This window comes from Rhodococcus sp. NPDC080181 (genome assembly GCF_040702225.1).
GTDB classification, from domain to species: domain Bacteria; phylum Actinomycetota; class Actinomycetes; order Mycobacteriales; family Mycobacteriaceae; genus Rhodococcoides; species Rhodococcoides fascians.
Genome location: NZ_JBFBKN010000003.1, coordinates 57,672 through 173,014 on the forward strand (window position 1 = coordinate 57,672; position 115,343 = coordinate 173,014).

102 protein-coding genes and 4 pseudogenes (2 of these 106 cut by a window edge) are annotated in these 115,343 nt (G+C 64.4%); 52 read left to right on the forward strand and 54 right to left on the reverse strand.

Annotated elements, in window-relative coordinates; all coding sequences use genetic code 11:
* The 8 genes from gyrB to dnaA form a co-directional block, all read right to left on the reverse strand.
* Positions 1 to 1,665, reverse strand: partial view of a DNA topoisomerase (ATP-hydrolyzing) subunit B gene (gene gyrB, locus AB0O58_RS04280; RefSeq protein ID WP_027494993.1) — the 5' portion only. Its footprint begins 378 nt before the window's first position; 1,665 of the gene's 2,043 nt are visible here — the first part of the coding sequence; the start codon lies at positions 1,663 to 1,665; its stop codon lies off the left edge, out of view.
* Positions 1,666 to 1,920: 255 nt separating this feature from the next.
* On the reverse strand, positions 1,921 to 3,054 hold the full coding sequence (locus AB0O58_RS04285; RefSeq protein ID WP_080736544.1) for a PDR/VanB family oxidoreductase: 1,134 nt from the start codon (positions 3,052 to 3,054) through the stop codon (positions 1,921 to 1,923).
* Positions 3,051 to 3,968 (reverse strand): metal-dependent hydrolase, encoded by a 918-nt coding sequence (locus AB0O58_RS04290; RefSeq protein WP_366237939.1) that lies wholly within the window; start codon positions 3,966 to 3,968, stop codon positions 3,051 to 3,053. The genes AB0O58_RS04285 and AB0O58_RS04290 overlap by 4 nt, the downstream gene beginning before the upstream one ends.
* Positions 3,969 to 4,135: 167 nt before the next feature.
* The gene (locus AB0O58_RS04295; RefSeq protein ID WP_027494996.1) at positions 4,136 to 4,696 is read right to left on the reverse strand and encodes a DUF721 family protein; all 561 of its coding nucleotides are present in this window, start codon (positions 4,694 to 4,696) and stop codon (positions 4,136 to 4,138) included.
* Positions 4,693 to 5,925, reverse strand: coding sequence for a DNA replication/repair protein RecF (gene recF, locus AB0O58_RS04300; protein ID WP_032373402.1), 1,233 nt, complete (start codon positions 5,923 to 5,925; stop codon positions 4,693 to 4,695). The genes AB0O58_RS04295 and recF overlap by 4 nt, the downstream gene beginning before the upstream one ends.
* Positions 5,926 to 6,852 (reverse strand): phosphogluconate dehydrogenase (NAD(+)-dependent, decarboxylating), encoded by a 927-nt coding sequence (gene gnd / locus AB0O58_RS04305; RefSeq protein ID WP_283542638.1) that lies wholly within the window; start codon positions 6,850 to 6,852, stop codon positions 5,926 to 5,928.
* A gap of 104 nt (positions 6,853 to 6,956) precedes the next feature.
* A complete protein-coding gene (gene dnaN, locus AB0O58_RS04310) occupies positions 6,957 to 8,141 on the reverse strand; it encodes a DNA polymerase III subunit beta (RefSeq protein WP_027494999.1) in 1,185 nt (394 codons plus the stop codon).
* 659 nt (positions 8,142 to 8,800) lie between these two features.
* On the reverse strand, positions 8,801 to 10,333 hold the full coding sequence (gene dnaA / locus AB0O58_RS04315) for a chromosomal replication initiator protein DnaA (RefSeq protein ID WP_283550839.1): 1,533 nt from the start codon (positions 10,331 to 10,333) through the stop codon (positions 8,801 to 8,803).
* Between the two features lie 622 nt (positions 10,334 to 10,955).
* Between dnaA and rpmH the strand changes: the two genes are divergently transcribed.
* The 10 genes from rpmH to AB0O58_RS04365 all read left to right on the forward strand — a co-directional run bounded on the left by rpmH (position 10,956) and on the right by AB0O58_RS04365 (position 20,065).
* Positions 10,956 to 11,099, forward strand: a complete 144-nt coding sequence (rpmH, locus tag AB0O58_RS04320) for a 50S ribosomal protein L34 (protein WP_026347786.1) — start codon at positions 10,956 to 10,958, stop codon at positions 11,097 to 11,099.
* A 30-nt stretch (positions 11,100 to 11,129) separates the two neighbouring features.
* Positions 11,130 to 11,510 carry a ribonuclease P protein component gene (gene rnpA, locus AB0O58_RS04325; RefSeq protein ID WP_032367623.1) on the forward strand — a complete coding sequence of 127 codons (381 nt, stop codon included), beginning with the start codon at positions 11,130 to 11,132 and terminating at the stop codon, positions 11,508 to 11,510.
* On the forward strand, positions 11,507 to 11,836 hold the full coding sequence (gene yidD / locus AB0O58_RS04330; protein ID WP_027495003.1) for a membrane protein insertion efficiency factor YidD: 330 nt from the start codon (positions 11,507 to 11,509) through the stop codon (positions 11,834 to 11,836). The genes rnpA and yidD overlap by 4 nt, the downstream gene beginning before the upstream one ends.
* Positions 11,837 to 11,840: 4 nt before the next feature.
* The gene (yidC, locus tag AB0O58_RS04335) at positions 11,841 to 12,932 is read left to right on the forward strand and encodes a membrane protein insertase YidC (protein ID WP_032400884.1); all 1,092 of its coding nucleotides are present in this window, start codon (positions 11,841 to 11,843) and stop codon (positions 12,930 to 12,932) included.
* 25 nt (positions 12,933 to 12,957) lie between these two features.
* The gene (locus AB0O58_RS04340; protein WP_032385249.1) at positions 12,958 to 13,641 is read left to right on the forward strand and encodes a R3H domain-containing nucleic acid-binding protein; all 684 of its coding nucleotides are present in this window, start codon (positions 12,958 to 12,960) and stop codon (positions 13,639 to 13,641) included.
* 1,217 nt (positions 13,642 to 14,858) lie between these two features.
* The gene (locus AB0O58_RS04345) at positions 14,859 to 14,996 is read left to right on the forward strand and encodes a hypothetical protein (protein WP_283550841.1); all 138 of its coding nucleotides are present in this window, start codon (positions 14,859 to 14,861) and stop codon (positions 14,994 to 14,996) included.
* A gap of 1,317 nt (positions 14,997 to 16,313) precedes the next feature.
* A complete protein-coding gene (gene rsmG, locus AB0O58_RS04350; protein WP_032371601.1) occupies positions 16,314 to 16,991 on the forward strand; it encodes a 16S rRNA (guanine(527)-N(7))-methyltransferase RsmG in 678 nt (225 codons plus the stop codon).
* Between the two features lie 76 nt (positions 16,992 to 17,067).
* Positions 17,068 to 18,069 carry a ParA family protein gene (locus AB0O58_RS04355; RefSeq protein WP_027495008.1) on the forward strand — a complete coding sequence of 334 codons (1,002 nt, stop codon included), beginning with the start codon at positions 17,068 to 17,070 and terminating at the stop codon, positions 18,067 to 18,069.
* Positions 18,070 to 18,072: 3 nt separating this feature from the next.
* The gene (locus AB0O58_RS04360) at positions 18,073 to 19,149 is read left to right on the forward strand and encodes a ParB/RepB/Spo0J family partition protein (RefSeq protein WP_032373406.1); all 1,077 of its coding nucleotides are present in this window, start codon (positions 18,073 to 18,075) and stop codon (positions 19,147 to 19,149) included.
* 235 nt (positions 19,150 to 19,384) lie between these two features.
* Positions 19,385 to 20,065, forward strand: a complete 681-nt coding sequence (locus tag AB0O58_RS04365; protein ID WP_032373407.1) for a hypothetical protein — start codon at positions 19,385 to 19,387, stop codon at positions 20,063 to 20,065.
* A gap of 37 nt (positions 20,066 to 20,102) precedes the next feature.
* Here the strand turns inward: AB0O58_RS04365 and AB0O58_RS04370 are convergent, their stop codons facing one another.
* From AB0O58_RS04370 to AB0O58_RS04405, 8 genes are all read right to left on the reverse strand, one after another.
* The gene (locus AB0O58_RS04370; protein ID WP_032371397.1) at positions 20,103 to 21,296 is read right to left on the reverse strand and encodes an N-acetylmuramoyl-L-alanine amidase; all 1,194 of its coding nucleotides are present in this window, start codon (positions 21,294 to 21,296) and stop codon (positions 20,103 to 20,105) included.
* A 138-nt stretch (positions 21,297 to 21,434) separates the two neighbouring features.
* Entirely contained in the window at positions 21,435 to 21,767 is a 333-nt protein-coding gene (gene trxA, locus AB0O58_RS04375; protein ID WP_008711582.1) for a thioredoxin, read from the reverse strand.
* 47 nt (positions 21,768 to 21,814) lie between these two features.
* Positions 21,815 to 22,804: a thioredoxin-disulfide reductase gene (gene trxB, locus AB0O58_RS04380; protein WP_366237995.1), complete on the reverse strand. Its 990-nt coding sequence runs from the start codon at positions 22,802 to 22,804 to the stop codon at positions 21,815 to 21,817.
* Positions 22,805 to 22,929: 125 nt separating this feature from the next.
* The gene (locus AB0O58_RS04385; protein ID WP_032373409.1) at positions 22,930 to 23,688 is read right to left on the reverse strand and encodes a hypothetical protein; all 759 of its coding nucleotides are present in this window, start codon (positions 23,686 to 23,688) and stop codon (positions 22,930 to 22,932) included.
* 59 nt (positions 23,689 to 23,747) lie between these two features.
* Entirely contained in the window at positions 23,748 to 24,329 is a 582-nt protein-coding gene (sigM, locus tag AB0O58_RS04390; RefSeq protein ID WP_045841535.1) for an RNA polymerase sigma factor SigM, read from the reverse strand.
* A gap of 99 nt (positions 24,330 to 24,428) precedes the next feature.
* Positions 24,429 to 28,619: a murein biosynthesis integral membrane protein MurJ gene (gene murJ, locus AB0O58_RS04395; RefSeq protein ID WP_287452452.1), complete on the reverse strand. Its 4,191-nt coding sequence runs from the start codon at positions 28,617 to 28,619 to the stop codon at positions 24,429 to 24,431.
* A complete protein-coding gene (locus AB0O58_RS04400) occupies positions 28,616 to 31,018 on the reverse strand; it encodes a glycoprotein (RefSeq protein ID WP_366237940.1) in 2,403 nt (800 codons plus the stop codon). Before AB0O58_RS04400 ends, murJ begins: the two co-directional genes overlap by 4 nt.
* Before the next feature lie 2 nt (positions 31,019 to 31,020).
* Positions 31,021 to 31,596, reverse strand: coding sequence for an NUDIX hydrolase (locus AB0O58_RS04405; protein ID WP_366237941.1), 576 nt, complete (start codon positions 31,594 to 31,596; stop codon positions 31,021 to 31,023).
* Between the two features lie 101 nt (positions 31,597 to 31,697).
* Between AB0O58_RS04405 and AB0O58_RS04410 the strand changes: the two genes are divergently transcribed.
* The gene (locus tag AB0O58_RS04410; RefSeq protein WP_032371394.1) at positions 31,698 to 33,164 is read left to right on the forward strand and encodes a CCA tRNA nucleotidyltransferase; all 1,467 of its coding nucleotides are present in this window, start codon (positions 31,698 to 31,700) and stop codon (positions 33,162 to 33,164) included.
* Positions 33,165 to 33,214: 50 nt separating this feature from the next.
* Here the strand turns inward: AB0O58_RS04410 and AB0O58_RS04415 are convergent, their stop codons facing one another.
* From AB0O58_RS04415 to AB0O58_RS04425, 3 genes are read right to left on the reverse strand one after another with little or no spacing between them, the layout of a single operon-like run.
* Complete coding sequence (locus AB0O58_RS04415; protein ID WP_366237942.1) at positions 33,215 to 34,711, reverse strand: DUF4185 domain-containing protein; 1,497 nt, start codon at positions 34,709 to 34,711, stop codon at positions 33,215 to 33,217.
* A 59-nt stretch (positions 34,712 to 34,770) separates the two neighbouring features.
* Positions 34,771 to 36,057, reverse strand: a complete 1,287-nt coding sequence (locus AB0O58_RS04420) for an MFS transporter (protein ID WP_032389443.1) — start codon at positions 36,055 to 36,057, stop codon at positions 34,771 to 34,773.
* Between the two features lie 24 nt (positions 36,058 to 36,081).
* Positions 36,082 to 37,014, reverse strand: a complete 933-nt coding sequence (locus AB0O58_RS04425) for an NAD-dependent epimerase/dehydratase family protein (RefSeq protein ID WP_366237943.1) — start codon at positions 37,012 to 37,014, stop codon at positions 36,082 to 36,084.
* A 117-nt stretch (positions 37,015 to 37,131) separates the two neighbouring features.
* On the opposite strand from AB0O58_RS04425, the gene AB0O58_RS04430 reads away from it, so the two are divergent.
* Positions 37,132 to 37,821 (forward strand): TetR/AcrR family transcriptional regulator, encoded by a 690-nt coding sequence (locus tag AB0O58_RS04430; protein ID WP_027495021.1) that lies wholly within the window; start codon positions 37,132 to 37,134, stop codon positions 37,819 to 37,821.
* A 54-nt stretch (positions 37,822 to 37,875) separates the two neighbouring features.
* A complete protein-coding gene (locus AB0O58_RS04435) occupies positions 37,876 to 38,493 on the forward strand; it encodes a YqgE/AlgH family protein (protein WP_032400878.1) in 618 nt (205 codons plus the stop codon).
* A gap of 72 nt (positions 38,494 to 38,565) precedes the next feature.
* Here AB0O58_RS04435 and AB0O58_RS04440 read toward each other — a convergent pair whose 3' ends face one another.
* From AB0O58_RS04440 to AB0O58_RS04455, 4 genes are read right to left on the reverse strand one after another with little or no spacing between them, the layout of a single operon-like run.
* The gene (locus AB0O58_RS04440; RefSeq protein WP_366237944.1) at positions 38,566 to 39,927 is read right to left on the reverse strand and encodes a glutamate decarboxylase; all 1,362 of its coding nucleotides are present in this window, start codon (positions 39,925 to 39,927) and stop codon (positions 38,566 to 38,568) included.
* Between the two features lie 31 nt (positions 39,928 to 39,958).
* On the reverse strand, positions 39,959 to 40,945 hold the full coding sequence (locus tag AB0O58_RS04445; protein WP_230593360.1) for a bile acid:sodium symporter family protein: 987 nt from the start codon (positions 40,943 to 40,945) through the stop codon (positions 39,959 to 39,961).
* Between the two features lie 17 nt (positions 40,946 to 40,962).
* Entirely contained in the window at positions 40,963 to 41,943 is a 981-nt protein-coding gene (locus tag AB0O58_RS04450; protein ID WP_032399365.1) for a DUF1648 domain-containing protein, read from the reverse strand.
* 4 nt (positions 41,944 to 41,947) lie between these two features.
* Entirely contained in the window at positions 41,948 to 42,352 is a 405-nt protein-coding gene (locus AB0O58_RS04455) for an SdpI family protein (protein WP_027495026.1), read from the reverse strand.
* Between the two features lie 68 nt (positions 42,353 to 42,420).
* Between AB0O58_RS04455 and leuS the strand changes: the two genes are divergently transcribed.
* A complete protein-coding gene (gene leuS / locus AB0O58_RS04460) occupies positions 42,421 to 45,243 on the forward strand; it encodes a leucine--tRNA ligase (RefSeq protein ID WP_045841542.1) in 2,823 nt (940 codons plus the stop codon).
* Between the two features lie 124 nt (positions 45,244 to 45,367).
* A complete protein-coding gene (locus AB0O58_RS04465) occupies positions 45,368 to 46,606 on the forward strand; it encodes a lipase family protein (RefSeq protein WP_196250957.1) in 1,239 nt (412 codons plus the stop codon).
* A 5-nt stretch (positions 46,607 to 46,611) separates the two neighbouring features.
* Here AB0O58_RS04465 and AB0O58_RS04470 read toward each other — a convergent pair whose 3' ends face one another.
* Positions 46,612 to 47,037, reverse strand: a complete 426-nt coding sequence (locus AB0O58_RS04470) for a pyridoxamine 5'-phosphate oxidase family protein (protein ID WP_032399368.1) — start codon at positions 47,035 to 47,037, stop codon at positions 46,612 to 46,614.
* A gap of 91 nt (positions 47,038 to 47,128) precedes the next feature.
* Between AB0O58_RS04470 and AB0O58_RS04475 the strand changes: the two genes are divergently transcribed.
* Positions 47,129 to 47,854: a molybdopterin-dependent oxidoreductase gene (locus AB0O58_RS04475; protein ID WP_080736367.1), complete on the forward strand. Its 726-nt coding sequence runs from the start codon at positions 47,129 to 47,131 to the stop codon at positions 47,852 to 47,854.
* A complete protein-coding gene (locus AB0O58_RS04480; RefSeq protein ID WP_032399370.1) occupies positions 47,838 to 48,428 on the forward strand; it encodes a cytochrome b/b6 domain-containing protein in 591 nt (196 codons plus the stop codon). The genes AB0O58_RS04475 and AB0O58_RS04480 overlap by 17 nt, the downstream gene beginning before the upstream one ends.
* Positions 48,429 to 48,449: 21 nt before the next feature.
* Here AB0O58_RS04480 and AB0O58_RS04485 read toward each other — a convergent pair whose 3' ends face one another.
* Complete coding sequence (locus AB0O58_RS04485) at positions 48,450 to 49,688, reverse strand: TetR/AcrR family transcriptional regulator (RefSeq protein ID WP_032399371.1); 1,239 nt, start codon at positions 49,686 to 49,688, stop codon at positions 48,450 to 48,452.
* A gap of 351 nt (positions 49,689 to 50,039) precedes the next feature.
* Here AB0O58_RS04485 and AB0O58_RS04490 point away from each other — a divergent pair.
* Positions 50,040 to 50,261, forward strand: a pseudogene (locus AB0O58_RS04490) (LuxR C-terminal-related transcriptional regulator); the annotation flags it as partial.
* Between the two features lie 217 nt (positions 50,262 to 50,478).
* On the opposite strand, the gene AB0O58_RS04495 reads toward AB0O58_RS04490, so the two are convergent.
* Together AB0O58_RS04495 and AB0O58_RS04500 are read right to left on the reverse strand one after the other, a co-directional pair.
* Entirely contained in the window at positions 50,479 to 51,150 is a 672-nt protein-coding gene (locus tag AB0O58_RS04495; RefSeq protein ID WP_032399372.1) for an SDR family oxidoreductase, read from the reverse strand.
* Positions 51,151 to 51,163: 13 nt separating this feature from the next.
* Positions 51,164 to 51,679 (reverse strand): DinB family protein, encoded by a 516-nt coding sequence (locus AB0O58_RS04500; protein ID WP_032371379.1) that lies wholly within the window; start codon positions 51,677 to 51,679, stop codon positions 51,164 to 51,166.
* Positions 51,680 to 51,786: 107 nt separating this feature from the next.
* Here AB0O58_RS04500 and AB0O58_RS04505 point away from each other — a divergent pair, with 107 nt between their 5' ends.
* Positions 51,787 to 53,124, forward strand: coding sequence for an amylo-alpha-1,6-glucosidase (locus AB0O58_RS04505; protein WP_032399374.1), 1,338 nt, complete (start codon positions 51,787 to 51,789; stop codon positions 53,122 to 53,124).
* 10 nt (positions 53,125 to 53,134) lie between these two features.
* Here AB0O58_RS04505 and AB0O58_RS04510 read toward each other — a convergent pair whose 3' ends face one another.
* Both AB0O58_RS04510 and AB0O58_RS04515 read right to left on the reverse strand, forming a co-directional pair.
* Positions 53,135 to 53,821 (reverse strand): thioesterase domain-containing protein, encoded by a 687-nt coding sequence (locus AB0O58_RS04510; protein ID WP_032399375.1) that lies wholly within the window; start codon positions 53,819 to 53,821, stop codon positions 53,135 to 53,137.
* A gap of 140 nt (positions 53,822 to 53,961) precedes the next feature.
* Positions 53,962 to 55,155, reverse strand: coding sequence for an MFS transporter (locus tag AB0O58_RS04515; protein WP_230593361.1), 1,194 nt, complete (start codon positions 55,153 to 55,155; stop codon positions 53,962 to 53,964).
* A 139-nt stretch (positions 55,156 to 55,294) separates the two neighbouring features.
* Here AB0O58_RS04515 and AB0O58_RS04520 point away from each other — a divergent pair, with 139 nt between their 5' ends.
* Complete coding sequence (locus tag AB0O58_RS04520) at positions 55,295 to 56,176, forward strand: LysR family transcriptional regulator (RefSeq protein ID WP_032399377.1); 882 nt, start codon at positions 55,295 to 55,297, stop codon at positions 56,174 to 56,176.
* A gap of 67 nt (positions 56,177 to 56,243) precedes the next feature.
* On the opposite strand, the gene AB0O58_RS04525 is transcribed toward AB0O58_RS04520, so the two are convergent.
* Entirely contained in the window at positions 56,244 to 58,295 is a 2,052-nt protein-coding gene (locus AB0O58_RS04525; protein ID WP_032399378.1) for a PhoX family phosphatase, read from the reverse strand.
* Between the two features lie 72 nt (positions 58,296 to 58,367).
* Positions 58,368 to 59,429, reverse strand: coding sequence for a cellulase family glycosylhydrolase (locus tag AB0O58_RS04530; RefSeq protein ID WP_052061296.1), 1,062 nt, complete (start codon positions 59,427 to 59,429; stop codon positions 58,368 to 58,370).
* A 340-nt stretch (positions 59,430 to 59,769) separates the two neighbouring features.
* On the opposite strand from AB0O58_RS04530, the gene AB0O58_RS04535 reads away from it, so the two are divergent.
* The 4 genes from AB0O58_RS04535 to AB0O58_RS04550 all read left to right on the forward strand — a co-directional run bounded on the left by AB0O58_RS04535 (position 59,770) and on the right by AB0O58_RS04550 (position 66,411).
* Positions 59,770 to 61,761, forward strand: coding sequence for a hypothetical protein (locus AB0O58_RS04535; protein WP_196250958.1), 1,992 nt, complete (start codon positions 59,770 to 59,772; stop codon positions 61,759 to 61,761).
* Between the two features lie 104 nt (positions 61,762 to 61,865).
* Positions 61,866 to 63,266, forward strand: coding sequence for a hypothetical protein (locus AB0O58_RS04540; RefSeq protein WP_196250959.1), 1,401 nt, complete (start codon positions 61,866 to 61,868; stop codon positions 63,264 to 63,266).
* Complete coding sequence (locus AB0O58_RS04545) at positions 63,263 to 64,768, forward strand: glycosyltransferase (protein WP_032399395.1); 1,506 nt, start codon at positions 63,263 to 63,265, stop codon at positions 64,766 to 64,768. Before AB0O58_RS04540 ends, AB0O58_RS04545 begins: the two co-directional genes overlap by 4 nt.
* Entirely contained in the window at positions 64,765 to 66,411 is a 1,647-nt protein-coding gene (locus tag AB0O58_RS04550) for a glycosyltransferase family 39 protein (RefSeq protein WP_052062925.1), read from the forward strand. Before AB0O58_RS04545 ends, AB0O58_RS04550 begins: the two co-directional genes overlap by 4 nt.
* A 10-nt stretch (positions 66,412 to 66,421) precedes the next feature.
* Here AB0O58_RS04550 and AB0O58_RS04555 read toward each other — a convergent pair whose 3' ends face one another.
* From AB0O58_RS04555 to AB0O58_RS04570, 4 genes and pseudogenes are all read right to left on the reverse strand, one after another.
* Positions 66,422 to 67,150 (reverse strand): amino acid ABC transporter ATP-binding protein, encoded by a 729-nt coding sequence (locus AB0O58_RS04555; protein WP_174557188.1) that lies wholly within the window; start codon positions 67,148 to 67,150, stop codon positions 66,422 to 66,424.
* A gap of 5 nt (positions 67,151 to 67,155) precedes the next feature.
* Positions 67,156 to 68,871: pseudogene (locus AB0O58_RS04560) on the reverse strand (ABC transporter substrate-binding protein/permease).
* 125 nt (positions 68,872 to 68,996) lie between these two features.
* Positions 68,997 to 69,761, reverse strand: coding sequence for an LLM class F420-dependent oxidoreductase (locus tag AB0O58_RS04565; RefSeq protein ID WP_366237945.1), 765 nt, complete (start codon positions 69,759 to 69,761; stop codon positions 68,997 to 68,999).
* 72 nt (positions 69,762 to 69,833) lie between these two features.
* On the reverse strand, positions 69,834 to 70,343 hold the full coding sequence (locus AB0O58_RS04570; RefSeq protein ID WP_027495044.1) for a TIGR04338 family metallohydrolase: 510 nt from the start codon (positions 70,341 to 70,343) through the stop codon (positions 69,834 to 69,836).
* A 106-nt stretch (positions 70,344 to 70,449) separates the two neighbouring features.
* Here AB0O58_RS04570 and AB0O58_RS04575 point away from each other — a divergent pair, with 106 nt between their 5' ends.
* The 6 genes from AB0O58_RS04575 to AB0O58_RS04600 all read left to right on the forward strand — a co-directional run bounded on the left by AB0O58_RS04575 (position 70,450) and on the right by AB0O58_RS04600 (position 77,536).
* Positions 70,450 to 71,175: an ABC transporter ATP-binding protein gene (locus AB0O58_RS04575; RefSeq protein ID WP_366237946.1), complete on the forward strand. Its 726-nt coding sequence runs from the start codon at positions 70,450 to 70,452 to the stop codon at positions 71,173 to 71,175.
* A complete protein-coding gene (locus tag AB0O58_RS04580) occupies positions 71,172 to 71,933 on the forward strand; it encodes an ATP-binding cassette domain-containing protein (RefSeq protein ID WP_366237947.1) in 762 nt (253 codons plus the stop codon). Before AB0O58_RS04575 ends, AB0O58_RS04580 begins: the two co-directional genes overlap by 4 nt.
* Positions 71,934 to 71,950: 17 nt before the next feature.
* Positions 71,951 to 73,435, forward strand: coding sequence for an ABC transporter substrate-binding protein (locus tag AB0O58_RS04585; RefSeq protein WP_366237948.1), 1,485 nt, complete (start codon positions 71,951 to 71,953; stop codon positions 73,433 to 73,435).
* A gap of 3 nt (positions 73,436 to 73,438) precedes the next feature.
* Positions 73,439 to 75,190, forward strand: coding sequence for an ABC transporter permease subunit (locus AB0O58_RS04590; RefSeq protein WP_366237949.1), 1,752 nt, complete (start codon positions 73,439 to 73,441; stop codon positions 75,188 to 75,190).
* The gene (locus AB0O58_RS04595) at positions 75,187 to 76,452 is read left to right on the forward strand and encodes an MFS transporter (RefSeq protein ID WP_206498862.1); all 1,266 of its coding nucleotides are present in this window, start codon (positions 75,187 to 75,189) and stop codon (positions 76,450 to 76,452) included. Before AB0O58_RS04590 ends, AB0O58_RS04595 begins: the two co-directional genes overlap by 4 nt.
* A gap of 274 nt (positions 76,453 to 76,726) precedes the next feature.
* Entirely contained in the window at positions 76,727 to 77,536 is an 810-nt protein-coding gene (locus tag AB0O58_RS04600) for a MerR family transcriptional regulator (protein ID WP_366237950.1), read from the forward strand.
* A gap of 3 nt (positions 77,537 to 77,539) precedes the next feature.
* Here AB0O58_RS04600 and AB0O58_RS04605 read toward each other — a convergent pair whose 3' ends face one another.
* The gene (locus AB0O58_RS04605) at positions 77,540 to 78,358 is read right to left on the reverse strand and encodes a DUF2786 domain-containing protein (RefSeq protein WP_032367974.1); all 819 of its coding nucleotides are present in this window, start codon (positions 78,356 to 78,358) and stop codon (positions 77,540 to 77,542) included.
* Between the two features lie 188 nt (positions 78,359 to 78,546).
* On the opposite strand from AB0O58_RS04605, the gene AB0O58_RS04610 reads away from it, so the two are divergent.
* From AB0O58_RS04610 to AB0O58_RS04625, 4 genes are read left to right on the forward strand one after another with little or no spacing between them, the layout of a single operon-like run.
* Positions 78,547 to 79,827 (forward strand): ABC transporter substrate-binding protein, encoded by a 1,281-nt coding sequence (locus AB0O58_RS04610; protein WP_032370043.1) that lies wholly within the window; start codon positions 78,547 to 78,549, stop codon positions 79,825 to 79,827.
* Positions 79,828 to 79,841: 14 nt separating this feature from the next.
* Positions 79,842 to 80,888, forward strand: coding sequence for a sugar ABC transporter permease (locus tag AB0O58_RS04615; RefSeq protein ID WP_179275042.1), 1,047 nt, complete (start codon positions 79,842 to 79,844; stop codon positions 80,886 to 80,888).
* Positions 80,885 to 81,706, forward strand: coding sequence for a carbohydrate ABC transporter permease (locus tag AB0O58_RS04620; protein WP_032367661.1), 822 nt, complete (start codon positions 80,885 to 80,887; stop codon positions 81,704 to 81,706). Before AB0O58_RS04615 ends, AB0O58_RS04620 begins: the two co-directional genes overlap by 4 nt.
* On the forward strand, positions 81,703 to 81,876 hold the full coding sequence (locus tag AB0O58_RS04625) for a hypothetical protein (RefSeq protein ID WP_167327633.1): 174 nt from the start codon (positions 81,703 to 81,705) through the stop codon (positions 81,874 to 81,876). The genes AB0O58_RS04620 and AB0O58_RS04625 overlap by 4 nt, the downstream gene beginning before the upstream one ends.
* Here the strand turns inward: AB0O58_RS04625 and AB0O58_RS04630 are convergent.
* Positions 81,860 to 82,744 carry a LysR family transcriptional regulator gene (locus AB0O58_RS04630; RefSeq protein WP_032399382.1) on the reverse strand — a complete coding sequence of 295 codons (885 nt, stop codon included), beginning with the start codon at positions 82,742 to 82,744 and terminating at the stop codon, positions 81,860 to 81,862. The genes AB0O58_RS04625 and AB0O58_RS04630 overlap by 17 nt on opposite strands.
* Positions 82,735 to 83,169, reverse strand: coding sequence for an MmcQ/YjbR family DNA-binding protein (locus AB0O58_RS04635; protein WP_032399383.1), 435 nt, complete (start codon positions 83,167 to 83,169; stop codon positions 82,735 to 82,737). The genes AB0O58_RS04630 and AB0O58_RS04635 overlap by 10 nt, the downstream gene beginning before the upstream one ends.
* A gap of 108 nt (positions 83,170 to 83,277) precedes the next feature.
* Here AB0O58_RS04635 and AB0O58_RS04640 point away from each other — a divergent pair, with 108 nt between their 5' ends.
* A complete protein-coding gene (locus AB0O58_RS04640) occupies positions 83,278 to 83,628 on the forward strand; it encodes a nuclear transport factor 2 family protein (protein ID WP_032373435.1) in 351 nt (116 codons plus the stop codon).
* Positions 83,629 to 83,723: 95 nt separating this feature from the next.
* Here the strand turns inward: AB0O58_RS04640 and AB0O58_RS04645 are convergent, their stop codons facing one another.
* Positions 83,724 to 84,806, reverse strand: a complete 1,083-nt coding sequence (locus AB0O58_RS04645; RefSeq protein ID WP_027495057.1) for an inositol-3-phosphate synthase — start codon at positions 84,804 to 84,806, stop codon at positions 83,724 to 83,726.
* Complete coding sequence (locus tag AB0O58_RS04650) at positions 84,799 to 85,374, reverse strand: PadR family transcriptional regulator (RefSeq protein ID WP_366237951.1); 576 nt, start codon at positions 85,372 to 85,374, stop codon at positions 84,799 to 84,801. Before AB0O58_RS04650 ends, AB0O58_RS04645 begins: the two co-directional genes overlap by 8 nt.
* A gap of 197 nt (positions 85,375 to 85,571) precedes the next feature.
* Between AB0O58_RS04650 and AB0O58_RS04655 the strand changes: the two genes are divergently transcribed.
* Genes AB0O58_RS04655 through AB0O58_RS04665 form a run of 3 tightly spaced genes read left to right on the forward strand, consistent with a single transcriptional unit; the run spans position 85,572 to position 86,559 of the window.
* Positions 85,572 to 86,015, forward strand: coding sequence for a phage holin family protein (locus AB0O58_RS04655; RefSeq protein ID WP_255182280.1), 444 nt, complete (start codon positions 85,572 to 85,574; stop codon positions 86,013 to 86,015).
* A complete protein-coding gene (locus tag AB0O58_RS04660) occupies positions 86,012 to 86,290 on the forward strand; it encodes a DUF3618 domain-containing protein (RefSeq protein WP_032370039.1) in 279 nt (92 codons plus the stop codon). The genes AB0O58_RS04655 and AB0O58_RS04660 overlap by 4 nt, the downstream gene beginning before the upstream one ends.
* A complete protein-coding gene (locus AB0O58_RS04665) occupies positions 86,287 to 86,559 on the forward strand; it encodes a DUF4235 domain-containing protein (RefSeq protein WP_032370038.1) in 273 nt (90 codons plus the stop codon). Before AB0O58_RS04660 ends, AB0O58_RS04665 begins: the two co-directional genes overlap by 4 nt.
* Positions 86,560 to 86,585: 26 nt before the next feature.
* On the opposite strand, the gene AB0O58_RS04670 is transcribed toward AB0O58_RS04665, so the two are convergent.
* Both AB0O58_RS04670 and AB0O58_RS04675 read right to left on the reverse strand, forming a co-directional pair.
* A complete protein-coding gene (locus AB0O58_RS04670) occupies positions 86,586 to 87,431 on the reverse strand; it encodes a DUF1707 domain-containing protein (protein WP_366237952.1) in 846 nt (281 codons plus the stop codon).
* Between the two features lie 21 nt (positions 87,432 to 87,452).
* Positions 87,453 to 88,268, reverse strand: coding sequence for a DUF1707 domain-containing protein (locus AB0O58_RS04675; RefSeq protein WP_366237953.1), 816 nt, complete (start codon positions 88,266 to 88,268; stop codon positions 87,453 to 87,455).
* A gap of 99 nt (positions 88,269 to 88,367) precedes the next feature.
* On the opposite strand from AB0O58_RS04675, the gene AB0O58_RS04680 reads away from it, so the two are divergent.
* From AB0O58_RS04680 to AB0O58_RS04690, 3 genes are all read left to right on the forward strand, one after another.
* Positions 88,368 to 88,799 carry a DUF5318 domain-containing protein gene (locus AB0O58_RS04680; protein ID WP_027495064.1) on the forward strand — a complete coding sequence of 144 codons (432 nt, stop codon included), beginning with the start codon at positions 88,368 to 88,370 and terminating at the stop codon, positions 88,797 to 88,799.
* 411 nt (positions 88,800 to 89,210) lie between these two features.
* Complete coding sequence (locus tag AB0O58_RS04685; protein WP_366237954.1) at positions 89,211 to 91,514, forward strand: transglycosylase domain-containing protein; 2,304 nt, start codon at positions 89,211 to 89,213, stop codon at positions 91,512 to 91,514.
* Positions 91,515 to 91,625: 111 nt separating this feature from the next.
* A complete protein-coding gene (locus AB0O58_RS04690) occupies positions 91,626 to 93,074 on the forward strand; it encodes a glycosyltransferase 87 family protein (protein ID WP_052053643.1) in 1,449 nt (482 codons plus the stop codon).
* Here AB0O58_RS04690 and AB0O58_RS04695 read toward each other — a convergent pair.
* The 9 genes from AB0O58_RS04695 to AB0O58_RS04735 all read right to left on the reverse strand — a co-directional run bounded on the left by AB0O58_RS04695 (position 93,049) and on the right by AB0O58_RS04735 (position 102,811).
* Complete coding sequence (locus AB0O58_RS04695; protein ID WP_230593358.1) at positions 93,049 to 94,275, reverse strand: TerD family protein; 1,227 nt, start codon at positions 94,273 to 94,275, stop codon at positions 93,049 to 93,051. The genes AB0O58_RS04690 and AB0O58_RS04695 overlap by 26 nt on opposite strands.
* A gap of 90 nt (positions 94,276 to 94,365) precedes the next feature.
* On the reverse strand, positions 94,366 to 94,593 hold the full coding sequence (locus tag AB0O58_RS04700; RefSeq protein ID WP_027495068.1) for a helix-turn-helix transcriptional regulator: 228 nt from the start codon (positions 94,591 to 94,593) through the stop codon (positions 94,366 to 94,368).
* Positions 94,593 to 95,192, reverse strand: a complete 600-nt coding sequence (locus tag AB0O58_RS04705; RefSeq protein ID WP_366237955.1) for a hypothetical protein — start codon at positions 95,190 to 95,192, stop codon at positions 94,593 to 94,595. Before AB0O58_RS04705 ends, AB0O58_RS04700 begins: the two co-directional genes overlap by 1 nt.
* An 84-nt stretch (positions 95,193 to 95,276) precedes the next feature.
* Complete coding sequence (locus AB0O58_RS04710; protein WP_366237956.1) at positions 95,277 to 95,987, reverse strand: ESX secretion-associated protein EspG; 711 nt, start codon at positions 95,985 to 95,987, stop codon at positions 95,277 to 95,279.
* Between the two features lie 26 nt (positions 95,988 to 96,013).
* Complete coding sequence (locus tag AB0O58_RS04715; RefSeq protein ID WP_366237957.1) at positions 96,014 to 97,384, reverse strand: PPE domain-containing protein; 1,371 nt, start codon at positions 97,382 to 97,384, stop codon at positions 96,014 to 96,016.
* Between the two features lie 39 nt (positions 97,385 to 97,423).
* Positions 97,424 to 98,227, reverse strand: a complete 804-nt coding sequence (locus AB0O58_RS04720; RefSeq protein WP_167328157.1) for an HAD family hydrolase — start codon at positions 98,225 to 98,227, stop codon at positions 97,424 to 97,426.
* Entirely contained in the window at positions 98,224 to 100,557 is a 2,334-nt protein-coding gene (locus tag AB0O58_RS04725; protein ID WP_363796956.1) for a phosphoribosyltransferase, read from the reverse strand. The genes AB0O58_RS04720 and AB0O58_RS04725 overlap by 4 nt, the downstream gene beginning before the upstream one ends.
* Positions 100,554 to 101,702 carry an HpcH/HpaI aldolase/citrate lyase family protein gene (locus tag AB0O58_RS04730; RefSeq protein WP_366237996.1) on the reverse strand — a complete coding sequence of 383 codons (1,149 nt, stop codon included), beginning with the start codon at positions 101,700 to 101,702 and terminating at the stop codon, positions 100,554 to 100,556. The genes AB0O58_RS04725 and AB0O58_RS04730 overlap by 4 nt, the downstream gene beginning before the upstream one ends.
* A 29-nt stretch (positions 101,703 to 101,731) precedes the next feature.
* On the reverse strand, positions 101,732 to 102,811 hold the full coding sequence (locus AB0O58_RS04735; RefSeq protein WP_032382655.1) for a hypothetical protein: 1,080 nt from the start codon (positions 102,809 to 102,811) through the stop codon (positions 101,732 to 101,734).
* A 220-nt stretch (positions 102,812 to 103,031) separates the two neighbouring features.
* Between AB0O58_RS04735 and AB0O58_RS04740 the strand changes: the two genes are divergently transcribed.
* Complete coding sequence (locus AB0O58_RS04740) at positions 103,032 to 103,607, forward strand: TerD family protein (RefSeq protein ID WP_027495074.1); 576 nt, start codon at positions 103,032 to 103,034, stop codon at positions 103,605 to 103,607.
* Between the two features lie 125 nt (positions 103,608 to 103,732).
* Positions 103,733 to 104,830 carry a DUF475 domain-containing protein gene (locus tag AB0O58_RS04745; RefSeq protein WP_032373439.1) on the forward strand — a complete coding sequence of 366 codons (1,098 nt, stop codon included), beginning with the start codon at positions 103,733 to 103,735 and terminating at the stop codon, positions 104,828 to 104,830.
* A gap of 31 nt (positions 104,831 to 104,861) precedes the next feature.
* Here AB0O58_RS04745 and AB0O58_RS04750 read toward each other — a convergent pair whose 3' ends face one another.
* From AB0O58_RS04750 to AB0O58_RS04760, 3 genes are all read right to left on the reverse strand, one after another.
* Positions 104,862 to 105,206 (reverse strand): LuxR C-terminal-related transcriptional regulator, encoded by a 345-nt coding sequence (locus AB0O58_RS04750; protein ID WP_032389419.1) that lies wholly within the window; start codon positions 105,204 to 105,206, stop codon positions 104,862 to 104,864.
* 151 nt (positions 105,207 to 105,357) lie between these two features.
* Positions 105,358 to 106,056 (reverse strand): response regulator transcription factor, encoded by a 699-nt coding sequence (locus AB0O58_RS04755; protein WP_048318943.1) that lies wholly within the window; start codon positions 106,054 to 106,056, stop codon positions 105,358 to 105,360.
* Between the two features lie 52 nt (positions 106,057 to 106,108).
* The gene (locus AB0O58_RS04760) at positions 106,109 to 107,512 is read right to left on the reverse strand and encodes a glycosyltransferase family 87 protein (protein WP_027495078.1); all 1,404 of its coding nucleotides are present in this window, start codon (positions 107,510 to 107,512) and stop codon (positions 106,109 to 106,111) included.
* A gap of 161 nt (positions 107,513 to 107,673) precedes the next feature.
* On the opposite strand from AB0O58_RS04760, the gene rpsF reads away from it, so the two are divergent.
* The 9 genes and pseudogenes from rpsF to AB0O58_RS04805 all read left to right on the forward strand — a co-directional run.
* Positions 107,674 to 107,961, forward strand: a complete 288-nt coding sequence (rpsF, locus tag AB0O58_RS04765) for a 30S ribosomal protein S6 (RefSeq protein WP_008711385.1) — start codon at positions 107,674 to 107,676, stop codon at positions 107,959 to 107,961.
* A 57-nt stretch (positions 107,962 to 108,018) separates the two neighbouring features.
* On the forward strand, positions 108,019 to 108,564 hold the full coding sequence (locus AB0O58_RS04770) for a single-stranded DNA-binding protein (RefSeq protein WP_027495079.1): 546 nt from the start codon (positions 108,019 to 108,021) through the stop codon (positions 108,562 to 108,564).
* A gap of 42 nt (positions 108,565 to 108,606) precedes the next feature.
* Positions 108,607 to 108,849, forward strand: a complete 243-nt coding sequence (gene rpsR, locus AB0O58_RS04775; protein WP_027495080.1) for a 30S ribosomal protein S18 — start codon at positions 108,607 to 108,609, stop codon at positions 108,847 to 108,849.
* 15 nt (positions 108,850 to 108,864) lie between these two features.
* Positions 108,865 to 109,320, forward strand: coding sequence for a 50S ribosomal protein L9 (rplI, locus tag AB0O58_RS04780; RefSeq protein WP_027495081.1), 456 nt, complete (start codon positions 108,865 to 108,867; stop codon positions 109,318 to 109,320).
* 303 nt (positions 109,321 to 109,623) lie between these two features.
* A pseudogene (locus AB0O58_RS04785) lies at positions 109,624 to 111,827 on the forward strand (bifunctional SulP family inorganic anion transporter/carbonic anhydrase).
* Positions 111,828 to 112,350: 523 nt separating this feature from the next.
* Positions 112,351 to 113,745: a replicative DNA helicase gene (dnaB, locus tag AB0O58_RS04790; protein WP_027495083.1), complete on the forward strand. Its 1,395-nt coding sequence runs from the start codon at positions 112,351 to 112,353 to the stop codon at positions 113,743 to 113,745.
* A gap of 81 nt (positions 113,746 to 113,826) precedes the next feature.
* Positions 113,827 to 114,597 carry a DUF3800 domain-containing protein gene (locus AB0O58_RS04795; protein WP_052063074.1) on the forward strand — a complete coding sequence of 257 codons (771 nt, stop codon included), beginning with the start codon at positions 113,827 to 113,829 and terminating at the stop codon, positions 114,595 to 114,597.
* A gap of 186 nt (positions 114,598 to 114,783) precedes the next feature.
* Positions 114,784 to 115,095: pseudogene (locus AB0O58_RS04800) on the forward strand (DnaB-like helicase C-terminal domain-containing protein); the annotation flags it as partial.
* A gap of 89 nt (positions 115,096 to 115,184) precedes the next feature.
* Positions 115,185 to 115,343, forward strand: the 5' portion of a protein-coding gene (locus tag AB0O58_RS04805) for a DUF3297 family protein (protein ID WP_032367678.1). The gene runs 99 nt beyond the window's last position; the window shows 159 of its 258 coding nt (coding positions 1-159); the start codon lies at positions 115,185 to 115,187; its stop codon lies beyond the right edge, outside the window.

The window sequence follows — 115,343 nt, forward strand, 5'->3', positions numbered from 1 at the left end:
CCGGAACAACAGGGTCATCAGCAGGGTGGAGATGTGCTGGCCGTCGACGTCGGCGTCGGCCATCAGCACGATCTTGTGATAGCGCAGTTTGGCGATGTCGAACTCGTCGTGAATGCCGGTGCCGAACGCGGTGATGATCGACTGGACCTCGTTGTTCTTGAGGACACGGTCGATGCGGGCCTTCTCGACGTTGATGATCTTTCCGCGCAGCGGCAGGATCGCCTGGAACATCGAGTCACGGCCGGATTTGGCCGAGCCGCCGGCGGAGTCGCCCTCCACGATGTAGATCTCCGACTTGCTCGGATCGTTCGAGCGGCAGTCTGCGAGCTTGCCGGGCAGGCCACCGATATCGGTTGCGCTCTTGCGCCGCACCAACTCTCGCGCCTTACGTGCGGCCATGCGGGCCTGCGCGGACGAGACCGCCTTGTTGATGATCGTCTTGGCATCGGCCGGGTTGGACTCGAACCAGTGCGAGAGGTGCTCGTTGCACGCCTTCTGCACGAACGAGCGAATCTCGGTGTTGCCGAGCTTGGTCTTGGTCTGGCCCTCGAACTGCGGCTCGCCGACCCGCACCGAGATGACGGCGGCGAGGCCTTCACGGATGTCGTCGCCGGTGAGCTTGACGTCCTTTTCCTTGACCAGTTTCTTCTCGATGGCGTACTTGTTCACCGTCGACGTCAGCGCGGTACGGAAACCCTCTTCGTGGGTACCGCCCTCGTGCGTGTTGATCGTGTTGGCGAAGGTGTGCACCGATTCGGAGTAACCAGCGTTCCACTGCATGGCGATCTCGACCTCGTGGCCCTCACCCTTGCCGGTGAAGCCGACGACCGAGTTGTGAATCGCGGTCTTGGTGCGGTTGATGTGCTTGACGAAGTCCACCAGACCGTCGGGGTAGTGGTACGTCCTCTTACGAACCTTGGCCGGCTTCGCGTTGGCCGCGTCGGCCTGCTCTTCCTCGGCGGTCTTGGGTGCCTCGGCGGTCTCGCCGAGTTCTTCCTCGGTCGCGTCGGTGGCCGCGACTCGCTCGTCGGTGAAGTTGATGGTCAGTCCCTTGTTGAGGAACGCCATCTCCTGCAGGCGACGGTGCACGGTCTCGAAGCTGTAATCGAGGGTCTCGAAGATCTTGCCGTCGGCCCAGAAACGCACCGTGGTGCCGGTCTCCGTGGTGTCGCCGACGGTCTCGAGTGGGCCGGGCTTGGCGTAATCGTACGTCTGCTTGTAGCGGTGACCGTCACGCGCGATCTGCAGTTCGACCTTGGTCGAGAGTGCGTTCACGACGGAGATACCGACGCCGTGCAGACCGCCGGAGACGGCGTAGGAGTCGGAGTCGAACTTGCCACCGGCGTGCAGCTGGGTCATGACGACCTCGACGGTGGGAACACCGGAGGAGTGCATGGCGACGGGGATGCCGCGGCCGTCGTCCTTGACCTCGACGCTGCCGTCTTCGTGGATGGTGACGTCGACGGTGGAGGCGTAGCCGGCCATGGCCTCGTCGACGGAGTTGTCGACGACCTCCCAGATCAGGTGGTGCAGGCCTCGTTCACCGGTGGAACCGATGTACATACCGGGCCTCTTACGGACTGCTTCCAGGCCCTCGAGGACCGTGATGGAAGAAGCGCCGTAATCCTTGCTGTTCTCACTGTTACCTGACTTCTGGGCAGCCACGGTTAGCTGGTTCTCCTTCTACGCGTCCACTACCCCGCTCACACCTGACGTAGGTGCTACCGCAGGGTCGGCACGGTCGTTTCCGCCGTGCTCGGTCCATGCGTTTGTTCCGGGCTTGATGTCGTACCGGTCCATAGTACTGGGTGGCTGCGACAGCATGGGGACGATGACACCCCTAAAAGGCCCCTGATTGCTTCACAGGCGCATTTTCTCGACATCGGACGACAAAGATGAAGGGTAAAACCGGCGATTCGGCTACAGATCGAGGACGATCCGTTCTCCGTCCGACCGCGAGACGCAGATCAACATCTCGTGCCGCTGCTCCTCGGTCGTCAACCGATTCTCTCGATGCTGCGGTGTTCCGCTGAGCACTCGCACCCGGCACGTGCCGCAGAAACCCTGCTGGCACGAGTACGCGACGTCCGGCCTGATGCGTCGAATGGCATGCAGCGCAGTCTCTTCCGCACCGACCGACAGAATTTCGCCGGAATCGACGAGCTGCACCTCGAATTCCGTCCCGTTCTTCACCGGCGGCGGTGAGAAGCGCTCGAAGTGCAGATGCGTGGCCGGGAGGGCGTCGAACGAGGCGCGAACGAGGTCGATCATCGGCGGCGGACCACATACGTAGACCGAACCTCCGGGGGCCGTCGAGCCCAACAGATCCATGCTCGACGGCATGCCGTCCACGTCGTCGGTGCGCACGGTGACCCGGGCGGGATCCCAGCCCTCGATCTCGTCGAGAAACGGCATCGACTCGCGGGAGCGGCCGCAGTAGACGAGGTGCCAGTCCATGCCCAGATCGCGGGCACGGCGCACCATCGAGATGATCGCGGTGATGCCGATTCCACCGGCGACGAATACTGCCTGTTCGGACGGTACGAACGGAAACCCGTTGCGCGGCCCCCTGATCGACACCGCAGTGCCGACCGTCAGCGCGTGCATCTCCGGAGATCCGCCGCCGCCGTCCGGCACGAGTCGTACTGCGATCGAGTACGTGTCGTCGCCGGGCAATCCGCACAGGGAGTACTGCCGTCGCCGACCGGACGGGAGGTAGAAATCCAAGTGCATTCCCGGTGCCCACGCCGGCAGAGCCGACCCGTCGGCGGCGGCGAAGGTCAGCTGGACGACCTGTTCGTCGATGCACAGAACGTCACGGGAGACCAGTGTCAGTTCTCGGGTACGCGCGACGGGAGGCGCCGCGAACGAGGCGTCGTACTCACCGTTGTCGAGGAGGGCGAACCACTTGTCCAGTGCATCGGTGACCAGCGAGACCGTCTGATCCGGCTCGTCACGCCCGTACAGATTCTGTGGAATCGTGCGGCCTACTCGGAACGAGTCGACCTTTCGAGCCATCGCGTCGAGCCTGCTCCGCAACGTGCGTTTGGTCATCGATCAGCGGACCGCGCCGCCGGCGAGGTGGCGAGATACTGCACGGCCTGGGCCGTCGAGCCTTCCTGACACGGGTGATACGTGCTCTTGAAGTACCGCAGGGACGCCTTGACCATGGACATCGGCGTCGGAAACAGACCGGCCTTGGCGACCCGTCGGAATTCACGGAACGACGGCGTGCGCTCCTTCGGCGACAGATGCGCCAACGTCGGATCCTGGCTCATGAGGTAGCGCACGCCGCGCGTCCAGAACCAGACGAGAGTGGGTGCAATGACCACGTAGGTACGGATACGCCGGGCCGGCCGAACGTCGAAGTAGCGCATCACCTCGTATGCCACCGAACGATGCTCCACTTCTTCGGCGCCGTGCCACCGCAACAGATCGAGCATGACCGGATCGACGTCGGCTTCGTCGAGCTCGCGCGCGTTGAGGACCCAGTCGCCGAGGAACGCGGTCAGATGCTCGGCAGCTGCGATCAAGGCAAGACGCTCCACCAGGCTGTTCTGACCGTGGCCCGAGCGGTTGCCGAGCGCGCGTCCGAACAGGAACTTCATCTGGTCGACGTACGGATCGACATCGATGCCGTGGGCCCGAAGCTGATCGTGGACCTCGGTGTGGGCCTGTGCATGCATGGCTTCCTGGCCGATGAAGCCGATCACGTCGTCGCGCAACTGATCGTCGTGGATGAGCGGCAACGCCTCTTTGAACGTACGCACGAACCACTCCTCGCCCTCGGGCAGAAGCAGGTGCATCACGTTGATCAGATGGGTGGCCAGGGGATTGCCGTCCATATAGTGCAGCGGCAGAGTTTCCCAATCGAATTCGACGTTCCGAGCGTGCAGAACCACTCTGTCTTCGGGGGTCCCATCGACGTCGACCGCCGTTGTCGACGCCTTCTTCGTAGGTGCAGACACAACTTCTCCTCGTCCGATGGCCGCATGGAACAGTATTCGGTCCCCCGACCGTTGCGTGTCCCGAATCACGCTACGCATACCAACTGTCTCACGGCAACACTGCCCCCAACATCTGTTGAGGATCACCTGGACCAGGGGCTACGTCTAACGCGCATTGGGAACAGTCACTATCCGTAGGTGTCCCGCGGACCGCGACCTTTGACGTGTCGCTCGCCTTTTCGCCAGCTCTGCGTCGTCGGCCCGGTGATCCGAAGCGACGTCACCACACCGTGGCCCACCGCCGCCGCGATCTTCGCCAGAATCTGCGACTGCATCAATCGGAGCTGCGTCGCCCACGCAGTCGACTCGGCGGAGATACTGAGCACTCCGTCCTTGAGGCCGGTGGGGTCGGCGTGTGCCGAGATGTCCTCACCGACGACGCTGGGCCACCGCCCCAGCACGGCACCCTCGGATACCTTGGCCGACCAACCGCGCTTGGACGCGATCGAATTCGCCAGTGCCCCGAACGCCTGCGGGTCTCGATCGTCGGGGCCAGCACCCGACCAACCCCGTCGTCGACGCCCCCGCAGTGCCCGGACACCCCCGGTCGGTGACGAACGACCTTGACCGACCGACTTGCCGCTCGCCTTGGCCGCAGCCCGGGCGTCTTCGAGCGCCCGACGCGCAAGGTCGACGCCCTTCAACTCCGGCTGCTCATCCGGTGCCGGTGAATTCGTGTCGTCGCTCATGACACCTCACTCTCCGACGTCGACAGCTCGGTGATGGTCGAAATCCGGCCTGCCGCACCGGAATCGGACCCCTGACGTGCCTCGACACCGTAGCGTCGTGCATCGAGTTCGGGTGGCACGTCCTCGGGAACCGCGGCGGTGATCAGTACCTGTTCCGCGTCGGCCGCGACCGCCGCCAGGGCCGTGCGCCGCTTGCGGTCGAGCTCGGCGAACACGTCGTCGAGCATCAGGACGGGGTCGGTCCCGTCCTCGCGCAGCAACGAAAAGGAGCCGAGCCGAAGAGAGAGTGCATACGACCAGGATTCACCGTGGCTGGCAAAGCCTTTGGTGGGTCGGTCGCCGAGCATCAGTTCCAGATCGTCTCGATGGGGCCCGACCAGACACACCCCACGTTCGATCTCTCGCTGCCTCATCACCGAAAGTTGGTGCAGGAAAGCAGCTTCCAGCACGTCGACGTCGTCGGACTCCGGTGCTCGGCCGGCATCGGAGAATTCCGGCGGCAGTGCCTCGGCGAGGCTGCAGCGATAGGACAACGTGGCGAGCCGCGATTCCGGCGCGATCGACTCGTAGGCCTGCTGCACGAAGGGCATCAGCTCGTACACCAAAGATATTCTGGCCGAAAGCAATCGGGCACCGTGGGCGGCAAGATGGCCGTCCCAGACATCGAGCGTGGCCAGAGCGCTCGAGCCGTCGCTGGACGACGAGCCTCGACGCAACGCCCCGCTGGCGGTCTTGAGCAGTGCCGACCGCTGACGCAGCACCTTGTCGTAATCTGCGCGCACAGCGGCCATTCGAGGAATTCTGGTGGTGAGCAGCTCGTCCAGATACCGACGGCGCTCACTCGGGTCGCCGCGCACCAGAGACAGGTCCTCGGGTGCGAACAACACACTCTGGAGTACACCCAGAATTTCTCGTGGCCGACGCAGCGGAGACCTGTTCATCCTCGCCTTGTTCGCCTTGCCCTCGAGCAGTTCGACGTCGATGATCAACTCGCGTCCGTGGTTGACCACGGCGCTGCCGACGAACGCGGTGGACGCGCCTGCCCTGATCATGGGCGCATCGGTCGAGACCCGGTGCGAGGACAGCGTCGACAGATAACCGAGTGATTCCAGCAGGTTGGTCTTACCGTGTCCGTTGGGCCCGACGAACACGGTCGATCCCGGGCCCAGGTCGACGATGACGTCGTCCCAGGACCGGAAATCGTGAAGTTGCAAAGACCGGACGAACACTTACTCGGTGTTCTTCGGCGCGGGTGCGCGCAGTGTCTCGTCCGCATCCGCCTTCTTGACGGCGTGCCCGCCGAACTGGTTCCGCAACGCCGACACTGCCTTCATTGCAGGCGAATCTTCTTGTCGCGAAGCGAATCTCGCGAACAGAGCTGCGGAGATTACCGGGGCTGGTACGGCATGCCGAATGGCCTCCTCGACGGTCCATCGACCCTCGCCGGAGTCCTCGGTGTACCCCGAGATCTCACTGAACTCCGGATCCTGGCCGAGCGCCTCGACCAACAGATCGAGCAGCCACGACCGCACGACGGTGCCCTTGCTCCAGGCCCGCAGTACGCCCTGCACGTCCTGCACCAATTCTTCGGCCTCGAGGATTTCGTAGCCCTCGGCGTACGCCTGCATCAGACCGTATTCGATGCCGTTGTGCACCATCTTCGAGTAATGCCCGGCACCGACAGGACCGGCGTGGACGAAACCGTCCGCGCGCTCCCCTTCCGGACGCAGGGCGTCGAAAATCGGCATAGCGCGTGCAACGTGCTCGTCGTCGCCGCCGACCATCAGGCCGTAGCCGTTCTTCAATCCCCAGACACCGCCCGAAACTCCGGCATCGATATAACCGATTCCCTTGGCGTCCAACAGCTCTGCGTTGGGCTTGTCATCGGTGAAACGTGAGTTTCCACCGTCGATCACCAGGTCGCCCGGTTCGAGAACATCCCCGAGCCCGGTGATGGTGTCCCGGGTGATCTGGCCGGAGGGCACCATCACCCACACCACCCGGGGAGCGCTGAGGGATTCCGCGAGACCGGCGAGTGACGGGGTGTCCGTCACCTCGGGCCTCGGGTCGTAACCGATGACCTCGTGGCCGTGTTCGCGCAGCCGCTCGCGCATGTTGAAGCCCATTTTTCCGAGACCGACCAAGCCCAGCTGCATGAGGAAGCGTCCTTGTCTGTGTCAGGTGTAATTCCGGTCGAGCGGGAGTGGAGTCGGCGGAACGACTCGTCCGATCCCGCAACTTCAACAGTAACCAGGCAGGATCAGCCCGGCAGCCTGACCGGCATCAACAGATAGGTGTATTGGGACTGAGGCGCCGCGAACTTGCCGGAATCGTCGGGCACCAGCTCCTCGTCCGACGTCGGACGCAGCACTGCAGGCCGACTCGGAGTGGTGAAACCGAACGTGACCTTCTCGCTGTGCAAGGAGGACAGGCCGTCGATGAGGTACCCCGGGTTGAACGCGATGGTGAGCGCCTCACCCTGGAAGTCGGCCGGCAGAGCTTCCTCGGCGCGGCCGGCATCGTCGCCGCCTGCCGAGAGCAGCACACCTTCGGCGTTGAATTCCAGACGCACCTGCGCACCGCGTTCGGCGACGAGTGCCACGCGCTTGATGGCCTCGACCAGCGGCGCGATCTCGAGTGTTGCGACGGCGGTGTGCTCTGCCGGGAGCAACTGACGGAACTTCGGGAATTCCGCATCGAGCAGTCGAGTGGTCGTGCGGCGCCCGTCACTGACGATTCCAAGCAAACCGTCGCTCCCGATGGAGGAACCCGAACCGAGAGCGAGCTCGACGGGCGAACCCGCGTTGCCGCCGAGAGTCTTGGCCGACTCGGACAGGGTCTTCGCCGGAATCAGCACTGCGGTGGTGGTGTCGGCGCCGGCGGGAGTCCAGTCCACCTCACGAACCGCCAACCGGAATCGGTCGGTCGCAGCCAGCACGACGTTGGTGCCGTCGATCTCGACACGAATACCGGTCAGCATGGGAAGCGTGTCGTCCTTGCCCGCCGCAATGGCGACCTGGGCAATTGCCTCGGAGAACACATCACCGGCCAGCGAACCGGTGTTGCTGGGCAACTCGGGTAGCTGAGGATAGTCCTCGACCGGCATCGTCGGCAGCGAGAATTTTGCGCTTCCGCAGTTGACGAGAACGCGAGTCCCGTCGACGGTGACGTCGACGGGCTTGTTCGGCAACGACTTGGTGATATCGGCAAGTAGCTTGCCCGACACCAGAACTCGTCCTGCGGTGGCCACCTCGGCCGACACCTTCACCTGGGCGGAGACCTCGTAATCGAAGCCCGAGACCGTCAGACCCTGTTCGTCGGCGGCGAGCAGAACGCCACCGAGAACGGGAACGGGCGGCCGAGACGGCAGGCTGCGGGCCACCCACGCCACGGAATCGGAAAAATCTTCACGAGCAACGCGAAACTTCAAACTTCCAAGCTCCATCGCTCGGCATTTCCTCTCGTTCGGGGCATTCGTGTGCACAGTCGAGCGGTGCGACCACGATCGTCGCGGCTCCAACCGATGCAACGACGAGTCTGGCACATCCAGCGCAAGCACACCGTATGCCCTTCGAGACGAAGTTGAAAGCTCGGGCGAGGCCGCGAAGGGCACCGATGCGGTCGTCGGAAGGGGGCTGTGAACGGATCGTTCCCCAACACCTGTTTTCAAAGAAGTTCTTTCAAGGAGAAAACAGAAGTATTAATAGGTCCTGTGCAATCTGTGCATGGAGCCCTCGCGATGCTGGTGGCTCGGCGTGGTGTCGTGGGGATGAACTCGGGACCAATCTGCGGTTGACGGACGGCTGCCTGTGGACCAATCGCATCGGTGCACAGGCGCCCACATTCCATCCCCAGAAGTCGACGGTTGTCCACATGGTTATCCACAGGTGTGAATCAATGGTCGTCGGCTCCGAAATGTCATCCGATTCGGCCCAGAATCGGCGCGGAATCGACCCAGATTCGATCCGGAATCGACTGGAGATCGTGTTCGATCGACGCCCGAGTCGAACCGAGGCGGCACCGATCACCGACGAAAACGGCGACGGCGCCGACCCCCGCGATGGGAATCGGCGCCGTCGCCGTCGTTGCCGAAGGACTGTGGAGCTATCGCTTCGAGCGCTGCTTGATGCGCGCCGTCAACTCCTGGACCTGGTCGTAGACCTTGCGACGCTCGGTCATTTCCTTGCGAATCTTCTTGTCCGCGTACATCACCGTCGTGTGATCTCGGCCAAACGTCTGACCGATCTTCGGTAGCGACAGGTCGGTGAGCTCTCTGCAGAGATACATCGCGATCTGCCGGGCCATGGCCAACGCTCGGGCCTTACCCGGTCCGCACAGGTCCTCGATGGAGGTGTCGAAGTACTCCGCGGTGACGGCCATGATCGTGGCCGCGTTGATCTCCAAGCTGGACGAATCGGGAATCAGGTCACGTAGGACGACCTCGGCGAGGGTGAGGTCGAGGGCCTGTCCGTTCAACGAGGCGAATGCCGTCACGCGAATGAGGGCGCCTTCGAGCTCGCGGATGTTGCGCTCGATGCGGCTGGCGATCAGCTCCAGGACGTCGTGCGGCACGTCGAGTCGATCCATCCGAGCCTTCTTGCTCAGAATGGCGATCCGCGTCTCGAGCTCCGGTGGCTGGACGTCGGTGATCAGGCCCCACTCGAAGCGGGTACGCAGCCGCTCCTCGAGGGTCGCCAACTGTTTGGGTGGTCGGTCGGACGAGACGACGATCTGCTTGTTGGCGTTGTGCAGCGTGTTGAAGGTGTGGAAGAACTCTTCCTGGATACCTTCCTTGCCCTCGATGAACTGAATGTCGTCGACCAGCAGCACGTCGGTCTCCCGGTAGCGGCGCTTGAACGCCACCTTGCGGTCGTCACGGAGACTGTTGATGAAGTCGTTGGTGAATTCTTCGGTGGAGACGTACTTGACGCGCATGCCCGGGAACAGGCGCTGCGCGTAGTGCCCGGCCGCGTGCAGCAGGTGCGTCTTGCCCAGGCCCGACGCCCCCCACACGAACAACGGGTTGTACGCCCGGGCGGGTGCTTCGGCGATGGCGACCGCGGCGGCGTGCGCGAACCGGTTGGAGGCGCCGATCACGAACGTGTCGAAGGTGTACTTCGAGTTGAGGTTGTTGGCACCCGACGACGGTGGCGTCGATTCCGGTGGTTTGGTGAAGTACGTCGGCCACGAGTTCTGGACGCTGGCGAGGGCTTCCCGCTCGTCGTCCACTTCCTCGTAATCGGCGGTCTCGGAGTCCGACGGCTCGTCGTCTCTGCTGGTCAGGACGCGGCGCCGGTACGTCGGGGAACTGACGGCATCGGGATACGTCGAGCGCTCGGTTTCGAGCTTCTCGTCCTCGGGAGCGGAGATACGAACGCCGAGACCTTCGACACCCTGTCCCAGATGACGCCCCAGGGCTCCCAGGATGGGTTCGCGCAGGTCGCGTTCGATCGCTTCCTGAGCGAAGGTCGACGGGACGGCGAGCAGAGCGAAGCCCTGAGTCAACGTGAGCGGTTTGACCAGCGCGAGCCAGGCCTTCTGGCCCTTGGTCAGCGGCGACCCACTGTGTCGGTCGGACGTCAGCTCCGCGACTACCTCGGGCCAGATGCGCGCAAGCGCATCCGGATCGTCGTTCACGTCGATCCCTCCGTCGTCGAGCTTGTAGGTCTCGCCGGACTCCGACAACCGATTCGGTGCGGCGTTTCGAACCCGCGCAACCGCGTCGTCGGATAGCGTCGTCGATCGTGCGCCTCCGCGGCCGAGACAAGGGTCCTTCGGTGGACCCCGCAAGGTACGAATATGCCACCTGAACTGTGTTTCCACACAATTATCCACAGGTGTGGATAAACGACACCGATGTGAGCCCAACCGTCACCGAGTGGCGTGGTAGTACGTATACGACAGTCTGACCTGCGGCGATAGCCATTGTCAGTCGTTCGATCGCAGCAACGACCAGTTGCGCGGCGCCGCGCAACGACAGATATTGTCGACTCTTCGGCCCGTCCGAGGTCTCGCCGTCCGTGGCCTGTGTATGAATCGACGGATCGGTCGATGTCGAGCGAGTTTGACCACCGGTGACTCGATCAGTACTCTCGAACAGTCACCCAATAGCGAGGTGGCCGATGCTTGCTGGCTGCTCACAGTCTGTCTTCACTCGGATTTCTCGCTCGGGAGGCTAGCGAGTTCATCCGAACTCGCTGAGAACCTTTACAGCAGGCGCCGACAGATCGGCGTCTTCGAATCTCGAGGAGTGTTGACCGTGGCCAAGGGCAAGCGGACGTTCCAGCCGAACAATCGCCGCCGCGCGCGCGTTCATGGCTTCCGTCTTCGTATGCGTACCCGTGCGGGTCGTGCAATCGTTTCCGCACGTCGCGGCAAGGGCCGCAAAGAACTCACAGCCTGATAACCGTTCGTCCGAAGCTTGGAGCTCGGGATGCTTCCTGAGCCGAATCGGCTGCATCGCGCACGTGACTTCACCGTGGTGATGCGTCGAGGACGCCGAATGGGTAGATCGGACCTGGTCGTACACGCAGTTGCGCGTCACGAGCAGGACATCGCATCCACCGTTCATGGGCCACGTTTCGGATTGATCGTCAGCAAGGCAGTCGGGCCGGCCGTAACTCGTCATCGAGTTGCGCGCCGGCTTCGGCATATCTGTGCCGAGGTGATCGACGGGCTCGCGGTGAACACCGACGTGGTCATTCGAGCACTTCCGGGTGCTGCGCATGCATCCTCGGCAGATCTACACGTTCAACTGCGTTCAGGTTTGAAGAAGCTCGGTCTACTCGAAGCTCCGAAGGGTCCGCCGTCATGACATTCATGGGCAACCTTCGTTCCATTCCTGCTCGAACTCTCGTCTACTGCATCGTGTTGTACCGGACCTATGTGTCCCCGATGCGGCCCCCCACCTGTCGCTTCTCCCCCACCTGCAGTGAATACGCCATCGAGGCGCTTCAGGTGCACGGGATGCCGAAGGGCTCGCTCCTGGCAGTCGTCCGCCTCCTCAAATGTGCTCCCTGGCACTCTGGAGGCTGGGACCCGGTGCCCGAACCCGGTAGGTGGCGCGCAACCGTCACCGAGCTGACCGAAACCGAAGAACACCACGATCTCCTGCGAGTGGAAGAACAGAGGAGTACATAGAGCCGTGCTCGACTTCATTTACTACCCGGTTGCCTGGATTCTCTGGGTGTGGCACAAGGTGTTCGGCTTTGTGTTCCAGGATCCCAGCAATGGCTTCGCCTGGGCATTGTCCGTCGTCTTCCTCGTCTTCACCCTCCGGCTGATTCTGTACAAGCCCTTCGTCAAGCAGGTCCGCACGACGCGGCAGATGCAGGAACTGCAGCCGCAGATCAAGGCGCTGCAGAAGAAGTACGGCAAAGACAAGCAAAAAATGGCAGTCGAGATGCAGAAGCTGCAAAAAGAACACGGCTTCAACCCACTGATGGGCTGCCTCCCCGTGCTGGCACAGGCACCCGTCTTCATCGGCCTGTTCCACGTGCTTCGCTCGTTCAACCGCACCGGCACCGGTTTCGGTCAGCTCGGGCTGACGCCCGAAGAGAATCGTGAGCTGTCGAACTACGCGTTCAACGTGTCCGATGTGCAGTCGTTCCTCGATGCTCGTCTGTTCGGTGCACCGATCTCGGCGTGGATCACGATGCCGCAGGATCAGCTCAACGCCTTCGCTGTGGGTCCGGGAGCAACAATTCCGTCCACATGGGTCATCGCGGCCGTATCCATCCCACTGATGATCATCGCGGCGATCATGACTCACCTGAACTCACGTGCGTCGGTCGCACGTCAGAGCGCTGCCGCGGCAGCAAACCCGCAGTCCGCAATCATGAACAAGCTTGCGCTGTACGTGTTCCCGCTCGGCGTCCTCGTCTTCGGCGCATTGCTTCCGATCGCCATCCTGCTGTACTGGGTCAGCAACAACACCTGGACCTACGCGCAGCAGCACCTCGTGTTCGGCAAGATCGACAAGGAAGAGGCCGCCAAGGTAGCGGCCGCCGTCGAGAAGCGCTCGGAGAATGCGCCCAAGCCAGGAGTGAAGCCGGTCTCGACAACCAAGCCCAAGCCCGGTGCTCGGCCGAAGCTCTCGAAGATGGCACCGACAGGTGAAGAGTCCTCGACCGATGCCGGAACCACCGGGACGGACTCTTCGTCAGGGTCTGCCACGCCGAGCAAACCGCGACCGCAGGCGAACAGGAACAAGTCGACCAAGCGCAAGCGGCGCTGACCGACACGTCGAGAGAAGGACGAACATGGCAGCGCACGCCGAAGAAGCACAGAACGACGAAGTACGGAACGCAGCAGCTGGGGATGGAGTGGGTGACGTGATGGTCGAGACCGATCAGGTGAGTGCCGTCGAGACGGAGTCCGACGACGAAGCTACCGTCGACGACGCCGTGCAGAAGACGCCGTCGGTTCCCACGAGTGTCGATGACGCTGCGGATTCGGATGATGGTGAGGACGACGAAGACGACGAGGACTACTTGGTCGAGGAAGGCGAAATCGCCGGCGACTACCTCGAGCAGCTTCTGGACGTGCTCGACTTCGACGGAGACATCGACCTCGACGTCGAGGGTGATCGCGCGATCGTCAGCATCGACGGCGGAGACGATCTCGCCAAGCTCGTCGGTCGCAAGGGCGAGGTACTCGACGCTCTGCAGGAACTCACCCGTCTGGCTGTGCAGCAGTCGACGGGCGAGCGCAGCAAGCTGATGCTCGACGTCGCCGGGTGGCGTGCCAAGCGACGCACCGAGCTCGGGAACCTGGGTGCCGAAGCAGCACGTCGAGTACTCGAATCCGGAGAGCGTGAAGAACTGACTCCGATGACTCCGTTCGAGCGCAAGATTGTGCACGACGCAGTCGCCAAGATCGACGGCGTTGCGAGCGAGAGCACCGGCGTCGAACCCGCTCGACGGGTAGTCGTCGTCAAGGCATAGCGACACTTTCGATAAGCGATGGCCCCCACTTCGGTGGGGGCCATCGTCGTTTGTGTTGAAAGCTCGGGCTTGAATTGCATGGATGTAATTTGCCTTGGGCGTTAGCGATCGGATGGGCTCCGAGAGCGAAAAGTAATGGGCCCATCGGGTATCGGGCGCTTTCGTCACTGTGACGGGTGGTTGCAGGGCGGCTCTGTCCGTGATTCCACGTGACGGACGATGTTTCACGTGAAACGAACGCTGAGGCAGATGTCGATCAATAGGTCGAGGCGGCTCCCCCCTTTCCGGCGGTCATATCCACGCCGATCACGCGACCGGATCGCGGCCCCGTTTCGTCGACGGCCGATGATCGAGGAATGCTTCACAGCTCGGCGAGGTCGAGAGTCTCAACCAACTCTTGGACCCCAGCCGATTGCCAGTAGCCAAGACCACCCATTGTGCATACGTTCAGATTCGACCGCTCAGTTCTGTCGGCATCACGCACGCGGGTGCGCAGTTCCAAGTTCCGAGGAAGGAATCAAGTCACGGTGGGACCGCGGACTATCCGACCGTCGGTTCGCTTGCCGCGATGCGCGCCCGCGGCGAGCACATAGTCACCGTGGCCCCTTGCGCGACGATATGACAGGCGGGCCTCGGTGTAGCGGGCGGGCACACCGGGCTAGTTCATGACCTCAAACTCTGCTGTCGGGCCGGGAGAAGGTGTACTCCTCACTTGCCGAGCCGGTGTTGGATGAAGACGTGAGCCGATCGACGGACGGTGGGTTGTGACCGTGCTGTGCGTGCTGCGCGAACTCCTGGAGGCATGAGGTGTAGCGGGATCCGTCTGGGTGAATTCTGTGATGACCTTGTTCTGGACTGCGACGGCGGAGTGTCCGGCGCGGTGACGTCGCAGGTTAGGTCGAATGAGCATGGGTGGTTCACCATGGCGTGACGTGTGGCGGCCGGCAGTTTCGTAGTCACCTTCGGTCGCTTCACGCTCAGCGGGACTCGATACACCAGCATCGGATCGCGAATGTCTGCGAACGCAGGATCACCCATCGTGGGTGCGCCCCGGCGTCGCATCATGGACACGACGGTCGCGTAGGGAGAACCTCTTCCCCCCGGGTGACTTACGAGGGGTGCGGACGCGTGAGCGTGTTTCACGTGAAACAGTCGGGTTTCTGGCCGGTCGCAACCTATCGAGACTGGGCTCGATTGGACTGATGCTGGCTCGCCCTATGCTTCCGACCCCAATTGCTCGAGGAGGGATCGACGTCGCCGCTCTCGATCGCCGTGCAGGCGTCGTCCTCGAATTGCGTCTGCGGGTGATGTGGTCCAACCGATCGGAGGCAACCGACGGTCGCCTGCGAATCTGACGTCCAGATTGATCGTCGGCAAGACCCGTTGTGGAACTTGGTGCCGTGCCCGACTGACGGTCATCGACACTACGGTGACGTCGACGGCGAACGTGACCCGCAGAGAGTCGGATCGTGTTTCACGTGAAACACGATCTAGGGCACGATCCTGCCGTCGCAGCGTCCAACGGTCTTGAATACGCTCCGGCCGGTGCTCACGACATTCGGTGGGCCCGGCCCGAGGAGCATTCCGAACCGGGCGTCGATCTTGCGACCGGTCGACCGGTGCTCGCGACAGCCGGCGCTAGGCGGGCGCGAGGAGCAGTCCGAGCCGCGCGACATTTAGCGACAGTTCAAACGATGCCCGCAGCTGTCCAGTTGTATCCGAAAGCGTGGGCACGCCGATCGCCGACGACGCCACGGCGGGTGCTCGCAACATCCGGTCCCAACGAGGGGGTGTGGGGTCGGTTTCGAGCTGGGTGCTGTGGGGCCAGGCGGCGCCCGGGAATGAACGTGACGCCTAGTGGGCTCGGTCGAGGCAACATCGATTGCGGTGTCAGTCGGGGACGAATCTGCCGACGCTGTCCGACCAGAGCGAGCTGCCCGGTTTCACGTAAAACGGCGGGGGGGCGCGCCCGACAGCACGGACACGGCTATCAGAGTTACGACTCGTCTCGACGAAGTGGTTGCTCAAACCCTGGGTGGGATGGACGGATGCACTTCAGTGAACGCAGTCCTCAACGCCGTCCTTGGGGTGGCCTCATCGGATCGCCGGATTCTGTTGGACCCGTGATGGCGGTCGGGTCAGTGTGCCGGTGGGGTGCTTCCCTCGGCGAGCTCGCCGAGTGCCTATGGAGCAAGGGTCAAAGGCGCGCCCGTGCCGAGGACCCACGACGGCAGTGGGCGTAGGGCGGCGATGTACTTGGAGTCCTCAGCCTGACGTGTCCTTATCGGATGGGCGACGGGAACGGCTCCTGTACCGGATGGGTCTGGCCGTACGGGCATCTCGTCCACCATCGCCGGGACGGGAAGTCCTAGTCGATATCACTTGGTGCGCGAGTTCTTTGGAGGGTGCTGAGGACCGTGGGTCGGTCGCTCGAAGTACACGCAACTGTCGCGTCCCCAGCCGTCGGACCCTGGCACGGTTTCACGTGAAACACCGACGTACTCAACAACGGCGAAGTGTTGGGAAAGATGAACCGTCGAATCGGGAGCGGGCGCGCGGACGGCGGTCCGGCTGTGCTCGGCCCATCGAATCGGGACTCCAACTCCCGGAACCTCGCGATCTTAGCAACTTACAGAGGTGTCGTTTGGCGATCCGTGCCCGAGCACGGGATGATGTTTCACGTGGAACAAGAAGCGTCGGATAGCACCGAGTTGATGGCCGTCGCCGAGCAGATGTTCGGAGATCGACTGGATCTCGCTCGGAGATATCACGAGTCCTTGGCTACCGCCGGAGTCGAACGGGGGCTGATCGGTCCACGCGAAGTTCCGCGACTCTGGGAGCGGCATATCCTCAATTGCGCCGCGATCGGCGAGCTCATCGACGAGGGCGAGACTGTGGTCGACATCGGCAGCGGTGCTGGCCTTCCCGGCATCCCTCTTGCCATCGCTCGACCGGATCTTCGGGTGACGCTCGTCGAGCCTCTTCTTCGGAGAACCGTCTATCTGGCCGAGTTCATCGACGAGCACGATCTCAACGTGTTGGTCGTACGCGGGCGGGCCGAACAGCCCGGCGTGAAGAAGGAAGCCGGCGGTGCGGATGTCGTCACGTCGAGGGCTGTGGCCCCGCTGGAGAAGCTCGCCAAATGGTCTCTCCCCCTCGTTCACGAACGCGGCCGGATGCTCGCGTTGAAGGGTTCCAGCGCGAGTGAAGAGATCGAACGCGACAGGACTTCCCTCACCCGTATGGGTGCTGGCAAGCTGGAGGTCGTGGAGTGCGGTGTCGGTCTTCTCCCGACACCCACCATCGTCGTCAGGGCAGTCCGTGAGCCGCGGCGGCTCAGTCGCCACTGATGATCGATTGCGGGAATCGCCCCGCGCCGTTTGTATCGAACGTAGAACACATTCAGTTCCGCACTAAGGAGCACATATGTCGGGTGGGTCGGATCCCGCTGTTTCACGTGAAACAGAGTCCAAGAAGAAGTCGTCGAACGCAGCCGCCAACAAGGCGGGGGTGACGAGTGGCTTCGAGTACACCAACTCGATTTCGACCGACGACACCCCGATCGGGGCCGCCGCGCACCGGGCCAGTCAGGTCCTTCACCCGGGATCAGTGACGTTGCCCAAGCCGGCGAAGCGCCGCATGCTGACGATTGCGAATCAGAAGGGTGGCGTCGGCAAGACCACGACGGCGGTCAACCTCGCAGCCGCACTCGCGCTCCAGGGCCTGACGGTCTTGGTGGTGGATCTGGACCCTCAGGGCAACGCCAGCACGGCACTGGGCGTCGAACATCATTCCGGTGTGCCGTCGAGCTACGAGGTGCTCATCGGCGAAGTGAAGGCCAAAGATGCGATCCAGCAGAGCCCGCACAGTGAGCGGTTGTTCTGCATCCCGGCAACGATCGACCTTGCGGGCGCGGAGATCGAATTGGTCTCGATGGTGGCCCGGGAAGGACGCCTCAAGACGGCGTTGTCGGTCGAGGAGTTGGCCGGACTCGACGCCGATTTCATCCTCATCGATTGCCCACCGTCACTTGGTCTGCTGACAGTCAATGCCCTTGTGGCGGCCACCGAAGTGCTGATTCCCATTCAATGCGAGTACTACGCACTGGAGGGTGTGGGGCAGCTGCTTCGAAACATCGAGCTGGTTCAGTCCCATCTCAATCCTGAATTGCACGTCTCGACCGTCATCCTCACGATGTACGACGGCCGCACCAAACTGGCCGATCAGGTCGCCGAGGAAGTGCGCAAGCACTTCGGTGATGCCGTGCTGCGTGCCGTGATTCCGCGCAGTGTGAAGGTCTCCGAGGCACCGGGGTATGGCATGACGGTGTTGGATTACGACCCGGGTTCGCGTGGAGCAATGAGTTACTTGGACGCCGGACGAGAGCTCGCTGCTCGCTCGGCCGGCATAGACGCACGAAAGAAGTAGGACATGAGTCAAGCACGTAAGGGCGGTCTGGGGCGCGGACTCGCGTCGCTTATCCCCACGGGCCCCGATGCCGGACCGCGCCTCGGTAATGCAGCAGCCGACGTCATCATCGGTGCCGACCGCAACGCCAAGGACAAGCCGGACACGTCGACGAAGCCCAAGCGGGCAGCGGCGTCCGACGACACCACAGAGACAGCAACGGCACCTACTCCGACGCCGCCGGTGTTGAACGGGGACGACCTCTCCCCTGTCGGTGCCGTGTATCGGGAGATCTCGCCGGAGCGAATCGAGGCTAATCCCAAGCAGCCGAGGCACGTCTTCGACGACGAATCCCTTGCCGAATTGGTGCACTCGATTCGCGAATTCGGCCTCATGCAGCCGATCGTGGTGCGCCTCGTATCCGGTTCTGCAGCTGCAGGAGATGCCAAGTATCAACTCGTCATGGGCGAGCGGCGGTGGCGCGCGAGCCAGGAAGCGGGCCTGGATAAGATCCCCGCGATCGTCCGGGAAACCGCAGACGACGCAATGCTGCGCGACGCACTGCTCGAAAACATCCATCGCGTACAGCTCAATCCCCTCGAAGAGGCGGCCGCATATCAGCAGCTGCTCGAGGAATTCGATGTCACGCACGAGGAGCTCGCGGCAAAGATCGGACGGTCACGTCCCGTCGTGACCAACATGATCCGTCTGCTGAAGCTGCCGATTCCGGTACAGAGACGTGTCGCAGCCGGTGTTCTGTCGGCGGGACATGCACGCGCACTGCTGTCATTGGACGCGGGATCGGATGCACAGGAATCGCTGGCTGCGCGCATCGTGGCCGAGGGTCTCTCGGTTCGAGCGACGGAAGAAGCCGTCACTCTCGCCAATCGCGAGGACGGTAAGTCCCCCGAACCGGCGGCGAAGCGCAAGCCGATCCAGATGCCGGGCCTTCAGGATGTGGCCGATCGCCTCTCGGATTCGTTCGATACGAGGGTGACAGTGAGTCTGGGTAAGCGAAAGGGCAAGATCGTCGTCGAATTCGGGTCGGTCGACGACCTTCAGAGAATCGTCGAGATGATGGAAGCTCAGAAGAAAAAGTAGCCGCGTTTTTTCAGGACCAGTCATACCAGGGCGTAACGTCACTGTGACGTATATCGACGACGAGTGGTCCCGAAAACGGCAAAATGGATCGAAAACTATTGTGATGCATTAGGTTTCGAGGATCTTCCCCGATCACCAGGTAGCGCGACCCCGTCGCCTATCCTGGTCGAGGAGAGAATCGGCTCCCCACCGAGAATCGAGCGGTGGAACGACTGCACGGAGGCTGAGGTACGCGGTGTCGGCGATGGTGACCGGAGTGACCCTCGGCTCGTTCGAACATCTGCCGGCACATTCTCGGCGGTGTAGCTTCTGGGTCCTCGATCCCACGTCCGACGGCGCGGCAGTGGACCTCGAATTCGAGAACGAGGTGTGGCTGTCGACGATCATGCTCGAGTGGGGATCGTGCGGACAGCTGTTGTCCGTGGACGGCGACACGATCGGGTGTGCGCTGTACTGCCCGCCCCGCGCAGTTCCTCGGGCGTCGACCTTCCCTACTTCGCCCGTCAGTCCCGACGCGGTCCTACTGACCCAGCTTCGTATCGATTCCCCGGCCGATGCGGATCTGCATTCGGCAACCCTGATTCAGGCCGTGGTCGGCGATCTCGTCAATCGTGGTGTTCGTGCCTTGGAGGCCTTCGGCATTCGCCACAATGCGGACGACGCGTCACCGGCAATTCCCAACGCGACGGCACATGCGACGTGCTCGGCTGCGACATGCATGATCGACGCCGACTTTCTGGAGAAGGTCGGCTTCGAGGTGGTGGCACCGCATCACAGGTTCCCGAGACTCCGCCTCGAATTGGATCGCGATCACGGGTGGAAACAGGATGTCGAATCGGCGCTCGAGCAATTGCTGGTGGCGGCGAGTATCTCGGTGGTCGACATCGAACAGAAGTCGACGGTCGGAGCTCGCTGAACGACGGCTCCGACCGGTGGCGCGGGGGCGCCGTCGATCAGGGGCGGTCGGCGGCTGCGAGTTCCTCGGCCAGTAGTTCAGCGAACGTGAACGTGCCGGTCGGTTGGTCGTCCTGACCCAGGAGGTACAACCGCTTGACGGCGATCAGGATTGCCTCGGCAATGATGTCGCGGAATCGCGGATCGCTCAGTACTTCGACGTCGGATTCGTTGGTGAGGTAGCCGAGGTCTATCTGGATGGTCGGCATGTTGGTGAGCCGCAACAGATCCCACGTGCGGCCGTGACTGCGGCAATCGAGAAGTGGTGTGCGAGCAACGATTTCGCGTTGCACGTAGCTGGTGAGGACCTGGCCGATCATCGAGGTGGATCCGTGCGAGTTACCGAAGTGGAAGCTGGCCACTCCGTTGGCCACAGGACTGGTGCTCGACGCGCAGCGCAGCGAGATCATCAGATCTGCGCCCCAGGCGTTGGCGGTTTCCGCGCGGTCGGCCACCGACGGGTTGGTTCCCCGTGCACGAGAGAGGAACGTTTCCATTCCGGTCGCCGCCATTCGGCCTTCGAGACGACTGGCCAGATCCCACAGAATTTCCGATTCGGAGACGCGTCCGAATGTGCCGTCGACGATGCGGCCGGTGTCGGCACCACCGAGATCGGGGTCGATGACGATTCGCTTACCCGTCAGCTGTGGGCCGGATTTGCGTACGAGTTCTTCTTCGCTCATCGCGTGGGGCGATCCACCGGTGACACGGGTTCCGAGGAGGTCGAGCGAACGCAGTGTCGCCGGGCCGCAGATACCGTCGGGTGCCAGACCGATCTCGCGTTGAAATGAAGACAGGCCCTCGTGCGTCTTCGGTCCGAAGAAGCCGTCGACGCGCTCGTTGTAGAAACCGAGGTCCTGCAGGCGTGTCTGCAGGGTGGCGACGTCGTCGCCGTACAGCGGAGCGGACAGCTGGTAGATCAGCGTGCGGGCACCGAGGTGGTAGGACGCTTCTTTGAGGGCGCGGTACGTGGCCGGTCCGACGACGCCGTCGACCAGTAAGCCACGATGCTGCTGGAACGCGCGGACGGCACCGTCGAGGGCCCGGTCGAACACCGATCCCGGGGCCGTCCAGTGGCCGTCGTCCATCGGGCCGGGCGGAACCACGGCCTCGTGGAGGAAACCGAGTGCCGAGAGAGTGCCGCGGACCTCGGCGACGGCGGGTCCGGAATCGCCGTGACTGAGCTCCTGCATCCTGGAAAAACCCTCTCGATCGTCCTGACGGTCAACACGCACTTCGATGCGCTGATGTGCCGACGCAAGCATCGGCACATCAGATGATTGTCGCAGAAAGACAGGCTTCTGCGGCAATCCACACCAAGCGTGGGTGAGTCAGATAACGCCTTCGAGGTCCTTGAGCAGCGCGGCCTTGCCCTTTGCGCCGACGATCTGCTTGACCGGCTTGCCACCCTGGAACAGGATCAGCGTCGGGATGGACATGACCTTGAAGTCCCGAGCCGCCTGCGGGTTGGCATCGATGTCGAGCTTGGCGATGGTCAGCTTGTCCTTGTGCTCGGCAGCGATCTCCTCGAGAACGGGAGCAACCATCTTGCACGGGCCGCACCAGGTGGCCCAGAAGTCGACCAGAACGGGCTTCTCGCTGGTCAGAACGTCGTCGACGAACGACGCGTCGGTGATGGTGACTGTGCTCTTGTCGTCGGACATGTGTATCTCCTCGGTGTGGGTCTGCAAACAGGTGGTGGGGCTACCGGTCAGGCGTTGACGGCGTCGACCGGCTGATCGGCGTGCTCGAGTGTGTTGGTGGTGATGTCGCCCTGCTCGGCCAGCCAACGCTCGGCGTCGATGGATGCGGTGCAGCCGGTACCCGCAGCGGTGATGGCCTGCTGGTAGACGTGATCGACGAGGTCGCCTGCAGCGAACACGCCTTTGACCGAGGTGGCCGACGTGGGCGATGCGACCTTGACGTAGCCGGCATCGTCGAGTTCGACCTGGCCCTTGACCAGCTCGTTGCGAGGATCGTGGCCGATCGCCACGAACATCCCGGTGACGTCCAGAGTCGTCTTCTCGCCGGTGACTGCATGTTCCAGAGACAGGCCGGTGACGCTGGTGTCGCCGAGCACTTCGAGAACCTTGGTGTCGGTGAGGAAACGAATCTTGTCGTTCTTCTTGGCGCGCTCGAGCATGATGCGCGACGCGCGGAACTCGCTGCGGCGGTGCACGATCGTCACGCTGCGGGTGAAGCGCGTGAGGAAGGTTGCCTCTTCCATTGCCGAGTCGCCGCCGCCGATGACGGCGATGTCCTGGTCGCGGAAGAAGAACCCGTCGCAGGTGGCGCATGCGCTGACGCCGCGTCCGAGGAGCTTCTCCTCACCGGGAATGGATAGGTACCGAGCGGCTGCGCCCATCGCGAGAATGATCGCGCGAGCACGGTAGGTCTCGCCGCCCGCCGAGACGGTCTTGATCGGCCCGGTCAACTCGAGCTCCTCGACGTCCTCGGTGCGGATGTCGGCACCGAAACGTTGCGCCTGCTCGCGCATCTGCTCCATCAGATCGGGGCCCATGATGCCCTCGCGGAAACCGGGGAAGTTCTCGACCTCGGTCGTCGTCATCAAGGCACCGCCGAACTGGGTTCCCTCGAACAGGATGGGCTCCAGCTCTGCGCGGGCCGCGTAGACACCGGCGGTGTATCCGGCCGGTCCCGAGCCGACGATGATGAGATCGTGAACCTTGGGGGTACTCAATGCAGACCTTCCGATCTTGTGCGGCGTGTTCTTGGCGTCGACGCGAAAGTGCACTGAGCACTGCCTATCGACGTACATCTGGTCAACACCACCCTAGAGGCAGTTGTTCCCCGGTGAGAGATGTGTCAGCCGATATCGCGACGCGTGAGGACGTCGGGATTACCGCCGCGGCAATCGTTGCCCACTGCCAGAGCGATGAACTGCGCCGGCCCGGCCCCGGCGAGGACGAGGAGCGTTCCCTGTCGGCCGTCGACCCGAACCTGACTGGATCCCAAGACGGCGGCGGTGGGGTCCACGCCGTTGGCGTCGAGACACGCGGCGAGGTCTGCCGGATCCGACAGGCTGCCGGGGTCTCGTTTACCGATGACGGTGAACGCGACGTTCGAGTCGAGATCGGTGGAATCGAGAACGAGGGACGAGTCGGGTGGCGTGGTCCCCGGCTCGGCTACGACGGGATCCGACGTGCCCGGGCTGTGCAGGACCGCGGCGAAGGTGACCGAACCACCCGCGAGAAGTGCTGCAGCAGCGGCGATTCCGACGATCACGTGCCGGCGTGTACGCGCGCTACGTGGAGGTCTGCGAAGCGGAAGGACATCGGCGGTACGGTCCGCCGACTCTGTGTCGGCCAGGGTCTCGAGGGTGCGATCGATCTGCCGGGCGACGTCGGCGGGAACGGGCATCGTGCCGTTCGGATCCTCGCCCAACTCGTGCAGCCGAGCGGTGACGGTGTCCAGTGTCGCCAGGATTCGCATCGCCTCGGCGTCGGCACGCACCAACGGCCACAGCCGACTGCTGACGTCCTCGGGTAGTGCATCTGCATGCAGATCGGCCAGCAACTCGGGTGAGAACGGGGCACCGGGTAGAGCGTCGGTGTTCGACGACACGTTCCTGCCTCCCTTCGCCGAGTCTTCTTTCCCTCTCACACGGTTTAGACGCGAGGGGTCTAGATTCGGTTCCCTGCGTCCTTGAGGTATGCGAGCTGCGTCGACAACTTGAGTCTGCCGCGAGCGCATCGACTCTTCACGGTACCGGTGGGAACCCCCAGCAACGCTGCGGCGTCGGCCACCGAGTAACCCTCCATGTCCACGACGACCACCGCCGCTCGCTGGTCGGGCGGCAGCGTCATCAGGGCCTGTCGGACGAGGATGCTGGTCTCGGATTCGGAGATTCGGTCCCGAGGCGACACCGGCTCGTGACTCTCGTTCTCGCTCAACGGAACCGACGGACGTGCCTTGTTTCGGCGAATGCGATCGAGGCACGCGTTGACGACGATCTTGTGCAACCAACTGCGGACTGCAGCGTCCGCGCGAAACGACCCGGCCGTTCGATGCGCGGAGAGCAACGCCTCCTGCAACGCGTCGGATGCGTCCTCGGGTGTGTAGCTCGTGCGGCGTGCCGTGAGCCACAGGTGTTCCTGATGGCGATGGATCAACGTGGCGAATGCGGTCGGCTCACCGGCTGCATGAGCAGCCAACAATTCCGCATCCGTGCGCTCCCCCAGCGCCGAATCGATACGTTCGGTCATACGAAAACGGCTCCCCCCGTGTTAACGCATTGGGGGGAGCCTAGGCCATCGATACCGCGAAGTACGAAACGAACGCGATTTGCCTCTGTATCGCCGGTTTTACGTGTCGAAACCGATCCCGGAGATCGAGGTAGCGATGCGGCCACCCTGCTCTCCGAGGGTGGTGATCCACACCAGGACGTTGCCGGTGGGTTCGGTGCCGTCGAGCGCGATGTCGGTGCGGCCGTTCTGCAGAGTGGCTTCACCGAGCAGCGTGGTGTCGCCGAGGCTCGGTGAATCGTTGGGAGCGGACCTGATCTCGACGACCGTTCCCGGCGACGTCGATTCGATCCACGCGTTCTTCAACGTCGACGACGGGATGGTGACGAGCAGTCCGACACCGTTCTTCAGTGCCGGGAACTGCTGGAAGTAGGAGTCGGTGGTCCAGGCCGTGCTGGGGTTGTTGTCGATCACGTTCGATGCCGTGCCCGGGTTGTCTGCAGACCCCTGTGGGGAGAAGACGCTGACATCGCTCATCGCGACGGGTCCACCCGTCGGCGCCGGGGGCGCAGCGGTGTCGCCGGCCGGCGGTGCGGCAGCCGGGGTCGTCAGCCCGAACTCCTGGCTGTCCAGCGGCGCATCGGTGTTGTCGCCCGCGATGGAGGTGAACAACCAATAGCCGGCGAACGCCAGAATCAGCACCGTCAGAGCGCCGAGAACGGCGATGGCGATGTTGGTTCGCGTCGACTTCGCCTTCTCTGCGGCCAGCTCTTCCGGGTCTGCGAGCGAGTGACCGCTGGCTCCCGGGGCACGCTGGCCCAGTCGCAGTGCCGGCATCAGGTCGGTCTTGTCGTTGACCACCGCGGCCTGATCGAGAACGTGCTGCACCGTCGCGGCGGTGCGAATGCCACTGTTCTGCTCGAGCGCTCGTACCGCGACGGCAGAGATCTCGAACGGAACGTCGGGGCGAATTTCGCGAGGCTCGCGCGGCGCACCCTTGTCGTCCCGATCGGCCGGACGCATGCCGCCGACGCTGCGCAGGGATGCCGCGTCACCGGGAACGACGGCTTCTCCGGTGGTGTCCGACAACGGCCAGCGTGCAGTGATCAGGGCGTAGAGCATGGCACCGAGACCACGGACGTCCGAACTGGAGTCGGCGTCCGCCAGAGTCGCGGGAAACGCCAGGACGGCGTTGCCGCTGGTACTGATGCGTACGCGATCGGGGTGGTCGATCGACAGCGCGCCGCCGCTGCGGTGCGCAGCCTCGGCCGCGGCGGCCAGGACCTTGATCGCACGAGCGGCACCGGTGGGGGCAGGAACCGTATCGGCCATCTCGCGCAGCGAGCGACCGGGAGTCCACTCGGCGACGACGATGCCGCCGGAGCTACCGCGCACCACGTCGAGCACCCGGGCGAGGCCGGGAGAGTTGATCCGACCGAGGCGCAGCGTCCGGGACAGGATTGCCTGCGGGCCCTGAGTGCGGTCGTTGGGTGACGCCGTGGACTGCTGATCGGCGTCGACGAACGTCAACGCGACCTCGCGGTCGAGCTTGACGTCGTGGGCCTGCCAGAACTTCAGCCCGCGAGCTCCACCGTGCGGTGCCAACAGGCGGTAGCGTCCCCCGGCCACCGAAGCACCGGGAATCAGCGTCGGTCCGCGAAGGGTGCGCCCGGGGGCGTCCGCGGTGGACTGGTCCTCGGCTGGTTTTTCGGCAGCTTTGTCCGTTGTCGGCTTCGGTGCTACTGGTGTGTCGACTGCAGTCGATTTCTTCGTTGCCTCCACCGGTGTGCTGTCGGTCTTCGGCTCGGCCTTGCTCGCGTCGTCGACCGGCAGCTTCGCCTTCGAGATGGAGACGGTCTTGTCCGACGGCTTGGCCGCCAGCGCTGCCTTGGAGATCGCGATCGTCTGATCCTTGGGAGCGGACGCTTTGGTTTCCTTCTTCTCGGTGGCCTCGGCACTCGACGCTGCCGCCGACTCAGGCGTGCTGGGTGTGCTCGGCTTCTCCGAAGAATCAGGTGCTTTCGAGTCCGCTGTCTTCGACTCGGGTGTTTTCGACTCGGGTGCTTTCGACGACGCAGCAGACTCGGCCTTCACGGGCTCGGTGCGGTCCTGGGTGTCGACTTCGACTCCGCCGCTCGTTCGGTCGGCTTCGTTTGCTGGAGACTGTGCCGGCCCCCCAGCAACATCGTCGTCGGTCACTGTTACTCCTTCAGGCGAATATGCCCCGTGTTGTTCTACAAGCGGTCGACCTGCAGGGGCGTCTGCCCCCGGGTGCCGTTGACCAGGGTACGGGAGTCGATCCCGCGCAGTGTCCCATGTGGGCTCGGTTCGAATAACCGGAATCACGCTGGTTTCCGCGGCAGCCGGATCCGGCACCGAACCGGACGTCACACGCTCGGGCGGGGCCGACCGTCCGAGGACCCGGCGGACGAGCCGGCTCAACGCGACGGTGACGGCCAGTACTTCGGGAATCTTGCCGAACCACAGGATGGAGAACGTGATGCCGAGCATGATGACGGCGTCCATCGCGACGCGCACGAAGTTGCCGATCCAGCCGTTCGCCATGGCGTCGAATCCGACGATCCGGTCGATGGCGAGCATGGCTGCGCCGCCGGCCAGCGAGGCGATGAGAACCAGCCAGACAGTCTTCCCGACGTTGGCCATCCGCAGGTTGCCGAGGCTCTTGTGCAGCAGGTATCCGCCGATGACGGCACCTGCGGTGTAGCCGAGGCCGGTCGCGGTGCCGAGGAGCAGCACCACTTGTTCCGGATCGGTTGCGACGATCGGGGCGAGCAACGACAGGCCGATCTTGACGGCGGTGATGCCGAGGACGATCCAGGTGGGCGTCCAGGCCTGCTCGCGGGCGTAGAACACGCGCAGGTGGATCAGGACCAGCGCGTACGGGATAAGGGAGAACGCCGACCAGCTCACGGCCTCACCCAGCCGGTTGGCGTCGGGCGCAAACTTGCCGAACCCGTACAGCGCCTCGCCCACCCACGGCCCCGCAAAGGTCAGGAACACGACGATCGGGACCATCGCGACCATCGTCAATCGGGTGGCGACGGAGAGATCGTCGACGACCGAGGGCGTGTCACCGTTGGCGGCATTACGACTGAGTCGAGGCATGATCGCCGTCAGAACCGTGACGCCGAGAATGCCGTACGGCAACTGCAGCACGATCCAGGCCTGGGAATAGATCGTGGGGCTCGCGTCGTCGGCTCCCGACGAGATGTTGGTGGCGACGATCAGACCGATCTGACTGATGACGACGTAGAGCACGATCGCGGCCGCCATCGCGCCGAACTTCTTCAGGCGCGCGTCGAACCCCCAGAGTGGGCGCAGGTCGATCTTCTCGCGGCGAAGCGCAGGGATCAGCGCCAGGACCTGCGTGATGACACCGGTGGTGACGCCGAGGCCGATGATCAACAGCTGCGGGTTCGTCATGTCGACCGGATTGACGGTGATCTCACCCGGCATCAGGAAGTAGATGCCGAACACCGCGAGTACCACGAGGTTGTTGAACACCGGTGCCCACGCACCGGGTTTGAAGTTCTGTCGGGTGTTGAGCACCGCCGTGAGCAAGCCGGAGAGCCCGTAGAACATCAGCGCAGGCAACACCAGATAGGTGAAGGCAATGGTCAGGTCCTCGTTGACCTTCGGATCACCGTTGAGCATCAGACGCGCCAGCAGCGGCGCAGCGATGGTTGCGGCCAACGCCACGGTGCCGAGCAGCGCGACCGCAATGGTGAACAGGCGTCGGACGAAGTCACGTCCGCCGTCGGCGTCCTCTTGTTCTGCGCGTACCAGGACAGGAACGACGATCGCTCCGAGGACGGCACCGAGCACCAGCTCGGAGATCATGTTCGGGAGAATCGTCGAGACGGTGAACGCACTGGCCAGGCCGGCACCCAGGGTGGCCGTCATGGCTACTTGCTTGGCGAATCCGGTGATCCGGCTGACGAGGGTCGCAACGGCGATCGAGCCCGACGCGGCCAGCAACGATTTCTGAGGTCTGGGTTCGGGCTGCGGTGGTGACTCGTTGCCGCCCGGTGGTGTCTGCGGCGGAGGAATGTTCCCCGACGGCGCGGCGGGTGGGTAGTCCTCGTCCCGGAACCGTGGGATGAGCTGAGTTGCGGAGTCGTCCGCTGCCGGTTGACCGTCGAGCGGGGGCGGTGCCGGATAGGAACGCATCTCCGGTCGTGGTTGCCGCTCCCAGGGGGCGGGGCGTGGGGGCGTCGTGCGCCGGAACACCTGCGCTGCGGGCATGCGTGACCGGGGCAGGTCGCCGTCGTACGGCACATTGCCTGTCATGGTCTCTCGTACCCTTCGTCGGCCGGGTCGGGTTGTCCTCGGAATCGGTGCCAGAGTCGTCGGCCTGCAAGCAACAGTAGGAGCGCGCCGGCGCAGGCGGTAATTATCGCGAGAGCTTGACCGTATGCGTTCGATCGAACCGACACCGTCGATACCTCGCCGAGCCGGGTGCCGTCGAGGGTGGTGACGGAGAAGTCGACCGACAGATTGCGTTTGTCGTCCACCTCGGCGGGCACGGTGATGGTTCGCGATCCGCGCGCCGGAAGTTGGGTCACGCCGACGTCGCTGATCGTCATCTCCGGTGGCGCGTCTACTCGGAGGAGCACGTTGACCGGCACCGGTAGGTCGTTGCGGGCCACGAGCAGCAGCGGACTCTGCTCGGAGGCCAGTGTGTAGACGCCGCCCGGGGCCAGCACGGTCACCGATCCGTAGACGGTGTCGAGTCCGACGCGGGTCGCGGTGAGACGGGTGCGTGCCATGGCCGCGGCGTCCTCGCCTTCGGCGCTGGCGCGACCCGCGGTCGACAGGGCGCGGAGCATGTCCTCCCGCAGCGGGGCGGTGTACAGGCGCGGAGTCAGTGCGGACTGGGGATCCTCGACCAGTGACTGCGCCAGGGTGTCCACGCGTGCGCTCTGTGTGCGCACCGTGTCGATGGCGGACGCATCGAGATCGGTCGGCACATCGATGCTGGTCACCGGGATGCCGGTGGGGGGCTCGGTGATCAGGCCGGGCAGCGGACGAGGCGTCGCCAGGCCCGAACGCAACAGCGAGGACACCGTCGACAGGATTGCCGACGGTTCGTCTCCTCCCGCGGTCCAGTACTGCGGCGGTGCGACGGTCACCGTGCGGCCGGGTCGATCGGCACCGACGAGGGCGTGGAAATTGATGGCGCCGAGGGCGTCCTGCAGCCGTGCGGTACGAGAGTCGGTGCCCAGGTCGAAGCGTTGATTCGCCGGGGTCAAGGCCGGGGTCGACGGGGTCGTGCCGATGCCGGCCAGTGCGGCTGCGGTCGCCGAGTCGTAGTGGGTGGCGGCCAAGGTGCCGGTCGGATCGGCGGCGGTCGGCGCGGTATCGGTGGACACCAGCAGAGACGTCGGCGACGACGTGGGTGGGCTGATGCTGTTGTCGGCGACGAGGACGGTCCCGGTTCCCGACGATCTCAGCGCGTCCGCAGCGCCCGCGTCGACGCCGCCGGTGGCACTCCAGGTGAAACCGCGTAACGAGCTGATGCCGAGGATGCCGTCGACGATGTCGGCCGGGGCGGCGACAGCGCTGCTGAGCAGCGAGGAATCACCGATGTCGGCGACGGCGGCGAGGTCGGCCTGAGCGAACGGTAGGGCCGTCACGCACGTGTTCGACGCCAGTGCCTCGAGCCGCGTCAACCACTGGGCTGCGGCCCCGCTGCCGGAGCCCTCCCGCGCGGAGCTGGCCGGATCGGCCGGGTTGTCGACGACGAGGTAGCCGCGGGTCATGTTCGAGACGGTGACCAGCAGGTCGGGGTCGATGCCGATGCACAGGCTCGACGCCAGTTTGCCGTCGGGATCGAGACCGGGCTGCGTCGCGAATTCCAGGGCTTTGAGCAGGGTGTCGAGCCGACCACCAGCGGCGAGCTGGGTCGCCAGGTCGTCGTCGATCAGACGCACTCGATCGTCGATGGAACCGGGGATTCCGGCCGCGAGACGGGGAATGTCGGCGAGTGGCCATAACACCGTCATTGCAACGGGGTTCCGGGTGTTGGGGGGCAGCGGCATCGCGCCGGGCGCTGCGGGGTCGAGCTGACCGGGATTCCGCGGCAGTCCGACGACGGGTAGCAGGAAGCGGGCGTCGTCGAGTCGAGCCGTCCCGCCGTACTCGGGGGTGCCGTTGACGTTGAGAAGTAGGGGGTAAACGCCGGGAGCGTCGATCCCGAGTGAGGGCTCGGTACTGCTTCGTAGCTGCATCGACAGATCGAACTGGCGGCTCTGGTCCTTCTCCAGCGACTCCGCGACCGTGACGAAAGTCCCGACGCGGTCGAATCTTTCCTGGTCGAGGGTGAGCGAGGTCCGCAGACCGGACGTCGTGTCGATGGCCGCCGCACCCTGCAGGCGAACGCTGACGTCGTCGACGCGTCGATCGCCGGTGTTCTTCACCGTCGCGCGAACCGTGACGAACGGATCGCTGCTGGTGGTGACCGTCGAGGGTGCGACCGTATCGATGCTCAGCGTCAGGAACGGATCGCCGGACTGCGTCATCGGGGTATCGGGAACGGCGCTGGTCGTGCCGCTGGTGTCTCCGGCGGAATCTGGCTGCGCCGCGGCAGTAGGGAGCTGTTGGGGTACCAGTGCTGCGGTGCCGACGGCCGGCGCTGCAGCGAGGAAAAACGAGGTCAATGCGGCGGCAGCGACCTTCCGGGCCCGCACGATCACTTCCCGCCGGGCGTGGGTGCGTTCGTGTCGCCGCCGGTTGTCTGCTCGCCGTTCATGTCCTCGATGAGTCGGGTGGCGATGGCGGCGAGTTTGCGTTCGTCGGCGTAGGCGAGTCGGGACGGCAGTTCGCTCAGCGGTACCCAGGCGACTTCGGTGACTTCGAGATCCTCGTCGGACAGTTCACCGCCCAGGAAGCGGAGGAGGTAGTGGTGAACGGTCTTGTGGACCCGGCGGCCTTCGGTGACGAACCAGTAGTCGATGCTTCCCAGCGACGCCAGCACGGTGCCGCGGATGCCGGTCTCCTCGGCGACCTCGCGCATGGCCGTCTGCTCGGCGGTTTCGCCCTGCTCGATGTGTCCTTTGGGCAGGGACCAGAGCAGGCGTCCGCGCCGGTCGGTGCGGCCGATCAGGGCTGCGCAGCGGGTGGCAGGCGGGCCGTCGAGGCCGTCGACCACCAGGCCTCCGGCAGAGGTTTCTCGGACGGTCCGCAGCTTGGGTGCGTCGGTGTCGGCGCGTGCTTGACGCCGCCGCGGGTTGCGGCGGCTCCTGTTCGCACGTTCGGCAGCAGACACCCGATCCATACTAGTTGCCTCGGCGCCCCGCTCCGGCTTGCCGCACCGTGGCCGATGGCCGAGACGATCCGGTCGATACTGCGCCAGTAGGCTCTTCCACCGTGGCCGATCAGTCCCTGTCTTCCGTTTCCCCCGAGCACGCCGATGCGCGCCGGGAAAGGTTGCTGGCTGCAGCTGCGGTGACGTTGCGTGAACTCGCGCCGGTATTGACCCCGCTGGGCGCGTTGTTCGCCGCCGCGGGCCACGAGCTGTACCTCGTCGGAGGGTCCGTTCGGGACGCGGTTCTCGGTCGTTTGGGAACCGATCTGGATTTCACCACCGACGCCAGGCCGGAGGTCGTTCAGACGCTGCTGTCCGGGTGGGCGGACCATCAGTGGGACACGGGCATCGCGTTCGGAACAATCAGTGCGGCCAAGGACGGCCAGCAGATCGAGATCACGACGTTCCGCACCGATTCGTACGACCAGGTCTCGCGCAACCCCGAGGTGCAATACGGCAGCAGCCTCGAAGAAGATCTCGTTCGACGCGATTTCACCGTCAACGCCATGGCCGTGCGGTTGGGTGCGGACGGCGTGCAGGAGTTCGTCGATCCGCTCGGCGGCATGGACGCGTTGCTCGAGGGCGTTCTCGATACCCCGTCGGCACCGGAAACGTCGTTCGGTGACGATCCGCTGCGGATGCTGCGCGCGGCTCGATTCGTGTCGCAACTCGGCTTCTCGTTGTTGCCGCGGGTGCACAGCGCCATCGTCGACATGGCCGATCAGATCGATCGCATCACCGCCGAGCGCATTCAGGTGGAGCTGGACAAGCTGATTCTCGGCGCCCACCCGATCGAGGGCATCGACGTGATGTGCGAGACCGGTTTGGCTCAGCGGATCATTCCCGAGGTGCCGAACATGAAGCTCGAAATCGACGAGCATCATCAGCACAAGGACGTGTACTGGCATTCGTTGACGGTTCTGAAGCAGGCCATCGACCTCGAGGACGGCGACCCCGATCTCGTATTGCGTTGGGCCGCACTGCTGCACGACATCGGCAAGCCCGATACCAAACGTAACGAGCCCGGCGGCGGCGTCAGCTTTCACCACCACGAGGTCGTCGGGGCCAAGATGGTGCGAAAGCGTATGCGCGCGTTGAAGTATTCGAAGAAGATGATCGAGGACGTCTCGCATCTGGTGTTCCTGCATCTGCGATTCCACGGATACGGCAAGGGTCAGTGGACCGACTCGGCGGTGCGTCGCTACGCCACCGATGCCGGCGAGCTACTGCCCAAGTTGCACAAGCTGGTTCGAGCCGATTCGACCACCAGGAACAAGCGTCGAGCGGCTGCCCTGCAAGCCACCTACGACGATCTCGAAGAGCGCATCGCCCGCATCGCCGAGCAAGAGGACTTGGCGCGGGTTCGTCCCGACCTCGACGGTAACGCGATCATGGAGCTGCTCGGTATCCCCGCCGGTCCCGACGTGGGCAAGGCCTGGAAATACCTGAAGGAACTGCGCCTCGATCGAGGACCACTCTCACGTGAGGACGCCGAAGCGGCGCTGCTCGAGTGGTGGCCGACGCAGTAGCGCGTCCCGCGCACGTGCGCGGAACTTCGTAGCCCACTACGAGTTTCCACTCACGACGAGCGAAGCTCGGCCTTGACGAGATAGACGTTGTAGCTGTCCCACTCCGAGACGGTGAAGAACAGCTCGTTCGCCGTCGACCACGGATGAATGAAGCCGCCGTAGGTCTTGGGGTACTCGGCGGTATCGATCAGGGTGCTCGGGGCGGTCCACTCGCCCTGCGGTGAATTTGCTTCGCGCAGAACGATATCGCCGCGTAACGGATCCAGATACGTCATCCGCCAGAGGCCTCGGGCGTCGTCGTGATGAACCGACAGTTCCCCGGCCATACCGTCGGCGATGGGGGTGGCTTCGTTCGATCCGACGGGAGCCCAGGTGCCGTTCACCCAGTACTGGTAGGCGGTCTTGTTCAGTACGTCCGCTTTCGGGACGCGTGCCAGGCCGACCTGGCCGGCGCGACCGTTGACGGTGCCGAACATGTACACGTACTCCCCCGCCGGGACCATCGTCGACACCTGGAACTTGGAGAACCCGAAGACGTTGTCCCACTTGGCATGCTCGTACTTGACCCAGGTGGAACCGTTGTCGTCGGAATAGGCGATGCCGCCGTAGTTGGTCCACCACATGCCGGGGATCGTGCTCCACCGCCGGATGGACATGTACGACATGTACTGCCGGTCGTCGATCGCGAACCCGGACGTGGGGATGACGGTGGTCTCCCAATTCTTGATCTTGCGCGAGGGTAGTAATTCGGCTGCGTGACAGCGGGAATCCTGCACCATCGAGTCCAGGGTCATACCGTCGGACAGGTCGGTGTCGGTGCTGTGTCCCAGTACGTTCGACCGCCAATCGTCTCCGCCGACCACACCGAATTCCCAACCCTTGCCGAAGGAATCGCCGAAAACGACGGCGACCTCGCCCGGTTTGCTCTCCCACATGATGCCGAGGTCGGTGCCGTCGACCTGCCAGCGCTTGTCGGTGCGGTTCTCCGATCCCGGTCCGGTCAGCTGCGAGACCACCTCGACGTGTCCGAGGGCCGGTGCCACCGGCGGTACCGTCGTCGGCCCGGACTCCGCCGCGGTCACGGCGGGTGCCGGCGGCGGGGTTCCCGGAGTTCCACCGGGGCCGGGAATCGGGATGGGAAGGGTCTCGGGCTGCGGGTCGATCTCGATGCGAGGGAACGGGAGATGGTCTGCCGAGCCGGTGGTGGGCGAGTCCGTGGCGTCGGTGAGGTCGGGGCAGGGGTCCGCGCACGGGTCGGCCGACGGCTCGGCCTGGACACGGGTGTTGTTCGGCGGCGGGTCGGGCACCGGCACGAGTTCGATCGACGGATACGGCACGGGGATCACCACACGATCCGGCAACGGCGGCAGCTGCGGCGGATTTCCGGGCCCGACGGGCTCTGGTGGGTAGTCCTTGGGGTCGAATCCGGTTTCTCCACAGGAATTCACCGGCGGCGGCGGGGCCGCGTACGCGGGGGGTGCGGAAAGAACGGCTGTACCTGCGGCAACCGCGATGATGCAGCCGAGCGACGTCGTGCGGCCATGCATGCGGTGCCCCCGTGTTGTCCGACGAAACCTAGCGGTCCGATACGGGAAGATACACCACGTCAGCGCGGTGCGCGCCTCGTGTTGAGTACCGCTGCGACGAAGCCGACGGCGTAGATTCCTGCTCCGACGAACACCAGCGCGTGCGCAGTGGGATCCTGGCTCAGCTCCGTGGCGTCGGGGCCGACGGCGAATGCGGCCGCGGCGAGGGCGCCGACGAACGCGACGTTGAACACGGTGTCCTGCAACGCGAAGACTCGTCCGCGATGCGCGTCGTCGATCTCGATCTGCATGGCGGCGTCCCCACTGAGTTTGACGGTCTGCCCGGCGATCCCGAGGAGAAAAGCTCCGAGCAGCAGACTGGTCTGGGTGAGGCCGGAGACGGCACCGACCTGAGCGGCGATGGCCAGGACGAGGGCCGTGGCGATGGTGCGGGTGCGGCCGAACCGCGGGACGGCGAACGGCGCGATGACGGCGGCGAGGAACATTCCGGTGGCCGTGGCTCCGACGGCAATGCCGAAGCCGGCGAGGCCGCCGGGCAGGGAACTCTGCGTGCTCTCCCGCAGCACCAGCACCATGATGAGGGTGTTGATGCCGAACACGATGCGGTGTGCCCCGATGCCGATCATCGCGGTGGTCACGCCCGGCGACCGCCACACCGCCAGGGCACCCGATTTCAGGCCGGCGGCAACATCTTTCAGCGGGTTGCCGGGCCGATCGTCCGTATCGGGACCGAGAGACCGCGGCGCGAACCGTCCGGCCGCAACAGCACCGACCACCGAGCCGGTCGCGGCCAGCCCCACGGCGACACCCGAGCCGAGATCCCCCGCTCCGACGGCACCGATCACTGCGACCGCCAGTCCCGCACCGGCCGCCGCGAAACCGGAGCCGACGGTGGCCAGTACCGAGTTCATCGGCACCAGCCACGATTGCCGCACCACATGCGGCAAGGATGCCGACGCGCCCGCCAGGACGAACCGACTGAGCCCGACGGTGGCCAGAGCCAACAGCAGCAGCGGCGTGGCGTCGACCCCGGCACACAGAAGCCCGGCGGTAGCGGTGATGAGAACGATGCGAACGATATTGGCCCACAACAGAACCGATCGACGATCCCAGCGGTCCAACAGCGCACCTGCGAACGGGCCCACCAAAGAGTAGGGCACGAGCAGAACAGCGAAACCGGCGGCGATCTCGGCGGGGTTGGTGGCGCGTTCGGGATTGAACAGGATGGCACCGCTCAATGCGGCTTGGAACAATCCATCACCGAACTGGCCGGCGAAACGAACGGTGGTGAGCTTGCCGACGCCCGGGGACTCACGTAGGCGGGTACGAAAGGAGGCGTCGTTCACCGACGGGACTCTATCCCGCGTCGGTCACACCGATACGGCGGGCTTGTCTGCCTTCCACCACGCGATCGTGGCGGCTGTGCCGTCGGCGAGCGGGGTGGGATCGAGGCCGAGAACGCGCTCGCTGTGGCTCGAATCGAGGATGTAGGGGTAGCGGAACTGGTACAGGGTGTCCCCCAGCTCTTTCATCGGACCGGAAACGAGCCCCAGTGCTCGCATGACCCAAGCCGGTACGGCACCGATCTTCGGGGTCGGCAAGTCCGCTGCAGCGGAGTACATCTCGATCATCTCCCGCTGAGTCACCGCGGGGGCGGTCGGTGCATGCAGGACGGTATTCCACGTGGACGGTCGTGCGGCCGCGACGATCATCGCGGCTGCGAAATCCGGCACGTACGTGAAGGAATGGGGTAGGTTCGCGGCCCCGATCACCCGAATGGTCTTACCGGCGAGCACATTGGCGACCACACGTTCTCCCATGTGCGAGACGAGCACCCGGGGGCCGTAGAAGTCGGATGCCGCGATGCTGACGGTGGGGGTCGAGTGAGCGTCGCGTGCGGCCAGGAGTTCGGTGCGCACACCCAGCTTGCGGAACGTGGCATTTCTGGGTGAGTCCTCGCGGATGGGCCCGTCGACCCGGCCGTAGGCGTAGAGACTTTCGGGAAACACGACGACCGTGCCCGCGGCCGCGTCGAGCACACGTCGTTCCATCGCCTCGAGCTTGTCGCGCCACACCGTGTTCTCGTAGGCGGCGTGGGTGCAGTGATAGATGGCGGTTGCTCCGTCGACGTGCGCTCGGAGGTCGTCGGACTCGATGTCGACCGATCGCCGTTCGATGTTCGGATGCTGTGGCCCGCTGCCGGATCGAGTCAGGATACGCACCGTATGTCCCTGTGCAGCAAGCTGTTCGGCGATCGTCCAGCCGACGGGTCCCGCACCGGTGACGACGTGAAGTTCTGACATGGCTACTCCGTTTCGGTAAACGAGAGCGGTGCTCTCTGATGTGTCGAGTGTGCACCTCTGCTCGGAGAAAAGCAAGAGCAGTGCTCTCGGAAAAGAGCGGCAGTTACAGTAGCGAGCATGGCGAGCACTCCGCGTACCCGAGCCCGCGCCCAGACCCTGAGCGACATCACCCGCATCGGACGGGAGCACCTGGCCGCAGACGGTGCTGCGGCCCTGTCGCTACGCGCGGTCGCCCGAGATCTGGGCGTCGTCTCCTCGGCGGTCTATCGCTACGTCTCGAGCCGGGACGAGCTACTGACCTTGCTCGTCGTCGATGCGTATTCCGAGCTGGGCGACGAAGTCGACGCGGCCGTCGACGCAGCGGACGGCCCCGCCGACAAATTCCGGGCGTTGAGCCGGGCGGTGCGTCGATGGGGACTGCGGGAGCCGGCCCGGTACGCGCTGCTCTTCGGCAGCCCCGTACCCGGTTACCACGCGCCCGCCGAACAGACCACCGGCCCGGGGACCCGGGTGATCACCACATTGGTCGCAGTCCTGCAGTCGGCCTGGGACATCCGTCGCCCGGACATCGAATCGGCGCCCACCGAGTTGGCGTCGCTGCACGCAAGTTTCGAGGACATCCGCGCCCAGATGGACATGGACCTGCCCGACGAGCTCATCGCATTGGGCGTGATGGTGTGGGCGTCACTGTTCGGTGCGATCAATTTCGACGTGTTCGATCAGTACGGCGCGACGACGTTTGCCGACCGAGACGCGTTGTTCGAGTTCCAGTTGGGGATTCTGACCAAGATTGCCGGGCTCGAGTAGGACCGAGGACTGGCCGTCGTGCTTGTGCCACATCCGGCGGTGTGCGGTGCCACAATGGCTGATGTGGCAGCGCATGCGGAGGAACCCGAGGACCGGACGGCGTCGGCACTGCACGATGTTCGTCCCGGCAGTCTGCTGGTGTCGTCCATCGAACTCGTGGAGCCCACGTTTCGGCGCACCGTCATCTACATCATCGAACACAACGACGCGGGCAGTCTCGGCGTCGTGATCAACCGCCCCAGTGAGACCGCGGTGCAGAACGTGCTGCCCGATTGGTCCGAGCTCGCCGCGAAGCCGCGGGCCCTGTACGTCGGTGGTCCGGTCAAGCGTGATTCGGCACTGTGTCTGGCCACGCTGCGCACCGGTGCGTCGATCGACGGGGTCGCCGGTCTGCGCCGAGTCGACGGCCGGGTGGTGATGGTAGATCTGGATTCCGACCCCGCAGACATCGCGCAGTACGTGGAGGGTGTGCGCATCTTCGCCGGGTACTCGGGGTGGACGTTCGGGCAGCTCGAAGGTGAACTGGACCGAGAAGACTGGATCGTGTTGTCGGCCTTGGCTTCCGACGTGATCGGTCCGCCGCGCGTCGACCTGTGGGCGCAGGTTCTGCGTCGTCAGCCGATGCCGTTGGCGCTGTTGGCGTCCCACCCGATCGACGTCGAACGGAACTGAGAGCGGCTGCGCCGCACGTGCGCGGAACTTCGTAGCAGGGGTCGAGTTTCCACTCACGACCCAGGACGCAACCTAGTGCGAAAAAGCCCGCGCGGTCGAGTGTCCGCCCGATTTCAGACCGTCGATCACCTCGTCGATGGCGATGCACAGCATGCGGCCGAGGTCTGCGCTGAAGCCCTCGCGGACGACGATTCTGAGTACGGCGACGTCGGTGGCGTTGTCGGGCATCGTGTACGCCGGCACCTGCCAGCCGCGGGCACGCAGTTCGTGGGACACGTCGAACACGGTGAACTCGCAGTGCTCTTTCAACATGAACGACAGGACCGGGATGGTCGATCCATTGGTGATCACGTCGATATCGGGATGTCCCGCGAGATGAGTGCTGACGCGAACTGCGGTGTCGCGCAGTGCTTTCATGATGTCGGTGTAGCCGGACCGGCCCAGGCGCAGAAAATTGTAGTACTGGCCGATCACCTGATTGCCCGGCCGCGAGAAGTTCAGTGTGAAGGTGGGCATGTCGCCGCCGAGGTAGTTCACGCGGAACACGAGATCCTCGGGCAAGTCTTCCTTGGTCCGCCAGACCGCGAATCCGATTCCCGGATAGGTCAATCCGTACTTGTGTCCGCTGGCGTTGATGGACTTGACCCGAGGCAGACGGAAGTCCCATTCGAGCTCCGGATACAGAAACGGTACGACGAAACCACCGCTGGCCGCGTCGACGTGAACCGGTACGTCGGGTCCACCGCCGCCGGCGATCTCGTCGAGGACGGCGCAGATTTCCTGTACGGGTTCGAGTTCACCGGTGAACGTGGTGCCGAGAATCGCCACGACGCCGATGGTGTTCTCGTCCACCGCGTCCCGAACCTGTTCCGGGGTGATGACGTAGCGCCCGCGTTCGACGGGCAGGTACTTGGGTTCGACGTCGAAGTAGCGACAGAATTTCTCCCACACCACCTGGACATTGCTGCCCAACACCAGGTTCGGGGTTCCTGTCCCGGCGCCCTTCTCCCGCCAGCGCCACTTGAGCGCCAACCCCGCCAGCATGACTGCTTCACTGGATCCGATGGTCGAGACGCCGGTGGCCGATGACGGGTCCTCGCGGTCGAGGCCGGGTGCGTGGAACAGATCCGCGACGATGTTGACGCAGCGTTCTTCGATGGCCGCGGTGGACGGGTACTCGTCCTTGTCGATCATGTTCTTGTCGAACGTTTCCGCCATCAGCTTTTCGGCCTGCGGATCCATCCAGGTGGTCACGAACGTCGCCAGGTTGAGGCGTGAGCTGCCGTCGAGCATCAGTTCGTCGTGGATGTAGCGGTAGGCGGCGTCGGGGTCGAGTTGATTCTCGGGGAGTCGCAGTGCGAGTACAGGATCGGTGGCGAGCCGGCCGGTGTAGGCGGCAGAGACGACGCCGTCCGTGTGCAGTTTCCTGGGCATTGTCTTCTCCGATTTCTCGACTGACACCAACCTAGTCCGCGACGACCGCCGCCGGGCTCGGTTCCGGTCGACGCGCGAAATGCTGAGCGATGACGGTGCACACCATCAGCTGGATCTGATGGAACAGCAACAGCGGCAGGACGATCAACCCGATGGGTTGGCCGACGAACAGCACGGCGGCCATCGGCAGTCCGCTCGCCAAGCTCTTCTTGGATCCGCAGAACAGCAGCACCAGACGATCCTCGAGCGAGAAACCGAACGACTTGCCTGCGTACCAGGTGATCGTCAGAACGAGGGCGAGCAGCAGGATGCACACGGCGACGACGATGCCGATGCGCCACAGGGCGACCGAGGACCACACGTGTTGGTTCATCGACGCGCTGAAGGCGGAGAAGACGACCAGCAGAATCGATCCCCGGTCGACGAGCTTCGTCGACGCGCTGTGGCGGGTCAGCCAGCCCGTCACCCAGGGTCGGAGCAGCTGACCGACGGCGAACGGGAGCAGCAGCTGCGCAACGATGTCGAGGATCGAGCTGGGATCGATGCTCGCCGAACCCGTGGTGGTCATCAGCGCGAGCACCAGCAGCGGGGTGACGAACACACCGAGGATGTTGGAGAACGACGCGCTCACCACGGCACCGGCCACGTTGCCCCGGGCGATGGAGGTGAAGGCGATCGAGGATTGGACGGTCGAGGGCACCAGGCAGAGGAACAGCACTCCGGTGTAGAGGTCCTCGCTGAGCAGACTCGGTTCGAGGACCCTCAGGGCCAGTCCGAGCGCAGGGAACAGCAGGTACGTCGACGCCAGGATCACCGAGTGCAAGCGCCAGTGTTTGACGCCTTCCCAGGCGTCACGTGGGGACAGTCGCGCGCCGTAGATGAGGAACAGCAGCCCGATGGCGACGCGTGTCACCCCGCCGAGAACGTCCTCGGCGGTTCCCGACGCGGGGAAGATGCTCGCCAGCGCGGCGACCGCGAAGATGCTCAGCAGGAAGGGATCCAGGACGGTGTCCCGCAACGCTTTCACTCGGCCACTCAGTCCGCAGTGGTGGTGCGGGCACGGTCGGTGAGGGTGTTGAGCGTTCCCGCGATCGTGTCGGCGGCTACGGTTCCGATGGTCAGTCGATCACCGTTGGCGAAGGTGACGAATGCCGCCGGCCCGGCTTCGGTGGCGACGGCGTAATTGCCGCGGCCCTTCGCTCGAAGACCCCACCCGCCGAAGTCCTTGGCCGGGTTCACCGTCCGCACCGAGGCACCAGTGATCTCGGCGATGTCGTAGTCGAATGCCGCCATTCCCAGGCTCGAGACGTAGAGACCGTCGCTGTCGATGTGCACGGTGAATCGCAGTAGGGACAGGATCAGGATGGTCAGCGGAACGAACAGAAAGATCGGCCACGGCGAATTCGAGAGGTAGCACGTCACGCCGGCTCCGGCCGCAGACAGCGCGATCACCGTGACTGCGGCGACGCGGCTCGCTCCGACGGGAACCACCAGCGGCAGTTCGAGGCCGCACCGAGGTAGGTCGGTGTGCAGGGGTGCGGTGGCGACGACGCGTTGGCGGTGATCCCGCAGGCGCGTCGCTCCGAACAGTCCGATGGCGAACCCGGCAACGGTACCGACGGCGATGGCCCAGCCGGGAATGGTGACGCTCTGCTCGGTGGGTAGGTCGAGTTCGCGTGCGAGGGTCGCGATCTCCAGCACGCCGATCGTCCCGACGACGGTGAGCCCGATGATCAGCATCGTCCGACGCATGATCAGCAGCACTCGGGCCAGGGCGGCCACCGCGCTCACACCGCCCCCGACCAACACGATGACGATGGCGACGGTCCAGGCGTTGGCGAGCGGATTGGAGAAGTCGTCCGGCTGGGTTCCGCTGAAGTGAGTCGCCACCTGGTCCGGCAGGCGACCCTCCCACAGATAGGCCAGGACGAGGCAGAGAGCGGCAACCGCGAGCGGGAGGACGACGCCGAAGACGACTCCGGCCGGATCGAAGGTGCGCAGACTCTTCTGTTTCATGCGCTCAGCTCGGCTGGCAGGCGTCCTTGAGGCTGCACGAGATGCACGATTGTCCGCATCCGTCGGCCTCGGCGGGTGCCGGCACTGCCGCGGCTGCGCGGGCACCGATGGATCCGCCGGCTGCGGCGATGAACAGCGCTGCAGCGAGGGCAACGACCACTCCGACGACCGCTGCGATGCCGCTCAGTGCGAGTGCGGCTACGCCGCCGATGGCCAGTACCAGCGCAGATGCGGCTGTGGTCGGGCCGGCGACACGGTTCGCGAGGACGAACGTCTCGTCGTCGCGCATTGCCTCGGGGGTACGGACACCGGCGAATCGATTGCGCGGGAGCCGGCCGAGCAGCGACAGGGCAGCGACAGCCCCGACGACGAGGGCGAGCACGAACAACACAACCGAGACGATGACCACCTGGCCAGGATACGGCGCAGCGAGGTCCTGGTACCAGGCGGGCCGCGTCACACTTTAGGCTGGTAGGTGTGACCGATTCCGTTGAAGCATCCACCGAGTCCGTTCCCGAGTACCGCTACACAGCCGAACTCGCCGGGCGCATCGAGGAGCAGTGGCAGGACCTGTGGGAATCGCAGGGCACCTTCGACGCGCCCAACCCGGTCGGAGCGCTCGCCGGAGACGTCCCCAAGGACAAGCTCTTCGTCCAGGACATGTTCCCGTACCCGTCGGGCAGCGGCCTGCATGTCGGGCACCCCCTGGGCTACATCGCCACCGATGTATTCGCGCGGTACCACCGCATGCAGGGACGCAACGTGCTGCACGCACTGGGCTACGACGCCTTCGGGCTGCCCGCCGAGCAGTACGCCGTGCAGACGGGTACGCATCCGCGCAGCACCACCGAGGACAACATCGTCAACATGCGACGCCAGTTGCGTCGGCTGGGTCTCGGGCACGATCGTCGACGGTCCCTGGCGACGACGGATGTCGACTTCTACCACTGGACGCAGTGGATCTTTCTGCAGATCTTCAATGCTTGGTTCGACGACGAGCTCGGCAAGGCGCGCCCCATCTCGGAGCTGGAGGCGGAATTCGCCTCGGGTGAGCGGACATTGGACGACGGCCGCTCCTGGGAGTCGCTGACCGTCGGTGAACGCCGCGAGGTGATCGACGGCTTCCGTTTGGTGTACGAGTCCAACTCGATGGTCAACTGGTGCCCTGGCCTGGGTACCGTGCTGGCCAACGAGGAGGTCACCGCCGACGGACGTAGCGATCGCGGCAACTTCCCGGTCTTCCGAAAGAACCTGCGCCAGTGGATGATGCGCATCACTGCGTACTCCGATCGGCTGGTCGACGACCTCGAATACCTGGATTGGCCCGAGAAGGTCAAGACCATGCAGCGCAACTGGATCGGACGCTCTCGCGGAGCGCAGGTCTCGTTCTCCGGGATCGAGGTGTTCACCACCCGCCCGGACACGCTGTTCGGTGCCACCTACGTGGTGCTGGCGCCCGAGCACGATCTGGTCGACGGCATGGTGGCCGAGCAGTGGCCTGCCGGAATTTCGGACAAGTGGACCGGCGGCGCCGCGACACCGGCCGAAGCCGTTGCCGCATACCGCGCGTCGATCGCCGCGAAGTCCGATCTCGAGCGGCAGGAGAACAAAGAGAAGACCGGCGTCTTCATCGGTGCGTACGCCGAGAACCCGGTCAACGGTGAGCAGGTGCCGGTGTTCATCGCCGATTACGTGCTGACCGGGTACGGCACCGGTGCCATCATGGCCGTTCCGGGCCACGACGCACGTGACTGGGAGTTCGCGACGGCATTCGATCTGCCTGTGCGCGAGGTCATCTCCGGCGGCGATGTCACCGAGGCGGCTTACGTCGGCGACGGTGAATTGGTGAACTCCGGTTTCCTCGACGGCCTGCCGGTGGACGAGGCCAAAGCCGCCGTCATTTCCCGACTGGAGTCGGAAGGCAAGGGCCGCGGCACAATTCAGTACAAGCTGCGCGACTGGCTCTTCGCGCGCCAGCGCTACTGGGGCGAGCCGTTCCCGATCGTCTGGGACGCCGAAGGCAACCCGCACGGACTGCCCGATTCTGCTCTGCCAGTGGAACTTCCCGAGATCGAGAACTACGCCCCGGTGTCGTTCGATCCTGACGACGCCAGCTCCGAGCCGTCCCCACCGCTGGCCAAGGCCGACGAGTGGGTCAACGTCGAACTCGATCTGGGCGACGGACTGCAGACCTACACCCGCGACACCAACGTGATGCCGCAGTGGGCCGGTAGCTCTTGGTACCAGCTGCGCTATGTCGACCCCACCAACTCCGAGGCCTTCGCAGACCCGGAGAACGAAAAGTACTGGGTGGGGCCGCGTCCCGAAATCCACGGACCCAACGATCCGGGCGGAGTGGATCTCTACGTCGGTGGCGTCGAGCATGCGGTGTTGCACCTGCTGTACTCGCGCTTCTGGCACAAGGTGCTGTTCGATCTGGGTCACGTCAGCTCCAGCGAGCCCTACCGACGCCTGTACAACCAGGGCTACATCCAGGCCTACGCGTACACCGATTCCCGCGGGGTCTACGTTCCTGCAGCCGAGGTCGTCGAACGCGACGGCGGCTACTTCTATCAGGACCAGCCCGTCAACCGTGAGTACGGCAAGATGGGTAAGTCGCTGAAGAACTCGGTCTCACCCGACGAGATCTTCGCCGAGTACGGTGCCGACACTCTGCGTGTCTACGAGATGTCGATGGGTCCGCTGGACACCTCACGCCCGTGGGCGACGAAGGACGTCGTCGGCGCGCAGCGTTTCCTGCAGCGCGTGTGGCGACTGGTGCTCGACGAGGTGACCGGCGAGGTTCGCGTCACCGATGCGAAGCCCACCGAGGACACTCTGCGAGTGCTCAACCGGGTGATCGACGGTGTGCACGCGGATTACGCTGCGCTGCGCGACAATACGGCCGGTGCCAAGTTGATCGAGCTGACCAACCACATCACCAAGGCGTACCCCGACGGTGCGCCACGCGGTGTGGTGGAGCCGTTGATCCTGATGCTCGCTCCCCTGGCACCGCACCTCGCCGAGGACCTGTGGGGCAGGCTCGGACACGAGAAGTCGTTGGCGCACGGGCCATTCCCGCGCGTGGAGAAGAAGTGGTTGGTCGCCGATACCGTCGACTACCCCATCCAGGTCAACGGCAAAGTCCGCAGTCGCATCACTGTGTCTGCCGATGCAACGAAGGACGACGTCGAGAAGACGGCATTGGAAGACGAGAAGATCGTGGCCCTGCTCGACGGGAAGGCCCCGACCAAGATCATCGTGATCCCTGGTCGCATGGTGAACATCGTTCTGAAGTAGCTCTCGCCTCCGCCGAACTCGAAGTTATGGATGAAAATCTTGCGATTTCCGTCCATAACTTCGAGCTCGCGGGGGTTTAATTTGTTGCATGTCACTGGCTGGTAGAGGGTTTGCGTTGAGGCTGATGGCCTCCGTCGTGCTACTTCTCGGGTCCGCCACGCTCGTGAGTGTCCCTGTTGCACAAGCAGATCCGGGACCCGGCTCGCCGATTCCAGCGAATGATCCGTTCTACGATTGGGACGGCGGCCTGGACGTCTCCCCGGGAACGGTGCTGCGGTCGAGGCCCATGACGTTCCGTACCCCCACCCAGCCGACGCCGATCACAGGTAGCCAGGTGCTCTACAGGACTACCGACCAGCAGGGCGACGGTGTCGTCACGGTTGCCACGGTGCTGCGGCCCTTGGTCCCCGGGCCGACTCGGATCGTCTCGTACCACATGGCGTACGACGCCCTGGGCTCTCAGTGCAATCCCTCGTACACCCTCAGCGGCGGGTCCACGAGTCCCATTGCCGGCGCGGAACAGGCGGTCATTGCCGGTTACCTTGCAGCCGGCTACACCGTCGTCGTGCCGGATTACGAGGGCGAGGAGCTCGAATGGACGATCGGGCGGCAGTCGGGCTACGCCGCTCTGGACGGCATTCGTGCCGCGCAGTCCCTCCTGCAGCTTCCGTCGAGCACGCCCGTCGGCATGGTCGGGTACTCCGGTGGATCCGTCCCGACGCAGTGGGGTGCCGAAGTTGCCCCCGAATACGCGCCCGAGCTGAATCTGGTCGGTGCGGCGGCCGGCGGGCTACCGGTCGACCTGGCTCACAACCTTCCGTACGTCAGCGGTAACAGAGAGTGGGCGGGTGTCATCCCGGCACTGATCGTCGCCTACGAGCGTGCGTACGACCTCGACCTGAACAGTTTCATCTCCGACTACGGCCTCGAGGTGATCGACCAGGTCGATCAGGAATGCATCGCCCAGTTCGCCGACGACTACCCCACGCTCACCGACGCCTCGATGGTCAAGGCCCCGTACACCTCCCTGCTGGATGTACCCGAGGTGGTGGCGGCGATCGACGACAACATCATGGGCAGCCAGGGCACCCCGCGGACGCCGATGTTTCTGGCCGTCGGTCACGCCGATCCGATCGGCGATACCGTCATGATCACCGGCGACGTGCAGGGACTGGCGTACGGCTACTGCGGCCGGGGCGTGGATGTGCAGTACGCGCAGTACGACGGCCTGACGCACAGCGACGCCTTCCCGGCATTCGAGGCGCAGAGCCTGCAGTTCCTGACCGAACGGTTCAGCGGTGGGCCGACGCACAGCAACTGTGTGACGATCCCGCCCGGCAATGCCTTGACCCCGACTTCGTAGTTCTCTCAGATGGCCCCGAGATCGGCAGACAGCCAGTGTTCGGGGCGCAGGTAGAACACCACGTTCTCCTCGTGCTCACGGTTGGCCATCTCGAGGTAGCCGTCGACCTTCTCCGGGGGCAGGTAGCGGGCTGCCATGGCGCGCAGCAACTCGGGAGTACTCGGCTCCTCTCGCGCCACCGGACCTTCGACGCTGACGTAGCGGATCGTCGGATCGGACTGCTCGATCATCAGAGTGAATCGCCCTGCAGTCCTGATCAATTGGGCCTTCTTCGACGTGGCGCCGGTCAACACCCAGGCTTCACCGCCGGGGGTGTAGTCGTACCAGATCGGTACCGTCAGCGGGCCACGGTCCGCCCCGGCCGCTACCGAGAGGGCGGCGATATGCGATTCGGACAAATACTCTTCGCGTTCTGTCTTCGACAGTGCCATGAATCAACCGTAAGACTTCCCCGGGCGAAGTTCCAGACCTGATTCGACGCCCAATGTGGCCTGATCCTGGTCCGCCGTGGACAGTGGAGGGATGCCGATCGACGAGCCGAAGATTACGGGTAGCCCCGTGGGTCGCCGAGTCGTGCTCGGCCTGGTGGCGGCCGGGGTCGCGGGCATCGTCGGTGGGGGCGCGGTGCAGAAGGGTCTCGCGTCGGTACTCGGGCCGATCGGTAACCACGATCCGACGGGACTGATCGGACTGATTCCCGTGGGCGACAACTTTCGCTTCTATTCGGTGACGCAGGGCGCGCCGCGCAAGGACGAGAACTCCTATGCCCTGACGGTGGGCGGTTCCGTCGACACACCGCGCACGTTCACGCTGCAGGACCTCCGCGCGATGCCGCAGACGTCGTTGGTACGTGACTTCCAGTGCGTGACGGGATGGCGGGTACCCGAAGTTGCTTGGAGCGGAGTGCGATTGGCCGATATCCTCGATGCCGTCGGACCCACCGCGTCGGCGACGTCGTTGCGGTTCACCTCGTTCGACGGCACGTATACCGAGAGTCTGACGCTCGATCAGGCCCGTCGCGACGACGTGCTGGTTGCGTTGACCATGCTCGACGGCCCCGTCACCCACGATCACGGAGGTCCGGTTCGGCTGTTCGTCGCTTCGATGTACGGCTACAAGAGCATCAAGTGGCTCGGCGGAATCGAGTTGACGGACAACGTGGTTCCCGGATACTGGGAGAAACGTGGATACGACATCGATGCGTACGTCGGCGAGTCGAACGGACGTCGAGATGACCCCACGAGCTGACGACCGCGCACGGTTCGACCGGGTAGAACGGTACGTGCACTGGGCAGTCGGGGTCTTGGTGATCGTGTGCATGGTGACCGCGGCGATTCTGTACATCGGGTCGCTCGCGGTCCTCGTCGGCCATCGACCGATCGTGGAGTTCGTGCATGTGTGGTCGGGCTTTCTGTTGCCGATTCCGTTGATCCTCGGTGCGGTCTCACGCAGCTATCGCGCGGACCTCGGCCGTCTCAACAGATTCGTCGCCGACGATTGGAAGTGGTTGCGCTCCAAAGCGCGTCGGCTCGGGGCGGTGGGGGTCGGGAAATTCAACGCCGGCCAGAAGCTGAACGGTGCCCTGAGCGCCGGGTCGATTCTGGTACTCCTCGGTACCGGCGTCGTCATGTACTTCTCGGCGTGGAGTCCACTGCAATGGCGTATCGGTGCAACATTCGTACACGACTGGTTCGCCCTGGGATTCGGGCTACTCGTCGCCGGTCACATCACGTACGCCTGGCGTGACCCGGAAGCAATGCGCGGAATGACACAGGGTGCCGTGACCAGGGAGTGGGCAGAGCACGAGCATCCGGAGTGGTGACAACAGTTCAGTCCAGCGTCCTCACGCTGGCCGTATCGCAACACCGGGCATCAGTATTCGCAGGACACCCTGCGCCACTTCGGTTGCGGACTCCGCAGGACGCGTCAGGCAGCGGAAGAGAATGTTGTTGGTCAACATGATTGCGGCTTCGAGTGCCGGTGCGTCGTCGCTGAACACGCCGCTTTCACGTCCGCGTTCGAGAATGGGGACCACAGCGGACGGGAGGTAGAGGTTTTCGATGACCGTCGTGATGGTGCTCGGTTGGTGGAATTGTTCGAAGCTCAACGCGAGCAGCATGCCCGAGCTCATGGCTCGATTGTCGATGACGAACTCGCCCAAAGAAACCAACGTGCGTTGCAGTGCGGTGGCGGGGTCGACTCCGAGGCGTTCGTCGGCGCGACGGAGCCGGAGCACACGGTCGAATTCGGGCTTCAGCGCCGCAACGATGATGTCGACCTTGCTCGGAAACAGTCGTCGAAGGTCTTCTACGCGGATCTTCGCCGCCGCCGCGATGTCGGCCAGGGTGACCAGGAAGTAGCCGTTGTCGACGAACAGAGTTTCGGTCGCCGCGATCACGTCGGCCTCGAGGTCGGGCCGCAGAGCATCCGAGATTTCGCCCGGATCGGGTTGGGCAACGGTGCGGTCGGAATGCAGTGGGTCTATGGCCCACTGGAGAATCGAGTTGGTGGCCGATGCAACGTCGTCGGAGGACACCGAGCCCGGCGTGAGCACCTCCCGGAGCGCCAACCCGTCGAGCAGAGCCCCGACGACCGCCGAGAGGTTTGTCAGCGACAGTGGTTGGCGCAACGATCCGCCGTGAGCCTGCACCGCTCGGCCGATGATGGATCGCAGGTCGGTGTCGAAGCGCTCGAACTCGGGGATTACGGCCTTTTGGGCACCGTTGTGGTCGGCAGCCAGCAGCACTGCGACGAGGCGACGTCGCATGAGACCGGACGTGAGGTCGTCGAACAGCGCCGACACCGGACCTTTCACGTCCTGGGTGCCGGCAGGAGCCGCCGTACCGGTGTACTCGAGTGTGAGGTGGTCGAGGAGGTCTTCGACGAAAGCTTCCTTGCCGCCGGACCCGCCGCCGCGAGAGTTACCGGGGTACGTGTTGTGGAAAGTTTGGTGCGACAGCCCTGCGCGTTCGACGACGGCCGAGATCGAGAGCGAACGCGCAAGGTCGGTCGTGTCCATCTCACCGAGCAGGCGATATCCGGCCTGAAGGAACTGCTCCCGTGGGAGTGACTTCTGGTTCACCGACTACCGCCTTCGTCCACCTGCACCGCATTGTTGGATCTTGAACTATAGCAATTGGATGGTCCGGTTCCCATTGTTTAGTTTCAACTAAAGCATGGTGTAGCCCAACATGCTTTATGGAGTAAGGCCTCGAATAAGCTTGTGTTGCATGGAGTTCGGCAACCGTGGTCAGATTCAGACCGGTCCGTAGGCCGATTGCATGAGGAGGCCAAGATGGTAGCGACGAGTCATCGACCCCAACTTTATTCGCGAGTCTCGGTGTCGAGCGGCGTCCGCTCTCCACTCGGTACCAGGCCCGGCGGAGCGAGGCCCACCCCTGCGCCCGCGCGGGCTGTGCGGGTGTACACCTCACCGGGCCTGACCGCGCGTGAGATCACCGTGCTCAAGGCGTGGCTGGACTGCGATTCCAAGGTCGACGTGGGCGCACGCCTCCACATCGCATTGGGCACCGTCAACACGCACCTGACGAGAATCCGTGACAAGTACTCCCGCGTCGGCCGCGCCGCTCCAACGAAAGCTGCACTCGTCGCGCGCGCCCTGCAAGACGGCATCGTGAAACTGGACGAGCTCTGAAGCTGGATTGTCCGCGTTGCTGGAACCTGTGGATGCGTTCCCGAGTTAGTCGGCAGTCGCCGCCCCGGACCGTAAGCGGTAGATCATCCGAGTGAATGAGAAGACTCCATTCGTCCACTGGCAAGGGTGAAGAGGGAGATGCAGTCGGTCCTGTAAACAACGCCGGGACGAACCTCATGTTGTGAGTGGAAACTCGACCCCTGCTACGAAGTTTCGCTCACCTGGTGCGGAGCACCAATTCCGTGGGGTGAGCATCGGCGGGGGTATCGATTGCGTTGCGCACTGCACGGGCAACGGTGCTGGGCTGCAAGAACTTCGAGCCGTCGTACTCCCCGCCTTCGTGCGCGACGATCTCCTGCTGCATCTCGGTGTCGATGCGTCCTGGGTGCACCGAGGTGACGCGCAACGACGGCTCCTCGAGGCGCAGTGCATCAGCGAAGGCGCGGAGCGCGAACTTGCTCGCCGCGTAGGCACCCCAACCGGGGTTGGCGCGTATGCCGGCACCCGAATTGATCAGCACCACATGGCCTTTGGCGGAGCGCAGTGCAGGGAGTAGCAATCGAGTGAGTTCCACGACGGCGATGACGTTCACCTCGTATTGGCGACGCCAATCGTCCGCCGTCGACTCTTCGACCGTCCCGAGCGCTGCCACCCCGGCGTTGTGCACCAACACATCCAGAGAATCGATGTTCGACGCGGCGGCGGCCACCGCGTCCGGATCGGTCAGTTCCACCGGCCACGGGGTGGACCCGGACAGTTCCGACGCAATGGGGGCGAGGGACTCGGTGGACCGACCACCCAGCAACACGTGATGGTCCGGAGCGAGCAATCGAGCGATATGGGCCCCGAGACCCCGGCTTGCTCCGGTCACCAACGCAGTACGAGTCATGAACTCAGGTTAGCTAGAAGCTCATCCCCGCCTCGGATGCCCATGCCTGGGTGGTGTTCGCGCCGTCGAGTTCCTCGCGGATGATGTCTGCGTGGCCGGCGTGCTGGGAGATTTCGCGAAGGATGTGCAGAACCGTGAATCGTGCACTCTGCCAGATTCGTTCGGGTGCCCACGGCGCCGTCGGGACAGGTACCGACAGGTCGAGGTCCAAGGTTTCCAGCGCTGCCGAGGTGGCACCGGCCACCTGTTCCCATTCGGCGACGAGTCCGGCGACGGTCTCGTTTTCGGCCATCACGTACTCGCTGCCGGCGGCGGCCATGTCGAATTCGGCCGTCTCGTCCAGCTCTGCGATCACTGTCATCCAGTGGCGCTCGTTGCTGATCACGTGGTGCAGCAGTCCGCCGAGGGTCAGCTCGCTCGCGGTGGTGCGGGTACGAGCCTGTTCCTCGCTGATGCCGCGGACGGTGATGAGAAAGTTCGCGCGCTGTTCGGCGAGCATTTTCTGAATGTCGGTGTTCTCGGTGGCCATCGTTTTCCTCCTGGTAGCTGGTGAAACTCACACTAGGAGCGGTCGCGGACACCTTCGGTCCGCAATCCAACCGAGCAGAAATCGGCCGCCGGACGCAAACTATCTGCATGGGCGATCGCGGTTTCACTTCCACGCAGCTGGCCGCACGTGCGGCGTATCTGCTCCGAGGCAACGACCTGGGCACCATGACCAGCGCAGCACCCAGGTTGTACCCGCACATGTGGAGTTGGGACGCCGCATTCGTTTCCGTCGGCTTGGCACCGTTGAGCGTCGAGCGGGCCGTCGTGGAGATGGACACGTTGCTGTCGGCGCAGTGGAAGAACGGGATGATTCCGCACATCGTGTTCGCCAACGGTGTCGACGGCTACTTCCCCGGCCCTGCGCGGTGGGCCACCGGGACGCTGGCGACCCACGCTCCGATGAGTCCGCAAACTTCCGGAATCACCCAACCGCCCGTCCACGCGATCGCCGTGCAGCGCATTCTCGATCACTCCAAACGCCACGGCCGCACGACGCGAGCGGCGGCGGAGGAGTTCCTGGATCGCCGCTGGGGTGATCTGGTGCGGTGGCATCGTTGGCTCGCCCAGGCCCGCGACGTCGACGACAACGGACGCATCGCGCTGTTCCATGGCTGGGAGTCCGGTATGGACAATTCGCCGCGATGGGATTCGGCCTACGCCAATGTGGTTGCCGGAGAGATGGATCCGTACTTTCGCGAGGACAAGGCGGTCATCACGGACTCGTCTCAGCGGCCCAGCAATCTCGAGTACGACCGCTACATCTGGTTGGTGGAGGAGATGAAACAAGTCGGCTACGACGACGATGCGTTGAAGACCAAGATGAGCTTCGCCGTCGAGGACGTGTTCGTCAGTGCCATCTTCGCCGTCGCGTGCGACGTCCTCGCCACCATCGGGGAGGACCACTCGCGGCCGCGCTCGGATGTGCGCGAATTGCGCGGGTGGGCGGACAAGTTCCGCACGGGAGTCATCGCGACCACCGACACGCGCTCGGGCGGGGCACGAGATTTCGATCTACGGACGGGTCAGTGGATCGGCACGGAGACCATTGCCATGTTCGCGCCGCTGCTGTGCGGCGGATTGCCGCGCGAGCAGGAGCGCAATCTCATTCGGATCTTCGAGGGCACCCGGTTCTGCGGACATCCGGACCTGCGGTACGCGGTACCGCCGTCGACGTCCCCGGTGTCGAAGGACTTCCGTGCTCGCGAGTACTGGCGTGGACCGGTGTGGCCGGTGATGACATGGCTGTTCTCGTGGGCTTTCGCACGCCGCGGGTGGTCGGAGCGATCACTGTCTTTGCGAGACGAGGGTCTGCGTCAGGCGAGTGACGGCAGCTTCGCCGAGTACTACGAGCCGTTCACCGGGAAGCCGCTCGGCAGCATGCAGCAGTCCTGGACGGCCGCTGCCGTGCTGGATTGGCTCGGATGAGCCAGCCGGGTCAGCTGAGGTAGCTGTCGACCAGCGGGCCGACGACGTCGAACGAGGTGGCGTCGGGCACGAGGTACTTGGCGATCGTGCCGCAGACGAAGGGGTGCCACGCGGAACCGGAATCGGTTCCCATCGAGGACACGGCGAGGATGTCGCCGAAGTAGATGCCCGGCAGGTGCCGCTGGGCGAGTTCGTCGTTGTGCGAGGCAACGGCGAGCAACTCTTCGGCGTGGCTGCGATCGATGTCGTCGCCCATGGACCCGAGCAGGTCGGCGCTGTCGGCGCTGGACCGAACGGGGTCGCTGTCGAGCAACGTCAGTGCACCGACCGTGACGCCGCGACTCTGCAGCTCGACGGCGATGGCGTGCGCGAGTACTCCACCGAAGGACGTGCCCAGCAGGTGCACGGCCCCGTCGGTCTGGATGCGAACGATGTCGTCGGCGTACTGCGAGGCCAAGGCGACGAGGGACTCCGCGAGCTCTCCCGACGTCGGGACCTGGACGCCGTAGATGGGACGCGCGTCGTCGACGTGTGCTGCGAGTTCCGCGTAGCAGTCGACCAGCCCGACGAGGGGGTGGATGCAGAACACCGGGTCGAGGTGGCCGGCCGTACGAATCGGTGCGATGGTCGGCACCGCGTAATCGGACGGGTCGAGTTCCGTGAGAGCCACGTGGATGCGATCGTTCACGACAGTCATGGGTGCGCCTCCGAGCCAAGAGAAGTAGTTCGTGTTTCTATGGTTTGTTCGTGCCGACTCTGGGTATGTCGCCGTCGGCAGCGTGAGTGTTACCCACGTCTCATCGAGAACGACTCAACCACGTCTCGGAACAGAACGCATTAGTGACTGTTCACCATCGTCGGCTCGGGCCCACCGGGCGTCCCGCACGTGTTTTCCCGCCGATGACGGGCGTCCACCTGCAGATCCAGCAGCCAGACCAGTAGTCCGGCAATGGCGAACACGGCCCCCGCAGCGCACACTCCCGTCCACTCGAAATGCTTCCACGCCCACGTCCCAACGGCAGATCCTGCTGAGGCGCCCACGAAGTACGTCGTCATGTAGACGGAGTTGATTCGGGCGCGAGCAGCCGGTTCCAGGGCGTAGACGATGTGCTGGTTGCTCACGTGCACGCCCTGCAGTGCCAGGTCGAGAAGTACGAATGCGACCACGAACACCACCCAGTAGTGGCCGCCGACGGCGAACATCGGCCAGAGTGCGATCAGCAGAACCGCACAGGTACCGCTGGCCCATTGCACCAGTCCGCGGTCTGCGAGCCGGCCCGCGACGGAGGCCATCAAAGCGCCGCCGACACCGGCCAATCCGATCAGTCCGATCTGGACGGCACCGAAACCGAACCTCGACGACAGCAACAGCGTCATCGTCGCGAACACCGTGCTCACCGACGCGAAGCCGAGACCGCCGAGCACCGCGCGAGTCCGAAGCCTGGGGTGGGTGCGCACCAGCCGAATCATCGACACCAGCGCCGAGCCGTAGGTGACGGTCGCCGTCACGGTGTTGCGTGGCAGCACCCGCCACAGGCCGACCGCGGCGATCAGCATCAACACCGCGGCCACACGGTAGACGCCCTGCCACCCCGTCACCGACGACAGCAGCCCCGAGATGCTGCGGGCCAGCAGGATGCCCGTCAGCAACCCGCCCATGACCACTCCGACGATGCGTCCCGCTTGCTCCGGGTGCGCCATCGACGCGGCGAACGGCACGATCACCTGCGCCGCCACCGAGAACAGTCCAGCGATCGCCGTGCCGACGAGGAGCCAGGAGAGGCCGGGCGCGAATCCGGTGATCGCCTGACCCGTCGCAGCGAGAATCATCAGCCCGACGCTCAACGCGCGGCGATCGACGACGTCGCCGAGAGGCACGATGAGCAGCAGGCCGAGGGCGTAGGAAATCTGTGCGACGGTCACCGAGGTGGCTGCCGCTGTCTCGGACACGACGAATTCGGTGGCAATGAGGTCGAGCAGCGGCTGGTTGAGATAGTTGCCGCCGGCCGAGAGTCCGGTGGCGATCGCCATCAGGGCGACGACCGGGGTGCTCACGCCGGTGCGCGAGGTGCTTGCTGTCTTCACAAGAACAAGGGTGCTCGTTGCACATCCAGCTGTCCAATAGAACGTTACGAACGATCGATCGTCTAAACAGATAGAGTTGCGAAGCGTGGAACTCAGACACATCCGGTACGCCGTGGCGGTCGCCGAAGAGCAGCACTTCGGGCGTGCAGCAGCTCGGCTGCGAGTCGCTCAATCGGCGCTGAGCAGCCAGATCAGAGACCTGGAAAAAGAGCTGGGCGTAGAACTGTTCGCGCGCACGAGCCGAAGCGTCACCATCACCCCGGCCGGACAGATCTTTCTCGAACGCGCGCACAGCGTGCTCGGTGCCGTGTCCCGATTGGTGGCCGACGTCGCGCCCGATCCCACGACCGCCATCAGGCGGCTGCGTATCGGCATGATTGCGCCTCTCGCCCGTGTCGATCTGGCCGCGGTGGTCGGCCGGATCTCCCAGCGATTTCCCAACACGTCGGTGACGTTGCTGCCGCGGCCGAGCGCCGACGTTCTCGACGGCATCGCACGCGGAGACCTCGATCTCGGAATCATCGGGCTCGCGCCCGGACGCCCACATCCGGGATTGACCGTCACCGCCCTGTGGACCGAGCCACTGTCACTGTTCGTCGGTCCCGATCATCCTTGGGCTCAAAGGAATTCGATACGGTTGGCCGACCTGTCCGAGATGACGATGATCGACCGGCCGGCGGGAAGCGAGGCCAGACTGCAATCCGATCATGCATTCACCCGCTCGTCGGTTCCCCGTGGACACATTCTGGAGGCCGATTCGGCCGACCTCATCGGTCAACTCACCGCAGCAGGGTTGGGGGTGACACTGCTGCCGTCGTCCTTGGCGTCGATCCTCCCCGAACTGCACATGATCGACGTCATCGATGCACCGACCCGAACGGTGTCGGTGGTGACCAACCCCGAGCACGCGAATGCGGTGATCGCCGCCGTGGTCGAGGACTTGATCGCGTCGTCGGTGGCGACGTGATCACCGCCCGACGCCCGTAATCGAGGATTCGACTACGGGCATCGTGGCTCACTCGAAACAGTCTGGGCTAGGCGGACTTCCACACCGCGACGATGGACGGCCGCGGCTGCGTGTCGCCGCCGTCGGGCCAGTGCGAGATCGGAGCGTCGGCGGTGGCGTCGTCGCTTTCACCCGGGTGCTGGACGCAGACCATGACGCGCTCATCGGTGACGATGGGGCCGCAGGTCTCGCCGCCGGCGGGGACGGTCAGGAACTGACGTGTCTCGCCGCGACGGGGGCCGTCGAGCACCACGGCGAACAGGCCGTCGTTGGAGTCGAGGGCATTACCGTCGGTCGAGACCCACAGGTTGCCCTTCGAGTCGAAGGCGAGATTGTCGGGGCACGAGATGGGGCTGACCTGACTCTTGTCGAATCCGCCGAAGTACGTGTCGGCCTCCTTCGGATCACCGCAGACCAGCAGGAGGTTCCACGTGAACGACGTCCCGGCGTGGTCGTCGTCGAGTTCGAGTACCTGCCCGTTCTTGTTCTTGTTGCGGGGGTTTGCCTCGTCGGCGGCCGCTTTGCCCTCGGTGCCGCGGTTGGAGTTGTTGGTCAGTGCGACATACACCTTGCCGGTCACCGGGTTCGGCTCGAAGTCTTCGGGGCGGTCCATCTTGGTTGCGCCCACTGCGTCACCCGCCTGACGGGTGAACACGGCGACCTCCTCGGCCGACATACCGTCGACGAGAGACTTGCCGCGGCCGTCCTCGCCGGTTTCGAGCAAGGGGATCCACGTTCCACTGCCACGGAATTCACCGTTGGAGGGCAGCGTGCCCGAGCCATCGATCTCGTCGGGCGTATCGCCGGTGAGGCTGGCGACGTACAGCGTGCCGGCGTCGAGCAAGGTCAGGTTGTTGCGCATCGCGGCCTGGCCGGTGCCGGGCATCATCTTTCGGCTCGAGACGAACTTGTACATGTAGTCGAAGCGTTCGTCGTCGCCGCTGTACGCCACGACGGTGCCGTCGTCGGTGACGTGGATGGTCGCGGCCTCGTGCTTGAACCGGCCCAGAGCGGTGTGCTTGATCGGGGCCGACTGCGGATCCCACGGATTCACCTCGACGATGTAGCCGAATCGGTTGACCTCGTTGGGTTCCTGCGCCAGATCGAATCGCTTGTCGAAGCGCTCCCACTTACGTTCGCTGGCACCGCCCTCGACGCCGTAGCGCGACAGGCGCTTGGCCACAGTCGCATCCGTGACGGTCTCGGCGTTGGCGAAATACTGGTTGAAGTTCTCCTCGCCGGAGAGCACCGTTCCCCACGGGGTCAGACCGCCCGAGCAGTTGTTGAACGTGCCGAACACCTTGGTGCCGGTGGGGTCCACGCTGGTCTTGAGGAAGTCGCTGCCTGCGGCGGGCCCGGTGATGACGAACGCGGTGGTGCCGGTGATGCGCCGGTTGTACTGGCCCATAGCGGGGGTGAGCTTGCCGGTGCCCGATTCGCCCTGCACCTGCACCACGGAAAGGCCGTGTGCCGCAAGGGCTACGTCGAACTGCTCGCGGGTGGGGTTCTCCGCGTCGTAGCCCTTGAACATTGCCGGTTCCGTGCTGTACTCGTGGTTGACCACCAGCAGGTGGGCGTTGGGCGTGCCCTCGATCGGCAGCAGGCCGGCGAAGTCGTTGTTGAAACCGAACTGCTTCTCCTGCGCCGCGCCGGTCTGCTTGTCGAAGTCGAAGGCCGGTGCGCCCGCGACGACGGCGTCGCCCCAGCGAATGACGATGCCCTGCTCGTAGCCGTCGGGAACGACGACCGCATCCTCGGTGTTCGGTTCCACTGCAACGAAATCAACGCCGTCGACGGGCGGGGTATCGGAGCCCGAGGTGGTCGAGGTTCCGGTGGCTGCCGGCTCGTCGGTCGAGCATGCGGCCAGCGCGCTACCCGCGCCGACGGCGAGCACTGCCATCGCCCCGCCCTTGATGACGCCGCGCCGCGACATCGCGGTCTTGACGATGTCGCCGAAGTACTGGCCCTTCGACGTATTGGGAATCTCGTGGAAACAGGCATCGCCGCACTTGTACTTGCAGGTCAACGATGATCGTTTGGAGCTTCCGTCGTGAACGGCGAACAGGGGCAGTGGCTTCATGTCACGGCACGCTGTCACCCAAAAGCGAAAGTAAAGGAACGTTCAGGTGAAGTTGGGGAGAACGAGGTTGCCCTAACGTCCGATCGTCTGCCATAGCGGATCGGCCGGTCCGATGTCGTAAGTGCAGTCCGTGGGCCGCGGATCCGGTACGAAAGCCCACAACAGCGCCCCTGCTGTACCAGCGGCACGCTGGCCGTCGATCTTCGCGGCAATACCGGCTGCTCGAGAATCGACATCGCCACATGAACCGGCGAGTTGGCCGATCTCCCCGACCAGCAGAGGTTTGCCCACCGCGGCGCTCTGAGTGATCCGCCGCTGCAACCCGTTCCACTGATCTCCGGGCAACGGCACGCCGTCAGCACCGTAATCGTGGTACTGCAACACATCGACGAAGGGCGACTGGGCGAGGTACTCGTACTCGTCACCCTGGCTTCCGCACTGGCCTCCGCCGGTGAGGCCCGCTGTGATCACAGTGCGAGGATCGACGGAGCGGAGCTGTTGTCCTGCAGTGTCGAAGAACGAGCGAAGCACCTCTGTAGCACCGGCCGTACAGGTCCGGCTGGACCAGGAGCACGACGCATCCGTGCACGAACTCGTCTCCGGTTCACCGACCAGCTCCCACGCAGCCAACGCCGACGAGTCCTTCCACCGATTCGCAGCGGTGAGCATCCATTGCTGGAAGCTGATCTTCGCGGTCGAGCTGGGCGTGCCGGGGGCCGTCGTCCAGCCGTCGACGTACCACTGCCTGTCTTTGAAGACGTTCCCCTCGCACGCCCCGTCCTGGGGTGACAGCACCGGTACGAGGAGTTGATCGTGAGCCTCGGCGGCGGCGAAGACCGCATCCATCGGCCCGAAGTCGAGGGCACCGGTGAATCGGTTGATCGCCAATGCCTGAAAGGCGTCGAACCGGGTCAGCGAATGCGGAGGAAGCGCCTCGAAGTAACTGTCCAGGTCCACCATCGCCCCGCATCCGGCATTGACCGACCAATCGGTGGCGAGTTGGTAGGCGTTGAACCCGGTCGGCCACCACGGTCGACCGTCGAGTGCGAGACCATCGGTGCTCGCGGAGACACGAGCGCCGGCAACAGGTGCCGCCGTGGCGGTCTCGGCCATGCCCGGTACGACCGTCGACATCAGGACAGCACCGAGAATGCACTGAAGAACTTTCGACGCGATGCGCATCGCCGTAATGGTAGACGCGGATGCGTAGATTCCGAAGCCGTCGATGACGAGCGGCTTTACCGAATTCGACTTCGTGCCAGAGGAAATTGTCGGCTGTTGATCGACCGAATCGATAAAGAGCGAACTGAATCGCTGTTACGGTCGGAGAAACCGAATTCGACGGCGGATTTAGGCGCTTTTTACATGCTGTGAGTATCGTGATCGGCACTCCGAAAGTCCTGCGCGCCAATGAATAGCGCTATTGTCTTGACTTTCCGTTCATTTCGAAGACTGGACATTTCTCATGCGAATCGTGCGCGCTGCGTCTGTGACCGCTCTCGCCGTGGTCCCGATATTGCTTCCGGTGACCACAGCGTCGGCGCAACCCGGCGATCAGGACCGACCCACTGCTGCAAGCGCAGACGAGCTCTCTCGTTTCACCTTTCCCGAGTTGGGCTTGGGGCAGTCCACCACGATCGACCTGACAGGACCGCGTACGAGGGTGACGGTGCCATCTCCTGCAGGGGCCGCTCCGTCGACCCTGAACGCGGTGCTGACCACGCCCGCGTGGCTCGATCGCGGGTGGGTCGACGTCGAATCGGACGGGCGTCCGATCACTCGTATCGCCCTCGACGGCGCTGCCCCGACCACTCCGGTGTCGATTCCGCTGGCCGCTACGCGAACGGTCGACGGAGTGATTCCAGTCGATCTGATCCCTTCCGTCATTCCCGACGATCGTTACTGCCCCGATCCCGATTCGGACGCGGTCCGATTGATCGATGCGACCGTCGACTACGCGGGAGTGCCGGCCGTCCCAAGGACCATAGCGGATTTCCTACCGGTGCTGTTGCGCAAATTGACGCTGTTCGTGCCCGCCGCGCCTGACCGCGAAACAATCACCGCAGCAACAACTGTGGCCACATCCGTGGTACACCACTACGGCGCGCAGCCGGTCCAGGTGGTGGTGCGCCCGGACAGCGAGCTTCAAGGGGCGGTACCCGACGGCTCGTTCGAAAGATCGATCGTGCTGACGAAGAACTCCGACGCCGGTGCCGAGTTGATCTACCCCGTCGAGCAGGCTCCCCCACGGCTGTACCTCGCCGGTACGGGATCGGATCTCACCGATCAAGCCCGGTTGATCACCAGTGATCTCTCCCAAATCGCAATCGGCACCTCGGCATTGGCCGGACCGGACGCACCACAGCCCCAACTCGCACCCGATTCGATCACCCTCGACGACCTCGGAATCGGAACCGTTTCCGGCACAGGAGGTTCCACGGCGACCGCATCTGTCGACCTCGATCAGACGCGACTCGGACGATCGGCCGGGAACATGTCCGTGCACCTGATCGGCAGCTACACCCCGGGTGCCGGATCTGTGCGAGCCTCGGTCGACGGATCGCCACTCGAAGTCTGGGAGGCCGACGACACCGGCCGTCTCGATCGATGGATCGACATCCCGGATTCCGCACTCTCCCGCGTGGGGACTCTCGATGTTTCCGTCGACCATCCGTCGGCCTCCTCCGGCAGCTCCTGCGCTTCCGCCGCCGAAACGACTGTCACCCTGGCCGGTTCGACGCTCGTGCGATCCACCGATTCGTCGTCACCGGTGCCACTGGGATGGCGGTCGATGCCGCAGGCCTTGATGCCGCAGTTCGACATAGCTCTCGCCGAGGAGTCCTACGCCGGAGTTGTCCGGGCTGTCACCCTCGCGATCGGCTTGCAGCGGTTGTCGAGCCTGCCGCTCGATCCCGAGGTCGTATCGATGGAGCAGGCGCTCGACGGTAGCGCACCAGCCGTCGTGATTTCGCCCGTCGCAGAGCTTCCGGACTCGGTGACGCTGCCGCTGTCCTCGGTCGACGAGACGACCTTCCGAATCACGGACCCCGAGGCCGCGGGCGGTGCCACCGAGCTCACGGTGGATATCGCGGAGCCCTTGGCGACGATGCAGGTCACGTCGGTGCGCAGCAACGCCGTCCTCGTGGCGTCGTGGAATTCGGCACCGGACGAGCTCGACGGCATGTTGTCCTGGCTCGGTGCCGATCCGGCGCGGTGGTTCGCACTGGACGGCGATATTCTGTTCGCCGCGCAGAACACGGAGCCGATGTCGTTGTCCAGCAGTGCATTATCCGGAGCAGACGGCGCGGCGGCGGCCACAGACGACGGGACCTCCGATCGGATGGTGGTGGTCGTCGTCGGAGTCGGCCTGGCGGTACTTGCAGTCGGCGGCGTCGCGGCATTCGTGTTCGCCGTCCGATCACGTCGTTCGGCGCGCGATCCGGGTCGAGACAGCGGCTCGCAATGAGCGAGGATGGGCAGCTGCCGCGGTCTTTCACGCGGTTCAGGTTGTCTCGCGGCCCAATCGCCGTTCTGGTATTTCGGTGGTCCGTTCTGGTCGGCTGCTTGGTGGTGGCTTTCTTCTCCACCTGGGTGCGGCTTGCCCAGGAGGCAGCCGACGGTGCCATCACCGCATATGTTTTCGTGCTGCCGCTGCTCGCGGTGGTTGCGGCTCAGGGGGTGGCGCGGCGACGAGCCGACGAATTGCCCATCCACGACCGCCAGACCGACAACATAGTCGGCGGCATCGCGTTGCTGGTTTCCATCGCGATCAAGGCGCTGTGGCTACCCCGGTACGCAGACCAGTACGAACTCGCCCACTTGGATGTGTTGGCGGCACTTGCCTTCTTCTTCGGCGGGGCGATTCTGATGTTCGGGCTGCGGCCGGTCGGACGATTCTGGTCTGTGTGGCTGTTGCTCTTGGCGTTGAGTCCGCTGGGCTATCGGTTGGTCGCCATCGGATTCGGTGGCAGCAGGTTTGCGTATGCGGCGGTGATGGTGCTGCTGGCCGGCATCGCAGGTGCCATTGCCGTCGGCCGAACCGCACGTCGGGGTTGGCTGGGCTTCGGGTGCACGGTGTCGACCGGATTCGTCGTTGCCGCAGTCATGTTGGCCATGTGGCCGCAGGTCGACATCGTCTGGCTGCAGCTCGTCCCGACCGTCGGCGCAGCCGCGGTCACGGGAGGTGCCTTCTATGTCGTGGCCCGTCGCGGTCGGTTCGACGCCCGGCAGCCGCGCCGGGTCGGGTCGCTCACGGCGAAGTGGTCGCCGAGCTCGAAGGCCGTTGCGATCGTTGCTGCGGTAGTTCTGTTCTTCGTCCCTCTGCCCGGTCGAATGGAGTTGTCGACGGTTGCGGGACCACCGGGACCGGTATCCGAGCCACTCATGCCACCCGTTGGCTTCACCCGAACGGACCTACAGGAATTCGGCTGGGTGAGGGCATTTTTCGGGCAATCGTCGTCGTTGGTTCGACAAACCATGCGAGCAGACGTCGGAAATCCCGCATGGGATGTTCGTGGGCGGCCACGGACGGTGGTGGTCGACGTGTTGTCCACCGCGAATCGGGCCAGTCTTGCTGTGTACCCGGAGAGCACGCTCTATCGGCTCTCCAACACCCGTACGAGCCATCCGCTGCGCATCGATCTCGGTCGCGGAGTGACGGGTTCCTTGTACACCTCCGTCAGTGACGCTCTGTTGCTCACCTGGACGAAGCTCGTATTCGATTGGGAACGAGGCGATGTGACGCAGCGCGTGACCATCATCAGCGTCGACAACCACGATGCCGATGCCGAGTTCCCACAACCGACGCCGTCGATGGCGTCGAATCTCGGAACTGCAATCGGGACGTTTCTGCGTGGGAATGCGGTGTCCGTCGACGACGATCCGGAGTACAAGGATCTTGAACTGCTGACCACCTTCGGGACCGGGTTGCTCCGCCAGCAGTGGCGCTCCGGGGACGGTTCGGCGAGATGAACGATTCTCGGAGTTCGCGGCCGTCGCCGCCCCGCGTCGGCACCGAAACGGCAGAGTTCAAAGCGGCGGCGCTCGACGATGCCATCAACGGACTCGCCGTCCGAAATCCGTTGGCTTCGGCTGCGATTGCTTTCGTGCCATGGCAGAAGTACACGACGATCGTGGCTGCGGTGCTCCTCGTTGCCTGTGTGGTGTTCGCCCCGATCGGGACTCTGCTCGCGGTCACGGTTCTATGCACCATCGGATATCTCCTGGCAATGATCGACCGCCTCCTGCTGTTCTCCCGCGGTCTCGACGCTGCCGCAATCGTCACCGTGACCGACGAGCAGGCTCGAGCGATTCCCGACGATCGGTTGCCGCTGTACACGATTCTGGTTCCGGCGTACGACGAGCCCGAGGTGGTGGGTGACCTCATTGCGGCGATGACGGGTCTGGACTATCCAGCCGAAAAGCTGCAGGTCCTGTTGCTGCTCGAAGAGGACGACGACGTCACCATCGAGGCCGCTGCGCGCAGCGGCGTCAGCGATCTCGTCGACGTCGTGCTGGTGCCTGCCGGCGATCCCCGCACCAAGCCGAAAGCCTGCAACTACGGCCTGCATTTCGCGACCGGGTCGATCGTGACGATTTTCGATGCCGAGGATCTGCCCGAGCAATTGCAGCTGCGTCGTGTCGTGGCGGCATTCGAGCGGCTGCCCGACACCGTGGCCTGTGTTCAGGCAAAGCTGGCGTTCCACAACGGTTCTCAGAATTTGCTGACCGGATGGTTCACCGCGGACTATGCACTGTGGTTCGGATACCTGCTACCGGGTCTGATGGCCAGCACGTCGCCGATCCCCCTCGGCGGAACCTCCAATCATCTTCGGCGCGATGTCATCGACGAGGTCGGTGCCTGGGACGGGTTCAACGTCACCGAGGATGCCGACCTCGGTGTCCGAATCGCGGCCTCGGGCTATTCCACGGCGGTTCTGGACTCGACCACCCTCGAAGAGGCGAACAGCGATCCGATCAACTGGGTACGCCAGCGGTCCCGTTGGTACAAAGGCTATTTGCAGACCTGGCTGGTGCACATGCGCAGGCCGCTCGCGACCGTTCGCGTGCTCGGACCGGTGGGCACCTACAGATTCACCCTGCTACTCGCGGGAACGCCCATCACCGCGTGCATCAACATGGTTTTCTGGTTCACCACGGCAGCGTGGATTCTCGGCCAGCCGACGCTGATCGCGCAACTCTTTCCGCCGTACATCTACTACTTCTCGTTGTTGTCTCTGGTGGTGGGCAACATCGCCACGATCTACATGTACTTGATCGCAAGCAGGGAGAGCGACAACGCCTACCTGTTGGTTCCGAGCCTCACGATGCCCCTGTACTGGGTGATGATGAGCGTGGCGTCCATCAAGGGCTGTTGGCAGTTGGTACGTAATCCGTCCTACTGGGAGAAAACTTTTCACGGCCTGTCCGGACCCGCGCCGGAGACCGGCCCCAGCGAGGAGCAGACCCCATGACGTCGCGGACCCCAGCGGTCGTGTTCGGTACCGCTCTGGCGGGCTACCTGGCGGTGGGACTGACTCTGAGCATGCGGTTCGGCTACATGCTGGGGGATGCGCTGTCGCGAACCTCGGCTGCGCAGGCGGTGTTGCTCAGCCGGGATCCGCACGTCTCTGCCATCGGGTTCATCTTCACGCCGTTGACCGCGCTGGCACAATTGCCGATTGTCGCCTTCGCATCCTGGTGGCCGGGTATCACCCGGTGGAACATCTCGGGTATTGCCGTGTCGGCTGTGTTCATGGCCGGTGCAGTGGTGATGATCCACGGAATCTGCCGAGATCGTGGACTTCCCGGTCGTTACTGCCTACTGGTCACGGTGTTGTTCGCGGTCAACCCGATGATCGTCTTCTACGGAGCCAACGGCATGAGCGAGGCCGGGTTCCTGTTCTGTATGTGCTGGGCGGTGCGGCGGTTGATTCGATGGGTCGGCACCGACGATGTGCACGATCTCGTTCTGGTCGGCATCGCTCTGGCGCTCGCCTTCCTCACCCGCTACGAGGGTGTCGTCCCGATAGCGCTCACCGCGGTGCTCGTGGCGGCCGTCACGGCACTCCGCCGGGGTCGAGTGCATTGGAAAGAGATGCGGCGCAGAGCAATTCTCGACGCTGTACTCGTTGCCGGCCCCGGTGCGGCAGCCTTCCTGGTCTGGATTACCACGAGCTGGTTGATCACCGGCGAAGCGCTCGCGCAGCTGTCCTCCAGCTACGGAAACGCCGCGATTCTGGCGCAGTCCGGTGGGTCCAGTGGCGACTTGTTGAGCACCGGCCTGTTCTCCCTCGCTGCAATGATTGCCTTGGGGCCGACGTTGGCGGTGTCTCTACCGCTCGCGACGGTACTGGCGATACGTCGCCGGGATCTCGAGTTCTTGGTTGCCCCCGTGCTTCTGGGCGGGGTGCTCGCATTTCAGGCTGCGAGCTACATCACCGGCTCCACGTTCGGCTTCCTGAGATTCTTCGTGTGCGCCGTACCTCTGGCCGCTGTGGTTGCGGTGCAGCTGTTTCCGGCCGGTCCAGACCTGGCCACCCGACGCGCGGGTGCGTACCGAAGGAACCGCCCCGCCTTGCCTGCCCTGCGTTCCGTGGCCGCGGCCGGGGTCGTCCTTCTCTGTGCACTCGGTCTTCCGATCACCGGGTGGGCGATGGTGCAGCCGTCGTTGTCGAGTCAGCAGTACGCACTCGGGGCGCTCTTCGACCGAAATCCCTCGGCCGACGACCCTCGGGCTGTGGCAGCCCGGCGAATCATCGACTCGTTCTCCACCGAACGCCGACTCGCCTCTTATCTCGACAGTCAGGATCTACCCGAGGGCTCGATCCTGGTCGACACCGTCTACGGGTTTGCCGTCGTGGCGGCGTCGGAGCACCCGACCCGGTTCGTGATTCCGTCCGACCTCGACTTCACCAAGATTCTCAACGACCCGGCAACCGGAGGCGTGCGATATCTGTTGACCGTGCCGAACGAGGGCCGCGGGGTATCCGATGCGATCAACCGGCGGTACCCCACCATTTACGACAACGGCGCAGAACTGTATCCACTCGTTCTCGAAGTACCGAACGATGGTGCCGATCAACCGAACTGGCGCCTGTATCAGGTGCCAGGCTGACCGGTCGCTGCTACAGCACCTGCGAGAGGAATGTCTTCAGTCGATCGGTGTGCGGATCGTCGAACAACTGCTCCGGCGTTCCGGTTTCGACGGCGCTGCCGTGATCCATGAACAGGACCTTGTTGGACACCGACCGAGCGAAGCCCATTTCGTGGGTCACCACGACCATCGTCATGCCGCCCTTGGCGAGGTCGGCCATCAACGCCAGCACTCCCTTGACCAATTCCGGGTCCAGCGCAGAGGTGGCCTCGTCGAAGAACATCACCTCGGGCTTCATGGCCAGTGCTCGCGCGATGGCGACGCGCTGCTGCTGGCCGCCGGAGAGATTACCCGGACGCGAATCCGCCTTGTTGGCCAGGCCCACCAGTTCGAGCTGCTCCATCGCGGCCGCGCGCGCCGCATCCTTGTTGAGCCCCAGCAGCTTCTGCGGCCCGAGCGCGATGTTGTCGGCGACGGTCTTGTGCGGGAACAGGTTGAAGTGCTGGAACACCATGCCGATGCGTTGACGAAGTTCGTCGGGATTGTCCTTCAGCACCGACTTGCCGTCGAGCAGGATGTCTCCCTGCTCGGGCTCGTGCAGGCGATTGAGGGCCCGCAACAGCGTGGACTTACCCGAGCCCGAGGGCCCGATGACGGTGGTGGTCTTACCTGCGTCGACATGCAGGCTCACCCCACGCAGAACCTTGTTGGTACCGAACGACAGGTGAATGTCCTTGCCGGTCAGAGAAACTGAAGTCACGTCGGCTACCTCTCCACCACGATGGATGTTTCGACGGGACCGAGGGTGCCCGAGGTGTCGGCCTTACCGGATCGCAGGCGTCGGTCGATGTAATTGACCAGGTGCGTCAGTGGGATGGTCAGGATGAGATAGAACAGTCCGGCGGCCAGCAGCGGCGAGAGATTGCCGGTCTGGGCGGCGGTGTCCTGGCCGACGCGGAACAATTCTCGTTGCGAGGCAAGCAGACCCAGGAAGTAGATCAGCGAGCTGTCCTTGATCAACGAGATGAACTGGTTGACGATCGCCGGCAGCACGCGCCGAATGCCCTGCGGCACGACCACCAGGTTCATGGACCGGCGGTAGCTGAAACCCAGTGCGCGGGAGGCTTCGAGCTGTCCGGAGTCGACACTCTGAATGCCGGAGCGGAAGATCTCACCGAAGTAGGCCGCTGCCATCAACGACAGTGCCAGGATGCCCAACGGGAACGGGCTTCTGCTGCCGGTGAATTGGGTCAGCGTCGGGCCGAACCCGAGGCCGATGAGCAGGATGACCACGGCGGCGGGTAGTCCACGAAAGATGTCCGTGTACACCCGCGCCGGCCACCGGAGCCAGCGGGTGCGGGAGATACCCGCCACCGCCAGCCCGAGTCCGATCACGGTACCGATCACTCCCGACGAGACCGCCAGAATGAGGGTGTTCGGCAATCCGACCGTGACCAGTTTGGGAATGGTCTCGCCGATCAGTTCCCAATCGAAGAACGTGTCGTACAGATTCGACAGAGTGCTCATGAGGTACGAGTGCCCTTACGACGCCGGCAGAACGGACGCCTTGCTGCCCGGCTTCCAGTCGGCGGGGACCTCACGGTCCGGGTACCACTGCTTCTCGAGCGTGCTCCAGGTGCCGTCGTCGACCACGGCGTCGAGGCCGGCGTTCAGGGCGTCGATCAACGGCTGGTTGTCCTTGGCGACGGCGTAGGCGGTGAAGTTGGTGGTGTTGATGGTCTTCTCCAGAATGGAGACACCGTCCTCGGTCTTGACCTGACCGGTTGCCTGCTGCGACGGCGCGACCCAGGCGTCGACCTGGCCGGACTTCACGTTCGCGTACGCGGTGTTGTAATCCGGGAACCGCACCGGCTCGATGCCGAGGGTGTTGGTGACGTAATCGTCCTGCACGGTGCCCTGCACCACGGCGATGCGCTGATCGGCGTTCAACTCGGCGATCGTCTTGATCGAGTAGTCGTTCTTCGCGACCAGTGCCATCTCACCGAAGTCGTACCCGTTGGTGAAGCCGACGGTCTGGCGACGCGCATCCGTGGTCGAGATGGACGAGGAACCGGCGTCGTAGACCTTGTTGTTGACCGCTGCGAGCAGGCCCGAGAACTCGGTCGCCGAGAACTCGACGGTGAGGTTCAGCTTGGCCGCGACGGCTTTGAGCAGCTCGTTGTCGAAGCCGGTGAAGTTGCCTGCGTCGTCGATGAAGATGTTCGGCGGCGCGTCGGACAGGGTGCCGACGTACAACGTCCCCGGCTTGATCAGACCGAGGTTCGCGGTGTCGATCTGATCGAGCGCGGTGACGCTGTCGGTCGTGTACTTGTCGAGCGAGGCCTGGTCGGAACCGGCCAGAGCGTTCTCGCCGGTGCCACCCGAGCTTCCGTCGGAACACGCGACGGCTCCGAGCGTGAGTGCGAGCGTCGCAGCGACTGCTGCGATGGCACGGCCTCGTAAACGACGTGTGTTCAAGATGAAGCTCCTAGGTGCAATCGGGAGGGACGAACGAGGCTATCGTGCCGATGGAGGCACACGACAATCACATTGCAGTTGTATGAAGCAACCCGCTTGTTCCCGAAATTCCCTCACCTCAATCGCGTCTAGCGGTGTGCGTCCCGCCACGCGATGGCCTCGCCCAGTTCCGTGAGGTCGTAATCCGGTCCCCCGGTACCGACGGTGAACAGCGTGGCTCCGGCGTCGACGAAGTCCTGTGCGGTGTCCGCGCCCGGCCACGAGACCGAGCGGGTGATGCCCGAGGTGTCCCGCCCGACGGTGGTGCCGTGCTCGGCGAGGATCTCGGATTTACGCTTCAGTGCATCGAGGTCGGCGAAGCTGTGCCAGATGTGGGCGTACTCGGCCACGAGCTTGAGGGTCTTCTTCTCACCGCCGCCGCCGATGAGGATCGGGATGTCGCGCGTCGGGGCCGGGTTACCGACGTCGAGGCGGTGGCGGATCCTGCCCAGGCTCTCCTTGAGCAGCGCCAGACGTGAACCGGCCGTACCGAATTCGTAGCTGAAGTTGTCGTAGTCCTTCTCGTTCCATCCGGCACCGATGCCGAGAATCAATCGGCCGCCGCTGATGTGGTCGACGGTGCGCGCCATGTCTGCCAGCAGGTCGGGGTTGCGGTAGCCACCTCCGGTGACGAGCGCGCCGATCTCCACGTTCGACGTCTGCTCGGCCCAGGCACCGAGCATCGTCCAGCACTCGTAATGCGCGCCGTCGAGGTCGCCGTACAGCGGATAGAAGTGGTCCCAATTGAAGACGATGTCGACCCCCGCGTCTTCGGACCGCAGCACCGCGTCGCGGATCAGCTGATAGTCGGGCGCGTGCTGGGGCTGAAGCTGAACACCGATCTTGACGGTCATGTACGTCTCCTCGTCGTGTGGGCTGTCTCACCCATGATGCACCTCGTTTCGCGCGATGCACGTCGACCGAGATCAGCCGACTCGTACTCCGCTCTCGGCCATCATCGCTCGGAGGACGAACCCGGCCTCGGAGCCGACGATGTCGCCGACCAACGTGATGTAGCGATCGACGAACGCTCCGCCGTGCTGTTGCTCGTCCTCGTCACCGAAGTGGTGAGCCAGTTCGTGCAGCACCACCAGCTCGCGCAGCGCCCAGGCCCGATTGCCCTGATGCAGGGGTACCGCGATGGTCGCGGCGTCGCGCTCGTAATGAGCGGCACCCGATCCGGATCTGGCCCGAACGGTCACCGTCCGGCCGGCGTCGGGCCAGGTAGTCGCGATCCAGTCCAGCGCCAGCACCGCATCGACGTAGCTCTGCACGGATTTCAACGAGGCGAACTTCCGCTCGATCGGCAGCGTGATCTGTGAGCCCAACACCGTCACGACGCGGTTGTCGCGCTCCTCGGCTCGATCGAACATGATCCGCACCATCTGTTCGGCGTCGTACACCGCCGACCGCTGCGCATCCCTCGGTCTGCTCACTCGTACAGCTTAAGCAGGTCGAGTTGTTTCCGTACCAGCGCTCGCCTATGGTTCAAGTGACAACGATTGTCGAAGTCATTCCCACTTCCAGGCTCAGGAGTTCGTCGTGCTCGTCGTCGAGAATCTCCGCATCGACGCCGGACGCACCCGCATCGTCGACGGCGTCTCGTTCGAGATACCCACGGGTCGACGCGTCGGCCTGCTGGGCGCCTCGGGTTCGGGCAAGTCCTCCATCGCCTCGGCTCTGGTCGGATACCTCCCGCCGGGCATCACGTGTTCCGGTCGCGTCGTCGTCGACGGCCACGATGTCGCCGGTGTTCCGACCCCGCAGCGGCCGCGCACCGCACGCCCGGCGATGGTCTTCCAGGACTCCGCGACGGCGCTGAACCCGATGGTCACCGTCGGCAGGCAACTCCGCACGCTCGACGCCGCCGCGCTTCTCGCGCGAGTGGGTCTGCACGACACCGCGCGCGTTCTGGCCTCGCACCCACTCGAACTTTCGGGTGGTCAGCGTCAACGAGTCTGCATCGCACTGGCATTGGCGCGCGAGAGCTCGCTGGTGATCGCCGACGAACCGACGACGGCACTGGACGTCCTGAGTCAGGCGCGCGTTCTCGACGCTCTGCGGCAGGTGCCGTCGCTGCTGCTGATCACCCACGACATCGCCGTCGCCGCGCAGTTGTGCGACCACCTGCTGGTACTCGATTCCGGAAGAATCATCGAATCCGGTTCCACTGCAACGGTACTCAAGAACCCTTGCTCGGATCGAACGCGACAGATGATCGACGTCGCTCGGGCGGCTGATCCGTTCCGGCAGCTGGTTGCATCGTGAGCCTGGACGAGGCTGCCGGTTTGGTGGGTACGGCACTCACGCGGCAGTACGACCGGCACGGCACGTCGCACACCGCGTTGGATGCCGTCACGTTCGCCGTGCCGCCGACCGGGCGGATTGCCGTCGTCGGTGAATCCGGTTCCGGCAAAACGACATTGCTGCGCCTGCTGCTGGCCGTCGATGCCCCGAGCGGCGGAGGGATCTCGCTCGACGGGCGAGTCGTCCGACCCGGATCGGCCGGATCGCTGCGGTGGTTCCGCCGCCGGGTGCAGTACATCCCGCAGGACCCGGCAACCAGTCTCGACCCGCGCCGCAGCGTCCTCGACCTCGTCGCTACTCCGCTACGCCTACTCGGTATCGAGGGTGATCACCGAGCCAGGGCCACCGGCGCATTGTCTGCCGTCGGACTCGATGCGCACTTCCTGGCTCGCCGTTCGGCCGAGCTGTCCGGCGGGCAGAAACAACGAGTCGCCATCGCCCGAGCCGTGGCCTGCGCGCCGCACTATCTGTTGGCGGACGAGCCGGTCAGTGGACTCGATCCCGACCTCCGAGAGCAGGTGCTCGATGTTCTTGCCGGCCTACCGGGTGCGCTGCTGATCGTCAGCCACGACCTGTCGGCCGTGGCCAGACTCTGCAGCGACGTGTCGGTGATGCAGGAGGGTCGCATCGTCGAATCCGGTTCTGTCCGCAGCGTTCTCACTCGGCCCCAGCACGAGCACACCCGAGATCTGATCGACGCCGTTCCTCGGCTCACGTAACACAATCAGGAGCTACATTGACCAGCAACATGTTTCGCATCGGCGCGCTCGCAGCAGTGGGCACACTGACGCTCACCGGGTGCTTTTCGTCCAGTTCTGCCTCCTCCGACGACGGCGAGAACCGCGTGCGCGTGGCAATGCTGCAGCCACCTCGTTCGGGGTTGTCCCAGTTCAGTGACGACGCCTTCAAGCTGTCGCGCTGGTCCACCGCCGAGACGTTGATCGTTCTCGACGATCTCGGTGAGGCCGAGCCGGGTCTGGCCACCGCCTGGAACCGCGTGGACGATCGGACCTGGAACTTCGACATCCGGCCGGACGTCACGTTCCACAACGGAGCCCCGCTCGACGCAGCGGCCGTCGTCACCGCGCTCACCGCGGCCACGCAGTCGGCCCCCAAGCCGCGCATCCTCGACGGCGTCGAGATGACGGTGACCGCCACCGACGCCGACAGCGTCGCCGTGACCACTGCCGACGTCGATCCACTGGTACCGCAACGACTGTCGAGCCCACAGCTGGCCATCCTGGCACCCGACGCGTACTCGACGGGCAGCAGCAACCCCATCGGCACCGGCACCGGACCCTTCGTTCTGAAGGCCGTGAACGGGACGTCGACAGCCACTCTCGACCGCAACGAGAACTACTGGGGAGAGCCGGCGAAGGTCTCCGGCATCGACGTCGACTTCGTACCCGACGGCACGGCCCGCGCCGCAGCGCTACGCAACGGCACAGCCGATGTGGTGGAGGCGATTCCGGTGTCTCAGGCCGCCAACGTCGATCAGGCACTCGTGCACGAGGTGCCGATGCCGCGCACCAACACCCTGTACCTGAACACCGAGTCCGGGGTCTTCGCAGACCCGGCCATGCGCGCAGCCGCACGCGAATCGATCGACCGCGACCGTCTGGTCGATCAGGTGTACGAGGGCCGCGCCGACGCCGCGAACGGACTGCTCGGCCCCGCTCTGCCGTGGGCCGCCGACCGGCCGTCGCGTACGCAGACCCCGGCCGGCGACGCCGCAGGGAAGAAGATCACCCTCGCCACGTTCACGGACCGAGCCGAACTCCCCGAGGTCGCGGTGCTGCTGCAGCAGGAGCTCGAAGCCAAGGGCTTCGTCGTCGAACAGGTCGTGCGCGAATATCAGTTCATCGAAACCGATGCTCTCGCCGGCGCTTTCGATGCGTTCATCCTCTCCCGCGCCACCGTGCTCGATTCCGGTGATCCGGCTGCGTACATGTACTCCGACTTCGCCTGCGAGGGCTCGTTCAACATCTCGCAGTTCTGCGACCCACAGGTCGACGTCGCGCTGGCCGACGCCGCAGCCACCGATCCGGGAGACGCTCGACGTACCGCGATCCTCGAGGCCGAGAAGTTGATCCTCGAGAAGGATGCCGCCGTACCGCTGCTGCACGAACGCGTCATTCAGGGCGAGTCCGAGAACGTGACCGGCGTGGCCCGCGATCCACGCGAGCGGACGCTGATCACCAACCAGACCGCCTTCGAGTAGGCAGTGAGAACGACTGTCTCACGGCTGCTCTCGGTGGCGGGCGTCGTACTGCTCGTCGGGATGCTGCCGTGGTTGTCCGACCGAGACCCCGCACTGAGCATTCTGCGGGCACGCTCCGCCGAGCAAGAAGCGACGCCCGAGGCCCTCACGGCCATCCGCAACGACCTCGGTCTCGACGCCGGGCCGCTACGGACCTTCTGGAACTGGCTCACCGGCCTCGCGTCGGGCAATCCCGGAACATCCTGGAACACCGGCAAACCCGTACTGCCCGGGGCGCTCGAGGCACTGTCCGTCTCGCTGACCCTGATGGGTTTCGCGATGGTCGTCGCGCTCGTGACGGCTGCTCTCGTCGTCCTGCCGAGCATGCGGGCCGGGCTGCGCGGCACGCCGAAGCGTACCGGCGGAAGCGTCGCCGCTGCCCTGACGTCCCTGCCCGAGTTCCTGCTCGCCTCGGTACTGGTGGTCGTCGGAGCAGTGTGGTTGTCGTTTCCGGCGTACGGGTGGAACGGGCCGGAATATGCGGTGTTACCCGCACTGGCACTGGGCCTTCCAGCGGGTGGCTTGATCGGTCGTCTCCTCGCCGACGCGGTAGCCGTGACCTTCACCGAGGGATGGGTGATCACGTGGACGGTGGCCGGGTTCTCGCGGCGGCAGATCGCCGTCGCTGTGTTGCGCCGGGCCGTCCCCGGACTCGCCTCGCAGGTCGGTTTGATCATGGTCGCCATGACGGGCGGTGCAGTGGCCGTCGAAAAGGTCTTCGCCATACCGGGATTGGGGCGCTCGACGCTCGGTGACGCGCAGTCGCAGGACCTGCCCGCCCTGCAGATCGACATCTTGCTGCTGCTGGCCGTCAGTGCCGCCCTCGGTATCGCGGCGGAACTGTTGCGCCGTCTACTGCTCGGCAGCGCACTGCACGAGAAGGCGATGCCGATCCCGGCCGGGGTGTTCCACCCGTCACCGCGTCGGTGGATCGTTCCGATTGCAGCCGCATCGCTGCTCGCGGTGATGGTTCTGGTGGGGCTGCCACGAGACGGCCAGGTCACCACACGTGAGAAGTTCGCTCGACCATCGTCGGAGTTCCCGTTCGGAACCGACGCGTCCGGCCGCGACCTGCTCGCCCGAGTGGCGGACGGGGCCGTGCGGTCGATCGGCCTGTCGCTGGCGGTCACGCTGGCGGCCTTGTTCGTCGGGGTACTGCTGGGGCTGATTCCCCGAGCGACCCGAGGGCTCGTGGAGGTCACCAATGCCGCTCCGCCCGTCGTGACCGGCATCCTCATCGCCGCGATCCGGGGTCCCAGCGCCGGCGGGGCGGCTGTCGCGGTCCTGATCGTGACGTGGGCTCCACTCGCCGCGCACACCGCGGCACTCGTCGACGAGGCGCGAGCACAGCCCTACATCGCCATCTTGCCGACACTCGGTGCCGGCAACGGTCGAATCCTGTTCGGCTCCATCGTTCCCGGTGTGCTGCCGGCCGTGTTTCGGCACGCCATGATCCGGCTGCCCGGTGTCGCTCTGGCGCTCGCCGCCCTCGGATTTCTGGGCCTCGGTCCGCAACCGCCGACCGCGGATTGGGGACTGATCCTGTCCGACGGGGTAGCCGCCGTCGAGCGAGCACCGTGGGTCGCGGCAGCACCGCTGGCGTCGTTGATCGCACTGGCCGTCCTCGCCGTCTCCGTAGCCAGCGCGACGTCGGGGCGGGTGAGAACGACCGGTAGCGTTGACGGCAAAGTCGATGCAGGAGGGCGCGTTACATGAGTTCGAGGACCGACAAGTCGCCGACGCGGTGGCGGTGGTCGTTTCTCGTCGACCTCGGGCGCGCCACGCCCACGGTGCGATTGCTGGTTCTCACCCAGATGACGTTCAACATCGGCTTTTTCATGGTGTTGCCGTATCTGTCGGTGCACCTGACGTCCGATCTGGGACTCGGAGCGGCACTCGTCGGTGTCGTCCTCGGTATCCGAACGTTCTCCCAGCAGGGCCTGTTCTTCGTGGGCGGCACCCTCGCCGATCGGTGGGGCATCAAGCCGGTGGTCCTCGTCGGCTGTGTCCTGCGGGTACTGGGGTTCCTGGGCCTGGCCGCGTTCGATTCTCTCGCCGGTGTCGTCGCCGCGACGGTACTGGTCGGGTTCGCGGCCGCATTATTCTCTCCCGCAGTGGAATCCGCGATCGCCATCGAAGCAGGCAAGAGCGAACGCAGCGGCGGCGCCACCCGGGTTCAGACCTTCGCGCTGTTGTCGGTGTGCAATCAGATCGGATCGTTCACCGGCCCACTCATCGGATCTCTGCTGTTGTTGGCCGACTTCCGAATCGCATGTCTGACGGCAGCAGTCATTTTCGTCCTCGTCATCGCCGCACACATCAGATGGCTGCCGCGCGAGCCCGGCGAACACCGCGACGATCCGTGGCTCTCGGGCTGGACCGACGTGATCCGAAACCGCACCTTCGTGCTGTTCGCCGTCGCCATGAGCGCGCAGTTGGTGGCCTACAACCAGCTGTATCTGCTGCTCCCCCTCGAGGTCGAACGGGCCTGGGGAACCCAGACGGTACTCGGCTGGTTCTTCGCAATCTCCGCAGTACTCGTCGTCACGACGCAGTTGCCCATCACCCGACGCGTCGCCGCGGTCTCGCCGCGCATCACGCTGCCGATCGGATTTGCTGTCATGGCACTCTCTTTCGCGCTGGTGGCGGTCCTCAGTCCTCTGGAGCTGACGGGGCTCGTCGGCCTGATTCCGGCCGCCCTGTTCGTGCTGCTGCTGGCATTGGGACAGATGATCGCAATGCCGCAGGCGCGCGACCTCGTCCCCAAGATGGCTGCCGAACGGCGACTCGGGTCGTACTACGGATTCATGGCCTCCCTCGGCGGCATCGGGGTACTCCTCGGCTCGATCGCCGTCGGAGCGGTGATCGACGCGTCACCCGACACCGGCTGGGGAGCAGCAATCCCATGGCTGGTCGCTGCCCTGTTCCCCATCGCCAGTGTCATCGGCCTGCGAATCGTGTTGGCTCGACTCGACTGAGTTGGTTCTGGTGTCGCCGGCTTCTGTCGGCCGCCCGCACTTCCCCGCCCCCTTTCCTCCGCCCCCATCCCGCCGTCGTCCCCATCCCGCCGCCCCCAATTCCCGCAAACGCGCGCGCGTTTGTCATACGCGAGTGGATTCGCCTCGAATTCGGGGCTATTCCGCGCGCACCTGGCGAACGCGCGCGCGTTTGCGGCGGCCTCGGCTACATCCGGCGTCACCCCTCCCCCTGGAGAGTCGACTCTCCCCCACGGGGAGGGGCGAGAATGTGGGCATGAACGGATTGCTCACGATCGGCGAGTTCTCTCGAATCACCCATCTGTCGTTGAAGACCCTGCGTCGCTATCACGAGTCGGGACTGCTCGAACCTGCGACGGTCGACGACTACTCGGGCTATCGGTACTACGCCACCGATCAGGTCGGGGTCGCGCAGATCATCGGTCGGTTCCGGAAGATGCAGATGCCGGAGCGGGAGGTGCGGGCAATCGTGCAGACACCCGATCCCGATGCCCGCGCTCGACTGATCGCCGAACATCTCACTCGACTCGAGCGTCAGTTGGACGACACCAGATCAGCCGTGACGGCGCTGCGCCGGTTGCTCGATCCCACTCCGCCCGCGATCGATGTCCGACGCATTCTCACTGAACAGTGCTCTGTCGCATCCATTTCCGAGGTGGTCGACGCGTCCGACGTGCTGGGCTGGTACTCGGACGCGATGGCCGAGATCGACGCGGTCGTATCGGACACCACGGGGCCGCCGGGCGGGTTGTACGACAACGATCTCTTCACCGACGGGCGGGGTGAGTTGACCGTCTACGTTCCCACCGTCGATGCGCCATCCGTCGGCAGAGTTCGGCCGATGACGCTGCCTCCCGTCGAACTAGCGGTGACGGTTCATCACGGACCCCACGACGACATCGACGTCACGTACGGTGTGCTCGGGGTGCACGTGGAGACCAACGGCCTGGCCATCGCGGGGCCGGTTCGCGAGGTCTATGTCGTCGGGCCGCGGGATACCGAGAACTCGGCGCTGTGGCGTACCGACATCGGATGGCCGGTGTTCACGGCATCACCGGCCACGTAGCAGTCAGCGTCCCAGCTGCCGGCTTGCTCCGCCGATCTCTGCGTGGGCACCGATCTTCGCGTTTCGTCCCGCTCGATCGCCGGCCTTGCGTGCGCCCTCGGAGTACCCGGCGTTCGCGCTCTGGCCTCGCCAGTGCCCGCGTGCAGTGGACGTCTGCCGGTAGTAGTCGCGTAGCTCGATCTCCTTGTCTCGCAACACCAGAGCGGTTCCGGCACCAGAGGTCTCCTGCGCGATGGCCTTGGCCTCGGTGTCCTTCTTGACCTCCGCGAGCCGTTGACCGATGCGCGACGCGAATGCCGTCTGGAAGTTCAGACGTGCCGTCACGGCGGCGACGGGCACCTCCTCGCGTCGGGTGTAGCGGCGACGATTCTTGACCTCGGTCACGGTGCGGATGGCCGTCTCGGATTTGTACGCACCGGACTTGATGTACGCGTCGGACGCTCGGACCATCTGGATCAGTAGAGACGAGTACAAGGCCTCGGTGGTCTCGATGTCCGAGTCGAAACCGTAGGCGAAGACCTGCGTCGATGATCTGGCTACGTCGCACTGCACATCGTTTGCGTGCGCGATGGCGACGAACAGTTGGACGTAGGTCTTGAGTCCACGCTTGCCCGGTTCACCGATGGGGATGACCTTCTGAGTCGGCGTCGCCTGCCGTTCGCGGGATGCGCTGTGCGAACGCGCCACCGCCAGGTCTACCGACGCCGACGTGGCCAAACGCTGCGCGGCCTCCATGAAGGCCTCGGCCTCGTGGGGGTTGTCGGTGGATTCCGCCTGACGCAGCAATCCGCCGATTCGCGTCAGCATCTTGTCCGAACTCATGAGCGAAAGGGTACCGGGCACCTCCGACACGTCCGGGTTGACCGATTCAGGAACTCGATAATGACCCCTACGCGGTGAGTTGTGTGCCACAGTACCCATCGACATATGTGTCGGGGGAGCATCACAGCACGATTCTGCGTGCCCATCTCCGGGCGCATACCACCGCGTAGAAGTAAGTGGAGAAAACAATGGCGTCTTTGATCACGAAGGTGGCAGTGGTTGCGACAGCAGCCACGCTGCTGACGCTCACCGGATGTTCGAGCGACAGCGGTTCGAGCGGCGATTCGGGTGCTGCATCCGAAAATGCCGACGGCCGTGGACCTATCACGTATGTAGAGGGCCAGGACACCACCGAGACCGGTGTCGTCCAGCAGATCATCTCGGAGTGGAACGCCGCCAACCCTGATCAGCAGGTCACCTTCAAGGAGCAGTCCGCCGACGCCGATCAGGCCCACGACGACTTCGTTCAGCAGCTCCAGGCGCAGCAGAGCGACTACGACGTCATGGCACTCGACGTCGTCTGGACCGCCGAGTTCGCGGCCAAGGGCTGGCTCGTGCCGCTCGAGGGCGAATTCGCACTCGACAACGCAGGCGTTCTTCCGGCGACCGTCGCGAGTGCGACCTACAACGGCAAGCAGTACGCCGCGCCGAAGAACACCAACGGCGGACTGCTCTACTACCGCAGTGATCTGCTTCCCGAGGCACCCACCACCTGGGCCGAGCTCACCGAGGACTGCCAGGTCGCCCGCGACAACAACATCGACTGCTACGCAGGGCAATTCGCCCCCTACGAGGGTCTGACGGCCAACGCGTCGGAGATCATCAACGCGCACGGCGGATCGATCGTCGGCGAAGACGGCAAGACCCCCACCGTCAACAGCCCGGAAGCCAAGGCCGGACTGCAGACTCTGGTCACCGCGTTCGAGACCGGCGTCATCCCGGCCCAGGACACCACGTTCAAGGAGTCCGACAGCCAGCAGGCGTTCCAGGACGGAAAGACGCTGTTCCTGCGCAACTGGCCGTACGTCTACGGCACCGCCGCAGAAGAAGGTTCGGCTGTGGTCGGAAAGTACGCGGTCGCACCGCTTCCCGGCGTCACCGGAGTGGGCACCTCGACGCTCGGCGGATACAACGCCGCGATCAGCGCGTACTCCGAGAACAAGGCAACTGCTGCCGACTTCCTGCGCTTCATGCAGGGCGAGAAGGCGCAGCGCATCATCGCCGAGGGTGCTTTGCCGCCCGTGCTCTCCTCGCTGTACGACGATCCCGCACTGATCGCCGCGATGCCGTACCTTCCCGCATTGAAGGCATCCATCGAGAATGCCGTTCCGCGTCCCGTCACCCCGTTCTACCCGGCCGTCTCGAAGGCTGTGCAGGACAACGTCTCTGCCGCCATCAAGGGTGAGAAGAGCGTCGACCAGGCGATCACGGACATGCAGGCCGGTATCGAAACCGCCGGCGCCAACTGATTTCGGGAGAACCAATGGCTGTACCTGCTGGTGTGACCAGTGGGGCCGCCGCAACCACCGCGGCCGGGGGCTCGTCCCCCGGCCGCGGTCGGCATGTGCGGTCCAAGAACAAGCGGTTCGGCCTGACGCAGGGTCGGGCCTGGCTGTTGATCGCACCGACGATGGTGATCCTCGCGATCGTCATCGTCTACCCGGTGATCCGAGCCCTGGTGATGTCCTTCTCCAAGGATCCCGGTCTCGATCCCGCCACCGGCATGTTCGTCACCGGTGGATCTGCCGGCTTCGACAACTACACGCACTGGATCCTGCAGCAATGCACCTCGGCGTCAGGCACATTGGTGCCCTGCCCGCCGGGAACGCTGGGGTCGCAGTTCTGGGGCGCCGTCGGAAACACCGCGTTCTTCACGGTCGTCACGGTGTCCATCGAGGTGGTCATCGGCTTCGGAATGGCCGTCATCATGGGTAAGACCTTCGCCGGACGCGCCCTGTTGCGCGCGGCAATCCTGATCCCCTGGGCGATCCCGACGGCGGTCACGGCCAAGCTCTGGTACTTCATCTTCGCGTACGACGGTGTCGCCAATCGCATTCTGGGAACCAACATTCTGTGGACCGGCGACGCGTGGCCCGCTCGTTTCGCCGTCATCATCGCCGACGTGTGGAAGACGACGCCGTTCATGGCGTTGCTGATCCTGGCCGGGTTGCAGATGATTCCAGCCGACGTCTACGAGGCGGCCCGCGTCGACGGGGCGTCGGCGTGGCAGCGGTTCACCAGGATCACACTGCCGTTGGTCAAGCCCGCGTTGATGGTGGCAATTCTGTTCCGCACCATGGACGCGCTGCGTATGTACGACTTGCCGGCGATCCTCACCGAGGGCAATCCCGCCACCCGGACCATCTCGATCCTGGTGGTGGATCAGATTCGTCAGGGATTCAACAGCGCTGCCTCGTTGTCGACGATCTCGTTCATCATGATCTTCGTCGTGGCGTTCATCCTGGTGAAGTTTCTCGGTGCCAATGCCGTTGCCACTCAGGACAATCAGCGCAAGGGGCCCGGCCGATGAAGCAAGCTCGCATCTATCTCGGCGTCGTCGTCATTCTCGTCTGGGGACTGGCACCGTTTTATTGGATGGTCGTCACCGCATTCCGCGACCCGCGCTACACCTTCGACACGACGCCGTGGCCGACGCACGTCACGTGGGAGAACTTCGAGAACGCGTTGTCGACGGCAAACGGCAACAACTTCCTGCGTGCGGTGGGCAACAGTCTGATCGTGGGCGGCGCGACCACTCTGATCGCGTTGGTCATCGGCATCTTCACCGCGTACGCACTCTCGCGCATCGACTTTCGCTTCAAGTACGTGGTGACGGGCATCATCCTGGGTGCGTCGATGTTTCCCGTCGTCGCATTGGTGACCCCGCTGTTCCAGTTCTTCACCAACATCGGGTGGATCGGCAGCTACCAGGCAATGGTCATCCCGAACATCTCGTTCGTTCTACCGCTGACGATCTATACGCTGGCGGCGTTCTTCGCCGAATTGCCCTGGGAGCTCGAAGAAGCCGCGCGGATCGACGGTGCCGGACGATTCCAGGCATTCCGCCTGGTGATGCTCCCGCTCGCCGCGCCTGCCTTGTTCACCACCGCGATTCTCGCGTTCATCGCCGCAGTGAACGAGTACCTGCTGGCCAGTCAGCTCTCGAGTGACAAGACCGAACCGGTGACCGTCGCCATCGCGCGGTTCACCGGCAACGATCCGCTCGTGGTGCCGTATGCCGCGATCATGGCCGCGGGCACCATCGTTGCGATTCCACTGGTGATCATGGTGCTGCTGTTCCAGCGCCGCATCATCTCCGGACTGACGGCGGGCGGCGTCAAGTCGTGACGGCGCAGGACCACCTGCAGTTGTTGGCAGGCATTCTCGGGTTCTTTGCGCTGGTAGCTCTCGGTTTCGCCGTAGCCGGGATCATCGGAGGTGATCCCGGCGTGCTGCCGTCCGTAGCGCTGCTCGGCTTGCTGGTCGCACTGTGGTTCACCGTCAAGAAGATTCGTTGAAACTCGTCGTCGCGATACCCACCAGTTCGGCCAGTGCCGGACTCATCGCGCTGCGCCACACCAGGGCCAGCAGGGCGGCGGTGTGCGAGTCGGTCAGCTCGATCGCGACGAGCCGGTCGCCGTAGAATTCGGCCATCGACCGGCTGAGAATCCCGACCCCCAAACTGCGGGCTGCGAGGTCGGCCACCGTGTCAGGTGCGCTGGCCTGCAACGTGATCGACGGTGACAGACCTACCCCGGCGCAGTCCCGGTCGAACACGGCTCGGATCCCGGTGCCGGGCGGAAGGGCGATGATCGGGTGTGCGCACACCTGCGCCAGCGTCGCGTTCTCGTGGGCCGCCAGTGGATGCCCCGCCGGAACGGCCGCGACGATTCGCTCGTCGATCACCACCATCGATTCGAGTCCGGCGGGGGTCCGAGAAGCGAGACCGACCAACGCAAGATCGAGCTCGCCGGATCGAACATCCGCGACGAGGTCGTCCGAATTACCCTCGCGCAAAGCAATGTCGACGCCGGGATGTGCCGCGTGGAAGCCCGCCAACGCGTCGAATAGTGGGGGAACGGTGCAGGCGGTGACCATACCGACGCTCAGTGTGCCGCGCAGTAGGCCCGTCACATCGTCGACGGATTGTTTGAGGGATCCTGCCGCGGCGAGTGTCGCGCGGGCCTGCGGCAACGCCGCCTGGCCGGCTGTGGTCAAAGTGGCTGTGCCACCGGATCTGTCGATCAGCTCGGCACCGAGTTCGCGCTCGAGCGCCCTGATTTGCGCGCTGACCCCGGATTGGCTGATGTGAACGCGGGCGGCAGCGCGGGTGAAGTTCGCTTCCTCGGCCACCGCGACGAAATACTCGAGCTGCCTCAGTTCCATTGCTGTACTCCCAGATCGGGACCTTCGCCGGCGTCGAGGCGGGCAACGCAGCGCTTGGGTGCGGTGACGCGGTAGCTGCAGTCGATCAGTTCGGCGGCTTCGGCCCAGACATCGCTGTCGGCCTTGTCTTTGCGGTCACTGCTCGGGTCGAATCCCACCCAGCCTGCGGGTCCGAGGTAGGCGGGATGGAAGTAGCGCGGCTCGAGTTCGCAGGCTCGCTGCTCCTCGGCGCTCTCGCATTTGACGATGAACGACAGATCGAACTGATCGCCGCCTTTGACGCCGCCGCCGAAGTAGACGAACACCGAGGTCGTGCGGAAGGTCGGCCTGCCGTGCGAAACCTTCTCGGTGACGTCGGGGTACGCGAACGCCAGAGCGCGAACGCGTTCGAGAATCGGATGCTTCGAGGTGGGATCGATGGCCACGCGAGAACCATAGCGCGTAGCGTCTAGCTGCGGCTATGAGTAAAAGTTCTGGTGATGATCGGAACCAACTGTTGGACTTCTGACTGCGCCGGTTCGAGACTCGAATCCATGACACAGACACCCGCACAAATTGCAGCAACCTACTTCGAGGCCTGGAAGGCGAAGGACTTCGACAACCTGGCGTCGATCCTGCACGAGGATGCAACGTTTCGCGGTCCACTCGGCACGGCCGACAGCGGCGAAGAATGCGTCGCCGGGTTGAAGGGAATGTCGCAGATCGTCACCGACATCGACATCGCGCACGTATTCGTCGATGGCCCGAACGTGTTGACGTGGTTCGACCTGCACACGTCGATCGCACCCCCGGCCCCCACCGCGAACTGGCAACGAATCGAAGACGGCAAAATCACCGAAATCAGGGTGACATTCGACCCTCGCGCCATCGTCGAGGCGGGATAGACGAACGCCCGCCGGTACTCAATGTGACATTTGGTGGCCTTTTGGGGGGTCAATGTCACGTTGAGTGGACCGGCGGGCGTCAGTGCCGCGGAGAATTACGCGTCGATGATGAAGGCTTCGAGTTGTTCGCGAGCAACGTCGTCGGCCAACTGCTTCGGCGGGCTCTTCATCAGGTAGGCGGAAGCCGGGATGACCGGTCCACCGATGCCGCGGTCCTTTGCGATTTTCGCGGCGCGGACTGCGTCGATGATGACACCGGCGGAGTTGGGTGAGTCCCAGACCTCGAGCTTGTATTCGAGGCTCAGGGGAACGTCACCGAAGGCGCGGCCTTCGAGGCGGACGTAGGCCCACTTGCGGTCGTCGAGCCAGCCGACGTGGTCGGACGGTCCGATGTGGACGTCCTTGGCGTTGAATTCCTTCTGCAGGTTCGACGTGACGGCCTGGGTCTTGGAGATCTTCTTCGACTCGAGGCGGGTGCGCTCGAGCATGTTGAGGAAGTCCATGTTGCCGCCGACGTTGAGCTGCATGGTGCGGTCGAGCTGCACGCCGCGGTCTTCGAACAGCTTCGCCATGACGCGGTGGGTGATGGTGGCACCGACCTGGCTCTTGATGTCGTCGCCGACGATGGGGACGCCAGCGTCCTCGAACTTCTTGGCCCAGACGGGGTCGGAGGCGATGAAGACGGGGAGGGCGTTGACGAAGGCGACGCCTGCGTCGATGGCGGCCTGTGCGTAGAACTTGTCGGCTTCTTCGGATCCGACGGGGAGGTAGGACACGAGGACGTCGACCTTGGCGTCGCGCAGTGCCTGTGCGACGTCGACTGCTTCGCCGTCGGCCTCGGTGATGGTCTCGCGGTAGTACTTTCCGAGGCCGTCGAGGGTCGGTCCGCGCAGGACGTGGACGTCCTTCGGGGGCACGTCGGCGATCTTGATGGTGTTGTTCTCGCTGGAGAAGATGGCCTCGGAGAGGTCGAAGCCGACCTTCTTGGCGTCGACGTCGAACGCGGCGACGAACTCGACGTCGCGGACGTGGTACTTGCCGAACATGACGTGCATCAGGCCGGGAACGGTGGCGTTCTCGTCTGCGTCCTTGTAGTACTCGACACCCTGGACCAGGGATGAGGCGCAGTTGCCCACACCCACAATGGCCACGCGGATTGCGTTGTTGTTCTCACCCATGGTCGGGTTCTCCTTCTGTCTTGACTGTCCTGTTTGGTGCTGGGTTGGGGGCGGCTTGCTCGGCTGCGATGACTTCGTTGAGCCAGCGCACCTCGCGTTCGCTCGATTCGAGACCGAGCTGGTGGAGTTGCCGGGTGTAGCGGTCGAGTGTTCCGTTCGCCTTGGCCACAGCGTCGCGGAGGCCTTCTCGGCGCTCCTCGACCTGGCGTCGTCTGCCTTCGAGAATGCGGACCCGAGCTTCTGCCGGGGTTCGACTGAAGAAGGCCAGATGTACGCCGAATCCGTCGTCGGTGTAGTTCTGCGGTCCGGTGTCGGCCACCAGTTCGGCAAATCGTTCCCTGCCGAGGGGGGTGAGCACGTACACCCGTTTTGCTCGTCTTTTCACGAGCAGTTCGGGACCGGCGTCCTCGGCGATGAGCCCGTCGGTTTGTAGTCGACGGAGCGCCGGGTACAGCGATCCGTACGAAAACGCACGAAATGCTCCGAGCAGGCCGGTCAGCCGCTTGCGAAGCTCGTAACCGTGCATGGGTGATTCGAGAAGCAGTCCGAGAATTGCGAGCTCGAGCATGCAACTCCCCCTTCTCGAATCCAACGATCACATCCTGGCGATGCGATGAGCCACACTATCGGAGAATGTATCGCGCCGATACATGAAGTGACAAACCAATGGCCGGTTACATCGCGCGAACCGGCATTCGCGGACGTGTTTTTCGGGGTCCTTCACGGGTATCGACACAGGACGGCACTACATCGAAGGAGCGCATCATGCACGAATACGATCAACCGCCCCCACTGTCGAACGGCGAGTCCGAGCGCGGTTCCCACGTGGCGGACCTATCGACGGTGCAGCTGATCGAGCGACTGACGACCCAGGTCTCGACGCTCGTCCGGACCGAGATCGACGCCGGACTCGCCGAAGTCAAGAGCAAGGGAAGTCGCCTCGGGGTGGGCGTCGGAATCTCCGGCGCGGGTGCGCTGCTGCTGTTCCTCGGGCTCGCCACCTTGATCGCTACCGCAGTGCTCGGACTGGCAACAGTGTTGTCCGCATGGCTCGCAGCGCTGATCGTCGCGATCGTGGTGCTGGCGATCGGGGGCATCCTGGCCGCAGTCGGCGCGTCACGGGCAAAGAAGGCCTTGCCGCCGATTCCCGCGGACACCGCAGCACGTATCGGCGACGACATCACCGCAGTGAAGGAGGGCATCCGATGACCGACTCACCGGCCCACAGTGTTTCCGGCAACTCCGATCAGCCGCCCAGCATCGAGGAACAGCGTTCCGAACTGGCCGACACCGTCGCAGCTCTCGCGGCCAAAGCCGACATCCCCACCCGAGTGGGCAACGAGGCCTCTCGACAGGCGACGCGTGCCTCCGATGCGGTGCGCAGTAGGCCCGGCACTGCCGCAGGGGCCGTGGGCTTCGTGGTGACCGCAGTGTTGGTGACGGTTCTTCTTCGTCGCCGACGTACGAGAAAGGTGTTTCGATGAGTGCAGTATCGAAGGCGTTCTACAGACCGATGTCATTGGCGACGAGTGTGCTCGGCGGGCTGGCGGCCGGCGCGGTATTCAAGCAGGTGTGGAAGCACGTCGGCGACGACGACGCGGCGGCCCCCGACCCGAAGGATCTGAATCGCTCCGTCCGAGAGGTGCTGATCGCGGCAGCCGTCCACGGTGCGGTGTTCGGCGTCGTCAAGGCCGCAGTCGACAGGGCAGGGGCAACCGGTTACCGCGCCATCACGCACGAGAGCCCGAAGTAGCCGACACGCAACATGATTCGCGGCGTCTATCGGCTTACCGAGACGATGTTGCCCGCGAAGTCCGCTTCGACGCGGCCGCCCTGGTCGTCGTCGTTGTGTGCGGTGATCGAGATGCGCTGCTCACCGCGGGAGTCGGTGATCATGACGTATTCGACGGCGGCGTCCGGGACCCCGACGGCCTCGGGCGTTCCCGCGACGAGGCCTGCCAGAACCGCGGAATCGACTGTGGCCCAATCGAAGAGCGCCTCTTGTTCCTCGGGCGGCTCGGTCTCGTGATACACCTCGAACCCCCCGGAGACGAATACGCGCTCTCGTCGGCCCTCTGCCGTCGGGCGATAGACATCGGCACGGTTGCCGTCCATCTGGACGAACACCTCGAGAACCTGCGAACTGCCGAAGCGTTCCACGTAGCGTTCTCGAAAATCGTCGAGTCCGGCTGCCGTGTCGAAAACGAAGGGACGGGCGATGATCGGGGTGACGTCGACCGGCAGGTCCATCGGCACGGTGGGGGTCACGCTGCGCGTCGTCGTGGACGCGACGACGGCAGCAGCCGGAACCGGTTGTTCGCCGGTCCTGGTCGACAGAAACACCACCAGCCCTACAGTCACGATGACGACCGAGCCGAGTGCCAGCAGTAGCCGGTTCTTCGGTTCGGATGTTCGCGGCGGTGGTTCCGGAAGGTCGACGTCGATTTGTAGGTCGGAGACCAGTCGTCGCAGATCACGCAGGGTGATGGCCACCCGCGCACGTTCGCTGCGTAGGCGGTGCTCGTCGAAGGTGAGCTGGCCGTCGGCGTATGCGGAATCCAGAACGGTGGCGGTCAGCGCGCGGTCGATGTCACGGGCGCGAAAATCGGGTCGTTGTGCCATCATGCGGCCTCCTTTCCGGACACATCAGCCGAACGAAAACGGCGTGACACGCAGGAAGTTGCCTGCGGGATCGAATAGGAGAGTTCCGCTTTCCTGATCGGTGTTGTCGGCGGAGACGGAAATTTGCGGACCGTTGTCGCTGCCGTGGAAGCTCACGTTGTAGCTGTCGATGCGACTCATGTTCAAGCTCTCGCGGGCACCGGCGATGATTCCCGCTGCCTTCGTCAGATCGACCGTCGCCAAGTCGATCTGAGGTTCGTCGAAGTCACGGGTGCTCGAGAAATTGTCGTCGTAGTCGTCGATCACGCCGTTGCGATAGGTGTAGCTGACCTGCTTCTGTGGCACCCCGGGTGCAGGTGCCGAAATGACGGCGTAGTCCTCGTACAGCCCGAGTCTGTCGACCACCGACGTGCCGATCTTCTGTTGCAGTTCATCGACGATATCCACGACGACTGCAGGATTCTTGTACCCAGCCGACCCGAGACCCGATTCGAGGCCATTGGTGTTCGAGCACGCGCGAATGCCGAATGTGAGCGCCACGAGTGCGGCAACGGCAGGGACCGCGACGGCCATGAAGCCCAGGCGTGAGCCCTTTGCCGTCGTGATCGGATGCGCGAACTCGATCGGGTCGGCCATCGGCGGCAGATCGGTGTCGTTCTGAAGGTCCTCGATAAGGGCGTGCAGATCGGCGATCGTGTCGGCTTCCTCCGCCAGATCGATCCTTGCGGCGTGCTCGAAATCGGACAGCTGGCCATCGGCGAGTGCTTCGTCCAACGTGGCGCAAGTATCGGTGCGATCCACATCACGCGCTCGCGTACTGGGTGACAGTCGCGTCGGCACAGGTGGAGCATAGTTTCTCGGCCCAGGAATGGGGGTCGATCGTCGTCCAGGCGGGGATCGCAGGTCTCCATCGACACTGCCGCACGTACTCTGGTTCTCGTGCGACTTCAGCGACAGGTGGTGGACTACGCCCTTCAGCGTCGGTCGCTGCTGGCCGAGGTCTACTCCGGTAGGACGGGCGTGGCAGCGGTCTGCGACGCAGATCCCTATCTTCTACGTGCCGCCAAGTTCCACGGCCGCGGCAGCGACGTAGTGTGCCCGATCTGCCGGAAGGAGCAGCTCACGCTGGTGTCGTGGGTGTTCGGCGAGAAGCTCGGACCCCTGTCCGGCTCCGCGAGAACGGCCGACGAACTCGGCCGGCTGGCTGCCACCCAAGAGGAATTTTCGGTCCATGTGGTCGAGGTCTGCCGCTCGTGCAGCTGGAATCACCTCGTCCAGTCCTACGTCCTCGGGGCCGTGCCCGCACCCAAGCAACCCCGTCGCCCACGATCGGGATCCCGTCAACCGAACCGTCGAACTGCGAGTGAATGACACAATCGCTTCGCTGAACCCAGCCACCGAGAATTCGACGCGGCCGCCGAGATTACTGGAGATTCGTACGTGAGTTCCCCCTACGACAACAACCCGGGTAACAACGAACCTGGCCGTAGCGACTCCGGACGGCGCCCCGACGTGCCCGGACCACCGCGCGGCAGCCGCCATTCCGATCCGCCCGGACGTCGTCCGGTACCCCCACCGGGCCAACGTCCGGTGCCTCCTCCGGGCCAACGTCCGCTACCGCCTCCGGGTCAGCGCCCCGGACCGCCTCCCGGGCAGCGTCCGATGCCACCGCAGGGTCGACCGCCGATGCCACCTCCGGGTCAGCGTCCGGTACCGCCTCCGGGTCAGCGCCCCGGGCCCCCTCCTGGGCAGCGCCCCGGGCCCCCTCCTGGGCAGCGTCCGATGCCACCGCAGGGTCGACCGCCCGGTGACGGTCGCTACGCCGCGGAAGGTGTCACGCGATCGGGATCCGTCCCGCCGCCACACGAACCGAACGATCCATCAGCTAGCTCCTCGGGCAACGAACCGCCCGAGCCCCCCGAAAGAGGTTCCGCCGCGAAAACGAAGAAGAAGTCCAAGTGGCGGGTAGTTCGACGCACGTTGTATGCGTTGGTCGCCTTGGGCCTGATAGTGCCGATTCTGCTGTTCATGGTGGCGTACACGCTGGTGGACGTCCCGCGGCCCGGTGACCTCAGGACCAATCAGGTCGCGACGATCTTCGCCTCCGACGGGTCGAGCGTGCTCGGCAAGGTGGTGCCACCCGAGGGCAACCGAACCGATGTCACGATCGACCAGATTCCGGAGCACGTGCGTAACGCCGTGCTCTCGGCGGAGGATCGCGACTTCTATTCCAATCCCGGGTTCTCGGTGACCGGCTTCGGCCGTGCCCTGCGCGACAACGTTCTCGGACGTGACAGCGCGGGCGGCGGTTCCACGATCACCCAGCAGTACGTCAAGAATGCGGTGGTCGGCTCCGAGCGGACGTTGACGCGCAAGATGCGGGAGCTGGTCATCTCGTCGAAGATGGCTCGCCAATGGTCCAAGGACGACATTCTCGCGGCGTATCTGAACACCATCTATTTCGGTCGTGGCGCTTATGGCATCGCTGCCGCGTCGACGGCGTACTTCGGCAAATCCGTGGATCAGCTCTCGGTCGAGGAAGGCGCAGTACTGGCTGCGACCATCCAGCAGCCGTCCGGACTCGATCCGGAAGTCAACCCCACCGGTGCTCAGTCGCGGTGGAATTACGTGCTCGACGGCATGGTCTCGCAGGGCCAGCTCGATGCGACTCAGCGTGCGGCGATGCAGTATCCGCAGTGGGTCCCCATTTCTCAGGTCGATTCGGGTGATGCCGCCGACGCAGGTCCCAACGGTCTGATCAAGGCGCAGGTACTGCGTGAGTTGTCGGCTGTCGGGGTCAGTGATCAGGATCTGAACACCGAGGGTCTGCAGATCACGACGACGATCGATCCGAGGGCGCAGGCCGCCGCGGTCGAGGCCGTGGACAACAACCTGCAGGGTGAGCCGTCGGAGCTGCGCACGGCGTCGGTGTCGATCGATCCGCGCAGTGGCGCGGTCCGCTCGTATTACGGCGGCGCGGACGGGCGCGGTTTCGACTTCGCGCAGTCCGGGTTGCAGACCGGATCGTCGTTCAAGGTGTTCGGCCTCGCCGCTGCCTTGGACCAGGGCATTCCGCTGTCGAAGATGTACGACAGTTCCTCGCTCGACGTCAACGGTATCCAGATCAGCAACGTCGAGGGCGAATCCTGTGGCACGTGCACCATCGCCGAGGCCCTCAAGCGGTCGCTGAACACGAGTTTCTACCGCATGATGCTGGGCATGGACAACGGCCCGCAGGCGATCGCGGACATGGCACACAAGCTCGGTATCCCGCAGGAGATCGAGGGCGTCGGCCCCACGCTGACCGAGCCCGACAACGCGGGCCCGAACTACGGAATCGTGCTCGGCCAGTACCAGTCGCGGGTGATCGACATGGCCTCGGCCTACGCCACACTGGCAGCCTCCGGCGTTTATCACACCCCGCACTTCGTGCAGAAGGTCGTCACGGCCGACGGCACGGTGTTGCTCGATCGTGCACCCGAGGCCGGTCAGCAGGTCGTCTCGGCGGCGGTGGCCGACAACGTGACGTCGGCGATGCGTCCGATCGCCGGGTACTCCAACGGTCACAACCTCGCGGGTGGTCGTCAATCGGCGGCGAAGACCGGTACCGCGCAGCTCGGTGATACCGGACAGAACAAGGACGCCTGGATGGTCGGCTACACCCCGTCACTGTCGACAGCGGTGTGGGTCGGTACCGAGCAGGGCTTGCCGCTCGAGAACAGTTACGGCGGTCCGATCTACGGATCGGGCATACCGTCGGACATCTGGAAGGCGACGATGGACGGCACGCTCGAGGGCACCTCGAACGAGACGTTCCCGACGCCCGAGGCCATCGCCGGTCAGGCAGGTGTCCCGCAGTACTCGGCACCGGCCGCCCCGGTCACGACGGTGGCTCCGTCCGCGCCGCCGCCCGTGACTCTGCCGATCCCGACGGAGATCTCGCCGCCGGTGGTCATCACGCCGCGTCAGGTCGAGATTCTGCCGGGCGTCACCATTCCGCTGCCGGGTCTGGCCCCGGCTCAGCCCGCACAGCCACCGGCAGCACCCGAGCCGGCAGCCCCCGAACCGGCGACTCCCGGCCAGTAGCACCGAACGGTGACGACCGAACCCGAGCGCAAGGGCAGAACCCTTGCCAGTCCTGGTCGCCTGGACACGGCGAGTGCAACGGACCGTGACGCACCCAGCCGTACCGATCCGATGACCGAGGAACTGTCCTCGGTCATCGGCGGGCCGGTGGGCGCGCACGCTCTGGTCGGTCGGCAACGGTGGTTCACTGCGCTGCGGGTCATCCTGTTGCTCGCGGTGGTCTTTCTCTGCTTCGGTTGGTTCGCCAAGGCGGCGTGCATTCAACAGGCACCGGTGGGTCCGAACGGTGAACTCGGTCTCGACTGGAGCGGCAGTCGCCAGTACGTGGCGATGTGCTACTCGGACACCGTGCCGCTCTACGGTGCCGAGCGGCTCGACCAAGGCGCGTTTCCGTACAAGAAGTCCTGGGAAGAAACGAAGGCCGACGGGTCGAGTCAGATCCGGTACATGGAGTACCCGGTCATTGCCGGCCTGTACCAGTACGGCTCGATGGTCGTCGGAAAGGCTTGGAACTCACTGAGTTTCCTGCCGCAAGCCCTGCCTGTGGTCGTCTACTTCAACGTCGTCGCTCTGGGATTGGCCGTCGCGTGGCTGGTCACCGTGTGGGCGACGGCGATCTCGGCGGGACGACGCATCTGGGACGCTGCCCTGGTGGCTGCCTCACCGCTGGTGATCGTGCATGGATTCACCAACTTCGACGCTCTCGCAACGGCATTCGCGCTCACCGGTCTGCTGGCCTGGGCCAAGAAGCGGCCCGTACTGGCCGGCATACTGCTGGGTCTCGGCGGTGCCACCAAGCTCTATCCTCTGTTGTTCCTCGGGCCGCTGCTGGTGTTGTGCTGGCGGGCCGGCCGCATGCGCGAGTGGGGGCTGACCGCAGCGGCTGCCCTCGGGGCCTGGCTTGCGGTCAATCTCCCACTGGCCCTGCTGTATCCGACGGGGTGGTACGAGTTCTTCCGGCTCAACTCCGAGCGCGGAGCCGACCCCGATTCGCTGTACAACGTCGTCACTTCCTTCACCGGATGGACGGGCTTTGACGGCCCCCTCTATCCGGGGGACAAGCCGATGGTTCTCAACGCAGTCACGCTGCTGCTCTTCGCCGTCGTGTGTGCGCTGATCGCCTACATCGGTACGACGGCTCCGACCCGGCCGAGGCTGGCCCAGTTGGTGTTCCTGGTGGTGGCCGGGTTCCTGCTGACCAACAAGGTGTGGAGTCCCCAATACTCGCTGTGGCTGGTCCCTCTCGCGGTGCTGGCTCTACCGCATCGTCGAATCCTGTTGGCGTGGATGGCAATCGACGCGTTCGTCTGGTTCCCCCGGATGTACTACTACCTGGGCGTGGACAACAAGGGTCTGCCCGAACAGTGGTTCACCGCCACCGTGGTCGTGCGCGATATCGCAGTGATCGGCTTGTGCGCGTTGATCGTTCGGCAGATCTACCGGCCGTCGGAGGATCTCATTCGAAACGGCAGCGCCGTCGACCCGCTCGGTGGCGTACTCGACGGTGCTGCAGATCGAACCGGTCGGCGTGCGGTCACATATAGCGGCCGAGCTGCTTGACGGCTTCACCGGCGTGCTTGGCCTGGATGCCGTCGCCGATGGCCTGTAGCTTCCATTCACTGCCCTGGCGGTAGACCTTTGCCATCACCAATCCCGTGAACGGCATGCCGCCCTGCAGGGTGAAGCGGGCGAGTTCGGTGTTGGTGGTGTTGTCGACCAGCCGGCAGAACGCATTGGCAACCTGCTCGAACGTCTGGCCGCGGTACGAGGTGACCGTGAAGACGATGCCGGTGACGTGCTGGGGTACCCGCGTCAGATCGACGACGATGACCTCGTCGTCGCCCTCGCCCTCGCCGGTCAGGTTGTCTCCCTTGTGCGTGATCGACCCGTCCTTGGCGTTGAGCTGGCCGTAGTACACGACATCGTTGACGTTGCGATCTGCCAGCATGATTGCCGACGCGTCCAGGTCGATGTTCGCCGCACGGCCTCCGCCGCCGAACAGTCCACCCTTCTTCGGGGTCGTCACCGGGTCCCAGCCGAGGCCCATGCGAATCACCGTGAGGGCCACGCCGCCGTCCTTGCGCAGCGTGACCTTCTGGCCCTTGGACAGACTGACGGGCTTGGACTTGGTGAGACTGACTTCCGGAGCCTCGGAGCGAACCGGTGCGGGAGGGGCTGCGGGTGGAGCGGGCTGCGCGGCCGGGGCGGGTGGCGTCGGCGGTGCAGGGGGCGGGGTGGGAGCCGGCGCGTCGTCCACGGAGACACCGTGATCGGTCACCAACGCAGCGAAACCACCCGCGTAGCCCTGCCCCACGGCGCGCACTTTCCAGCTCCCCTGACGGCGGTAGATTTCCAGCGCAATGACGATGGATTCGGAGCTTAGGCCCTCGATCGTGTACTCGTACAACACGTTTCCCGTTGTGTCGCTGACTCGCGCGACCGGGGGTGCCGATCGGCCGAAGTTGCTCGACGCGTCGTCGAGGGTGATGACCGCACGGATCTGCTCGATGTCGGACGGAACAGCGCCGAGCGAGACGGCGAGCCGCGCCGGCCCGCCCTGCCCAGGTTCGAGGCGGACACCGGGACCGGTCGGCTGATTGAAGAACACGAAATCGGCGTCCGTGCGCACCTTTCCAGCGTCGGTGACCAGAAGTGCAGACAGGTCGGCCGGCACCGCCAGGGCGATGGACACGACGACGTCGGCGACGGTGAGGGGGCCGTTCTGACCCTTGGACAACGGTTGACCGGCCGGAGCAGACAATGTGGTGGACTCTCTCTCGAAGTGCTGGTTACCGTCATCCAATGTACTTGGTCGATTTGTCCGGCTGATGTGACCGCGAAGGCCTATCGGTCAGATCTGGCGGAGGGTGAACAGGTCGCCAGGGGTGCAGCCGAGCACCCGGCATACGGCGGTCAAGGTGGAGAATCGGATGGCCTTGGCGCGGTCGTTCTTGAGTACCGACAGATTCACGACGCTGACCCCCGCCAGACGCGACAGTTCGGCGAGCGTCATGCCGCGGGCTTCGAGGATCTCGCCGAGATGACACACGACGAGATGGTCGACGAACTCCTCGGCCATCAGACCAGACCATCGGCATCACGAGCGAGCTTGGAGCCCTGGGCGATGGTGGCGTAGACGAATTGCAGGAATGTGGACACGAAGATTGCGATCCAGAGACCGGTGGCCGGTCGAGCGGTGTCCACGGTCCCGCTCAGCTCGAGCGCACCGACGACGCTGTTGGTGCCCAGCATGTTCGTGAACCCAGTGATGATGGGGTAGGCGAGAATGCACGCGCCGATCACTACGACGTCGGTGCGTGCGGCGTTGGTGAAGGGATTCCCGGCGATGACGCGATCGCAGAAGCGGTAGAAGAACAGCAGGCCCACCAGGATGATCACCAGTCCGACGGCGAGGGATCCGTAGCGCATCACGTCGATGAAGCCCAGCAGTCGTACGATTTCGGCTTTCGGGACGCTCAGCTCGACCGAGTTCCCCGGTTGCAACTGGCCTCCGAACAACTCCACCGGCGGGGTGTTCCACTCGGGTTCGACCGTGGCGCTGACGTAGTCCGAGGAGTGGTATTTCCACATTTTCCAGCCGGTCCAGCCCACGGCCAGTGCTCCGTAGAACACCATCGCCCACTTGTTGGTCCTCATGGAACCCAGTCCGTATGCCATCCCGCCGCCTCCATATCGATAGTCGATAACAACGAATATCGTTAACCTATCGAAAATCGATACGGTGTCAAGGGGTGGGCTGTGTCATCGGCGTAAGGCCGACTCCAACTGCCGCCCGATTTCCGCGACCAATCGGGTGGAATCGGCGGGTACTACGTCGATCGACGCGTGGGACCGAACGAGGTAGCGGCCGTCCCCGTCGAAGTCCATCCAGAAGAACGAGACGGCATCGGTATCGCGGCGGTGGTCGTAGGTGGCGCCGCGCGCGACGATCACCTCGCCGACTGCCGATCGCGGTCGGGCGAAAAACGCCTCGAATTTCTCGTCCGCAGTCGCGTTTCGAGTGGCCGTGGACAGGATTGCTCCGCTCGATGTAGTTGCAGTGCAGGGATGTTCGAGGGTCGCGGCCGCACGGCGTCCGGCCTGCACGGTCGGCACGGACTCGGCGATCCGTACGGGGGCAGATGCCGGGGTCACCGTGTCGATCGTGACCGAACAGTCCGGCCCAGGTCGTTGGGTGAGGACGACCGCGAGATCGTGGGTCACCGCTGCATGAACGCGCACCGGGCTGTGCCCGAAGTCGTGTGTGTCGCTTCGGCATTCGATGCGCACAGCGGGGTCGATCACCACTCCGATGGCTGCCTCGAGCCGCTCGTCCACCAGCGCGTCGATCCTCGCCGACGCTTCGCGCCGCAGCTGTCGGAGCTGACCCTCGGTATCGACGTCGACGGTGACGGCCAGAGGGTAGGGCAGCCGATCCCGTCCGAAACGACTGCAGAGCATCGCGAAATCCATGCCCCGCACGGTCCACTGCGTCACCGTCAGCCGCCGAGCACAGGGGGTGCGACGAGTGGCAGGTCGCCGATCAGTTCGCTGCCGTTGCCGACGTCGATCAAATAGCCGGGGGTGGTGTGTTCTCCGTCGTTGTCGCCGGTGCCACGACCTCCCGCCGCGCCCATACCGCCCACTCCGGGCATACCGTGAGCCCCTGCTCGACCGGCCGCCGCCGCACTCGCGCCGCCCGGGCCGCCGCTGGAACCGCCGGAACCGATCGGAGACCCGAGAACAGAGCCGCCGAAACCTGCACCGGAACCCACACCGCCACCGGATCCGTTGTAGCCCGAGCCGCCGTAGTTGGAGCCGCTGTAGCCCGAGCCGCCGTAGCCGGCACCCGGGGAGCCTGTCCCCGAGGAACCGCCGCCTCCCACGTTGCTTCCGAGTCCCCCGGGAGCATTTCCGGGGCCACCGGCTGCGGCGGCCCGGGTTTCCCCGGATCGATCTGCAGGCGACAGCGGTCCGGATGGACTCGAACCCGGTTGCCCGGGGCCCGATTGTCCAGGCGTCGCGGTGCCGGCTTCGGTCTGCTGCGCAGCCGACTGCGCTGCGGGATCGACGGCTCCTGCCGAGCCTGCGCCCCCACCGGACGTCGCACCGCCGCTCCCACTGGCGGCCGGATAATTGCCTGCCGGGAAACCGCCTGCCCAGCCGCCGGTGGAACCGCCGCCTCCGCCGTCGACGGGATTGTGCGCCGTCGGCAGCACCGGAACGTTGGTGTCAGACAGCACCACGCCCGGTACGTACACCGATCGCATGATGCGACGCGCTTCGTTCTGCTGTTCCTCCTGCACTGCGGTCGCCGTTTTCGTGGCGAACGGAACGGGGAGCAGGGAACCGATCAGGGTGCTGGCCTCGGATGCGACCACCGGCGGCATTCTCGACTTGGTCTGCTCGAATCCTGCGTGCGCTTCGAGCAGCTTGTTCCCGATCAGACTCATCGACGTGGCCAGCGCGGACGCGGACGAGACGTAATCGCCCACGCCGCCGCGAACGGCGTCGGACATCGGCCCGGACCAGCCCGACGCCATGGCCGCCTCGATACCCGTTCGGAAGCCGTCGGATCCGGAGCCGGCGGCGGCCGAGAGGTCGTTCCAGTTCTTCGACGAGGTAGCAATGGGACCGATGGCCAACGACCCGACCATGCCCGCGATGTCCTCGTGTGACATCACCTCGAACGGTTCGGTGATCGTCACTTCGTTGGGTTCGTAGTCACCGCGGTAGTCGAAAGCTCCGTTCGCTTTCTCGAACGCCTCCCCGAGCATGGTGCCGACGAGCTCGGGCCCCACAGGGGTCACGAATATGTTGGTGACTATCCCGTCGATCGTCGCTTCGAGTTCCTCGTACGGATTCGCCATGCCCACCCCTTGCCACGCGCCTGTCCCCCCGACGAACTGTTAGACGCGGTGCGCAGTGGTTCGGTTCCGCAGCCACTCGAGAATTTCCTCGCTGGCCCGTACGCCGGAGGAATCGGTGACGGTCAACCCGGGGCGGGTGAACCCCAGCAGTTCGAGCTCGCCGTGCCGCGGCCGAACTGCCTCGTCGGCGGCCATGAGCATCTCGGCGTCGAGTGCGCCGTCACCGGCAGCGAACACGCCGGCCTCGGCATCCAGGGAACCGTCCTGAACCAGCCTGGAACGGACCTCGGCCACGGCGGAGCTCTTGCACACCGCGTTGGGCATCGTGTAGATCTTGCGGCCTTGCTGGGACACGTTCCAGTCGCGTGCCGCGCACCACTGCGACCAGTCCGAGACGAAGTCCGGCGGGACGGCGGTGACGTCGACGACGAGGTAGCAGAACAGGCCGTCGGCCTCGCGGTATTTGAGCACCCAGTCCTCGGAGACCCTCGATCTCAACTCTGCGCCGATGCCGGCCAGGTCCAGATCGAAGCCCTTGCGCCAGGCCGTATCCGGCTCACCGTCGACGAGAATGTTGCCACCGTTGCTGGTGATGGCGTACCGCCACGGGGCACCCGGCAGGCCGATACGCTGGAACTGTTCGATGGTTCGCGTCGTCGTCGGAACCACGGTGACGCTCTCGCTCAACCCGCGGAGCAGCGACATCGACCGAATGCTCATGTACGACAACGGTTTACCCTCGTACACCTCCACGCACTCGAACGTCTCGTCCAGGGGCACACCGAGCGCGCCTTCGGAGAAGATCATCGTGCGATCGAGGTCGACGGCGACGAGGGCGCTCACGAGGCATCTTCGGTGGAGACGTTCTTGATCAGACCCATGCACGAGTAGGCGAGGTCGGGTACCACGTCGACCGGTACTCCCCTGGCTTCGGCGAGCATCCGAATATGTTGGTGCTCCGGAGCATTCGCGTCGCGTACCAACACGCGCCACGGTACTCGGCGTAGCAGCACCCGCGTGGTCTCGCCGACACCGGGCTTGACGAAGTTGACGTGCGAGATGCCGTACTCCTGGCGGACCTTCTCCACCGATGCCCATCCCGACCAGGTGGGAGTTCTGTCGGACGCGAGCACCGACGACACCGTCTCCGCGACCTCGTCACGCACGTCGTCGAATCGAGCCGTCACCGCGTCGAGTAGGTGCCCCGAGACATCGTCGGGAGCGAGGTCTGCGTAGTACTTCGCGCCGTGGAAATCACCCGGCCGGATGAGGCTGTCGTTGAGTACAGTTCGCGAAACGAGGCCCGAGACGGTCGAATTCAGGCAGGCCGAGGCGATGAGGAAGTCGTCTCGGGTCCCGTAGGTGCGAGCGCAGTGTCCGGGATCGGCGAGCACGGCCAGATCGTCGTCGAAGTCCGCCCCAGGGAAGTCGCGTAGTGCCGCTGTGAGTTCGCGTGCGATGGCACCTTTGCCGGTCCAGCCGTCCACGAACACCACCGAGCGTGAATCGTGGTGCTCGGCGAGGTAGCGCAAAGCGACGCTGTCGATACCCCGATCACGCACGATCGAGACGGCGTAGTGCGGTATCTCGATGCCGTGGGCGGCGAAAGCCCAGCGCCGCATCAGAATTCCCACCGGAGTACCGGCCCGGGCCAGTGACGCGAGCACGATGTCGTGTCCGCGCTCGGCGAGCACCACCTCGGTGACGGTTCCGACGGCGACCGCGAGCCGCGCCGCACTCTCGTGCAGTACCTTCTCGAACAGTTCGCGATACGCAAGATCGGGTTGGTATTCCACCGGCAGCGATTCGGCATAGTGCGCCGTGCCGGCCTGAATCGCCCTCTCGCGCTCCGCCGTTGCCGCTTCCAGCGAGATCCCTGACAGGTCTTTGAGTAGCCAGGTCACCTCGTCCGGCGCGTACGAGCCGAACTCGGGCCCACGCAGCGGACGGGCGCGTCTGGCGATCTCGAGCGCCTGCGGATCGGCACCGGTCACGACCACGACCAGCACGTCGGTGCCCGCCGCCGCGAGTGTCTCCGCCGCGGCGGTGAGTGCGTCGGTATCCGCGGGGGTATCGGCGACGAACACCAGGGTCGAGCCGGCCGGCGCGTCGGCGTTGTAGAGGTAGCGCAGAGAGGATTCGTCCTCGGGCGCTGCGAATTCGAAGCCCCGGCGCAGTGGGTAGCCCGCCACGTCGAGTACGTAGGCGGGCGAGCGGGTGGTCGTCTGGAACAGTGCGCTGTGTCCGCGTCGTTGCAGCGCTGCCGCCAGGCGTAACGGCAGGTACATCAGCTCCTCGTGGCCGACGACCACGACGGCACCCGAGTCGGGGAGCGACGCGTCGACGGTGGCCGCGACTGCTTCGATCGCGTCGTCGAACCCGGCTGCATCAGACCTGAGGAAGCCGTGGCGGCCGCCCTCGGGTAGAGCTGCGGGCCAGTGCGCGTCGATGCGGTGTACCGAACCAGGTTGTACAGCAATCGGATTGAACGTCGGATCGGGAAGGTCCAGTACCGTCTCCACGAGCCCGGGTGCCAGCTCGACCGATCCCTGAGCGAGGCTGACGTTGTCGATCACGACGCCCAGTTCGTCGGCCGTTGCTGCGGTCGCGTCGAGATGCTCGGCGGTACGCATGTCCACCAGGGATGCGATGACGTAGTGGGAACGCGCAGCCGTGGAATGGATCTGGCGGAGCGCATCGAGTGCGGTGGCTCCGGTCGAGATCTCGTCGTCGACGAGAACGAGGGGTAGTTCGCCGCCGAGCAGGTCCGCCGAGGTCGGCATCAGCAGATGGTCGGTGGCGTGCGAGTGCCCTTCCTCGAACTCTCCGTGCACCGTCATGCCCGGGACCGTGCGGCGGGTCGAGTGCACATAGCAGCGCGCATCGAGGGCGGTTGCCACCGTGTGACCCAATCCCGTTGCCGTCTCGGCGAATCCAAGAACATCGACGTCGGAGCCGCCGACCGCCGCAGCGACCAGGCCGGCCAATTCATCGCCGGCACCGATGACGACGTCCGGATCCACGGGTATGTGTTTGCCGAGCACAGTGGACACCAACAGATGTGCCCGTCGGGGATTGCGGCGTAGGCCGGGACGCACCAGTTGTCGTGCCGTCCACGACGACGAGGAGCCGGTGTCGGTCAGGACGATGCCGTCGGCCGGGTTGTCGGTCATCGCTGAGCCAGCGCCGTCAGCAGGTCCACGAACGTGATCCCTTCGTTGGTGACCCCGAATGCCCGGGCGCGGACCATCGTCTGTTTCGCCCAATTGCGATGTGGTCCCAGCTCGTTCATCTTGTTCCGGTAGCCGGAGGCCTGCGCGCCGCCCTGATCGGAGGCCAGAATGTCGAGGGCGTCGTGGTATTCCTCGTGCGTCACTGCGGACAATGCGTGCACGGCAGGAACGTGGGATGGATGGATGACCGTCTTGCCCTGGATACCGTTGGCGCGGTCGAGGGCGACCTCGCGCAGCAGTGCGTCCAAGTCGCTGCTGACCAGTTGCTGCCGGAAGCGCACGGCCTCCTGGTCGACGAACGGCGTCTGGCGCAGAAGTGGCCGGAACATGCGTTCGTGGTCTGCGAAGTACTCCCACACCGGCCCGGTGATGACGAATCCCGATCCGTCGTTGCGGCCCAGGTGATTGACGATCGCGCTGATGACGTCGGCCACGACGCGGACGTCGTAGATCGTCAGGTCACGGTCGCGGCGAATGCCGAAGGTGCCGCACATGTCGGTGGCTCCGATGCGGACGGCCAGCACGATGTCTCGGTATTTTCCCAGTAGTTCCCGGATGGCAACGAGTTCGGTGTCGCGTGTTTCACGGTGGACCACCTCGGCCGACTCGAGAACCGGCATCGCCAACAAGCGGGTGTCGTGCGCGGTGGATGCGGCGAGAATCTCGTCGAGGTACTCGGCTCCGGTTGCCGAGGTGAACTTCGGTACGACGAAACCGGCAAGTCCAGCGGCCCCAGGAGTCAGACCGGCGCAGACCGTCCGAATCTGTTGGGCCGTGCGGGCTCGGACGAACACCAGTGCATTCGAACCCGAGAGTCCGTTCAGAGTTCGGATGGTGTTCTCCACCGCGTACTGCAGATCATGATCTGCGACTGCATCTTCGAGATCGATCACGATCGATCGAACGCCCTCGTCGGTGCGCTTGTGCACCGTCGCGGTCAGGTCCGCACGGGTCGCGGGGATGTACAGCGTTGCACCGAGTGCTGTTGCTACGACGTTGTTTCCGTCGCTGACCGCGATGTCCTCCGGTTGCAGGAAGAACATGCGTTCGCGGGTGTCGGCGTCGAGATGGCGAAAGTGTTGCACCATGATCCTTCGTGTGAATGCGGTCGGTGCTAGCTGCGCATGCGTTCGATCACGCCTGCGATGAAGTCCGAAATGGTAGCCAGATCCTGCAGATATGACCAGTAGTCGGGATGGGTACCCGTCAGTGCGTTGCTCGCCCTGTCGATCCGGGCGAGCTGAGCATCCAGCACCGAGCCCCATTCGGCAACCAGACCGCGATTGATCGCGAGTTGTTGAGCGTCACGAAGTTTGAACCGGACCTTGTTCTCGGTCTCGCTCGGATCGGCTTTGACTGCGCGCAGCAGGCGAACACGATCGGTGACGGCATCGACCAGGTGCTCGGCATCGGTCAGGTGCGACCGGGCCTGGGCGACGAGATCCAAGGCCTGCTCGGGGTTGCCCGTGTCGAGCGCCGAACGGGCCGCTCGCAGATCCTCGTCGGCCTGCTCGATGTGGCGCACACTCGATCGTTCGTTGTGCGACAGATCTGCCGAACTCTTGGCATTGAATTCGCGAAGCAAACTCGAGAAGGCCGGCGCGATCCCCTCGGATCTCGTTCGTACGGCTTCGATTCGGGTCCGCACCGAGACCAGTGCGGTCCGGGCCTCCTGCTGGCGTCCGGGAGCCGAGCGAACCGCCTCGCGCAACGCAGTGGATCTGTCCCGGACGACGGTGGCCTGCTCTCGCGCACGCAGCGGATCCCGTCGAACATCGTTCAATTGTGTTGTGGCGGCATCCAGTTCGTTCCAGGCCTGCCGCAGTGATGGATAGGTGGCGTACTGCTCGTCGACGGTGGACCGCGCAGCGTCCGCCTCGGCCAGTGCGTCCTGCACCAGGCGCGGGGTGGCCGCGAACTGTGCCGAGGCGTGCTCGAGAGTGCTGCGATGAGCCTCGTAGAAACGATCGACGGCGACACTGGCGTCGTGGAGCAGTCGCGTCGCGTTGTCGAATGCCGACCTCGCGGCGGCAGTGGTGATTCCGTCGAACTGTTCGACGGCAGCGAGATACGCCGCTCCCGCGTCGAAACACAGCTTCTCGGTATCGAACCATCGGCGGGCGAGTCCGTCCTCCGGACGCAGCGCGGTGGATGCCTCGACGCCGGCGGATGCGATGGACTGTCGCTTGTCCATGTCGAGAAAGGCGGCGACAGCGGCGTCCTGGGAACGACGCGCGGCGGCGTCCGATTCGGAACCTCGGCGAAACACCCCAGGCCAGCGACTTGTCACCTGTTCGATACTACCGACGGGAACCTCCGCATCACCGCGCTCGTTAGTCGAGTACGTCCAGAAACCGGACATTCCCACTACGGTTGTACCCGTAACGGGAAACCAATTGCGAAAGGACCTCTCAATGGGCGTCAGCCTCAGCAAGGGTGGCAATGTCTCGCTCACCAAGGCAGCACCGAACCTGACCGCGGTCGTGGTCGGCCTCGGTTGGGACATCCGCACGACGACGGGCACCGACTTCGACCTCGATGCCAGCGCCATCGCATTGAACTCGACGAAGAAGGCCCTGAGCGACGGGCACTTCGTGTTCTTCAACAACTTGAAGTCTCCCGACGGCTCCATCGAGCACACCGGGGACAACACGACCGGTGAAGGCGACGGAGACGACGAGCAGATCAAGGTCGATCTCGCCGCTGTGCCGCCGGAGATCGAGACCATCACGTTCCCCGTGTCGATCTACGATGCGGACGCTCGCTCGCAGTCGTTCGGTCAGGTGCGCAACGCGTTCATTCGCGTCATCAACCAGGCCGACAACTCCGAGCTCGCTCGCTACGACCTCAGCGAGGATGCCTCGACCGAGACCGCGATGGTCTTCGGCGAGCTGTACCGCAACGGCGCGGAGTGGAAGTTCCGCGCAGTCGGCCAGGGCTACGCGTCCGGACTCGCAGGCATCGCCCGGGACTTCGGAGTAAACGTCTAGTAAAGGCACTCCCAAGATTGGGGATACCCCCGCCTCGTCATTCATGATGGGCGGGGGTTTTTCCGTTTCGTCCCCCAACTTGGTCGCGCCTGCGGGCTCTGCTCCTAGCCAGAAAGGCCACTGACGTGGTTATGAGAATCTTCGGCTGGTCGATTGCGGTCACCATCGTGTCCGTCATCGTGGCCTTCTTGTACGGCGGACTCGAGGCGATGATTCTCGTCCTCATCCTCGGCGTGCTCGAAGTGTCCCTGTCCTTCGACAACGCCGTCATCAACGCCACCGTGTTGCGACGGATGAGTGAGTTCTGGCAGAAGATCTTCCTCACCATCGGCATCGTCATCGCCGTGTTCGGCATGCGGTTGCTGTTCCCGCTGGTCATCGTCTGGGCCGCGTCGGGCCTCGGTCCGGTCGCCGCCATCGACCTGGCACTCAACCCGCCCGCCGACGGTGCCGCGACCTTCCCGGACGGTTCGCCCAGTTACGAAACGCTCCTCACCGACGCACATCCACAGATCGCAGCCTTCGGCGGCATGTTCCTGCTGATGCTCTTCCTCGGCTTCATCTTCGAGGATCGCGAGATCACGTGGCTGAGCTGGCTGGAGAAGCCTCTCGCCCGGATCGGTCGCCTCGATCAGCTGTCCGTTGTCGTCGCGGGCCTGCTGCTCGTGCTCAGCGCCGAATTCCTCGCCGACGACGACAAGATTTCCACCGTCATGGTCTCGGGCGTGCTCGGCATGATCACGTACATTGCCGTCAACGGTCTCGGCGAACTGTTCCACATCGAGGAAGAGGGCGAAGAGTCCTCCGGCGGCCCGAGCGAACTGGCGAAGGCGACCGGCAAGGCCGGTTTCTTCCTGTTCCTCTACCTCGAGGTCCTCGACGCGTCGTTCTCGTTCGACGGTGTCATCGGAGCCTTCGCCATCACCGCGGACCCGATCATCATCGCGCTCGGCCTCGGCTTCATCGGTGCCATGTTCGTTCGCTCGATCACGGTGTTCCTCGTTCGCAAGGGAACGTTGTCGGACTACGTGTACCTCGAGCACGGCGCGCACTGGGCAATCGGTGCCTTGGCCCTCATCCTGCTCGTGTCGATCGGCGTTCACATCAACGAACTGATCACCGGCTTCGTCGGAATCCTCTTCATCGGTGCGGCACTGATCAGCAGCATCCGACGCAACAAGCGTCTCGAGAGCGAAGGCGTGGACACCGAAGTCCACGTCTGACCTTCGCTTCGAACCACAACAGCTCGAAGACTTACAGCTCCGAGATGTCGACGAGTCCGTCCTGCAGGGCCCGGGCCACCAGGGCGGCCTTGGTCGGGGCGGACCGTCCGACAGAGGTGTATTTCGCGCGGATGCGCGTCAAGTGGGTGTTGACGGTTCCCAGCGACAGGAACAGCGCCTTGGCGACCTCGGTCTTGGAGTCGAGGCGAATCCAGCAGAGCAGTACCTCGATCTCACGGTCGGTCAGGCCGGGCCGAGTGGGAAACTTGTCGCTCTGCTCAGCGGGCGGCACCAGGCTGATCAGTCCGCGAGCGAGCGGTGCGGCAGAGATGGAGTCGCTGTGTTCCGAGGGCATGGGATCGAGCAGTGCGGACATCAGTTCTCCCGAGGGCCGAGGCAGGTTGAGACGGTCTAAACCTGAGTCAACTCATTCTCACAGGTCGATCACAGACTCGCTGCCCTGATTTCTATGGGCATTTGAACCGTCAACTCCGAGGATGCGTCATGAATCGCGTTCCAACCGGTCATCAGTCCTGCGAGGGGAGCTCGGGCATCGGGAGCCAGCCGTCTTCGACCGCGCGTTTGTACAGATCGGTTTTGGTCGGTGCCGGACGCCCCGCCTCGGCGTATTTGTTGCGGATGCGCACGAGGTAGTCGTTCACGGTCTGTTCCGACAGTCCGGCCAGGCGGGCGACGCGTCCTGCCTTCTCGCCCGACGCGTAGAGGGCGAGCACCTCGCGTTGACGTGGGCTCAGACCGACGTCGGGCAGTTGTGGATCGCCGTCGATCGCCGCGGCCCAGTCCGTGGTGACCACCTGCCCGCCGCTCGCGGCTCGCCGGATCGCGGACACGATGGCCGATGCGGGCGCGGACTTGCGCACCACGCCGAGCACTCCCGCGCGTGCCGCGGACCGAACCAGGAATGCGTTCTCGGCACCGGTGTACACCAGCACTCGTGATCCTGCGGCGTGCAACTGTTCCACGTTCGAGCGCGGAGACGATCCGTCGCCGAGGCGCAGATCGAGTACCACCAGGTCGAGCTGCTCTCGGTGGGCGAGCAATTCGTCCACGGTGGAGGCCATGATCACGAGATCGAGATCGGGTTCGTCCGCCAGCATGGCCTTGAGGCCGAGCGCAACGGATTCGTGGTCCTCGATCAAACCGATCCGACGTACCGCGGCAGTGCCGTCCTCGGTACTTCCCTGAGATTGCGACACCTGTGCCATGTCCCCGCCCCGCTCTGCGCGCTATTTCCCCAGCGCCCTGTTTCCCGAAGCTCTAGTGCCTCGGTGATGCCGTCACAGATGTCGTCGACGAACGAGGCGACGTTACCGACTCCGAGTCGGTTTCGCCCGGCTGGGCAAACCGCAGGCGAGCGCGGGCGAACATCACGAACAGCACCACCAGCAGCAGCGCTCGCCCCCAGACTCCGACGAGGACGAAGAATTCTTCGTCGTTGGCGTCGACGCCGGAGGCCAGCGCAGCGAAGTACTTGAACACGCCGATCCCCATCGACAGATCGACCATCAAGTACGCGGCGACGATCCCCCAGGGGATCCGAAGCAACACGAGGAAGGGAAGCAGCCACAGCGTGTACTGGGGTGAGTGCACCTTGTGCAGCAGCATGAAGCCGCACAGCATCGACCCGCTCACGGCGACCCACGGATAGGTGCCGATCACGTTCGCGCGCCGGAAGCCGAGCCACAGCGCGAGCGCGAACGCGACGAACACCAGGAGCGGCGAGGCCACGTCGACGACTTTCTGGAACGACGCTTCGGCGTCGTTGTACGCGTCGGGCGTCATGCGGTCGTTGACGTAGAGGTGGCGCAGCCCCCAGTACCAGATGGAGTTGGTCGTCAGGTCCGCCTGGCGCAGCGACTGGAAGGTGAAGGACGCGCGCCAGCCCTCGTAACCGATGACGGCGAACGGCAGGTTGACTGCGACGACGGTGGCGATCGCGGCTCCCGCGACCTGCAGGCCGCCGCGTATGTCGTAGCGGCCACGGACGGTCTCCGGTTTTTCTCGACCGTTCGTTCCGCCGGTGACGACATAGGCAATGAGCGGGAGCACGAACGCGCCCGGATAGATCTTGAGGCAGAATCCGATCGCCAGTAGTACCGAAGCCACAATTGCCTTGCGCCGCAATGCAATCGGCAATGTCATGACGAAGATCGCACCTACCGCAGAGGCGACGACCGGTAGCTCCCAGTTGTGGAAGGCGTACATCACCAGGGGTGGGGAGATGGACCACAGCAGCGCCGGCCAGCCGGCCATCCGCCCGAGCATCCAGGCGGTGAGAAGCCCGAACGGCGCAAGGATCAGTGCCGAGGTCAACAGGAACTGCGCGTCGGTGTGGGCCGGGATCGCGCCGAGCCACATCAGCAGACCGCTCAGAACCGGATACTCCACCGTCCCTCCGGTAAGGATTCCGTCGCTCGTGATGGCCCCGTGGATGTAGGGAAATATGTGATTGTCGATATCGCGACCGAGCCACAGGAACTGGATGTCGGAGTAGCAGACGGACGAGTCCTTGATGACGTCGAACACCGTGCTGCGTCCGGACTCGTCGAACGGTGCGACGGCGCAGCGGGCCTTGTTCAGATATCCCAGAATCAACCCGATTGCTGCCATCGCGACGACCACGACAACCGTCGTCGGACTGGCGCGGACCCCGGATCGCATGGTGCAAGAGTATGACGAGCGAATGCCCGACTGTGCGCCCAGAGGGAATTAGCAGGTCAGGGCCCTGTCGTGTATCTTCGAGGGGTTGCTGACGCAACGACCCTCCTGCCACGGATAGTCCGTGGCCGTTTTCACTAGTCCACAGGAGGTGATGAGGTCTTATGCGTCATTACGAATTGATGGTCATTCTCGACCCCAATCTGGACGAGCGCACTGTCGCTCCGTCGCTCGATACGTTCCTCAACGTCGTTCGCAAGGATGGCGGCACCGTCGACAAGGTCGATGTATGGGGCAAGCGTCGTCTGGCTTACGAGATCCTCAAGCATGCCGAGGGCATCTACGCCGTTGTGAACCTCAACGCCGAGCCTGCCACCGTCAGCGAGCTGGATCGTCAGCTCGGACTCAACGAGTCCGTGTTGCGTACGAAGGTCCTGCGACAGGGCAAGTAATTGTCGGTGTCCGGCCCTAGGCTGGCACTCACAACGCTTACTACTGAAAGAGGAACCATGGCAGGCGAGACCGTCATCACCGTCATCGGAAACTTGACGGCTGATCCAGAACTTCGATTCACCCCCGCCGGTGCGGCAGTTGCCAACTTCACGGTTGCATCCACCCCGCGCACATTCGATCGTCAGACGAACGAATGGAAAGACGGCGACGCGCTCTTCATGCGCTGCAACATCTGGCGCGAGGCAGCGGAGAACGTTGCCGAGAGTCTGACCCGAGGCTCACGAGTGATCGTGAGCGGACGGCTGCGGCAGCGTTCGTACGAGACGCGCGAGGGTGAGAAGCGGACAGTCGTCGAGCTCGAAGTCGACGAGATCGGACCTTCACTTCGCTACGCCACCGCAAAGGTCAACAAGGCCAATCGCGGTGGAGGTGGCGGCGGAGGCGGCTTCAACTCCGGCTCGGGTTCCTCCGGCGGATCGGGCGGCGGCCGCTCGAACTCCTCGTCCAACTCCGGTTCCGGTGGAGACGATCCCTGGGGCAGTGCCCCGGCGGCGTCGGGCTCCTTCGGCGGACGTGGCGGAGACGAAGAGCCACCGTTCTAGATCCTTCGATCGAGAACAACCAGATGTAACGGAGAAAGACCCATGCCCAAACCGCCATTGCGCGACAAGGTGCTCAAGAAGAAGGCGTGTTCCTTCTGCAAGGAAAAGAACACGGCGATCGATTACAAGGACACGACGTTGCTGCGTAAGTACGTCAGCGATCGCGGAAAGATCCGTGCTCGCCGTGTCACCGGCAACTGCGTCCAGCATCAGCGTGACGTGGCCGTTGCCGTGAAGAACTCGCGTGAGGTAGCACTGCTGCCTTACGCCGCGACGGCTCGATAGAAAGGGGCGATTGGTATGAAACTGATCCTCACCGCTGATGTGGACAACCTCGGTGCGCCTGGCGACACCGTAGAGGTCAAGGACGGCTACGGCCGTAACTTCCTGCTGCCCCGCGGATTGGCCATCCAGGCCACCCGTGGAGCTCAGAAGCAGGTCGACGGCATTCGCCGCGCTCAGGAAGCTCGGGCCGTTCGCGGCCTCGAGCACGCCAACGAGCTGAAGCAGGCCATCGAGGGCCTCGAGTCCGTCACGCTGTCTGTCAAGACTGCCGGCGACTCGGGCAAGCTGTTCGGCTCGGTCACCGCGTCGGACGTCGCTTCTGCACTCAAGGCTGCCGGTGGACCGGTCGTCGACAAGCGCAGCATCGATCTGCCGAAGGCTCACGTCAAGAGCACGGGCAAGCACGACATCGTCGTGAACCTGCATCCCGACGTGACCGCCAAGTTCAAGCTGGAGGTCGTCGGAAGCTGATTTTCAGCTTTCGGCCCGAAACGGCTGCAAGAAACCCCACGAACTTCGGTTCGTGGGGTTTTTTCGTGCCATCTCACAAAATTCAACTGTCACAACGGTTTCCAAATTGTGAAGGATCTCTCTCGGTGCCACCTTCGGCCGAGGTTTGCGTACCCTTTACTTGGGGGCGACATTCCAAGCCGGAACACGATCGACCGACCTGACGCCTAGACGCCCGGAGGAACTGCCGTGACAACGACAGCAGAGCACGATTCAGAACCCAGTCCGAAGACCCGATCCGAGCCGCCGTCTCGGGTCGGGTCGATAATCAAGTACGACCTACCGGCCTCGCTGGTCGTTTTCCTTGTGGCAGTGCCACTTTCGATCGGTATCGCTGTCGCCTCCGGCGCTCCCATCATGGCCGGCCTCATCGCCGCTGTGGTCGGCGGCATTCTCGCCGGTATTCTCGGCGGATCGCCGTTGCAGGTCAGTGGTCCGGCTGCGGGTCTGACTGTGGTGGTCGCCGAGTTGGTCAATCAATTCGGTTGGGCCACAACATGTGCCATCACGGTGTTGGCCGGCCTCGTCCAGGTTCTTCTGGGCATGAGCCGCATTGCTCGTAGTGCACTTGCCATTTCGCCGGTGGTCGTTCACGCGATGCTCGCCGGCATCGGTATAACCATTGCGCTGCAACAGATTCACGTGCTGCTCGGTGGAGAATCCGAAAGCTCCGCGGTGCAGAACCTCCTCGCCATTCCGCGTTCCGTGGCCGACGGCCAATGGCCGTCCATCGTCGTCGGCGGCATCGTCGTCGTGCTGATGTTCTCGTGGCCGCGACTGGCCGGCGTGTCCAGTGTGATGGCCAAGGTTTCCAAAGTGCCTGCGGCACTGGTTGCAGTGGTCACTGCAACCGCGGTCTCGATCTTCTTCTCGCTCGACGTCGAGCGAATCGAGTTGCCGGGCAACCTCATCGAGTCTCTGAGCTTCCCGATCATGCCCGACGGTCAGTGGGGTGCATTCGCCACCGGTGTCATCACCATCGCGCTGATCGCCAGCGTCGAGAGCCTGCTGTCCGCTGTGGCCGTCGACAAGATGCACAGCGGTGAGCGCACCAACTTCGACCGCGAATTGATGGCTCAGGGTGCGGGCAACATGGCCTCCGGTGCCATCGGTGGCCTGCCGATCACCGGCGTCATCGTGCGTAGCGCGACAAATGTCAAGGTCGGTGCCAAGTCTCGTGCGTCGGCGATTCTGCACGGCGTGTGGATCCTGATCTTCTCGGTGCTGTTCATTTCGATCGTCGAGCTCGTACCCTTCGCGGCGCTCGCCGGGTTGCTCGTGATGATCGGTGTGCAGCTCATCAAACTGGCCGACATCAAGATCGCCAACAAGACCGGTGATATCGCTGTCTACGCAGTCACGGTGCTGGGTGTCGTGGCGCTCAACCTGCTCGAGGGAGTGCTGATCGGCCTGGCGCTCTCGATCATCCTGGTTCTGCGACGCGTGGTGCTGGCGAAGATTCGGGCCGAGGAAACGGTCGACGGAACCTGGCGGGTGACGATGGAGGGCTCGCTGAGCTTCCTCGCGCTGCCGCGACTGACTCGTGTGTTGGCCACGGTGCCCGCAGGCACGTCTGTCACCGTCCATCTCGGAGTCGACTTCCTCGACCATGCTGTGCACGACGCGTTGAACGAGTGGGTCCGCCAACACGAAGCGACCGGTGGTTCCGTGCGCGTCGAGGAGGTGGGCACGGCGTCGATGGCTGCGGCCACCGAAGGACCACCGCGGCGCGGATCTGCCACGGTGCGCAGCTCGTTGGCACCGTGGCGGGCATGGCAGCTCAAGAGCGACGACACGCAGGAAGATTCGCCTGCCGCTCTGCGTCCGGTGTTGAGCGGAGTGGCCGAGTACCACCGCACTCATGCCCCCAACATTCGTCCGCACCTGGAAGGTCTGACCGAGTCCCAGGACCCGGACACGCTGTTCCTCTGCTGCGTCGACTCACGCGTCATGCCGAACACGATCACCAGCAGCGGCCCCGGTGATCTGTTCACCGTGCGCAACGTCGGCAACATGATCCCCACTCAAGGTCAGGATTGCTCGGTGGAGGCAGCCCTTGCCTTCGGCGTCGACGAAGTGGGTACGTCGTCGGTCGTCGTGTGTGGCATTCCGGTTGCGGTGCCATGAAGGCGATTCTCGGCGGGGCGGAGAACGCCGCCGACCCGTCGGTGGCCGAGTGGCTCGGGCACGGGAGAGCCAGCCTGGACGCGTTCCGCAGTGGGCACGCGGTGGGCCGTCAAGCGGCGGAGTTGGGCTTCGGCGAGGCCGACCAGCTCGCGATGGTCAATGTGGCGGTGCAGCTGCAGACGTTGACCCGCCACCGGGTGGTGGGACGCGCGAACGCGGAGGGTCGTCTGCGGATCACCGGTCTCTTCTTCGACATCCCGTCGGCCCGGGTGCTGCAGATCGGTACGAAGGAGATCACTGTTCTCGACCCGGCGCTGTGCCCGCAGAAGGCCGATCTCTGACGGCCTGTTCGAGCGAAGTACGAGGGCCCGATTCCCGACGGGGGTCGGGCCCTTCGGCTCGAAAACCAGCTTTAAGACTTTTTCGGTGCCAATTTCGAGCCGGTGTGACGTACTTCACCACGGAGTTCACTTGGCATTTACTCAACACGCCCGAGTTGTCAATTCGGCCGACACGCCGCCCCCAGAACGATGCACAGGCAAAAAACTTTATGTACACGCCTTGACGTGCGGAAATGGTTCAAAGTCCAAAAGTTATACCCAGGTTATCCCCAGACGGTCAACACCGTTGTTCAACCTCGTCCACATTTCATCCACAGATCCATCCACAGCCTGTGTTGTGACTCCTGGCGATACCGCTTAACGTCCCTCCAGCGTCTCTCTCGATGCCGTCGAACGGTGCCGGGGCAGCGCGGATCCGGTACCGAACAGGACCTGTCGGTGCCCGGGGGTAGAACTTGCTTGACCGCACGTCCGGGTGTTATCCGGCCGTGCTCGGACTATGGGGAGAGGACGGCCGGTTCGCGTGGCAGTTGTGGACGATCGAGGACAGTCCGACTACTCCGGCTCCTCCTCCAGCGAAGGTCCGGGCGAAGACTTCGGGCGACAGCCGCCACAGGACATGGCCGCCGAACAGTCCGTGTTGGGCGGCATGCTGCTGAGCAAGGATGCCATCGCCGACGTGCTCGAGGTGCTCCGTCCGGGCGACTTCTACCGGCCGGCACACCAGAACGTCTACGACGCCATTCTCGACCTCTACAGCCGCGGTGAGCCTGCCGACCCGGTGACCGTCTCGGCCGAGCTGGATCGCCGCGGAGAGCTCAAGCGCATCGGCGGCCCGCCGTACCTGATCACGCTGACTCAGACGACGCCCACCGCCGCCAACGCCGGGTACTACGCCGAGATCGTGGCGGAGAAGTCCATTCTCCGGCGGCTCGTGCAAGCCGGTACCCGCATCGTGCAGTTCGGTTACGCCGGAGCCGACGGTCAGGACGTCGCCGAGGTCGTCGACCGCGCACAGGCAGAGGTGTACGAGGTCACCGAGCGACGCACCTCCGAGGACTTCCTCCCCCTCGAAGAGCTGCTGCAGCCCACGATGGACGAAATCGACTCCATCGCCAGCCGCGGCGGCATCTCCCTCGGCGTGCCGACGGGATTCGCCGAACTCGACGAGATCACGAACGGTCTTCACCCTGGTCAGATGATTATCGTCGCGGCGAGGCCCGGCGTTGGTAAGTCTACCCTAAGTATGGATTTCATGCGTTCGTGCTCCATCAAGCACGGCATGCCCAGTGTCATCTTCTCTCTGGAGATGAGTCGCACAGAGATCGTCATGCGTCTGCTGTCCGCGGAAGCGAAGATCAAGCTCGGCGACATGCGTTCCGGAAAGATGACCGACGACGACTGGACCAAGCTGGCCCGTCGCATGAGCGAGATCAGCGAAGCACCGCTTTTCGTCGACGATTCGCCCAACCTGACGATGATGGAGATTCGAGCCAAGGCGCGACGCCTCAAGCAGCGCAACGGCCTGAAACTCATTGTGGTGGACTACCTTCAGCTGATGTCGTCCGGCAAGAAGGTCGAGTCGCGTCAGCAAGAGGTCTCGGACTTCTCCCGTCAGCTCAAGCTGTTGGCCAAGGAACTCGAATGCCCGGTGGTCGCGGTCTGCCAGCTCAACCGTGGTCCTGAGCAGCGAACCGACAAGAAGCCGATGGTCTCGGACCTCCGTGAGTCCGGCTCACTGGAGCAGGACGCCGACATGGTGATTCTGTTGCACCGCCCCGACGCCATCGAGCGAGACGATCCCCGCGGCGGCGAGGCCGACCTGATCCTCGGCAAGCACCGTAACGGTCCAACGGCGACAATTACTGTCGCGCACCAGCTGCACCTGTCCCGATTCGTGGACATGGCACGGGGCTAGGGCGATGTTCTTTTGGGCTGAGCGCGTTCGTACGTGCATTCAGGTCGTTGCTGTTCGTCCGACTGCCATTTGACTGCCTTGATGCAACTTTCGGATCAGTTTGTCGGACCACGCTTGGAGTTCGCATACATCGACGAGTCCGGTGACACCGGCATGGGTACTGGCGGTTCAACGACGTTCACGCTCGGATGTGTCTTAGTTCCAGCCGACGATTGGACGACAAGGCTAGATCGTGTGATCGAAATGCGACGGGCCGTGCGCGATTTGTACCAGATTCCGATGAGGCAGGAAGCGAAGGCGAACCATATTGTCGGGGTGAAAAAGGTCTACCGCGATCTCGGTCTAGGAGATGGGCAAATGCGCGACATGTACCAGCGGCATTTTAGAACTCTGGTCGCCGTGTCGTCCGGAGTTTTCGCAATCTCGATTCGCAAGGACCTCGTGCAGAAGCGTGACCTCGACGTATTCGATAGATCTTGGACGTATCTATTGGAACGATTGCGTAAGCGTAGTGATTCGAGCGGCGTTCCGATCGTGATCGTCCACGACATCGGTCAGAACGACGAGGTGCGAAAGTTGGTTCGCCGGTTTCGGCGCATTACATGGTCCGCAGTAGGCGACCGAGTCAATGCGCGTCACATCATCGAGGATTCTGTGCCTAGGGATTCGCAGCAGTCCTATTTCATACAGCTCGCGGACCTGGTTGCCTACGCTGCTTCCGTAAAAGTGCTTCCCCGCAACGGACGAACGGCGAAGATCTGCAACGACGAGATGTGGGACCTGCTTGCGCCGATTCATGTCAACAAAGTCTCGCAGCGAGGCGACGGAATTTACTTGTTTCCGCCGAAATGAAGAGGGGCCTCCTCTCGGAGGCCCCTTGACGGCTAACCTACCTCGGCCATGCGGCCGGCTCAGCTAGCAACTTCAGGACACCATGCTGGAGCCAAAATAGTCAAGCGGTGGCGTCACGGAAGTTCCGGAACGAGGGGTGCAGCTCAACCTGCTACGTCAGCGACGTGCAAGGCTTACGGACCGACTTTCTCCCGTCAGCTCAAGCTGTTGGCCAAGGAACTCGAATGCCCGGTGGTCGCGGTCTGCCAGCTCAACCGTGGTCCCGAGCAGCGAACCGACAAAAAGCCGATGGTCTCGGACCTCCGTGAGTCCGGCTCACTCGAGCAGGACGCCGACATGGTGATTCTGTTGCACCGACCCGACGCCATCGAGCGCGACGATCCCCGCGGCGGCGAGGCCGACTTGATCCTCGGCAAGCACCGTAACGGTCCGACGGCGACAATCACTGTGGCGCACCAGCTGCACCTGTCCAGATTCGTGGACATGGCGCGGGGCTAGGGACAGCGGCGCTGGTCCAACGTTAGGTCGCGTATTCTTCATGGGGTTCAGACCCCAGCACCCAACGCAGCACATCGACGAAAGTAATCATGCCCGAGGACCAGAACACAGACGTTCCACCGAACCATCTCTCGATCGATCCGAGCAGCCGCTTCTACAACGAAGAGGTTCTTCGCCGCGACGTGGGCATTCGCTTCAACGGCGTCGAGAAGACGAGCATTCGCGAATACAACGTGTCCGAGGGTTGG

Bases quoted from the DNA above. Each gene is read 5' to 3' on its own strand.
- AB0O58_RS04665 (WP_032370038.1), top strand. From the start codon at position 86,287: ATGAGTGCAGTATCGAAGGCGTTCTACAGACCGATGTCATTGGCGACG.
- AB0O58_RS04510 (WP_032399375.1), bottom strand. From the start codon at position 53,821: ATGACTGTCGTGAACGATCGCATCCACGTGGCTCTCACGGAACTCGAC.
- AB0O58_RS04655 (WP_255182280.1), top strand. From the start codon at position 85,572: ATGCACGAATACGATCAACCGCCCCCACTGTCGAACGGCGAGTCCGAG.
- AB0O58_RS04715 (WP_366237957.1), bottom strand. From the start codon at position 97,384: ATGGCGAATCCGTACGAGGAACTCGAAGCGACGATCGACGGGATAGTC.
- AB0O58_RS04645 (WP_027495057.1), bottom strand. From the start codon at position 84,806: ATGGGTGAGAACAACAACGCAATCCGCGTGGCCATTGTGGGTGTGGGC.
- AB0O58_RS04600 (WP_366237950.1), top strand. From the start codon at position 76,727: ATGAACGGATTGCTCACGATCGGCGAGTTCTCTCGAATCACCCATCTG.
- AB0O58_RS04710 (WP_366237956.1), bottom strand. From the start codon at position 95,987: ATGGATTTCGCGATGCTCTGCAGTCGTTTCGGACGGGATCGGCTGCCC.
- AB0O58_RS04750 (WP_032389419.1), bottom strand. From the start codon at position 105,206: ATGTCCGCACTGCTCGATCCCATGCCCTCGGAACACAGCGACTCCATC.
- AB0O58_RS04650 (WP_366237951.1), bottom strand. From the start codon at position 85,374: ATGCTCGAGCTCGCAATTCTCGGACTGCTTCTCGAATCACCCATGCAC.
- rplI (WP_027495081.1), top strand. From the start codon at position 108,865: ATGAAACTGATCCTCACCGCTGATGTGGACAACCTCGGTGCGCCTGGC.
- dnaN (WP_027494999.1), bottom strand. From the start codon at position 8,141: ATGGAGCTTGGAAGTTTGAAGTTTCGCGTTGCTCGTGAAGATTTTTCC.
- AB0O58_RS04525 (WP_032399378.1), bottom strand. From the start codon at position 58,295: ATGAAGCCACTGCCCCTGTTCGCCGTTCACGACGGAAGCTCCAAACGA.
- AB0O58_RS04415 (WP_366237942.1), bottom strand. From the start codon at position 34,711: ATGCATGGCCGCACGACGTCGCTCGGCTGCATCATCGCGGTTGCCGCA.
- AB0O58_RS04735 (WP_032382655.1), bottom strand. From the start codon at position 102,811: ATGGACAAGCGACAGTCCATCGCATCCGCCGGCGTCGAGGCATCCACC.
- AB0O58_RS04450 (WP_032399365.1), bottom strand. From the start codon at position 41,943: ATGAAACAGAAGAGTCTGCGCACCTTCGATCCGGCCGGAGTCGTCTTC.
- AB0O58_RS04355 (WP_027495008.1), top strand. From the start codon at position 17,068: ATGTCGGGTGGGTCGGATCCCGCTGTTTCACGTGAAACAGAGTCCAAG.
- murJ (WP_287452452.1), bottom strand. From the start codon at position 28,619: ATGACAGGCAATGTGCCGTACGACGGCGACCTGCCCCGGTCACGCATG.
- AB0O58_RS04360 (WP_032373406.1), top strand. From the start codon at position 18,073: ATGAGTCAAGCACGTAAGGGCGGTCTGGGGCGCGGACTCGCGTCGCTT.
- AB0O58_RS04370 (WP_032371397.1), bottom strand. From the start codon at position 21,296: ATGCAGGAGCTCAGTCACGGCGATTCCGGACCCGCCGTCGCCGAGGTC.
- trxA (WP_008711582.1), bottom strand. From the start codon at position 21,767: ATGTCCGACGACAAGAGCACAGTCACCATCACCGACGCGTCGTTCGTC.
- AB0O58_RS04595 (WP_206498862.1), top strand. From the start codon at position 75,187: ATGAGTTCGAGGACCGACAAGTCGCCGACGCGGTGGCGGTGGTCGTTT.
- AB0O58_RS04760 (WP_027495078.1), bottom strand. From the start codon at position 107,512: ATGCGATCCGGGGTCCGCGCCAGTCCGACGACGGTTGTCGTGGTCGTC.
- AB0O58_RS04605 (WP_032367974.1), bottom strand. From the start codon at position 78,358: ATGAGTTCGGACAAGATGCTGACGCGAATCGGCGGATTGCTGCGTCAG.
- AB0O58_RS04705 (WP_366237955.1), bottom strand. From the start codon at position 95,192: ATGGCATACGGACTGGGTTCCATGAGGACCAACAAGTGGGCGATGGTG.
- AB0O58_RS04340 (WP_032385249.1), top strand. From the start codon at position 12,958: ATGGCAGCGCACGCCGAAGAAGCACAGAACGACGAAGTACGGAACGCA.
- AB0O58_RS04630 (WP_032399382.1), bottom strand. From the start codon at position 82,744: ATGGAACTGAGGCAGCTCGAGTATTTCGTCGCGGTGGCCGAGGAAGCG.
- AB0O58_RS04435 (WP_032400878.1), top strand. From the start codon at position 37,876: ATGGCTGATGTGGCAGCGCATGCGGAGGAACCCGAGGACCGGACGGCG.
- AB0O58_RS04690 (WP_052053643.1), top strand. From the start codon at position 91,626: ATGACCGAGGAACTGTCCTCGGTCATCGGCGGGCCGGTGGGCGCGCAC.
- AB0O58_RS04440 (WP_366237944.1), bottom strand. From the start codon at position 39,927: ATGCCCAGGAAACTGCACACGGACGGCGTCGTCTCTGCCGCCTACACC.
- AB0O58_RS04565 (WP_366237945.1), bottom strand. From the start codon at position 69,761: ATGACCGTCAAGATCGGTGTTCAGCTTCAGCCCCAGCACGCGCCCGAC.
- AB0O58_RS04615 (WP_179275042.1), top strand. From the start codon at position 79,842: ATGGCTGTACCTGCTGGTGTGACCAGTGGGGCCGCCGCAACCACCGCG.
- AB0O58_RS04770 (WP_027495079.1), top strand. From the start codon at position 108,019: ATGGCAGGCGAGACCGTCATCACCGTCATCGGAAACTTGACGGCTGAT.
- AB0O58_RS04470 (WP_032399368.1), bottom strand. From the start codon at position 47,037: ATGGCACTGTCGAAGACAGAACGCGAAGAGTATTTGTCCGAATCGCAT.
- rsmG (WP_032371601.1), top strand. From the start codon at position 16,314: ATGTTTCACGTGGAACAAGAAGCGTCGGATAGCACCGAGTTGATGGCC.
- AB0O58_RS04285 (WP_080736544.1), bottom strand. From the start codon at position 3,054: ATGACCAAACGCACGTTGCGGAGCAGGCTCGACGCGATGGCTCGAAAG.
- AB0O58_RS04495 (WP_032399372.1), bottom strand. From the start codon at position 51,150: ATGACTCGTACTGCGTTGGTGACCGGAGCAAGCCGGGGTCTCGGGGCC.
- AB0O58_RS04295 (WP_027494996.1), bottom strand. From the start codon at position 4,696: ATGAGCGACGACACGAATTCACCGGCACCGGATGAGCAGCCGGAGTTG.
- AB0O58_RS04740 (WP_027495074.1), top strand. From the start codon at position 103,032: ATGGGCGTCAGCCTCAGCAAGGGTGGCAATGTCTCGCTCACCAAGGCA.
- gnd (WP_283542638.1), bottom strand. From the start codon at position 6,852: ATGCAGCTGGGCTTGGTCGGTCTCGGAAAAATGGGCTTCAACATGCGC.
- rpsR (WP_027495080.1), top strand. From the start codon at position 108,607: ATGCCCAAACCGCCATTGCGCGACAAGGTGCTCAAGAAGAAGGCGTGT.
- rnpA (WP_032367623.1), top strand. From the start codon at position 11,130: ATGCTTCCTGAGCCGAATCGGCTGCATCGCGCACGTGACTTCACCGTG.
- AB0O58_RS04475 (WP_080736367.1), top strand. From the start codon at position 47,129: ATGCCGATCGACGAGCCGAAGATTACGGGTAGCCCCGTGGGTCGCCGA.
- AB0O58_RS04345 (WP_283550841.1), top strand. From the start codon at position 14,859: ATGCTTCCGACCCCAATTGCTCGAGGAGGGATCGACGTCGCCGCTCTC.
- AB0O58_RS04660 (WP_032370039.1), top strand. From the start codon at position 86,012: ATGACCGACTCACCGGCCCACAGTGTTTCCGGCAACTCCGATCAGCCG.
- AB0O58_RS04505 (WP_032399374.1), top strand. From the start codon at position 51,787: ATGGGCGATCGCGGTTTCACTTCCACGCAGCTGGCCGCACGTGCGGCG.
- AB0O58_RS04685 (WP_366237954.1), top strand. From the start codon at position 89,211: ATGCCACCGCAGGGTCGACCGCCCGGTGACGGTCGCTACGCCGCGGAA.
- AB0O58_RS04725 (WP_363796956.1), bottom strand. From the start codon at position 100,557: ATGACCGACAACCCGGCCGACGGCATCGTCCTGACCGACACCGGCTCC.
- AB0O58_RS04550 (WP_052062925.1), top strand. From the start codon at position 64,765: ATGACGTCGCGGACCCCAGCGGTCGTGTTCGGTACCGCTCTGGCGGGC.
- AB0O58_RS04755 (WP_048318943.1), bottom strand. From the start codon at position 106,056: ATGGCACAGGTGTCGCAATCTCAGGGAAGTACCGAGGACGGCACTGCC.
- rpsF (WP_008711385.1), top strand. From the start codon at position 107,674: ATGCGTCATTACGAATTGATGGTCATTCTCGACCCCAATCTGGACGAG.
- AB0O58_RS04515 (WP_230593361.1), bottom strand. From the start codon at position 55,155: ATGGCGATCGCCACCGGACTCTCGGCCGGCGGCAACTATCTCAACCAG.
- AB0O58_RS04465 (WP_196250957.1), top strand. From the start codon at position 45,368: ATGGCCTCCGTCGTGCTACTTCTCGGGTCCGCCACGCTCGTGAGTGTC.
- AB0O58_RS04480 (WP_032399370.1), top strand. From the start codon at position 47,838: ATGACCCCACGAGCTGACGACCGCGCACGGTTCGACCGGGTAGAACGG.
- AB0O58_RS04640 (WP_032373435.1), top strand. From the start codon at position 83,278: ATGACACAGACACCCGCACAAATTGCAGCAACCTACTTCGAGGCCTGG.
- AB0O58_RS04545 (WP_032399395.1), top strand. From the start codon at position 63,263: ATGAACGATTCTCGGAGTTCGCGGCCGTCGCCGCCCCGCGTCGGCACC.
- yidD (WP_027495003.1), top strand. From the start codon at position 11,507: ATGACATTCATGGGCAACCTTCGTTCCATTCCTGCTCGAACTCTCGTC.
- AB0O58_RS04795 (WP_052063074.1), top strand. From the start codon at position 113,827: ATGCAACTTTCGGATCAGTTTGTCGGACCACGCTTGGAGTTCGCATAC.
- AB0O58_RS04670 (WP_366237952.1), bottom strand. From the start codon at position 87,431: ATGATGGCACAACGACCCGATTTTCGCGCCCGTGACATCGACCGCGCG.
- AB0O58_RS04430 (WP_027495021.1), top strand. From the start codon at position 37,132: ATGGCGAGCACTCCGCGTACCCGAGCCCGCGCCCAGACCCTGAGCGAC.
- AB0O58_RS04620 (WP_032367661.1), top strand. From the start codon at position 80,885: ATGAAGCAAGCTCGCATCTATCTCGGCGTCGTCGTCATTCTCGTCTGG.
- sigM (WP_045841535.1), bottom strand. From the start codon at position 24,329: ATGACCGAACGTATCGATTCGGCGCTGGGGGAGCGCACGGATGCGGAA.
- AB0O58_RS04425 (WP_366237943.1), bottom strand. From the start codon at position 37,014: ATGTCAGAACTTCACGTCGTCACCGGTGCGGGACCCGTCGGCTGGACG.
- AB0O58_RS04500 (WP_032371379.1), bottom strand. From the start codon at position 51,679: ATGGCCACCGAGAACACCGACATTCAGAAAATGCTCGCCGAACAGCGC.
- AB0O58_RS04610 (WP_032370043.1), top strand. From the start codon at position 78,547: ATGGCGTCTTTGATCACGAAGGTGGCAGTGGTTGCGACAGCAGCCACG.
- AB0O58_RS04530 (WP_052061296.1), bottom strand. From the start codon at position 59,429: ATGTCGACGGTCGTACCGGGCATGGCCGAGACCGCCACGGCGGCACCT.
- AB0O58_RS04700 (WP_027495068.1), bottom strand. From the start codon at position 94,593: ATGGCCGAGGAGTTCGTCGACCATCTCGTCGTGTGTCATCTCGGCGAG.